This is a genomic window from Albidovulum litorale (assembly GCF_025751495.1).
In the GTDB taxonomy this organism is placed as follows: Bacteria; Pseudomonadota; Alphaproteobacteria; order Rhodobacterales; family Rhodobacteraceae; genus Albidovulum; species Albidovulum litorale.
This window is the reverse complement of the sequence record NZ_JAOWKZ010000001.1, coordinates 170061-255819: the sequence shown is the minus strand read 5'-3', so window position 1 is coordinate 255819 and position 85759 is coordinate 170061. Positions and strand designations below refer to the sequence as shown.

85 protein-coding genes and 2 tRNA genes are annotated in these 85759 nt (G+C 61.9%); 45 read left to right on the top strand and 42 right to left on the bottom strand.

Translation table 11 applies throughout. The features are described 5' to 3' along the window. Positions 1-64: 64 nt before the first annotated feature. A complete protein-coding gene (locus OEZ71_RS01235) occupies positions 65-283 on the top strand; it encodes an RND transporter (RefSeq protein WP_263738108.1) in 219 nt (72 codons plus the stop codon). Positions 284-682: 399 nt separating this feature from the next. Here OEZ71_RS01235 and OEZ71_RS01230 read toward each other — a convergent pair whose 3' ends face one another. The 3 genes from OEZ71_RS01230 to OEZ71_RS01220 are packed head-to-tail and all read right to left on the bottom strand — an operon-like array spanning position 683 to position 3359. Beyond that, complete coding sequence (locus tag OEZ71_RS01230) at positions 683-1126, bottom strand: GNAT family N-acetyltransferase (RefSeq protein WP_263738107.1); 444 nt, start codon at positions 1124-1126, stop codon at positions 683-685. Then, positions 1117-1983 carry an alpha/beta fold hydrolase gene (locus OEZ71_RS01225; RefSeq protein WP_412175593.1) on the bottom strand — a complete coding sequence of 289 codons (867 nt, stop codon included), beginning with the start codon at positions 1981-1983 and terminating at the stop codon, positions 1117-1119. The genes OEZ71_RS01230 and OEZ71_RS01225 overlap by 10 nt, the downstream gene beginning before the upstream one ends. Then, entirely contained in the window at positions 1980-3359 is a 1380-nt protein-coding gene (locus OEZ71_RS01220) for a M20/M25/M40 family metallo-hydrolase (RefSeq protein WP_263738106.1), read from the bottom strand. The genes OEZ71_RS01225 and OEZ71_RS01220 overlap by 4 nt, the downstream gene beginning before the upstream one ends. 218 nt (positions 3360-3577) lie before the next feature. On the opposite strand from OEZ71_RS01220, the gene OEZ71_RS01215 reads away from it, so the two are divergent. Continuing rightward, positions 3578-5281, top strand: a complete 1704-nt coding sequence (locus OEZ71_RS01215; protein WP_263738105.1) for an EF-hand domain-containing protein — start codon at positions 3578-3580, stop codon at positions 5279-5281. A 36-nt stretch (positions 5282-5317) separates the two neighbouring features. Here OEZ71_RS01215 and OEZ71_RS01210 read toward each other — a convergent pair whose 3' ends face one another. Then, positions 5318-6871 carry a phytoene desaturase family protein gene (locus OEZ71_RS01210; protein ID WP_263738104.1) on the bottom strand — a complete coding sequence of 518 codons (1554 nt, stop codon included), beginning with the start codon at positions 6869-6871 and terminating at the stop codon, positions 5318-5320. A gap of 322 nt (positions 6872-7193) precedes the next feature. Between OEZ71_RS01210 and hemA the strand changes: the two genes are divergently transcribed. From hemA to ispG, 3 genes are all read left to right on the top strand, one after another. Further along, complete coding sequence (gene hemA / locus OEZ71_RS01205) at positions 7194-8417, top strand: 5-aminolevulinate synthase (RefSeq protein WP_263738103.1); 1224 nt, start codon at positions 7194-7196, stop codon at positions 8415-8417. Positions 8418-8529: 112 nt separating this feature from the next. Next, positions 8530-9762 carry a helix-turn-helix domain-containing protein gene (locus OEZ71_RS01200; RefSeq protein WP_263738102.1) on the top strand — a complete coding sequence of 411 codons (1233 nt, stop codon included), beginning with the start codon at positions 8530-8532 and terminating at the stop codon, positions 9760-9762. Positions 9763-9831: 69 nt separating this feature from the next. Continuing rightward, positions 9832-10953 carry a flavodoxin-dependent (E)-4-hydroxy-3-methylbut-2-enyl-diphosphate synthase gene (gene ispG, locus OEZ71_RS01195; RefSeq protein WP_263738101.1) on the top strand — a complete coding sequence of 374 codons (1122 nt, stop codon included), beginning with the start codon at positions 9832-9834 and terminating at the stop codon, positions 10951-10953. Positions 10954-10999: 46 nt separating this feature from the next. On the opposite strand, the gene OEZ71_RS01190 is transcribed toward ispG, so the two are convergent. Then, positions 11000-11497, bottom strand: coding sequence for a Hint domain-containing protein (locus OEZ71_RS01190; RefSeq protein WP_263738100.1), 498 nt, complete (start codon positions 11495-11497; stop codon positions 11000-11002). Positions 11498-11667: 170 nt separating this feature from the next. Here OEZ71_RS01190 and OEZ71_RS01185 point away from each other — a divergent pair. Beyond that, positions 11668-11752, top strand: a tRNA-Leu gene (locus tag OEZ71_RS01185). Between the two features lie 19 nt (positions 11753-11771). Further along, positions 11772-13106 carry a trigger factor gene (gene tig / locus OEZ71_RS01180; protein ID WP_263738099.1) on the top strand — a complete coding sequence of 445 codons (1335 nt, stop codon included), beginning with the start codon at positions 11772-11774 and terminating at the stop codon, positions 13104-13106. 99 nt (positions 13107-13205) lie between these two features. On the opposite strand, the gene OEZ71_RS01175 is transcribed toward tig, so the two are convergent. From OEZ71_RS01175 to OEZ71_RS01165, 3 genes are read right to left on the bottom strand one after another with little or no spacing between them, the layout of a single operon-like run. Next, on the bottom strand, positions 13206-13841 hold the full coding sequence (locus OEZ71_RS01175) for a class I SAM-dependent methyltransferase (protein ID WP_263738098.1): 636 nt from the start codon (positions 13839-13841) through the stop codon (positions 13206-13208). An 11-nt stretch (positions 13842-13852) separates the two neighbouring features. After that, positions 13853-14626: a CDP-diacylglycerol--serine O-phosphatidyltransferase gene (gene pssA, locus OEZ71_RS01170; protein ID WP_263738097.1), complete on the bottom strand. Its 774-nt coding sequence runs from the start codon at positions 14624-14626 to the stop codon at positions 13853-13855. Between the two features lie 2 nt (positions 14627-14628). Further along, positions 14629-15321 carry a phosphatidylserine decarboxylase gene (locus tag OEZ71_RS01165; protein WP_263738096.1) on the bottom strand — a complete coding sequence of 231 codons (693 nt, stop codon included), beginning with the start codon at positions 15319-15321 and terminating at the stop codon, positions 14629-14631. A 192-nt stretch (positions 15322-15513) separates the two neighbouring features. On the opposite strand from OEZ71_RS01165, the gene OEZ71_RS01160 reads away from it, so the two are divergent. Together OEZ71_RS01160 and soxR are read left to right on the top strand one after the other, a co-directional pair. Continuing rightward, positions 15514-17325 (top strand): ABC-F family ATP-binding cassette domain-containing protein, encoded by a 1812-nt coding sequence (locus OEZ71_RS01160; protein WP_263738973.1) that lies wholly within the window; start codon positions 15514-15516, stop codon positions 17323-17325. Between the two features lie 77 nt (positions 17326-17402). After that, the gene (gene soxR, locus OEZ71_RS01155; protein ID WP_263738095.1) at positions 17403-17852 is read left to right on the top strand and encodes a redox-sensitive transcriptional activator SoxR; all 450 of its coding nucleotides are present in this window, start codon (positions 17403-17405) and stop codon (positions 17850-17852) included. A 29-nt stretch (positions 17853-17881) separates the two neighbouring features. Here the strand turns inward: soxR and OEZ71_RS01150 are convergent, their stop codons facing one another. From OEZ71_RS01150 to OEZ71_RS01140, 3 genes are all read right to left on the bottom strand, one after another. Further along, positions 17882-18928: a YeeE/YedE family protein gene (locus OEZ71_RS01150; RefSeq protein WP_263738094.1), complete on the bottom strand. Its 1047-nt coding sequence runs from the start codon at positions 18926-18928 to the stop codon at positions 17882-17884. Positions 18929-18949: 21 nt separating this feature from the next. Then, positions 18950-19270, bottom strand: coding sequence for an ArsR/SmtB family transcription factor (locus OEZ71_RS01145; protein ID WP_263738972.1), 321 nt, complete (start codon positions 19268-19270; stop codon positions 18950-18952). 153 nt (positions 19271-19423) lie between these two features. Next, the gene (locus OEZ71_RS01140; RefSeq protein WP_263738093.1) at positions 19424-19795 is read right to left on the bottom strand and encodes a hypothetical protein; all 372 of its coding nucleotides are present in this window, start codon (positions 19793-19795) and stop codon (positions 19424-19426) included. Positions 19796-19869: 74 nt separating this feature from the next. Here OEZ71_RS01140 and OEZ71_RS01135 point away from each other — a divergent pair, with 74 nt between their 5' ends. The 13 genes from OEZ71_RS01135 to OEZ71_RS01075 all read left to right on the top strand — a co-directional run bounded on the left by OEZ71_RS01135 (position 19870) and on the right by OEZ71_RS01075 (position 31242). After that, complete coding sequence (locus OEZ71_RS01135) at positions 19870-20607, top strand: cytochrome c biogenesis CcdA family protein (protein ID WP_263738971.1); 738 nt, start codon at positions 19870-19872, stop codon at positions 20605-20607. An 18-nt stretch (positions 20608-20625) separates the two neighbouring features. Then, a complete protein-coding gene (locus OEZ71_RS01130; RefSeq protein ID WP_263738092.1) occupies positions 20626-21192 on the top strand; it encodes a thioredoxin family protein in 567 nt (188 codons plus the stop codon). A gap of 129 nt (positions 21193-21321) precedes the next feature. After that, complete coding sequence (gene soxX / locus OEZ71_RS01125; RefSeq protein ID WP_263738091.1) at positions 21322-21795, top strand: sulfur oxidation c-type cytochrome SoxX; 474 nt, start codon at positions 21322-21324, stop codon at positions 21793-21795. A 36-nt stretch (positions 21796-21831) separates the two neighbouring features. After that, positions 21832-22251, top strand: a complete 420-nt coding sequence (gene soxY, locus OEZ71_RS01120) for a thiosulfate oxidation carrier protein SoxY (protein WP_263738090.1) — start codon at positions 21832-21834, stop codon at positions 22249-22251. A gap of 18 nt (positions 22252-22269) precedes the next feature. Beyond that, positions 22270-22599 (top strand): thiosulfate oxidation carrier complex protein SoxZ, encoded by a 330-nt coding sequence (gene soxZ / locus OEZ71_RS01115; protein WP_263738089.1) that lies wholly within the window; start codon positions 22270-22272, stop codon positions 22597-22599. A 67-nt stretch (positions 22600-22666) separates the two neighbouring features. Next, positions 22667-23524 carry a sulfur oxidation c-type cytochrome SoxA gene (gene soxA / locus OEZ71_RS01110; RefSeq protein WP_263738088.1) on the top strand — a complete coding sequence of 286 codons (858 nt, stop codon included), beginning with the start codon at positions 22667-22669 and terminating at the stop codon, positions 23522-23524. 121 nt (positions 23525-23645) lie between these two features. Beyond that, entirely contained in the window at positions 23646-25337 is a 1692-nt protein-coding gene (soxB, locus tag OEZ71_RS01105) for a thiosulfohydrolase SoxB (protein ID WP_263738087.1), read from the top strand. Between the two features lie 108 nt (positions 25338-25445). Further along, complete coding sequence (gene soxC / locus OEZ71_RS01100; protein ID WP_263738086.1) at positions 25446-26708, top strand: sulfite dehydrogenase; 1263 nt, start codon at positions 25446-25448, stop codon at positions 26706-26708. Then, entirely contained in the window at positions 26692-27777 is a 1086-nt protein-coding gene (locus tag OEZ71_RS01095; RefSeq protein ID WP_263738085.1) for a c-type cytochrome, read from the top strand. The genes soxC and OEZ71_RS01095 overlap by 17 nt, the downstream gene beginning before the upstream one ends. A 2-nt stretch (positions 27778-27779) precedes the next feature. Further along, positions 27780-28499 (top strand): c-type cytochrome, encoded by a 720-nt coding sequence (locus OEZ71_RS01090; protein WP_263738084.1) that lies wholly within the window; start codon positions 27780-27782, stop codon positions 28497-28499. Positions 28500-28511: 12 nt separating this feature from the next. After that, positions 28512-29777: an NAD(P)/FAD-dependent oxidoreductase gene (locus tag OEZ71_RS01085; protein WP_263738083.1), complete on the top strand. Its 1266-nt coding sequence runs from the start codon at positions 28512-28514 to the stop codon at positions 29775-29777. A gap of 60 nt (positions 29778-29837) precedes the next feature. Then, entirely contained in the window at positions 29838-30743 is a 906-nt protein-coding gene (locus OEZ71_RS01080; RefSeq protein ID WP_263738970.1) for an MBL fold metallo-hydrolase, read from the top strand. Between the two features lie 61 nt (positions 30744-30804). Beyond that, the gene (locus OEZ71_RS01075; protein WP_263738082.1) at positions 30805-31242 is read left to right on the top strand and encodes a DUF302 domain-containing protein; all 438 of its coding nucleotides are present in this window, start codon (positions 30805-30807) and stop codon (positions 31240-31242) included. Positions 31243-31245: 3 nt separating this feature from the next. Here the strand turns inward: OEZ71_RS01075 and OEZ71_RS01070 are convergent, their stop codons facing one another. The 15 genes from OEZ71_RS01070 to OEZ71_RS01000 all read right to left on the bottom strand — a co-directional run bounded on the left by OEZ71_RS01070 (position 31246) and on the right by OEZ71_RS01000 (position 44147). Next, entirely contained in the window at positions 31246-31728 is a 483-nt protein-coding gene (locus tag OEZ71_RS01070) for an A24 family peptidase (RefSeq protein ID WP_263738081.1), read from the bottom strand. A 12-nt stretch (positions 31729-31740) separates the two neighbouring features. After that, positions 31741-32607, bottom strand: a complete 867-nt coding sequence (locus OEZ71_RS01065; RefSeq protein ID WP_263738080.1) for a helix-turn-helix domain-containing protein — start codon at positions 32605-32607, stop codon at positions 31741-31743. A 330-nt stretch (positions 32608-32937) separates the two neighbouring features. Next, positions 32938-33939, bottom strand: a complete 1002-nt coding sequence (locus OEZ71_RS01060) for a type II secretion system F family protein (RefSeq protein ID WP_263738079.1) — start codon at positions 33937-33939, stop codon at positions 32938-32940. 13 nt (positions 33940-33952) lie between these two features. Then, positions 33953-34921 carry a type II secretion system F family protein gene (locus tag OEZ71_RS01055; RefSeq protein ID WP_263738078.1) on the bottom strand — a complete coding sequence of 323 codons (969 nt, stop codon included), beginning with the start codon at positions 34919-34921 and terminating at the stop codon, positions 33953-33955. Continuing rightward, positions 34918-36309 (bottom strand): CpaF family protein, encoded by a 1392-nt coding sequence (locus tag OEZ71_RS01050; RefSeq protein WP_263738077.1) that lies wholly within the window; start codon positions 36307-36309, stop codon positions 34918-34920. Before OEZ71_RS01050 ends, OEZ71_RS01055 begins: the two co-directional genes overlap by 4 nt. Before the next feature lie 11 nt (positions 36310-36320). Further along, positions 36321-37526 (bottom strand): AAA family ATPase, encoded by a 1206-nt coding sequence (locus OEZ71_RS01045; protein WP_263738076.1) that lies wholly within the window; start codon positions 37524-37526, stop codon positions 36321-36323. Positions 37527-37564: 38 nt separating this feature from the next. After that, a complete protein-coding gene (locus OEZ71_RS01040) occupies positions 37565-38239 on the bottom strand; it encodes a TadE/TadG family type IV pilus assembly protein (protein ID WP_263738075.1) in 675 nt (224 codons plus the stop codon). Beyond that, entirely contained in the window at positions 38236-38751 is a 516-nt protein-coding gene (locus OEZ71_RS01035) for a TadE/TadG family type IV pilus assembly protein (RefSeq protein WP_263738074.1), read from the bottom strand. Before OEZ71_RS01035 ends, OEZ71_RS01040 begins: the two co-directional genes overlap by 4 nt. 4 nt (positions 38752-38755) lie before the next feature. Next, positions 38756-40264 carry a Tad domain-containing protein gene (locus tag OEZ71_RS01030; protein WP_263738073.1) on the bottom strand — a complete coding sequence of 503 codons (1509 nt, stop codon included), beginning with the start codon at positions 40262-40264 and terminating at the stop codon, positions 38756-38758. Positions 40265-40282: 18 nt separating this feature from the next. Further along, complete coding sequence (gene cpaB, locus OEZ71_RS01025; protein WP_263738072.1) at positions 40283-41089, bottom strand: Flp pilus assembly protein CpaB; 807 nt, start codon at positions 41087-41089, stop codon at positions 40283-40285. A gap of 106 nt (positions 41090-41195) precedes the next feature. Then, entirely contained in the window at positions 41196-41405 is a 210-nt protein-coding gene (locus OEZ71_RS01020) for a Flp family type IVb pilin (RefSeq protein ID WP_263738071.1), read from the bottom strand. 282 nt (positions 41406-41687) lie between these two features. Then, on the bottom strand, positions 41688-42167 hold the full coding sequence (locus OEZ71_RS01015; RefSeq protein ID WP_263738070.1) for a DUF6505 family protein: 480 nt from the start codon (positions 42165-42167) through the stop codon (positions 41688-41690). Further along, positions 42167-42889, bottom strand: coding sequence for a biotin/lipoate--protein ligase family protein (locus tag OEZ71_RS01010; RefSeq protein ID WP_263738069.1), 723 nt, complete (start codon positions 42887-42889; stop codon positions 42167-42169). Before OEZ71_RS01010 ends, OEZ71_RS01015 begins: the two co-directional genes overlap by 1 nt. Then, positions 42886-43950 carry an Mrp/NBP35 family ATP-binding protein gene (locus OEZ71_RS01005; RefSeq protein ID WP_263738068.1) on the bottom strand — a complete coding sequence of 355 codons (1065 nt, stop codon included), beginning with the start codon at positions 43948-43950 and terminating at the stop codon, positions 42886-42888. Before OEZ71_RS01005 ends, OEZ71_RS01010 begins: the two co-directional genes overlap by 4 nt. Next, entirely contained in the window at positions 43947-44147 is a 201-nt protein-coding gene (locus OEZ71_RS01000; protein WP_263738067.1) for a DUF6494 family protein, read from the bottom strand. Before OEZ71_RS01000 ends, OEZ71_RS01005 begins: the two co-directional genes overlap by 4 nt. A gap of 73 nt (positions 44148-44220) precedes the next feature. Here OEZ71_RS01000 and OEZ71_RS00995 point away from each other — a divergent pair, with 73 nt between their 5' ends. Then, positions 44221-44958 carry a c-type cytochrome gene (locus OEZ71_RS00995; RefSeq protein ID WP_263738066.1) on the top strand — a complete coding sequence of 246 codons (738 nt, stop codon included), beginning with the start codon at positions 44221-44223 and terminating at the stop codon, positions 44956-44958. Positions 44959-45081: 123 nt separating this feature from the next. On the opposite strand, the gene OEZ71_RS00990 is transcribed toward OEZ71_RS00995, so the two are convergent. Beyond that, the gene (locus OEZ71_RS00990) at positions 45082-47037 is read right to left on the bottom strand and encodes a 4Fe-4S binding protein (RefSeq protein WP_263738065.1); all 1956 of its coding nucleotides are present in this window, start codon (positions 47035-47037) and stop codon (positions 45082-45084) included. Positions 47038-47396: 359 nt separating this feature from the next. Here OEZ71_RS00990 and OEZ71_RS00985 point away from each other — a divergent pair, with 359 nt between their 5' ends. From OEZ71_RS00985 to OEZ71_RS00935, 11 genes are all read left to right on the top strand, one after another. Continuing rightward, positions 47397-47960 carry a DUF3305 domain-containing protein gene (locus OEZ71_RS00985; protein WP_263738064.1) on the top strand — a complete coding sequence of 188 codons (564 nt, stop codon included), beginning with the start codon at positions 47397-47399 and terminating at the stop codon, positions 47958-47960. After that, positions 47957-48568: a DUF3306 domain-containing protein gene (locus OEZ71_RS00980; RefSeq protein WP_263738063.1), complete on the top strand. Its 612-nt coding sequence runs from the start codon at positions 47957-47959 to the stop codon at positions 48566-48568. The genes OEZ71_RS00985 and OEZ71_RS00980 overlap by 4 nt, the downstream gene beginning before the upstream one ends. Continuing rightward, complete coding sequence (locus OEZ71_RS00975) at positions 48565-49176, top strand: TorD/DmsD family molecular chaperone (protein WP_263738062.1); 612 nt, start codon at positions 48565-48567, stop codon at positions 49174-49176. Before OEZ71_RS00980 ends, OEZ71_RS00975 begins: the two co-directional genes overlap by 4 nt. Positions 49177-49195: 19 nt before the next feature. Further along, positions 49196-49384, top strand: a complete 189-nt coding sequence (locus OEZ71_RS00970) for a twin-arginine translocation signal domain-containing protein (RefSeq protein ID WP_263738969.1) — start codon at positions 49196-49198, stop codon at positions 49382-49384. 60 nt (positions 49385-49444) lie between these two features. After that, positions 49445-52360, top strand: a complete 2916-nt coding sequence (locus OEZ71_RS00965; protein ID WP_263738061.1) for a formate dehydrogenase subunit alpha — start codon at positions 49445-49447, stop codon at positions 52358-52360. A 12-nt stretch (positions 52361-52372) separates the two neighbouring features. Further along, complete coding sequence (gene fdh3B, locus OEZ71_RS00960) at positions 52373-52969, top strand: formate dehydrogenase FDH3 subunit beta (RefSeq protein WP_263738060.1); 597 nt, start codon at positions 52373-52375, stop codon at positions 52967-52969. Between the two features lie 88 nt (positions 52970-53057). Then, entirely contained in the window at positions 53058-54254 is a 1197-nt protein-coding gene (locus tag OEZ71_RS00955) for a formate dehydrogenase subunit gamma (RefSeq protein ID WP_412175592.1), read from the top strand. Between the two features lie 9 nt (positions 54255-54263). Then, on the top strand, positions 54264-54389 hold the full coding sequence (locus OEZ71_RS00950; protein ID WP_263738059.1) for a hypothetical protein: 126 nt from the start codon (positions 54264-54266) through the stop codon (positions 54387-54389). A gap of 79 nt (positions 54390-54468) precedes the next feature. Further along, the gene (locus tag OEZ71_RS00945) at positions 54469-55785 is read left to right on the top strand and encodes a sigma-54-dependent transcriptional regulator (protein ID WP_263738967.1); all 1317 of its coding nucleotides are present in this window, start codon (positions 54469-54471) and stop codon (positions 55783-55785) included. 43 nt (positions 55786-55828) lie between these two features. Beyond that, positions 55829-57733, top strand: a complete 1905-nt coding sequence (locus OEZ71_RS00940; protein WP_263738058.1) for a sensor histidine kinase — start codon at positions 55829-55831, stop codon at positions 57731-57733. A 141-nt stretch (positions 57734-57874) separates the two neighbouring features. After that, on the top strand, positions 57875-58831 hold the full coding sequence (locus OEZ71_RS00935; RefSeq protein ID WP_263738057.1) for an agmatinase: 957 nt from the start codon (positions 57875-57877) through the stop codon (positions 58829-58831). 104 nt (positions 58832-58935) lie between these two features. Here the strand turns inward: OEZ71_RS00935 and OEZ71_RS00930 are convergent, their stop codons facing one another. From OEZ71_RS00930 to OEZ71_RS00915, 4 genes are all read right to left on the bottom strand, one after another. Next, entirely contained in the window at positions 58936-59292 is a 357-nt protein-coding gene (locus OEZ71_RS00930; RefSeq protein ID WP_263738056.1) for a RidA family protein, read from the bottom strand. An 83-nt stretch (positions 59293-59375) separates the two neighbouring features. After that, the gene (locus tag OEZ71_RS00925; RefSeq protein WP_263738055.1) at positions 59376-59615 is read right to left on the bottom strand and encodes a hypothetical protein; all 240 of its coding nucleotides are present in this window, start codon (positions 59613-59615) and stop codon (positions 59376-59378) included. A gap of 50 nt (positions 59616-59665) precedes the next feature. Next, positions 59666-59739, bottom strand: a tRNA-Gly gene (locus tag OEZ71_RS00920). A gap of 54 nt (positions 59740-59793) precedes the next feature. Then, positions 59794-60771: a zinc transporter ZntB gene (locus tag OEZ71_RS00915; RefSeq protein ID WP_263738054.1), complete on the bottom strand. Its 978-nt coding sequence runs from the start codon at positions 60769-60771 to the stop codon at positions 59794-59796. Positions 60772-60892: 121 nt separating this feature from the next. Here OEZ71_RS00915 and OEZ71_RS00910 point away from each other — a divergent pair, with 121 nt between their 5' ends. Continuing rightward, on the top strand, positions 60893-61795 hold the full coding sequence (locus tag OEZ71_RS00910) for a DMT family transporter (protein WP_263738053.1): 903 nt from the start codon (positions 60893-60895) through the stop codon (positions 61793-61795). Here OEZ71_RS00910 and OEZ71_RS00905 read toward each other — a convergent pair. Then, complete coding sequence (locus OEZ71_RS00905; protein WP_263738052.1) at positions 61761-62474, bottom strand: endonuclease/exonuclease/phosphatase family protein; 714 nt, start codon at positions 62472-62474, stop codon at positions 61761-61763. The genes OEZ71_RS00910 and OEZ71_RS00905 overlap by 35 nt on opposite strands. Positions 62475-62539: 65 nt before the next feature. Here OEZ71_RS00905 and OEZ71_RS00900 point away from each other — a divergent pair, with 65 nt between their 5' ends. Beyond that, positions 62540-63187: a hypothetical protein gene (locus OEZ71_RS00900; RefSeq protein ID WP_263738051.1), complete on the top strand. Its 648-nt coding sequence runs from the start codon at positions 62540-62542 to the stop codon at positions 63185-63187. A 13-nt stretch (positions 63188-63200) separates the two neighbouring features. Here the strand turns inward: OEZ71_RS00900 and OEZ71_RS00895 are convergent, their stop codons facing one another. Both OEZ71_RS00895 and OEZ71_RS00890 read right to left on the bottom strand, forming a co-directional pair. Further along, on the bottom strand, positions 63201-64625 hold the full coding sequence (locus OEZ71_RS00895; RefSeq protein WP_263738050.1) for a protein adenylyltransferase SelO: 1425 nt from the start codon (positions 64623-64625) through the stop codon (positions 63201-63203). 58 nt (positions 64626-64683) lie between these two features. Further along, entirely contained in the window at positions 64684-65625 is a 942-nt protein-coding gene (locus tag OEZ71_RS00890) for a nucleoside hydrolase (protein ID WP_263738049.1), read from the bottom strand. 264 nt (positions 65626-65889) lie between these two features. Between OEZ71_RS00890 and OEZ71_RS00885 the strand changes: the two genes are divergently transcribed. Both OEZ71_RS00885 and OEZ71_RS00880 read left to right on the top strand, forming a co-directional pair. Continuing rightward, on the top strand, positions 65890-66987 hold the full coding sequence (locus OEZ71_RS00885; protein ID WP_263738048.1) for a LysM peptidoglycan-binding domain-containing protein: 1098 nt from the start codon (positions 65890-65892) through the stop codon (positions 66985-66987). Positions 66988-67277: 290 nt separating this feature from the next. Next, a complete protein-coding gene (locus OEZ71_RS00880; protein ID WP_263738047.1) occupies positions 67278-68180 on the top strand; it encodes a hypothetical protein in 903 nt (300 codons plus the stop codon). A gap of 85 nt (positions 68181-68265) precedes the next feature. Here the strand turns inward: OEZ71_RS00880 and OEZ71_RS00875 are convergent, their stop codons facing one another. Both OEZ71_RS00875 and mazG read right to left on the bottom strand, forming a co-directional pair. Beyond that, positions 68266-69273, bottom strand: a complete 1008-nt coding sequence (locus OEZ71_RS00875) for a Fe(3+) ABC transporter substrate-binding protein (RefSeq protein ID WP_263738046.1) — start codon at positions 69271-69273, stop codon at positions 68266-68268. A gap of 81 nt (positions 69274-69354) precedes the next feature. Continuing rightward, positions 69355-70299: a nucleoside triphosphate pyrophosphohydrolase gene (gene mazG / locus OEZ71_RS00870; RefSeq protein ID WP_263738045.1), complete on the bottom strand. Its 945-nt coding sequence runs from the start codon at positions 70297-70299 to the stop codon at positions 69355-69357. A gap of 63 nt (positions 70300-70362) precedes the next feature. Between mazG and OEZ71_RS00865 the strand changes: the two genes are divergently transcribed. From OEZ71_RS00865 to arsB, 7 genes are all read left to right on the top strand, one after another. After that, on the top strand, positions 70363-71523 hold the full coding sequence (locus OEZ71_RS00865) for a M20 aminoacylase family protein (RefSeq protein ID WP_263738044.1): 1161 nt from the start codon (positions 70363-70365) through the stop codon (positions 71521-71523). Between the two features lie 226 nt (positions 71524-71749). After that, a complete protein-coding gene (speB, locus tag OEZ71_RS00860) occupies positions 71750-72715 on the top strand; it encodes an agmatinase (protein ID WP_263738043.1) in 966 nt (321 codons plus the stop codon). 2 nt (positions 72716-72717) lie between these two features. Continuing rightward, the gene (locus tag OEZ71_RS00855) at positions 72718-73182 is read left to right on the top strand and encodes a DUF1499 domain-containing protein (protein ID WP_263738042.1); all 465 of its coding nucleotides are present in this window, start codon (positions 72718-72720) and stop codon (positions 73180-73182) included. Positions 73183-73389: 207 nt separating this feature from the next. Beyond that, on the top strand, positions 73390-74445 hold the full coding sequence (prfA, locus tag OEZ71_RS00850) for a peptide chain release factor 1 (RefSeq protein ID WP_263738041.1): 1056 nt from the start codon (positions 73390-73392) through the stop codon (positions 74443-74445). A gap of 52 nt (positions 74446-74497) precedes the next feature. Next, positions 74498-75355 carry a peptide chain release factor N(5)-glutamine methyltransferase gene (gene prmC / locus OEZ71_RS00845; RefSeq protein ID WP_263738040.1) on the top strand — a complete coding sequence of 286 codons (858 nt, stop codon included), beginning with the start codon at positions 74498-74500 and terminating at the stop codon, positions 75353-75355. 268 nt (positions 75356-75623) lie between these two features. Then, on the top strand, positions 75624-76265 hold the full coding sequence (locus OEZ71_RS00840; RefSeq protein ID WP_263738039.1) for a DUF4167 domain-containing protein: 642 nt from the start codon (positions 75624-75626) through the stop codon (positions 76263-76265). Positions 76266-76637: 372 nt separating this feature from the next. After that, on the top strand, positions 76638-77675 hold the full coding sequence (gene arsB / locus OEZ71_RS00835; protein ID WP_263738038.1) for an ACR3 family arsenite efflux transporter: 1038 nt from the start codon (positions 76638-76640) through the stop codon (positions 77673-77675). Between the two features lie 481 nt (positions 77676-78156). On the opposite strand, the gene rsmA is transcribed toward arsB, so the two are convergent. The 6 genes from rsmA to lptF are packed head-to-tail and all read right to left on the bottom strand — an operon-like array spanning position 78157 to position 85704. Beyond that, on the bottom strand, positions 78157-79011 hold the full coding sequence (rsmA, locus tag OEZ71_RS00830) for a 16S rRNA (adenine(1518)-N(6)/adenine(1519)-N(6))-dimethyltransferase RsmA (RefSeq protein ID WP_263738037.1): 855 nt from the start codon (positions 79009-79011) through the stop codon (positions 78157-78159). Continuing rightward, positions 79011-79985 (bottom strand): 4-hydroxythreonine-4-phosphate dehydrogenase PdxA, encoded by a 975-nt coding sequence (gene pdxA, locus OEZ71_RS00825; protein WP_263738036.1) that lies wholly within the window; start codon positions 79983-79985, stop codon positions 79011-79013. Before pdxA ends, rsmA begins: the two co-directional genes overlap by 1 nt. Before the next feature lie 10 nt (positions 79986-79995). Continuing rightward, positions 79996-81306, bottom strand: a complete 1311-nt coding sequence (locus OEZ71_RS00820) for a peptidylprolyl isomerase (RefSeq protein WP_263738035.1) — start codon at positions 81304-81306, stop codon at positions 79996-79998. Between the two features lie 56 nt (positions 81307-81362). After that, positions 81363-83501 (bottom strand): LPS-assembly protein LptD, encoded by a 2139-nt coding sequence (locus OEZ71_RS00815; RefSeq protein ID WP_263738034.1) that lies wholly within the window; start codon positions 83499-83501, stop codon positions 81363-81365. Next, the gene (gene lptG / locus OEZ71_RS00810) at positions 83501-84598 is read right to left on the bottom strand and encodes an LPS export ABC transporter permease LptG (RefSeq protein ID WP_263738033.1); all 1098 of its coding nucleotides are present in this window, start codon (positions 84596-84598) and stop codon (positions 83501-83503) included. Before lptG ends, OEZ71_RS00815 begins: the two co-directional genes overlap by 1 nt. Next, on the bottom strand, positions 84595-85704 hold the full coding sequence (gene lptF, locus OEZ71_RS00805) for an LPS export ABC transporter permease LptF (RefSeq protein ID WP_263738032.1): 1110 nt from the start codon (positions 85702-85704) through the stop codon (positions 84595-84597). The genes lptG and lptF overlap by 4 nt, the downstream gene beginning before the upstream one ends. Positions 85705-85759 lie beyond the last annotated feature (55 nt).

Below are 85759 nucleotides of genomic sequence, written 5' to 3'. Positions count from 1 at the left end.
ATTTCGCCTCAGTGATCAGGGTGCCTCGCCGGTCTAAGCCGAAGTCGTGCGATCGGAGGCATCGATGGAACTTCTCGACAGAATCCCCATAACCATCGCAGTGCTCGCGGCACTGACCCTGGGGCTCGCACCGTTTTTCCCGGAGCCGCATATCTGGGAAAAGCTGAAGATGCTGGCTGCGGGCACGCTGACCCGGCCCATCGACATCTTTGATCTACTGCTGCATGCCGCGCCTTGGGTGGTTCTGATCGCCAAGATCATTCGGATGGCGCTGACGCGCTAAACGAAACGAATAGGCCATATTGCGGAACCAGTTGGTCCGCTTTCGGGACATTGACGGTTGCTCCCTTTCGCCCGGAATCAAGCCGACGGCGCCGGGCGAGCGCCTGCCCGTCCCGGCGGGCTGGCGCTTTGGAGGTCGTGTGCCTCGCATGAGGTCAGAGGAGCTTTGCTGGCATAAAGCGCCCTGCATACCGGTCGCCGCGCCACCCCATGGGCAGGCGCACGCCCGGCTGGCATTGCGAACAAAAGTCGACAACGAGGCTCACTCCGACCCATGCGGTTTTTCTGTCTGGCCAATGGAACGGAGCGCCTGCGGCGCGCGCTTTCATCTCGTCGGCGGCCTTGCGGCCTTCTCCTCGGATTGGCCTTCAGCGGGGTACTTGGACAATGAAGACGCGGGTCAGAGCGTCAGGCGGTAGCGGATATGGCCGTCGCTCAAGGCATAACTGTCATAAAGCGCGCGGGCGCGGACATTGCCTTCATCGGTATGCCAGTAAAGCCGGTGCCAGCCCTTCGCGCGGGCCAGGGCGATCAGGTCGTCGATGAGCGCCCGTCCGGTGCCCTTTCCGCGTTCGGTGTCGGCGACGAAGAGGTCCTCAAGATAACAATCGTCGCCCGGCACCCAGCTTGACGGGTGATGTTGGTGGATGGCGAAGCCTGTGATCCGGTCCCCGCGCAGGGCAAGGCGGGCCTTGAGGGGCGAGGCCGGGTCCATCAGCCGCGCCCAGGTCGCGTCGGTTACGGCCGGGGCGAGGTCGACCGCATAAAAGGCAAGGTATGCCTCCCAGAGGCTGCGCCAGCCGGTTTCGTCTTCTTGGGTTGCGTCGCGGAGTGTCAAGGGCATGTGAGGAAGTCCAGCAGGGCCGAGGCTGTCGCCTCGGGCGTGGTGTCGATGAAGAAATGGCCGCCCGGCACAGCGGCGTGGCGCATATTCGCGAGCCGCCCGGCCCAGCTCTGCGGGACGTCATAGGCCTTCGCCATCGCGCCATCGCGACCGTAGAGGACAAGGCTGGGCACCGCTAACTGCCGATCAAGATCGGCGGCATCCATATCGAAATCGAGCCGCAAAGTGGCGCGGTAGTCGTCGCACATCGCACCTATCGTTGCCGGGTCACGCCATGCCGCGCGGTAGGCGGAAAGCTGGCCGGGGTCGAAGTCGGAAAGCTGTGCCCCGCCCCAGCCAAGCAGGCAACTTTCGAAGAAATAATCCGGATCGGACAGGATCAGCCGTTCCGGAAAGGGGGCCGGCTGTGCGAGGAAGAACCAGTGATAGTAGCTCGCCGCGACCCTGCGGTTCAGATCGGAGAGCAGATGGTGGGTCGGGACGATATCCATGAGCGTAAGGCTGAGAAGTCTGGCCTCATCATCAAGCGCCATGCGATACGCGGTTCGCGCGCCGCGATCATGACCGACGAGGTGGAACCGCTTATACCCGAGATGGGACATGAGCGCGAACATATCGCCGCCCATGGCGCGGAACGTGTAGTGCTCTGCCCCTCGGGGTTTCGAAGACGCGCCGTAGCCGCGCAGGTCGGCAGTCACGACCGTGTGGTGCTTTGCGAGCTCTTGGGTGATCCGGGTCCACAGCGCCCGGGTTTGGGGAAACCCGTGCAACAACAGGACCGGCGGGCCGGAACCGCCGGTCGTATAGGCGATGGTCTGGCCTTCGAGTTCGGTTGTGCCGTCCCGAAACCCCGTCACCAGTTCAGCGCGTCGAGGATGCGCGCCCAGCTGCGGATGCCCTTGTGGAAGCTTTTAACGTCGTATTTCTCGTTCGGCGAGTGGATCGCATCGTCCTCATTGGCAAAGCCGACCAGCATCGCATCCATGCCGAGGATATCCTTGAAGAACCCGGCGATGGGGATCGAGCCGCCCATGCCGACAAAGACCGCCTCGCGGTTCCATTCGTCCGACAGCGCCTTGCGCGCCGCTTCGAATTCCGGGCGGTTCGTGTTCATCACGGCGGCGGGTGAACCCTCAAGGTCATTGTCCCATGTCACCTTTGCATCTGGCGACAGCCGGGCTGCGACATGGGCGCGGATTTTCTCGCGGAGGTCGTCGGGGTCCATGTCGCCCACGAGACGGCAGGTGATCTTGCAATGCGCTTCGGACGGGATGACTGTCTTCGACCCGGCCCCCTGATAACCGCCCCACATGCCATTCACTTCGAGCGTTGGGCGCGCCCATTGCTGGACGAGGGTCGAATAGCCCTTTTCGCCATGGGCCTGAGAATAGCCGACGGAATTCAGGTATTCCTTTTCATCAAAGCCGCAGCTTTCCCACTGTTTCAACAGCGCCCCGGGCACCTCGTGGACGCCGTCATAGAAGCCCTCGACCGCGACGCGGCCCGTTTCAGCATCGTGGAACGAGGCGACGATGCGGGCGATTTCGCGCAGGGGGTTCAGCCCCGGCCCGCCGTAATGGCCCGAATGCAGGTCGATGCGCGGCCCGGTGATGGTGAATTCGTCCTTCAGCATGCCCCGAAGCTGCGAGGCGATCGACGGCACGCCGGGCGAGACCATCGAGGTGTCGCAGATCAGCGCGAGGTCGGAGGTCAGTTCGGCAGCGTGTTCCTTCATGAAGGGGATGAGCGATGGCGAGCCGGATTCCTCCTCGCCCTCAAGGAAGATCGTCAGGTTTCCGGGCAATTTACCATGGATCGCCTTCCAGGCCCGACAGGCCTCGATAAAGGTCATGAGCTGGCCCTTGTCGTCCGATGATCCGCGACCCCGGATCACCTTGCCGTTCGGCGTGTCCTCGATCGCCGGATCGAACGGGTCGCGGTGCCAGAGGTTCAGGGGATCGACGGGCTGGACGTCGTAATGGCCGTAAAACAGCAGGTGCGGGCCATCGCCTTTCGAATGGCCGACGACCATCGGATGACCGGGGGTCGGGCGGGCTGCGGCGTCGAAGCCAAGCCATTTGAGATCGTTCGCCAGCCAGTCCGCCGCCTTGGCGCATTCCGCCTTGAAAGCGGGGTCGGTGGAGATCGACCGAATGCGCAGAAGGCCAAAGAGCCGCTCCATCGCTTCGGGCAGGGTTTCGTCGATCTTGGCGAGGACGGCGTCAAGGCTCATCGGGGGGCTCCTTCATGGTCAGGCGCGACCGTAGCAGGCGTATTGGCGGTGTCCAGTTGTTGCCGTCGGGCCGGCGTAGCGCCCGGTTGGTGCGCCATGCGCCTCTTTCGGTCCTTCTTGTCGCGAAACGAATGCGCATCTTCGAGTGATGAAGCTCCCTTTTGTTTTCAACTGCCGGGTGTCACATTCCCGCCCAATTGCTCCGAAAGGATCGGGACATGATTTCAAGACTTCTATTGCCCACTGTGATTGCGATCTTGTCCGCCGCGGCTCCGGCTGCTGCCGAGATCAAATTCATCCGTCCGGGCGAATCGCCTGCCGAGCAGGTCGCAGAGCCGGAATTGGGGTCGCTTGATCTCGACGCCGTTTACCGGGGCCTCGACCTACTGGACCATATCCGCGCGCGCATGTCGCGCGGTGCGATTGTTGCCGGGCTCGTCAGGAATTTCGCCAAGGAAGATGTCGATGGGAGTCCCGGCATCACCGATGCTGACCGGGAACTGGCCGCACGCGTGGAGATCGCGCAGGCACGCGCCCGTGCGGCCCAACCTTGGGCTGAGAACGACCTTGACAGCGACGGTATCGTTACGCGGGCGGAACTGATGGCCGTCGGCCGGACAAGATATGACGACAAGGCCCGCCGTCAGGGTCTGGGCAACTCGATTGAACTGACCGATGAGCAGCGCGAGGCGCTCGTCCTGGATTATGTCAGCGCCTTCCTCGCGCGGGATTTCGATGGTGACGATGCCGTCACATATGACGAGGCGGTCGCATCGGTAGACGCGGATCGTATCCTGACGCGCCTCAGGACCGAGGGCGGCGCGCTGGATCCGGTCTGGGACGCCGACGGGAACGGAATGATCACCGAGGCGGAGGTCCGGCTGTCTGCGGGCGGGTTGCTCGAACTTATCGACGTCAATGACGACAATGTGGTTGATACCGAAGAGGCGCGGGTCGCCCGTCAGGCGTTTTTCAAGGCCCGTGCGCGGGCGGGCGATCCGTCGCGTGGGGGACGGATCAGGTGCACTTTGCCCGAGGTGCCCCGGTCGGCCGAGGTCGTGATTATTCAGGGCGATTCCGGCGCTGCGGTCACGAACCTGGCTTTTGCGGAACCAAACGACGAGGTGGTCCGCATGGCGGAGGTCATGGTTCCGGACGGTGCGACGGACATGTACCTTATCGCGTCCATGCGGTCACCGACGGTGCTGCGGCTGACAGGGCCGGGCGTCGGACGCGTGAAGGCGGTCATCGGCGTCGCGGCCACCGTCGCGCTGGATGGGGGCGCGGCGGATCTTGCCAATACGCCATGCCACAGGGGATTTCTCGGGATACGGATCGTGGAACCCGGTGGTGTCGCGACGGAATTCGGCCGGGCATTGGGCCGCGACGATCTTCGCGCCGTTGTTGCCAAGCGGTTGGGACGGGTCGATCTCGGTACGTTGACAAACGGGTCGGATGGCCTGCTGGAAAATGACGCCCTGCCGGTCATGATGGGCGACGGGCAGTTCATCGTCGATCGCTTCTTGTCCTTTGATCCCGGCGGATATCAGATGCTTGACCCGGACGACATCCAGTCGACGGTGCCGGTTCGTGCGCGTGATATGCCACCCCTGGAGATCGGACTGATCGTGCTTGCCTCGGAAGGCAAGATCGACTTCGTCGCGCCGCCTCCGGGCTTTCTGTCGCGTAACGTGCCGGAAGGGATCAAACGCATCGTGCCCGAGAATGAGAGTACGGATGGCGTGGTCTGGCAGGATACGCCCGGCGGCGGCAGCCATGCGCGGTTTCCGCTGACGGTGGTGGTGCGGCGTGCCATCGAGCTGCCTGCGGGACTCACGACCGAGCGTGGTGTCCGGCTGATCGTTCCCGATGGTGTACCGAAGCCACGCGGGGCAAAGAACTGGTCGATCCAGAAGAACTAGCGCGGCTGTTCCCCGTGACCGTTTCCCGATCGACGCCTAACCGGGGAGCTGGCGCCACACCTTCGGGTCGATGCTTGCCGCAGCGAATATCCCGCCCCAGAGGGCGCCGGGAATACCGGGGCTCAAGACGTCCTGGCCTGCGAGGATGAGGCCGGGGATAGGTGTCTTTGCCTGAAGTGCGCCGCTCAGGACGCGTTCGGGCGTGACGTCGATCCCGTAGAACCCGCCATGGTGATGTCCGGTGATCGCCGCGGTGGAAAGCGGCGTCGAGAGATTGCGGAAGACCACGAGCTTGGCCAGATCAGGGAAATATCTTTCAAATTGCGCGAAGAGCATCTCCTCGACCTTGTCCTTGAATGCCTTGTAGTCCTCGCCGCGCGCACCCGGCGCCAGATCGGCCCATTCCTTGACCACCGCCCAGTCGGTCCACGCAACGATTTCCCCGGCATATTTTTGGGACGGGCCGGGGTCGTGCTTGGAATCTTTCAACGAGGCGAAAGAGACGAACATGCCCGGAGGCGGCGCGTTGGGTGCGTCAGTCCAGAGGACGTCGACCTTTCCTGTCGGGTACATCCAGTGGTTAGACCGCGTCGCCCCGGCCTCTTCGATATCGCCCTCGAAACCCAGGAACAGGCTGAAATGGGCGACCGAGTGCGGCAGGGCGTTGATCTCGGCGATCCAGTCCCGGTGCCCGCAATCGCGGGGCAATAGCTTGTTCACCGTCTCACGCGCACCGATCGCCGAGATCACCGCGTCGGCGCGGATCTCTGCACCATCGGCCGTCCGTATGCCAATGACCCGCTCGTTCTCGATCAGAAGCGTCTCGACCTTGGTGTCCGCCCGCGCCGCACCCCCGGCCTTGGTGATTGTCGGCAGGATGTGGTCTGCAAAGGCCGCGCCGCCGCCCGCAGGATACCAGGCGCCGCTTTCCAGGTAAGAACCGGTGATCAGGGCATGCATCGCGAAGCTCGCCTTGCTCGGTCTGCCGCCGTGGTCGAACCACTGCGCTGCAAAGGCCGCGGCAAGGTCGGGGTTGTCGGTGATCTCGTCGATCACCTCCTGCGTGGTCCGCGCGCACCAGCGTTTGATGGCGTGGCTGTGCCACCACTTCATTGCCGAGCTTACGATATCCGGCATCGCACGGGTCGAGGTGGCCGTGAAGGCCGCCTGCCGCCCCTCCCTGAGCGCCGCAATCCATGCCTCGATGGCCTCCGCTTCATCCGGGAAGCGGTCCTTGAAATCGCGCTCCTGCGCCGCGTAGGGACGGGACAGGGCGAGGGGCGCGGCGTCGCCAATATGCAGGTTGTCATAGACCGCACCCATCGAAGTGAACTCAATCGGCCTGTCCGACAGCCAGTCCAGAATGTCACGTTCGCGATCGCCCGGCGCGACGCAGTTCAGGTAATGGATGCCTGCATCCCAAGTGAAGCCCTCGATGGAGAAACTGTGGGTCAGGCCGCCAAGAGTCTGGTACTGCTCCAGCAACAGCACCTTGTGCCCGGTCTTTGACAAAGCTGCAGCAGCAGCCATGCCGCCGATGCCGGAGCCAATGACGATCGCATCCCACTTCGTCCCGTTTGGATCAGCCATGTCGGACCTCCCTCGCATCGCGTGGCGTCAGCGAAATGCTGTAAAGATATGGATTAATGACATGGGGTCGGGAACGGCGCCTTGATCGCTATCAAAAGGATAAGGTCACAACCGATGGTGTCGACCTAGTGTGCCGGATCGGAGCGGTCTTGACGTCGCGCCGGGTAATCTGACGCTAGGTTGAGTGGCCGAGGCCCCATGCCGGATCACCCATGCGCGGCAAATTGTACTCTCGCCTTCATCGTTATTGACCTTTATCAAGGAAAAACACGAAGAGGGGCCCTAGGTCTCGTGTGACAGACGAAGAGCCGGGGAGACGGACATGGACTATAACGCTCAGCTCGACGCAGCCCTGAAGCGGTTGCATGACGAAGGCCGCTACCGGACCTTCATCGATATTGAGCGGCAGAAGGGCCAGTTCCCGAAGGCTCTCTGGAACAAGCCGGACGGGTCGCAGAAGGACATCACCGTCTGGTGCGGCAACGATTACCTTGGCATGGGTCAGCACCCGGTGGTGCTGAAGGCGATGCACGAGGCGCTGGATGCAACCGGCGCCGGGTCGGGCGGCACGCGCAATATCTCGGGCACCACGGTTTATCACAAGCGGCTGGAGGCCGAGGTTGCGGACCTGCACCGCAAGGAAGCGGCGCTTCTCTTCACATCGGCCTATATCGCCAACGACGCGACGCTTTCGACGCTGCCGAAGCTCTTCCCGGGTCTCATCATCTATTCCGATGAGTTGAACCATGCCTCGATGATCGAGGGCATCCGCCGCAATGGCGGCCTGAAGCGCATCTTCAAGCACAACGATCTGGCCGACCTGCGCGCGAAACTGGAGGCCGACGATCCGGCAGCGCCCAAGCTGATCGCCTTCGAATCGGTCTATTCGATGGACGGCGACATCTGCCCGATGGAGGCGATCTGCGATCTGGCGCAGGAATTCAACGCGCTGACCTACCTTGATGAGGTTCATGCCGTGGGCATGTACGGGCCGCGCGGGGCAGGGGTGGCCGAGAAGCTGGGCCTCATGGGCCGCATCGACATCATCAACGCAACTTTGGCCAAGGCCTATGGCGTGATGGGTGGTTACATCGCTTCGACCGCGCAGATGTGCGACGCGATCCGCTCCTATGCGCCGGGCTTCATCTTCACCACCTCGCTGCCGCCTGCGGTGGCCGCCGGGGCGGCTGCGTCGGTCAAGCATCTGAAGACTTCCCAGCATCTGCGCGACAAGCAGCAGGAACATGCGAAGATTCTCAAGACGCGGCTTCGTGCGCTCGGCCTGCCGATCATCGACCACGGCACTCATATCGTGCCGGTCCATGTCGGCGATCCGGTCCACTGCAAGAAGATCTCGGACATGCTTCTGGAGCATTACGGGATCTACGTTCAGCCGATCAATTTCCCGACCGTTCCGCGCGGAACAGAACGGCTGCGGTTCACGCCATCGCCGGTCCATTCATTGCAGGACATCGACCATCTGGTGCGGGCTATGGACAAGCTGTGGGCGCATTGTGCGCTGAATCGCGCTGACCTCACGGCGTGAGGTTATCCACAGTCGTATTCCGGGTTGTCCTATGGTATTAATTAAACAATAGGACAGTGATGGTACGACGAATCGTCGGCCTTCGGGGATACCAGGTTACGGGGCAGCAGGCATGATCGGGCGGAGGACTCCTCCTTCGACGCAGGACACGGACAAACCCAAGGGGTTTGACGATTATGAACTGCGGCTCGGCGATGTCATGCGTGGCGAGCGTGCGACGCTTGCGAAATCCCTTCTCGACGTTCAGCGCGAACTGAAGATCAAGGCGAGCTATATCGCGGCGATCGAAAATGCCGATGTCTCGGCCTTTGAAACGCCCGGCTTTGTCGCGGGTTATGTCCGGTCCTATGCGCGCTATCTCGGCATGGATGGCGACTGGGCCTTCCAGCGGTTCTGCGAAGAAGCGAATTTCACGGTTGCGCATGGGATGTCCTCGGCGGCCTCGGGTCCGCGCAAGACGCCGGTGCGTCAGGTTCACTACAGCGACCCGCTTGCCAATCCGAATGCCAGCTTCGTACCGCGCGGTCAGGCATTCATGTCGGGTGTCGAGCCTGGTGCGATCGGCTCGATTCTTGTCCTTGTGGCGCTGATCTGTGGCATCGGGTATGGCGGCTGGACGGTGCTGCAGGAGGTTCAGAAGGTCAATCTTGCCCCGGTTGACGAAGCTCCGGGCGTGATTGCCGAACTCGATCCGCTTGACGCGGCGGGCATTGGTGCGCCGGATCCGCAGGGTGCGGAAACCGATATAGCGCTGATGGATCTTCCGGGGGCGGGCGCTTTGCCCCCTGCACCCGATGCGCTTGACCGGCTCTACCGTCCAGAAACGCTGGATGTGCCTGTACTCGTCGCCCGGGACGGTCCGATTGCCGCGATCGACCCGCAGACGGTCGGTATGCTCGTGGCCGAAATCACGCCGGAAGCTGATGCGGTCCCGGTTGTTGATGTTCCGGCACTCGGGGAAACACCGGTTCAGGTTGTCGCGGCCGATGTCCCGGCGATTGAGTTGCTGGCTGTCCGGCCCGCCTGGGTCCGTGTTCAGGCGAGCGACGGTACGATTATTCTTGAGAAAATCCTTGATGCGGGCGAGCGCTTTACGGTGCCGAAGACGGAAGAGGCGCCAAACCTGCGGGTTGGCGAATCCGGTGCGCTCTATTTCGCTGTCAATGGTGAAACCTATGGCCCGGCCGGTGATCGTGGTGTTGTGACCAAGAATGTGAAACTGTCGGTCGAGGCGTTGAAGGCGAGCTACGTGGTCGCCGATGTCAGCCAGGATGCCGATCTTGCGCAGTTCACGACCGTGGCAGATGCGACAGCGGTTGTGGCACCGGCTGCTACGACGGAGTAATCCGGCAATTGCCCATTCTGGTGCGGCGCTCTATCTAAAGCCCGAGCGTAGCGAGACCCGAGGCCCCCGATGACCCATAATCCGATCCGTCCCTGGCGGAACATCGACCGCCGCAAATCGCGCCGGATTATGGTCGGCAATGTGCCTGTGGGTGGTGACGCGCCGATCACGGTCCAGACCATGACCAATACGATCACCTCGGATGTGAAGGCGACCGTTGATCAGGTGCAGAAGGCCGCCAGCGCCGGGGCAGATATCGTGCGGGTTTCGACGCCGGACGAGGCCTCGACCAAAGCGCTGCGCGAGATCGTTCGGGAAAGCCCCGTGCCGATCGTTGCCGATATCCATTTCCACTACAAACGTGCCATTGAAGCGGCCGAAGCGGGTGCGGCCTGTCTGCGTATCAACCCAGGCAATATCGGTTCCGCAGAACGCGTGCGCGAGGTGGTGAAGGCCGCGAAGGACCACGGCTGTTCGATTCGCATCGGCGTCAATGCCGGGTCGCTGGAAAAGCACCTTCTGGACAAATATGGCGAGCCTTGCCCCGACGCGATGGTCGAAAGCGGGCTCGACCATATCAAGCTCTTGCAGGATAACGACTTTCACGAATTCAAGATCTCCTGCAAGGCCTCCGACGTCTTCCTCGCCGCCGCCGCGTATCAGCAGCTGGCCGAGGCGACCGACGCGCCCATTCACCTTGGCATCACCGAAGCGGGCGGGCTCATGTCCGGCACGGTCAAGTCGGCGGTGGGGCTCGGCAATCTGCTCTGGGCTGGAATCGGCGATACGATCCGAGTCAGCCTTTCAGCCGATCCGGTCGAAGAGGTGAAGGTCGGCTATGAGATCCTTAAATCGCTCGGGCTCAGGACGCGCGGCGTTCAGATCATCTCTTGCCCCTCCTGCGCGCGGCAGGGTTTTGATGTCATCAAGACCGTCGAGGCGCTGGAAAAGCGGCTGGAGCATATCAAGACGCCGATGTCACTCTCGATCATCGGCTGCGTGGTGAACGGCCCGGGCGAGGCCCTGATGACCGATATCGGTTTTACCGGCGGCGGGGCTGGGTCCGGCATGGTCTATGTCGCGGGCAGGCAGGACCACAAACTGTCGAATGAGAAGATGATCGACCATATCGTCGAACTTGTCGAAGCCCGCGCAGCCAAGATTGAGGCTGCGAAAGAAGCCGCCGAATAGGCTTCGAAAGCCGGGGTGGGTGGAAACCCACCTTACACCCTTGAGGTTATTCCGCGGCGATCCGCGCCTCGGTCTCGACGGCCGGGCAGGCCAGTTCCAGACCTTCCGCGTAGACCACCTGTTCGCTGTCGAAGCGCAGTTCATATAGCCGCATCGAGAGCGTCGTGGTGGGGGCGATAAATTCACCATCGGCGAGCCGGGCAATCGGGACCAGCGCCTGATCCTGACCGAAGAGCGCCTCGGCCCGCCAGTCGCGGACCAAAACCTCGGTTGTTTCGGGCAAGACCAGATCTTGCTCGGGCCGGTCGTGACCAAGGGCGCCTGCCTTCACGCAGATCGCGGGACCGGAAAAACGGTGAACATGGACCTCGCGCAGCACGCGCATCCCCTCGCGCGTCACGATCCGGTCGCCCGGTGTCAGGAAATCGACCGGCATAGCCCCGTCGAGCGTCAGCACGACCGTCCCGGCGGCGATACCGCGGCTCGGCGCTTGTACAGCCTCGGCCCGTCCCGCTGCGACATGTTCCCTTGCCATATGTGTCATGGTCATCCCCGTCCTATCCCAAAACCGATGATCGGATCGGAATATGTCAAGATTGCGCAAGCCTGACGCCATTTCCGGGGCGCTTTTTCCGCTCGCATCGCCCAAAGAGTCTTGCTAGAAGGGCGCGGATTTCGGAGGCGGATCTGCTCAGACCCGCCTCTTCGGGCATCGCGGGTGTGGCGAAATTGGCAGACGCACCAGATTTAGGTTCTGGCGCCGCAAGGCGTGGGGGTTCAAGTCCCTCCACCCGCACCATGGATAAAAGGACGAAGGAATGCAGGTCACCGAGACCCTGAACGAAGGTCTGAAGCGCAGCTACACCATCACGGTTCCGGCCGCCGATCTGGACGCGAAAGTCAATGAAAAGCTTCTAGAGGCGCAGCCGGAAGTCGAAATGAAGGGCTTCCGTAAGGGCAAGGTGCCGATGGCGCTGCTGAAAAAGCAGTTCGGCCAGCGCATCCTCGGCGACGCGATGCAGGACGCGATCGACGGCGCGATGAAATCGCATTTCGACAAGACCGGCGACCGGCCGGCGCTGCAGCCGAAGGTGGAAATGCAGGGTGGCGAAAACTGGAAAGAGGGCGACGATGTTGTCGTCGAGATGTCCTATGAGGCGCTGCCCGAGATCCCGGAAGTAGACGTATCCAAGGTCAAGCTGGAAAAGCTCGTGGTGAAGGCCGACGACAAGGCCGTGACCGAGGCGCTGGAGAACCTTGCCAAATCCGCGAAGAATTTCGAGGACAAGAAGAAAGGCACCAAGGCCAAGGACGGCGATCAGGTCGTGATCGATTTCGTCGGCAAGATCGACGGCGAGGCCTTTGAAGGCGGCGCGGGCGAGGATTACCCGCTGGAACTCGGTTCGGGCTCGTTCATCCCCGGCTTCGAAGAGCAGCTTGTCGGCGCCAAGGCCGGTGACGAGGTTGCCGTCAAGGTTTCCTTCCCGGCCGAATATGGCGCGAAGCACCTCGCCGGCAAGGAAGCCGTCTTTGACTGCACGGTGAAAGCCGTGAAGGGTGCCAAGCCCGCCGAGATCGACGACGAGCTTGCCAAGCAGTTCGGGGCCGAAAGCCTTGAAGCGCTGAAGGGCCAGATCACCGAGCGGCTGGAGGCCGAATATGTCGGCGCCTCGCGTCAGGTGATGAAGCGTGCGCTGCTCGACCAGCTCGACAAGCTGGTGAAGTTCGACTTGCCGCCGAGCCTTGTCGAGGCCGAGGCCGGCCAGATCGCGCACCAGCTCTGGCATGACGAGAACCCCGACGTGCATGACCACAATCACGACCACATCGAACCGACGGACGAGCACAAGTCTCTGGCCGAACGCCGGGTGCGCCTTGGCCTCCTGCTGGCCGAGATCGGCCGCAAGGAAAAGGTCGAGGTATCCGATGCCGAGATGACGCAGGCGGTGATGATGCAGGCCCGTCAGTATCCTGGGCAGGAACGCGCCTTCTTCGAATTCGTTCAGAAAAACCCGCAGATGCAGCAGCAGCTTCGCGCGCCGATCTTCGAGGACAAGGTCGTCGATCTGGTCGTCGCGGGCGCCAAGGTGACCGAGAAAGAGGTCACGAAGGACAAGCTCCAGAAGGCCGTCGAAGCGCTCGACGAGATCTGATACGGCACGAGAACTCAACAACCGAAAGGCCGCGCCCGAAGCGCGGCCTTTTCGTTTCTGTGTTCCATCGATCAGCCGGGGGACTTGAACGCCCCGGCTTCAGGCCATCGCTGCGTCTGTTATGCGTTTGCGCTGGCGCAGGAAGGTAAACATGCCGAAGGGTGCGACATTCTGGATCCCGACTGTTTCCAGCGCCCGCTCGCCTAAAACCCGCTCCATGGCGAAATCGGAATGCCAGCCGATGATATTGGCCAACGGCGCAAAAAGCCGTTCCAGCGCGGCCAGCAACCCCTTTTCGCGGGCGAAATGATTGACGATCAGCACCTCGCCGCCGGGCTTGCAGACCCGCGCCATTTCGGAAAGCACGCGTTCCGGTTCCGGCACCACTGACACCAGATACATGGCCACCACGGTGTCGAAATGACCGTCCGGAAAAGCCAGCGTGCGCGCGTCCATCTCGGAAATGCGGGTGACATGGGTCAGACCCTTCTCGGCAACCTTTTCGCGCGCCTTGTCGAGCATATCGGGCGACACGTCGATGCCGGTGATATCCAAATGCGAGTGATAGCGGTGAAGCGACAGGCCCGTGCCAACGCCAATCTCCAGCACCCGGCCCGAACGGCTGTTGATGTAATCGACCATCCGCCGCCGGCCGGGCCGCGTGATCAGACCGAATGTGTAATCGTAGATCGGGGCCCAGTACTTGTAACTGGTCTTGACTGCGGCGAGTTCCAATTCTGTTCCTTTCAGTCGGCCGGGCCGCGGCGGCGGGCCGCGAGAACCTTGTAAAATGAAAAGATAAGGGAAAGAATGTAGATCAGTCCGAGCAGGATCAGTGACAGCCAGAACCGGGTTAGCAGTACACCGATAATCAGTGCCAGAGCGATCAGGATCAGGCTCGTCCGCTCTTTTGGAACGCGCAGTGACTTCGGTGAAAAGGTGGGCAGGCGGCTGACCATCAGAAGGCCGACCACACCCAGGTAGAACCCCGTCAGGAACGGGTACTTCGCCGGGTCAAGCTCGGTCTCGAAAGCGAGAAAGACCGGCATCAGCGCCATCATCGCGCCCGCAGGCGCTGGAACGCCCACGAAATGCGCGGGCGGTTTGATCCCGGTCGTGACCGCCTGATTTTGGGCGACGTTAAAGCGGGCCAGCCGCAGGCAGGTGCAGCTTGCGTAAAGCAGAACGACAACCCAGCTTCCCATTCGTTCGCTGTTGGCCAGCGCAAATTGGTAGACCAGCAGCCCTGGCGCCACGCCGAAGTTCAGGAAATCGGACAGGGAATCGAGCTGCGCGCCGATATCGCTTGTCGCCTTCAGGCGCCGTGCCAGAAGCCCGTCGAGCCCGTCGATGACGGCCGAGAAGATGATAAGCCCGACGGCCATCTCGAAATTGCCCGCCAGCACGAAACGGATTGCGGTCAGCCCCGCGCAGAGCCCGATCATCGTCACCATGTTGGGCACCAGCGCCAGGAAGGGCTGGGTGTCAGAGTCGCGGTCGTGGCGCGGCTGATCGTTCATGCCTACCGCACCGCCCCGGCCCGGGCCGGTTCATCGCTGACCAGATCGGCCAGAACTGTTTCACCCGCAATGGTGGATTGGCCCACCGCGACAAGTGGAGAGACACCTTCCGGCAGGTAGATGTCGAGGCGCGAGCCGAAGCGGATCATGCCAAAGCGTTCGCCGGTTCCGATAGCCTGGCCTTCCTTTACTTCACAGACGATGCGCCGGGCGACGAGGCCCGCGATCTGCACCACGCCGATGGCGCGGCCATCCTCCATGCGGATCGTGAGGCCGTTTCTTTCGTTGTCCACGCTTGCCTTGTCGAGCGAGGCATTGAGGAACTTCCCCGGCCGATAGGCGATTTTTTCGATGCGGCCTGCGATGGGGGCGCGGTTCACATGGCAGTTGAAAACATTCATGAACACCGCGACGCGTGTCATCGGGTCTGTCCCGAGGCCGAGTTCTTCGGGCGGGGGAAACGCGCCGATCATCTGCACGACGCCATCTGCGGGCGAGATGATCAGCCCTTCGCGCACTGGTGTCACGCGGTTAGGGTCGCGGAAGAAGTAATAACACCAGACCGTAAGGCCCACGCCGATCCAGCCAAGCGGCTGCCAGATCAGGAACAGAACCAGCGTAACCGCCGCGAAGATACCGACGAAGCGGTATCCTTCCCGATGCATCGGCTTGATGAAGGTCGAAAGCATGGTCATGGGCGGGATCGATTCCTTTCCGGATCTGCGCGCCCCTTTTGCAAGGATTGGCACGGTTTCGCAACTGTGGACATCCCCGGAGGCAAGGATCTGCGCAGCGGAAATGGCATACATTACGGATGGGCCGGAGAGACCACGATGCGTCGCCGGGAGCCGTTGACGCCGCGCATCGGGCCGGGTAGCTGGGCGGCCATGGCACGCGCTCCGCTTCTTCAGCTTTCCGGCATCTCGCTGACTTTCGGCGGGAACCCGGTTTTCGACGGGCTCGACCTGACCGTTCAGCTGGGCGACCGGGTCGCTTTGGTCGGCCGCAACGGATCGGGGAAATCGACCCTCATGAAGGTGATGGCGGGGCTGATGGAGGCCGATGCCGGGTCCCGTGTCGTGCCGCCGGGCGTGACCGTTGGGTATATGGAGCAGGAACCGGACCTTTCGGCCTTTGAGACTTTGGGCGACTTTGCCGCGTCGGGCCTGCCGGAGACCGAGGCCTACAAGGTCGCGGTCGTCGCCGAGGGTCTGAAATTCGATCCTGCCACCAAGGTCTCGGCCGCGTCGGGCGGTGAACGCCGCCGCGCCGCGCTCGCCAAGCTGCTGGCCGAGGCGCCGGAGCTGATGCTGCTGGATGAACCCACGAACCATCTCGACATTCAGGCCATCGGCTGGCTGGAAGCCGAACTTAAGGAAACCCGCGCCGCCTATGTCATCATCAGCCACGACCGCGCCTTCCTGCGGGCGTTGACGAAGGCAACGCTCTGGATCGACCGGGGCGAGGTGCGGCGCAACGAAAAGGGCTTTGAGGCGTTCGAGGACTGGCGCGAGACAGTCTGGGCCGAGGAGGACCTTGCCCGCCACAAGCTGGAACGCCGGATCAAGTCCGAAGGCCGTTGGGCGGTGGAGGGCATCTCGGCCCGGCGCAAGCGCAATCAGGGGCGGCTGAGGGCGCTTCAGGCGATGCGGGCCGAACGCGCGGCGATGATCCGGCGTCAGGGCACGGCCGATCTGGCGCTGGAGAGCGGCCAGACTTCAGGCAAGCTGGTGATCGAAGCGAAAGGGATTTTAAAGGCTTTCGGGGAAAAGGTGATCCTGAAGCCGTTCGATCTGAAAGTTTTGCGCGGCGACCGGGTGGCCTTTGTCGGCCCGAACGGCGTAGGCAAGACGACGCTTCTGAAGATGCTGACCGGCGAGGTGGCGCCGGACAGTGGCAGCGTCCGCCATGGCACGAAACTCGAAATGGCGGTTTTCGACCAGGCGCGGGCCACGCTCGATCTGAACATGACACTTTGGGACGGGCTGGTAAACGATCCCGATATGGCGGTCTCGGGCCGGTCCGATCAGGTCATGGTGCGTGGCACGCCCAAACATGTCGTCGCCTATCTGAAAGACTTCCTCTTCGACGAGGCGCAGGCGCGGGCACCTATCGGGTCGCTTTCGGGTGGCGAGCGCGCGCGGCTTCTTCTGGCGCGGATCATGGCTAAGCCGTCGAACCTGCTGGTTCTGGACGAACCGACCAACGATCTGGATGTCGAGACGCTGGACCTTTTGCAGGATATTCTTGGCGACTATGACGGAACGGTGCTGCTGGTCAGCCACGACCGCGATTTCATCGACAGGGTGGCGACGACCACCATCGCGATGGAAGGCGAGGGGCGCGCCATCGCTTATGCGGGCGGCTGGGCCGATTATCAGGCGCAGCGCGGCGAGGTTGCGACGGCTCCGAAGCTGGCCAAGGTTGCGAAACCCGTCACGCCAGTAGCGCCAAAACCGGTGAAGACATCGCAGGGTCTGACATTCACCGAACGGCACCGGCTGGACGCTTTGCCCGGGATCATGGAGCGGCTGGAGGCGGAGATTGGCAAACTGTCGGATTTCCTGTCGGACCCCGACCTTTTCCACAAGTCGCCAGACAAGTTCCGCCGTGCTTCGGAAGGGCTTTCCGAACGTCAGGCGGCCCTTGCCGCCGCCGAGGAGGAATGGCTGATGCTTGAGGAAAAAGCCGGATCGTAAGCCGCTCTGGCCCTTCGCGTGTTGCTTCCGACCATTCCTCAACTAAACTTGAGGTCTGGCGGAGAACCGGAGGCGAAGTGGAGAGGGAACTGACGATTGGCGCATTGGCGCAAAGAACCGGTCTTTCGGTGACGGCGATCCGGTTTTACGAGGAACGCGGGCTTGTTCGACCCGGTCGCAATGCCGGGGGGCAGAGACGCTTTGCCCGGTCGGATATCAGGCGGCTTTCCTTTGTGATGATCGCCCAGCAGCTTGGCTATACGATCGCCGAAATCGGCGCGCGACTGGCGGAACTGCCCGAGGGCCGCGCACCGAATCTGCGCGACTGGGAGAAGATGGCGCGAGGGTTTCGGGCGGAACTCGATGCGCGGATCGCCCTCATGCAGGATTTCCGCGACCGGCTGGACGGATGCATCGGCTGCGGGTGCCTCTCGCTTGAACGCTGCGCTCTCTATAATCCCGACGACGAGGCCGGGCTTAAAGGCGCCGGTCCCCGTTATCTGATGGGTGAACGGCCAAGCGGTTGATTGCCTGTGTTCGGCGCTCGCCTGACCGGTTAGTCGGGTTGGAAGCCCCCGATGAGTTGCCTTAGTCCGAACAGCCCTCCGGCCGCGATTGCGGCCAACGTGACCGGGGCGGAGACGGCAAGTGTTGCCATGGCAGTCACGCCTTGACCGACAGAACAGCCGAGCGCCAGGGTGCCGCCGATCCCCATCAGCGCCGCGCCCGAGACCTGACGGCCAAGTTCGCGCGGGTCCTCACAAGCCTCCCACCGGAAAAGCCCCCGGATCGTGGACCCGGCAAAAGCGCCGCCGAGGACGCCCGCGACCATGCCGACCGAAAAGCTGATGCCGCCCGCGGTCGAGGTCATGAAGAATATGATGGTTCGGCCGAGGGGCGCGGTGAAAGACGGGCCTTCGACCCCGATCTCGCCAAAGCTCTCGTGCCATAGCCAGGTCGTGCCGACAAAACACCAGACGACCGCCAGTCCCGCAGCTACGCCCCAAACAATCATCGCCGGTTTTTGACGAAGTGGCGCATGGACGAGGGCCCAAGACAACGCGGCCAGACCGACGATAAATGCAAAGATCAAAGGCGGCAGGCCGGTCCGGGCCGCCAGCCAATGCGCGATGCCTTGCGTCGCCGTGGCATCGTTTTGCGGAAAGATCGCGGCCCGCAACGGGGCAAGGGGGCCGGAAAGGGTGACGAAGGCGAATATCCCGATCACGACGACAACGACGAGCGACCGCAGATCGCCGCCGCCAAACCGCACGAGCGCGCCAAAGCCGCAATTCCCGGCCATCGCCATGCCGTATCCGAAAACCAGCCCGCCAAGGATCGACGCAAAGGGGTTCCAGCCGATCGTGTGATAGAACGTCTCGGTCGGTGCGGCGAGACCCGCCGCCTCGGCAAGGAAGGTGCCGATGATCGCCACGCCAAGGACGATTCCCCAAAGCCGTAGCCGCCGCTGGTCGGCGCCGTAAGCCGCGCTTTCCAGCGCGCCAAGCGTGCAGAAATCGCCAAGCCGTGCCGCGAGGCCGAGAATTGCACCTGCGCTGAGGCCGACAAGGGCCGCCAGAACGCCCGGTGGTAACGTCTCCATTCCTGTCTCCTCCCCGAGACTTTATTTTAAAGGGTCATTACAGAACAGGTCGTTCAGAAGCCCCAGCACCCGTTCCGTCCGCTGATCATTCAGTGAGTAGTATATCACCTTTCCATCGCGCCGGGGACGGACAAGTCCTTCAAGCCTCAACCGTGCCAGTTGCTGGCTGACCGCAGCCTGACGCGAGGCAAGGAGGGTTTCAAGCTCTGTCACCGACTTCTCGCCGTCGATCAGATGGCAGAGTATGGTCAGCCGCCCCTCATGTGCGAGCGCCTTGAGGAAATTGGCGGCCTCGTCGGCGCGCGGACCTAGATCGTCCGCGAGCGTCGGCCCGCAGCGCATGTCACCGGCTGTCGGGCCGGTGAGCGGTTCCCGGTCAGAAGGCAAGGCCACCTGCTAAACCCGAACGCGGGGGACCCGAAGTCACGTCGTCGGTCAACCAGCCGGCATCACCGACAGGCGCGGGCAATCGCGTCAGAAAAACCAAAGGCTTACTCATTCTGTGTCCTTCCGTTCGAACTGGCCGGTGTTCTCCATCATCTGCCCGAGAAGCCCCCAGAAGAAATCCTCGCCCGGATAGCCGTCGATACGGCCAACCTCACGGCCGTCTGCAATCAGAATAAAGGTCGGGGTGAAGACAGGTCGGGGACCGATCTCAACATCTGAAGGGTAGGGGCCGCGTAAATGCACGCGCTCCAACGGAGCTGTCTGCCCCTCTGGGGTTTTCGGATAGATCGGCGCGATGACCCGGTCCCATTCGGCACAATAGGCGCATCCGTCCTGCTCGACCATGAGCAGGCGCAGGTCCGCCATGGCCGGAGATGCGACCAGCAGAGCGGCCAGAAACGGTATGAGGGCGATACGCATGGTTGACGCCTTCGGCTTTACATATAAAAATCGTAATATGTTTTTCTGTTACCGGCAAGGCGAGGGTTCCCGTGCTGATCGATCCGACATTCGGCGGTGCCCTGCTGGCTGGTATCCTCTCGTTCCTGTCGCCCTGTATCCTTCCGATGGTGCCATTCTACCTGTGCTACATGGCAGGCATTTCCATGGCCGAGCTGCGGTCGGATGCGACGATCGCGCCCGGCGCGCAACGGCGACTGATTCTGTCGGCCATCGCCTTCGCCCTTGGGGTGACGACGATCTTTGTCCTTCTGGGTATGGGCGCAACCGCGCTCGGGCAGGTGTTTCGGGAATGGCTGAGGCCGCTGTCTTATGTTGCGGCCGGCATCCTGTTTCTGTTCGGTCTGCATTTCCTTGGCATTCTGCGCATTCCCTTTCTGTACCGGGAAGCCCGCATTGAGGCGAAGGTTGAACCATCGACCATGCTGGGCGCCTATGTCATGGGGCTTGCCTTCGGCTTTGGCTGGACGCCCTGTGTCGGACCCGCGCTGGCTGCGATTCTCATGGTGGCCTCGGGCCTCGATACGATCTGGCGCGGCGCGGTGCTTCTGTTCGTCTATGGCATGGGTATGACCGCGCCCTTCGTTCTGGCGGCGGTCTTTGCCAAGCCGTTCCTCGGCTGGATGAACCGTAACCGCCGCTATCTTGGCCATGTCGAGAAGATCATGGGCGTCATGCTGATCGCCTTCGCCATCCTGATCGCCACCGGATCGGTCAACGCAATCGCGCAATTCATGATCGAGCACATGCCCTGGACGACGAAATTCATATGATCCCAACTGGAGGATAGAATGAAACGCCTCTTCGCATCTCTTGCCCTGTCGCTGGCCGTGGGCATGCCCGCTGTGGCCGTGGAACTTGGCGATGACGGGCTGCATAAGCCCGACTGGCTGCGCAATACGTTCAAGGATCTGAGCGAGGACCTTGCCGAAGCCAATGCCGAAGGCAAGCGGCTGATGATCATCGTAGAGCAACGCGGTTGCCTCTATTGCACGCGGATGCATGAAGAGATCTTTCCGGCTCCCGAGATCGACGCCCTTATTCGCGAGAACTATTTCGTCGTGCAGATGAACCTGTTCGGTGATGTCGAGGTCACCGATTTCGACGGTGAATCCCTGCCGGAAAAGGACATGGCGGTAAAATGGGGTGTCGTGTTCACGCCGACGATGATCTTCCTGCCCGAAGATGTCCCCGAGGGGAAGACTGCGGCCGAAGCCGCCGTCGTGATGATGCCCGGGGCGTTCGAAAAGGGTACGACAGCGGCGCTCTTCACCTGGGTCAAGGATCACGGTTATGAATCCGGTGAGCATTTCCAGAAATACGTCGCCGACCGCGTGAATCAGAAATCGTCGAACTAAGCGCAATCGTACCGAACCGGCCGGACCAACATTTTTTACATGCACATATTCATTCAAATGAATTTTATGTTGCGTGCGACAGCATGCCTCAGGTAGTGTCCGAGTCGGGAGAGAACAGGGAGGACTTTGATGAAGCGCCAGATACTCATGGGCCTGCTCCTGCCGGCACTCGTCGGAACGGCCGCAATGGCCGAAACCGCGCCGGCCGAGGTGGCCTACGAAGAAGGGGCGGTGGCCCAATCGCTGACGGGAACGCCGGGTAACCCGGACGAAGGCGCAAACGTCATGTCAAACCGCGGGTTGGGCAACTGCGTTGCCTGTCACGCCGTTTCGGCGATGCCGGATGTCGCGTTCCAGGGCAATGTTGGTCCGTCGCTGGACGGTGCCGGGGATCGCTGGGAAGAAGCCCAGCTTCGCGGCATCGTGTCGGACGCGAAGATGACCTTTGATGGCACGATCATGCCGTCGTTCTACAAGGTCGGCCCCTATATCCGGCAGGGCGATGCCTTTACCGGAAAGGCCTTTGAAGGCGAATTGCCGCCGCTTCTGACGGCCCAGCAGATCGAAGATGTGGTGGCCTACCTGATGACGCTCAAGGAATGAGCGGGCAGGTCGGACACAGAGGATAAGGAGCAACCAATGACGATAACAAGACGAGACGCGCTCGCGATCGGCTTCGGCGGCCTGGCTGCCGCAGCGCTGCCGATGCCTGCGTTCGCCGCGACGGTCGAGGAGCTGATTGCAGGGTTCTCGGGCGGTGCAGAGATCGGTTCGGGCGGCCTGACGCTGACCGCGCCGGAAATTGCCGAGAACGGCAACACGGTGCCCATCGGTGTCGATGCGCCCGGGGCAGTGTCGATCATGATCCTTGCCACCGGCAACCCGACGCCGCCGGTCGCGACGTTCAACTTCGGCCCTGCTGCCGGATCGCAGGCCGCCTCGACCCGCATCCGTCTGGCCAAGACGCAGGATGTGGTCGCACTTGCCAAGATGGCGGATGGTTCGGTCGTGCAGGCAACGTCTACGGTCAAGGTCACCATCGGCGGCTGCGGCGGCTGAGGTCAGGGAGAGAACAAGATGGCAAAAGACGTAAAACCCCGCGTGAAGGTTCCGAGCTCTGCCGCTGCCGGTGAGGTGGTGACGATCAAGACCCTGATCAGCCACCCGATGGAAAGCGGCCAGCGCAAGGACAGCGACGGCAATCTGATACCGCGCTCGATCATCAATCGGTTCACCTGCGACTTCAACGGCCAGAACGTCGTTGACGTGACGCTGGAACCGGCGATTTCGACGAACCCCTATATCGAGTTTTCGGCCAAGGTTGATGCCACGGGCGAGTTCAAGTTCACCTGGTACGACGACGACGGCTCGGTCTACGAGGATACGAAGCCGATCGAAGTTGCCTGACGCGAACGGGATGAGGACAGGGCCGCTGCCGGCGTGATCGGCGGCGGATACTCAGGGAGGATAACGCATGAACATGAGACTACTCGCCGGCGGCTGCGCCCTTGCGGCTCTGACGCTTACGGGGCTCTCCGCCACCGCCGATCCCGCAGATGACACGCTTGTCGTCAATGGCGAGATCAACATGATTACCCGTACCGACAAAGCGCCTGACTACATCGAGGGCCTTTCGGAGCAGTATTCGGGCTGGCATTTCCGCGAGGATGATACGCGCGTGATGCAGGCCGACGACTTCGACAACCCCGGCATGCTCGGCGTCGAGGCGGCGCAGGGTGTCTGGGATACTGCAGACGGGACTGAGGGCAAGGCTTGCGCCACCTGCCACGAAGGTGCGGAAAGCATGGCCGGCGTCCGCGCCGTGATGCCGAAGTTCAACGAGGAAAAGGGTGAGATGTACACGATGGAGATGTACATCAACCAGTGCCGGACAGAGCGCATGGGCGCGGAAGCCTGGGACTGGGACAGCGCCGACATGGTCAATATGACAGCGCTCATCTCTTCCGTTTCGCGCGGTATGCCGATGAATGTCGCCATCGACGGACCTGCCGCCCCGTACTGGGAGCAGGGTAAGGAGATGTACTACACGCGCTATGGCCAGCTTGAGCTTTCCTGCTCGAACTGCCACGAGGACAACTACGGCAACTACATTCGCGCCGACCACCTGAGCCAGGGCCAGATCAACGGCTTCCCGGTCTACCGGCTGAAGGACGCTAAGCTTTCGTCGATCCACAACCGCTTCAAGGGCTGCATCCGTGACACGCGCGCGGAGACGTTCAAGCCGGGTTCGCCCGAATTCATCGCGCTGGAGCTGTACGTCGCTTCACGCGGCAACGGACTGTCGGTCGAAGGACCGTCGGTACGTAACTAGTGGCAGGGCCGGGCGGTTCGCCGCCCGGTCTATTCGTTAGTCCATTTTCACTACGGCAAAGGCCGGACGCGCGTCTTGCGCGACCGGTGGAGTATTGCCGAACGACAAGGAAAGACAGGCGATGATTTCCCGGCGGGATTTTTTGCAGGCAACAGTCGCGGCCTCGGCGCTCTGGGGCGCGTCGGGCGTGGGCAACTGGGGGCGGCTGGCCGCGCAGCAGGCGCTGACGCAGGACAAGCTTCTGGAGTTTGAGGATTACGGCAACGTGACCCTCATCCACATCACCGACATTCACGCCCAGATGAAGCCGATCTGGTTCCGCGAGCCGGAGATCAACCTTGGCGTGGGGGAAGTGAACGGCCTGCCGCCGCACGTCACCGGCGCCGATTTTCTGAAGCTTTTCAACATCGAAACCGGCTCTCCTCACGCCTACGCGCTGACCTATCCGGATTTCGAGGCGCTGGCCAAGGGCTATGGAAGGATGGGCGGGCTCGACCGCTGCAAGACCGTGATCAAGGCAATCCGCGCGGCGCGGCCCGATGCGCTGCTCCTCGATGGCGGCGACACTTGGCAGGGGTCGCTGACGGCGGAACGCACCAAGGGCCAGGACATGGTCAACGTGATGAACGCGCTGAAGCCCGACGCGATGACCTCGCATTGGGAATTCACTTTGGGCATCGACCGGGTGACCGAGATCGTCGAGGGGCTCGATTTCCCCTTCCTTGGCGCGAATATCTTCGACGCCGAATGGGACGAACCGGCCTATGAGCCTTACAAGATGTTCGAGGTCGGCGGCGCGCAGGTCGCCGTCATCGGACAGGCCTTCCCCTATCTGCCCATTGCCAACCCGAAATGGATGTTCCCGAACCTCTCTTTCGGCGTGCGCGAGGAGCGCATGGCCGAGGTCGTGCAGGAGGTCCGCGACGCCGGTGCCGATCTGGTTGTGGTCCTGTCCCACAACGGTTTCGATGTTGACCGCAAGATGGCGGGCAAGGTGGAGGGGATCGACGTCATCCTGACCGGCCACACCCATGACGCGCTGCCAGAACCGGTCATGGTCGGCCAGACATTGCTGATCGCTTCGGGGTCCAACGGCAAGTTCATCAGCCGCGTCGATCTCGACGTTCAGAACGGCCAGATGATGGGCTTCCGCCACAAGCTGATCCCGATCTTCTCGGATGTGATTGAACCCGATGCCGAGGTGGCCGCCCTGATCGATGCGGAACGCGAACCGTTCAAGGCCGATCTGGAAGAAGTGCTCGGCACCACCGACAGCCTTCTGTACCGCCGCGGCAACTTCAACGGCACCTGGGATGATCTGATCTGCAACGCGTTGATTGACGAACACCAGGCCGATATCGCTCTCAGCCCAGGCTTTCGCTGGGGGCCGAGCCTTCTGCCCGGCGACAGCATCACCCGCGAGGATCTGCACAACGCGACCGCCATGTCCTACCCGGCGGCGTACCGCAGCGAGATGACGGGTGAGACCCTGCACACGATCCTTGAGGACGTCGCCGACAACCTCTTCAACCCCGATCCCTATTACCAACAGGGCGGCGACATGGTTCGCGTGGGGGGCATGGGCTACCACATTGATGTGTCCAAGCCGCAAGGTTCGCGCATCACCAACATGACCATGCTGAAAACCGGCGAGGCGGTCGACCCGGCCAAGACCTATGTCGTCGCGGGCTGGGCCAGCGTCAACGAAGGCACCGAGGGTCCGGCGATCTGGGACCTTGTCGAGGGCTGGATCAAAAAACAGGGGACCGTGACGGTCGATCCCAACACTTCCGTTCAGGTCACGGGGGCATGAGATACGTGGCCACCACCACGGGTTTGGGCCGCGCCTGCCGGACGGGGACCGGCAGGCGCGGCCGCGGACAGGAAATGAACATGCAGTATGAGACGACAGGAGGTTTCAATGGCTGAGACCGAAAAGAAAGGCCCGAACCGCCGGGCTGTACTGGGCGCAGGTCTTGCGACCGGTGCACTGGCAGCGGGAATGGGGCGGGCGCAGGAAGCCGATCCGCTGATCACAGAGGTGCAGGACTGGGCGTCCTCCTTCGGGGACCCGGTGGATGCGGCGCCTTACGGTACGCCGATCCGGTTCGAGAGCCATGTTGTGCGGCGCAATGTCGAATGGTTGACCGAAAGCCCGGTTTCCTCGATCAACTTCACGCCGATCCACGCGCTGGAAGGCACGATCACCCCGCAGGGCTGCGCCTTTGAGCGGCACCATTCGGGCGCGATCGAGCTTTCCAAAGCCGACTACCGGCTGATGATCTCGGGCCTTGTCGAGACGCCGATGGTCTTCACCTACGAAGACCTGATGCGTTTCCCCCGCACTGTCACCACGGCATTCTGCGAATGCGCGGCCAATGGCGGCATGGAATGGGGCGGGGCGCAGCTTGAGGGCTGCCAGTTCACCCAAGGCATGATCCACAACATGGAATATACCGGCGTGCCTTTGCGCCTGTTGCTGGAAGAAGCCGGGGTCAAGCCCGAAGGCAAGTGGGTCTATGTCGAAGGCGCAGACGCCTCGTCGAATGGCCGCTCAATGCCCTTGGAAAAGGCGCTTGATGACGTTCTGGTGGCCTTCTTTGCCAATGGCGAGGCCTTGCGCAAGGAACACGGCTATCCGGTCCGCCTCGTCGTGCCGGGTTTTGAAGGCAATATGTGGGTCAAATGGCTGCGCCGCATCGGGGTTTACGATCAGGCCGTCGAAAGCCGCGAGGAGACGTCGAAATATACCGACCTGATGGCCGATGGTTCAGCGCGGAAGTGGACCTGGGTGATGGATGCGAAATCCGTCATCACCTCGCCTTCGCCACAAGCGCCCATCCGCCACGGCAAGGGGCCGCTGGTCATCACCGGCCTTGCATGGTCGGGGCACGGCAAGATCGACCGCGTGGATGTGTCGCTGGATGGCGGCAAGAATTGGCAGACTGCGCGCCTGTCAGGCGACGTGAAGCCGAAAGCTCTGACGCGTTTCCATCTGGATATCGACTGGGACGGGTCGGAACTGCTGCTGCAATCCCGCGCCATGGATGAGACGGGATATGTCCAGCCGACAAAGGATCAGCTTCGCGAAATCCGGGGCCTGAACAACGTCTATCACAACAATTCCATCCAGACATGGTGGGTCCGCGCCGACGGGGAGGTCGAGAATGTCGAAATCGCTTAAACTCCTCGCCTGCACCGTCGCGCTCACGGCCGCGACCCCGCTTATGGCCGAAAAGACCGGCCTTGGCCGCCCGGCGCTGCCGGAGGAAGTGGCGGCATGGGACGTCGCGGTCCTACCGGACGGTACCGGCCTGCCGGAAGGCTCGGGCGATGTCTTCACCGGCGATGAGGTCTTTGCCGAGAAATGCGCCTCCTGCCACGGCGACTTTGCCGAGGGGATCGACAACTGGCCGGTTCTCGCGGGCGGGCAGAACAGCCTGACCAACCGCCGCCCGGTCAAGACGGTCGGATCGTACTGGCCCTATCTCTCGACCGTGTGGGATTATATCCACCGCTCGATGCCTTTCGGCGCGGCCCAGACCGTCACGGCGGACGAGGCCTATGCAATCACCGCCTTCATTCTCTATTCCAACGGGCTGGTCGAGGACGACTTTGTCCTGTCGAAAGAGAATTTCACCGAGGTCAGGCTGCCGAATGAGGGCGGTTTCCGGCCCGACGACCGGGCAGAGGCGGAATACCCGCTCTTCACGGGCGAACCCTGCATGGCGGATTGCGCGGGTGACTTGAAGATCACCAAACGCGCCGTCGATCTGAACGTCACGCCCGAGGACCCCGACGGCAAGCCCGCCGGAACCCTGCCGCCCCTGACACTCGCGGCAGCGGGTGACGTTGCGGCCCCGGCAGAGGAAGCGGCGGCTGAAGTCGCACCTGCCGAGGAAGCGGTTGCCACGGAAACCGCCGCCGCCGATCCGGCGCTGGTCGAGGCGGGCGAGAAGGTCTTCAAGAAGTGCAAGGCGTGCCACAAGGTCGGTGACGGGGCCAAGAATGCTACCGGCCCCATGCTGAACGGGATTGTCGGCAAAGCTGCCGGTGCCGTGGACGGGTTCAAATACTCCAAACCGATGCAGGCAGCGGCCGAGGGCGGGCTGGTCTGGAGCCATGAGGCTCTGGCGGAATTCCTCGCGAACCCGAAGGGCTACATGAAGGGCACCAAGATGTCGTTCGCGGGCCTGAAGAAGGCCGAGGAGATCGACGCCGTGATCGCTTACCTCGGCACGTTCGGCGGATAGGGATGGCGGGGCGGGGGGACATTCACCTCGCCCTCGGCCTCGCGCTTCTGGTGGCGTGGGGCGGTTCCCAGGTGTCTGCGTCCGAGATCGGCGATGCCGGGAAGGGTGCAGAGATTTGGGGCGAGTGTTCCGGTTGCCACCAGATCGGACCCGAAGCGAGGGATGCGATCGGGCCGAAACTGAACGGCATTTTCGGGCGAAAGGCTGCGAGTATCGAGGCGTTCCCCTATTCCCGCAGCCTGGAGCGTGCCAGGCGCGACGGGCTGTACTGGACGCTGGAGACGCTGGATGTCTATATCGAAAACCCGCGCACCTTCGCCTCCGGCACACGTATGTCCTACCGTGGGCTGAAAGACGCAGGCCAGCGCGCCGACCTTCTGGCCTTCCTGCGCGACTTCTCCGACAAGCCGCGTGACATCCCCGAGGCCGAACCGACCGCGCGCCGCACCCTGCCGGAACTGCCGCCGGAAGTGCTGGCGCTGAAGGGCGATCCCGAATTCGGGGAATATCTCGCCAGCGAATGCCAGACCTGCCATCAGGCAAGCGGTGCGGATGAGGGCATCCCCTCCATCACGCTATGGCCTCAGGAAGATTTCGTATTGGCGATGCACGCTTACAAGCAAAAGTTAAGACCGCACCCGGTCATGCAGATGATGGCCGGACGCTTGACGGAGGAGGAGATCGCGGCGCTTGCCGCCTATTTCGGAACGCTGGAGGAATAAAGGGAGGGAGACATGAAGCTGAACAGACGTGGGTTCATCGGTACGCTCGCGGCCTCAGGCGCGGTGCTTTCAGCCCCGGCGGTGCTTGGCCAGGCCAAGCCGCGCGTCGTGGTCATCGGCGGTGGGGCGGGCGGGGCCACCTGCGCGCGCTACATCGCCAAGGACAGTGACGGCGCCATTGACGTGACGCTCGTCGAACCGGCCGATATCTATTACACCTGCTTCTTCTCCAACCTCTATATCGGCGGCTTCCGCGATTTCGATAGCCTCGCGCACCGCTATGACAAGCTGACCGGCGAGTATGGCATCACCCATGCCCGCGCGATGGCCTCGGGCGTTGACCGCGACGCCATGAAGGTAACGCTGGAGGGGGGCGAGACACTGGCCTATGACCGGCTCGTTATCGCGCCCGGCATCGACTTTGTAGACGGGTCGGTCCCCGGCTGGGACCTGTCGAAGGCCGAGATCATGCCCCATGCCTACAAAGCCGGGCCGCAGACCCAGCTTCTGAAAGCGCAGGTGGAGGCGATGCCGGAAGGCGGTACCTTCTGCATGGTGGCCCCGCCCAACCCCTATCGCTGCCCGCCCGGTCCCTATGAGCGGATCAGCATGGTCGCCCATGTTCTGAAAGAACGTAACCCGACGGCAAAAATCCTGCTTGTCGACCCGAAGGACAAGTACTCCAAGCAGGGCCTGTTCGAAGAAGGCTGGCAGAAGCATTACTCCGGCATGATCGACCGGATCGGCCCGGATTTCGGTGCGGCGAATGTCGAGGTGCGGCCAAATGCGATGGAGGTCGTGATCGACGGAGAGGTCGAGAAGGTCGATGTCTGCAACGTCATTCCGGCGCAGAAGGCTGGTTTGATCGCGGCGGCGGCGGGTGTGACCGACGACACCGGCTGGGCCCCGGTGAACCCGCATTCCATGGCCACCCGCGCCGATCCGAATGTCTATGTGATGGGCGATGCCTCAGCCCAGGGTGACATGCCCAAGTCCGGCTTCTCGGCCAATTCTCAGGCCAAGGTCGCGGCGATGAATATCCGATCGGAACTGACGGGGTCGAAGGCCTTCCCGGCCAAGTATTCCAACACCTGCTGGTCGCTGATTGACACCGATGACGGCGTCAAGGTCGGCGCCTCCTACGAGGCGACGGATGAAAAGATCGCCAGCGTCGACAGCTTCGTCAGCCAGACAGGTGAGGATGCCGACCTGCGCAAGGCGACATATGAGGAAAGCCTTGGTTGGTATGCCGGGATTACCGCTGATATCTTCGGCTGAGGCCAGCAATATGGATGGACGCCCCGGTTCGGGGCGTCTGCGCAATCAATCAACAGGATCATCATGCTGACGCGCAGAACTTTCCTAGGCTCCGCCGCCGCCCTGCCATTCGTCCCACGTCGGGTCTGGGCCGCGAGTACACTGACATTGGGTGACGTCCGCATCGATACTCTGTCGGACGGAAATCTTACATTGCCCGGCAGTTTCCTGTTTTCCGGAATGCCCGAGAGTGAGTTGACGGAAATCCTCGGCCGTTACGGGCTGTCGTCCGATCAGGCGACGCCGCCCTGCAACGTCACGCTTTTACGCGACGGCACGAATACTGTGCTCTTCGATGTAGGGTCCGGGCCGGATTTCCAGGCCTCAGCCGGCAAGCTTTCAGAGGCGATGGACGCCATCGGTGTTGCGCCTGATGATGTGACGCATGTGCTGTTTACCCATGCCCATCCCGATCATCTTTGGGGTGTACTCGACGAATTCGACGAACCGGTCTTCGCAAATGCGGAATACATGATCGGGCAGGCCGAGTTCGACTACTGGACAGATCCGGGTACCGTCTCAACCATCGGCGAGGAGCGTGCTGCCTTCGCTGTTGGCGCAGCGCGGCGGCTTGAAGCGATTGCCGATCGGGTACGGCTATTGGCCGACGGAGAGGATGCGTTGAACGGCGTCGTCGCCCGGCTCACGCCGGGGCATACACCCGGCCACCTCGCATTCGAGATTGCGGCACCGACACCCGTGATGGTGCTCGGCGATTGCATCGCCAATCACCACGTCGCCTTTGAACGCCCAGACTGGCTTTCCGGATCGGATCAGGACCGTGAACTGGCGGCCGAGACCCGGGTGGCATTGCTCGGCCGGCTTGCGGATGAAGCCATTGTTGTCACCGGCTTTCATCTGCCGGGTGGAGGCGTCGGTCGTGTCGAAAGGGCCGGGGCAGGGTATAGTTTCACGGAAGAGATCTAAAACGCGCGACCACTTAATTGCATTGGCCCAAAAGGCCATGCGTAACCATGGAGGGTCTGACATGCTTAAACTCGGTAAAGCTTCATTGATCGCGATAGCGCTCAGCTGCGGAACTGCCGTCGCGCAGGAGGCGACCACCTATCCGTTCGAAGGCAGCTTCGAAGACGCGACTTTCGCTGTCGAAAACGCGATCATCGGTCAGGGGCTGGTGATCGACTATACGAGTCATGTGGGCGAGATGTTGGCCCGCACCGGCGCCGATGTCGGCAGCGACGTCAAGATATTCGACGCGGCGGATGTGTTCCTGTTCTGCTCCGCAGTGCTGTCACGCAAGGTGATGGAAGCCGATCCGATGAACATCGCCCATTGTCCCTATGGCATCTTCGTCACGGATAGCGATGGTGCGGTTCAGATTGGTTACCGTCACTTCCCTGATGGGCCGATGGATGAAGTCGAGGCTCTTCTCGATACAATCGCGCGGGATGCCGCCGGGTTGTGATCCTCAGCCCGGCAGCGGTACGCCAAGCAGCATGACCACCAGCGGGTGAGCGAGTCCCGCCATGCCGATGGACAGGCCCATCGGAAACTTCGTGCTGCCCGAGATTGCTTTCCAGTGCTGTCCCGCAAGGGCCGGGACCCGCCGCAATCCCAAAATGAGGACGATGCCCAAGAGAAGTGCGGCGGAAAAGACGTAGCCGAAGACTGACAGGGTCGTGACCGGGATGAACAACATCAGAGCGGACAAGAACTTTACGTCACCACCTCCCCAAAGGTTGAAGCAGAATCCCGCAAACCCGATCCCAAAGACCGATCCAGCGACCAGAATGCGCAGCCAGAGATCTGACGGCTGAAAGACTATCGCAATAATCAAAAAGAACCCGACGGTGGAAAGGCTGAACCAGTTCGGAATGCGCATATAGCGCATGTCGGACCAGACAACAGCCATGAGAAGCGGCGAAAGAATGAAAAGCGGCAACAGGCTCATCCCCGACATCCCTCACGCGCAGTTTCTGTCGGACAGGTCATCATCCTGCGTGGTGGCAAGTAGTCGGAAAACCAGTTCCGCGAGGTTGGAGGTGTTGGTTTTTGCGTAGATGCTGCGCAGATGAGACCTGATCGTGGATTCAGAGACTGCAAGCTCCTCGGCAACACCGAGCACCGACCTGCCACGGCTGAGCAGAAGGCAGACGCGAAACTCGGCCCGGCTGAGCCGTGCCGGATTGGTAATGCCAAGGACCGAGCCGCCAACGGGTCCCTTGCCCTGCCCGGTGTCGCGCGGTGCGCGGTTGCTGAGCGCCGTACGGGCGACCAAACCAACCTGGCGGCTGGCCCATGTGCGGGCCATGGTCGGCATCACTGCTGCAAACGCCGCCTGAACCGGACCCGGTACCGGGTTTGTAAAGTGCAGTTCAATATGGTCGCGAACCGGCGGACCACCGGTCAGGACCAGTGCCGCAAACTCGGTCAGTCCACGGCGGTCCTGCCAGTTGGCAAGTGCCGGATCGGGCGTCTCGCCGGCATCGTCCTCATGAGTCGACGCGAGCCAGATCGAGCCGGGACGCGGTCGGGCAAGTGGACGCCCGAAGCACCCGTCCGCAAAGGAAGACGTCAAAGGTGAACTTGTGCTCGCACTCCGCCTGTCCCAAACAGCGATGCGCGTGGGACGGAAGTCCGTCATATTCGTTCTGACCAGCAGCGCCGCTTCGGCGCCAAACCCGATGGCAAGATGTGCAAATGCATCTTCCAGGCTGGTGCCGCCGTGGAGGGCATCGCACCATTCGGCCATTGCTTCAATAATGCCGGTTTCAAACGATCCGGCCGCAATCGCCCTGAACTCACCGTTTTGTACAAAATTACTCGTCATGTCGCCTCCAGAAGACATCACCAATTCCTCGTCGGCAGAACCAAATCCGCGACGCTGGAAAGAGCCGTTAAAAAAAATCGATGCCGGGAAATCTGCCCCGTACCCTTACTCCACGATTGATTTTTCATGGCTATCGAAAGGGAGTCAACTTTTTGACGGAGTCCCTAGCTATAGGGCTGAAAAATACAACCCAAGAGTGAAATCAGGGGTGTTTCTGGAGGAAAGTGATTAAATTAGTTCCGCTATTGTTGCGCTTAACAAAATTGATGAGTCGTTCTATTAAAAGTTATATTAACTGAAAATGAACGGTATATTAACATACCGTTCATTTTACTTATTGGCGAAATACTCGACGTAGCGGATCACAACCGGTCCGAGCGTCAGCATCAGCAATGCGGGCAACATGAGCGATGCCATTGCTGCGGACATCTTGACTGGCAGTTTGTTCGCCTGTTCCTGCGCTTTGAGCTCGCGGTCACGTCGCATCTCGGTTGCATACGTGATCAAGGTTTCGGAAATCGAACTGCCGAACTGCATGGATTGCAGGACCACACTGGCGAATGCGTGAACTTCTTCGACCCCGGTCCGGGCAGCCATGTCGAACATTGCATCGCCTCGGTTCCTCCCCGCCTGGATCTCCCGTTGCGCGGTTAGGAACTCACCCGAGATGGCCGGGGCGGCAACCTCCAACTCGTTTGCAACGCGAACCATCGCCGCATCGAAACCCAACCCAGCCTCAACGGAAATTTGGATCAGATCAAGTGCATTTGGAAAGCTATCGCTTATAGCGCGTCGACGCTCCTCAGCGCGGGACTTCATCCAGTAAAAGGGACCGAAGAATCCAGCGCCCACGAGTATTACTAGCAACTGGAAGATTTGAAGCTGATTGAAGCCGACGAGCGTTTCGTCAATGCCTGCTGGCAAGACGGCAAACCCGCTTCGTGCCGACCAGAGCATGACCAAAAAAACCGTCGGCAGGATCAGGGCCAGAGTCAGACGTAGCAGGTAGAAATTGCGTAATGATTGTGGACCATTGAATCCGGCGAGAGCGAGTTGCCGTTGGATATCACTGCGTTCCTGACGATCAACCGGGATAAGTGACTTCATCAAGCCCTTCGGGTCGGCGTTGGCGTGGCGCAGAATGCCCATGTCGGCGGACGACCCGCGCTTCCGGCGTTGTTCCTCCATCCGCCGCAGAACAGGGTCCTTGCTAGCGAACGTACCTGTCAGTCCAAATACGATCAGCATCGTGCCGAAGCCGACACCGAGCACAACGAGTGTTTGCGGTGTGACGCCGGTACCGGAAAGAAGCCCCTGAATGGAGTCCAGCATTTGCTTAGTTCCCCTAGATTCTGAAATTAACAAGGCGCCGCATGACGAAGAAATTCGCGACAATGAGCACGACGACAAGGATGGCAATCGTGCGGAACATCGGATGTTCGCTGACACCCAGATAGTAATCGGGTGACGAGGCGGTCATTGCGCCGAAGATGACAAACGGAAGGGAATTCAAGAAATATGAGGTAAGTCGTCCTTCTGCAGATATCGCTTGTATCCGCTTGCGCATAGACATCCGGTCGCGGATGACCTTCGACAGAGTTGCCAATACATCAGCGAGATTACCACCGGTGCCGTGCTGAATCGCAACGCTAACGGCGAGGTAACGCGTGTCTTCCAGCTCCGTACGTTCTGCGAATTCCAGCATAGCATCGACGAGATCATCGCCGAAGCTGATCTGATCCACCATGATTCCGAATTCGGTTGCTATCGGATCTCTCATGTCGCTCGCGACCGATGCAATCGTAGTGTTGAGAGGATGGCCAACCCGAAGTCCGCGTGACATGAGATCAAGTGCTTCCGGCAGTTGTCGTACCAACTGATCCATTCGTTTTTTCCGCTTGATGCGGAGCCACATGACCGGAACCACGACGCTTGTAAATAAACCGAATGCAGCGGCGACCGGGGCAGCAACCATGGTCGATGCAGCAAGCGTGATAACAGCGAAAGACCCGATCATAACCGTGAGGAACAGAGACGGTGTTGTGGTCAAACCGGCACGGCGGATATCCGACGGTAGTGTCCCGATCAAGGGGACGTGTTTGAGGCTCCAATCATCGGTGTTGGGTTTCAGAAGCCGCAGCATCTCTTCAGTCGTCGCACCGGCTGCAATCATTTTCATGCGGCGGTTGCGGGTTTCAGACAATGTCTCCTTGCGTGTCAGGATCTGGTAAATCCCCGAGAAGGCGAGCAGTACCCCGACGAAAACCCCGACATAGGCGAGGGACGTAAGTTCGAAGTTTGCAGTCTGGATCATGCCCTTGCTCCGTCACTGAGGAACAGATCGCCACGCAAATCGACGCCCGCCTGACGCAGTTGCTCGTAGCATTTCGGCCGAATACCAGTGGTAATGAAATCTCCCAGAACCCGGCCATTCTCATCCAGACCGCGGCGACGGAACATGAAGATGTCCTGCATCATGATCTTGTCGCCCTCCATCCCGGTGATTTCCGAGACACTGATCACGCGACGGCTGCCATCGCTGAGGCGGTTGAGCTGGACGACGACATGAAGGCCGGAAGCAATCTGACTGCGGATCGCCGAGACAGGGAAATCGAGGCCGATCATCGTCACCATTTGTTCGATCCGGCCCAGCGCATCGCGTGCCGTGTTTGCGTGGACCGTCGTCATGGAACCTTCGTGGCCGGTATTCATGGCCTGAAGCATGTCGAAGGTTTCGGCGCCACGTACCTCACCGACGATGATGCGGTCGGGCCGCATCCGCAGAGCGTTTCGGACGAGGTCGCGCTGCGCGACCATACCGGTGCCTTGAGGGTTGGCCGGGCGCGTTTCCAGCCGCACCACGTGTTCTTGCTGAAGTTGCAGTTCGGCGGCGTCTTCGATCGTGACGACCCGTTCACTGCCGCTGATGAAGGAGGACAATGCATTGAGCATTGTTGTCTTGCCCGAGCCGGTGCCACCGGAAATCAAGACGTTCAGGCGCGCCTGGACGAGGCCTTTGAGAAGCTCTGCTGCGGCGGCGTTTAGCGTGCCGATTTCGATCATCCGGTCGAGGTTCAGACGATCCTGGGCAAATTTTCGGATCGACAGCGATGGGCCGTCGATGGCGCAGGGACGGATAATGGCGTTCACGCGACTGCCATCAGGAAGTCTTGCATCGACCCAGGGGTTGGACTCATCCACCCGGCGGCCAACGCGGCTGACGATCTTGTCAATGATCCTGAGAAGATGGCGTTCGTCACGAAACCGGACCTTGGTCTTTTCAAGAACACCCGCGCGTTCGACAAACACGCTGCGGTGGCTGTTGACGAGAATGTCGTTGACGGTCGGGTCCGCCAGCAGTGGTTCAAGCGGTCCAAACCCGAGCACTTCGTCCAAAAGCTCGTCGACGAGCAGTTTGAAATCTTCCGACCGCATCGGGCGGCCTTCCTCGCTCAGCACCTGTGAAACAAGAGTGGCCACTTCGCGGCGCAGTTCCTCAGGCTGAACCCGGTCAATGACCGACAGGTTGAGCCGGTCGAGCAGGATGTCGTGAAGATGGCTTTTCAGCTCTAAACGGGCGGTAAGCTCCAAATCCTGCTCGGTCGGCTCGGGCAGGACCGACACGGGCGCTGTGGGCTGGCGCGCCAGTTCGACGACGTTGGAGGGCTTGTCGCGATTGGTACGCGTGAACTGTTTGAACATGACTTAGTCTCCTATTTCGCCGGGCGCTGCATTGCGACCTGACGGACGGAAAGTGTGGCTCGGGCAAGGCGGGCGATTGCTTTGCCGAGCGGTGAACGGGGCGCTGCCACCGAAAGTGGTTTTCCGCGGTCTGCCGCGCCACTGGCCGCACGCGGATCATGCGGAAGCCAGTGTTCCAGTTTGCGGTCGAGCACCTTGGCAGCTTCGCGGTGCAGGCGGGATTGCATAAGCGGCTTGTGTTGATGGTTGATCACGACCTCTACCGGCAAGGCGTGATTGTCTTGCGTGAAAAAGTCGATCAGTCGACGGCAATGACGCACCGAGGAAACCGACATGTCCGTAACAACCATCATCTCGTCAGCGCGTTGTACGATGGGCTCTACCCAGCCGACGAGCGCCCGAGGCATATCGACGACCACGAATTCATATTTTTCGCGGAGTGTATCGAGGATCGCCGCAACCTGATCGGAGCGCAGCGAGTCGAGCGGCGCGAATGACGATGGTGCAGCGAGAACCGAAAGACCGCTCGGCAGGTCCACCATGGACTGCTCCAGGAAGTTGGCATCGGGCACGGTTCCGTCCAAGGCGAGCTGCAGCAATGTGTCCTGTTCGCCGAGGTCGAGAAACGACCCGACCGTGCCAAACTGCAGATCGAAGTCCACCAACGCTACCTTATGTCCAGCGCTGCGCGAAAACAGACCTTTGCTGCGGCAGAGCTGGTCGGCGAGGTTCACCGCGACCGTCGTTGAACCGACACCGCCGCGTGCCTGCGCAACCGCTATGATGCGGCCCTGTGCCTGGGCACCGCCACCATGCTGCGGCGTCTTTTTTCTGCTGAGGCGGATCATCTGGGCGTCGATTTTGCCATCGCCGGTCGGCAACGGCAGAACCTCGTCGACGCCGGCATTGCTGAGTGCGCGCGCCTTCGACAACGAAATGTCGCCATCAGCCAGCGCAACAAGCGTTGTTTCGTTTCGACGGTTCGATACCAGACTCTGTATGGCTTCGATTTCCGCACTGTCATCCGGGCTCGCCTGGAACATGATGACGTCGTAATTTGCCAATGCGCTTATCGCCTTGCCATTCATCTGGGCAAGGGTCGCGTCTTTTGTCTCGATGCGAAGGTCAGTCTCACCGGAAAACGCGCTGATGATGGCGTCGGCAACACCGCTGCCTTTCGCAATTACCAACATTGATCTTTTCGGTTCAGTTGCCATTCGTCTGTCCTTTTCGGCGCGTCAGCGCCGGGTTTGGTTTATCCATTTTCCCCAAGATTGAGGTCTTCGGCGGGAAGTGAGGTGCTCATCGCCGGGAATGGGACGGAGTTGCTTAGCGGTGTGCCAGTCGCCCCGGCGAGAGTGGCGAGCGCTCCGAGGGGCGTCACGAACTGGAACGCAAGTCCACCCGCAGGGTCCTGTATGGTATTCACAATCTCAACCGTCACGACGGGGGTGTAGGGACCGCCGAGGAAGCCGAGGTTGGGATCGGATTCGTAGCGAAAGAGCAACTGGTTCGGGGAGGAATTGCTTGGCATCAACACGCCAAGCGAGTTCCAGATTTCATTGACCGTCGGATTCGTGATGTCGCCTCTGCATGTAACGGTCGAGCTCGCGCAAACAGTCGCTCCTGCAGAGCAGAGCGTACCGAACCGCGGCGGTGTCGTGCCCGTAGGAACCGTGCCGCGCTGATGGGTGGCCGGCACACCTGCGCATGCGGGCGGTCTCACAGCGGCGATCCGCGCTGCGCGCTGCATCGCCTTGTCGGCCATCACGAAATCAGCGCTCATCCGGCCGAAATCGATCAGCCCGAACAGAAGCAATAGGAACAGAGGAAGGACGATCGCAAGTTCGACCAGCGTCGTGCCGCTGTCATCTGCGAGGAAGCGGCGACTGCAGTTCTTCATGCGGTTATGAAAGTCGATACCGGTCATGTGCCGTAGGCCCTTGCCGAATCCGTCACACTGGTCGTGACAGAGGTCATCGACGAGCCGACAAATGAAAAGATGTTGCCAAAGGGAAACGTAATAGTGAGGTTTGCGGTCACGCTCGTCACACCAACCGGGCTGATGCGGTAGGTACCAGTAGAACATGCGAGCGATGGCGTGACCGAGTTCACGGTAATATGGCCACCAAACGCAGAGGTGTTCGTTATGGTCTGGGTGACGATGGTCGTTACCTTGCCAGTATGGCTGGCGACGGATCCGGATCCTGCCGGGGGGCAGATGTTCGAAGGGACGACGCGTGACAGGTATCGGGTTGCATCGCGCACGCCGGTAATGGCGTTTTGATAGTTGATGAGCATCTGGCCCCCTTCAACTATCACCGCGAAGACGACCAGCATCATCGGCAGCGCTATTGCAAACTCAACCAGCGCAGCACCGTCATCCGAGCGGGCGAAACAAGCCCAGAACCGGCGTACTCTATGGTTCATACGCGTCGCCATACGGTCACCTGAAAAGCTGCACGACATCGTGGATGACGCCCGCCGTCCCATTGGAGCCGGGAACCTCGGCAGATCCGATGATCTCTGCATAGATATCCAGCGAAGTCGTTCCACCACTGCCGTTCTGGACGATCGGCTCGGTGATGAACATTTTGACAAACTGGTGAACCGGCACATTCGTTGCAGAACCACTGATCGACACGCCGCCCTGTGTTGGGTCACAGTTGACTCCGGCGATGATGATGACGCGCCGATCCGGGTCAGACTGCCAGGGTGAGCATTGCGCGCGCCCGGTTTCAACGGTCTTCGACGGAAGGATCGGATTGGATACCGGTGAATTTGGTGGAATGGCAAAGCCGCCGGCGTTCGTAAGCTCCCACAGGTAGGTCTGATACCGGGTCATTCCTGTGAGCGTGCCGGAAGCTACGCTTGGATGGTTCGTCGTCTCATAGGTCGCCGAATCCCAAGAACCATTCCCATAGGGCGCACAGCCTGGGAAACAGGTGTCCCTTGGAAGGGCCATGGCGTCGGTAGGATCCAACTGCCCCTGCCATCCGCACCCTCCGCCGTTTGGCTGAATTCCCTTGACGACATTTGGCGCCGGTGCAAAGCGCGGGTCGTTCATTTCCTTGCCGGGGCCATGCGTGCTGTTCGGAAACATATCAAAACGATAATTCATCGCGCTGGTGATCCCGACCTTCTGGCCCGGTTCCGTATTCACACCTTTTTGCGGGAAGCATTGGGTGATGGAGCCAGCAGCGCCGAGGATGCAGCTCAGTTGAGGTCCGGTGCCGCTGATGCCAGCGCAAGCCCCCGTTGAATCTAGTGCCAGGGTAGACGGTTGCAGGAAGCCGAAGTTCCCCGGTCCCCAAGCAGCGCCCTGTCCACCCGAGCGTAGCCGGATCATGTCACCAACTCTTGCGGGGTCTGATGCGTCAAAGCTCGGATCCGGGATGCAGAACATCATCGGCGCCACATCGCAGGCATATTGGGTGAAGCCTGCAACAGCGACCGCGTTGGTTGAGGGTGACAGGTTACCGCCGCCAAGAAATGTTGAAATCACAGACCCAAAGGCAAAACCCACGGATTTCGGATTAACAATGACCTGAGCATAGACCGCGTTTTCGGGTGACGGCGGCGACGGGTTCGGTGACGGCAGGACGAGCGGCGAAGCGTCGGAGGCGGGCAATGTGGCATAGAAGTCGAGCGTGTAGTCTGCGCTGCCGGCCAGTGCGCGGCTGCCGCTGCCAAATGTCTGGGTGTCGGCAATAAGGTTTGCCGCGGCAGCGGTCGCACGCGTGATTGAGTCAGACTTGCCATCAAGCTCGCCCGCTGCGGTGAGCGCGACATGGTCCGCAAAGGATTGAAGTTCAGACTGCGTGGCCGCCAGACGTCCAATGTCGAAGGACAGCGCGACCAGTCCCAGGACCATAGCCAGCGCCATCGCCCAGAAGACCAGTATCGTCCCGTCCTCGCGGCGTGTGAAACTGCGCAGTTGTGTACGGATCTTCATGTCCTGAGCGTCCCTTGATCAATCGACTTCCACATCTTCGACTTCGTTGGCGCGGCGCACGCGGATCGTGGCCTTAGCCTCGGCCGGATCGTCCACGGGCGACTTATCGCGCAGGATGTCTGACAGACGGATGGAGTCGAGCGGCTCATCGATTGCACTGTCGAGCGTACGCAGAGACAGGCTGAGCGTTCCGGCTTTCTGTGCTAGTGCAAGGGTCTGGCTCTGTTCCGGTGTCACTTCGACGGTAACGGTGCGCGCGACCGAGGGCTGGTCGGATTGTTCGTCGGCCTGCTGGTCGACGCCAATAATGCGGATGTTCTGTAGAATGGTAATGGCGCGCAGCCCGTCACCGCCGCCTTGAGTCAGCACGATGTCAACGGAGTCGCCTGGAGTAACGAAGCCGCCGACGGCGGTCTGAGCATCAACGCTGATTGCCATCGCGCGGGTGTTCGCACCGAGAGTCTGAACGATCGTTACCTTTTCGCCGAATTCCGAGATCTTCGATGCAAGAATGAGTTCGCCCTGTGACATCGCGCGCGTTGCGCGGCGGGGCGGCATACCGGGCTGGGCGACGAGTACGTCGAGGTCGGTTATTGCGCCGGGCGGCAAGGCCGCGCGCGGCCAGGACATGACCTGCAGCATATTCGCCTGAATTGGCTGGCCGAATGGAATGTCGTGGCCGGCGACGATCACCGAGACGAGGGCCGCTTCCGGGTCGGTAGAGGCAACAGCACTGCTGCGGTCGAGATATTCGCGTGCAGCGAAAGCCGATCCCCCGGCAACGGCGATTCCGAGCAGTGCGACGAGGATGGAACGGGCGCCCACGGCAGTTCTCCTTAATTCATTGAGGATTTGATTCGGCTGACGCTCGAACCTTGTTTCCTTCCGCCCCTTGAAAAGAGGGGCGGAAGGAAAATGCGTGAATACTGAATCAGCAAGTGCCGGTGTAGGTGTTTGCCGTAGCGCCAGTAAGTACATTGCAAGCGGCAGACATTTCGCCCTGCACTGCGCCGCCGAGGTTGGTCAGCAGGAAGGTGCCCACGACAACCGCGAGAGTAAGGCCAATACCGTATTCAACGAGCGTGACGCCTTCGTCGTTGGAGCGGAAGCCACGAAGTTTTTGCATAAGAGTCGAACGCATGAAGTATCTCCTTTGATGCGTTGCAAGAAATCCAGAGCCACGCTCCGGGAACTAGAAACGAGAACCGCAAGGCAGATATGCGGCTCATGTCCATAATTGCGGCGGAATTGTGGCGCTGCATCGTTCCAGGCGATGAAGCTTTCGCGCATAGGTTGAATTTTTTCCGGATTGCCGTGATTTCGCGTGTCGGACACGGACCATGACACTGGAATCGCGAATCAAATACGGCTTCGCCTGTCGTCATGTGGCGGCGGACGATCCTGAGCGGACGGGTCTCTGGCGCTATTCGTCCAGTGTCCCGTGGATCGCGAACTGGTCGAGCCCGGCCTCGCTTGCCTCGATGAAACGGTACTGTTCGCGCACGCCCGCTTCGGTCAATTCGCGCATCACCGTCAGCACCGTGTTCGGAGCGTGGTCGGCGCAAAGATCGGCCATCTGGGCCAGTTCCTCGGTCGCTATCGGCAAGGCGGCCTCGACCGAAGGGGCGCTGTAGACCGCGACGAAATGTTCGGCGAGCCGGGTCGCCAGCGTCTCGTATTCCGCCGCTTCGATCCGGGTCACGGCGACGAAGGTCACGCGGCCAAAGGTTTCTACCCCCAGCCAGCCGTTTGCAAAGGCCTGGCGCGCCTTGCCGACAAGGTCCGCCGTGGACCAGTTGGAAAACTCGAACCCTCCCGAGATCGCCCACTCGCCGGTCCTCGCCGGATTTGCAAAGACGTTCATGTCGCTTTCGTCGAAATGGATCGCGCGGGCCAGCAGCATCAGACATCCTCCAGAAGTGACGAAAGGGGCAAGAGCCGCGTCGTGCCGCCCGTCTTCAGAAGCATGCCGAAGTTTTCATCGACGCCAAGGAACGTCCCTTCGATCCGTGTGCCGTCAGAGGCGACGGACACCGTGTCATGCAGTTTCCAGGCCAGACCCTCCCATTCCCGGTGAAGGTCCGCGCGGCCCTCGGCATCCTCGATCGTATTGAGCCAGAGCAGCGTATGGCGCGACCAGGCCTCCAGGATGTGCACAGGGTCAAGCCCGCCGCAGCCTTCCTGATCGAGCGCGGTACGGTCCGGGAAGGCGCCCGGTTCGCAATCGGGTGGTAGGCTCAGTGTCAGTTCCATCCCGACGACCAGCCAGTCGGGTTCCTCGCTGGGATCGTCGGTGGCTGCGGCAACCCGCAGCGCTCCGGCATGGGCGCCGTTCAGCCGAATACCCCCCGACCAGTCGAGATGGACCGCGGTTTCGGGCGGCACGAGCGCACCAAGGGCGTTCTGCATTCCGACCCCGCAGGCGATGAACCCGGCCATGGCCGATGCAAGGGGCGTTTCAGGCGCGAGAACGATGGCTGCACGCAGCCGTTCGGGCGAAACCGACCATGCGATCAGCCCGGCATCGGTGCCGCGTTCGGCCTGATCACAGGCAATTGTGAACGGGTTGGCGGGCCCCGCGGCCAGTCCGGTCATCAAGGGCGGGAAGACCGGGACCTGGCTCATGCTATCCCATCCGCGATCAGCCGCTTCGCAAGGTCGCGGAAGGCGCGGGCCTGCGGTGTGTTTGGCTTCGACACCACGACCGGTGCGCCGCCATCGGCGGCCACCCGGATATCGAGATGCAGCGGAATTTCAGCCAGAAGCGGCGCGCCTAGTTTTTCCGCCTCGGCCCTCACGCCACCATGGCCGAAGATATGTTCCTCATGCCCGCACTGCGAACAGACATGGACGGCCATGTTTTCAATGAGGCCAAGGATCGGCGTCCCCATCTTTCGGAACATGTCGATGCCTTTACGGGCATCGAGAAGGGCGACGTCCTGCGGGGTGGAAACGATGATCGCTCCCGCGACCTCGGCCTTCTGGGTCAGCGTCATCTGCACGTCGCCGGTGCCCGGCGGCAGGTCGACCAGAAGAACATCGAGCGCTCCCCACTGAACCTGAAACAGCATCTGCTGTAACGCGCCCATCAACATCGGCCCGCGCCAAACCACCGCCTCATCCTCGCGCGTCATCAGGCCCAGTGACATCAGCGTGACGCCGTGGTTCCTGAGTGGCAGGATCGTCTTGCCATCGGGCGAGGCAGGGCGGCCGGAAACGCCCAGCATTCTGGGTTGCGACGGGCCATAGACATCGGCGTCCAAAAGGCCCACGCGTTTGCCCTCGGCAGCGAGTGCGGCGGCGAGATTGGCCGCGACGGTGGATTTGCCCACGCCACCCTTGCCACTGGCAATAGCGATGATCCGGTTCACGCCCGGCACTTTCTCCGGCCCCTGCGGCTTGGGTTTGGCACCGAGCTTCAGATCGGGCGGGGCAGGGGCGCTGTGCGCGGTCATCACGACCGACACGGCATCGACCCCCGGCATCGCCCGCAGGCGCGCCTCGGCCTCGGCCCGCGCCGTTTCCATACGTGTCGCGCGGGCGGGGTCGATCTCCAGCACGAAGCGGACGGACGCGCCGTCGACCGTCAGCGCCCGCACCAGACCCGCGCTGACGATATCGCTGCCGCCCACAGGATCGGTGACACCTTTCAATACGTCCAGAACCGCCTCACGCGTCAGGCTCATGCGTCGGGGCCCGTGATCTTGCCTGTGACGACATGCTCCATGTCGAGCCCATCGATTGTCAGGACAACCTTTGCCGAAAGCGTCTTTCCCGCTGCCTTGCCGCCCGCCTCGCGCACCGCCTTTTCGATGGCCTGTTGGGAGGTCACGCCGACCTGTTTCAGGAACTTGCGCATCGACATGTTGAAATCGTCATCCATTGGTTCTGCCTTTCCCTGACGCTTGACCCGCCCGCCGTCCGGCCCCTAGCTTTGATCGCGAAAGGCTTACAGGATGCGGATACGGATCGCCTTCTTTGTCTTCCTTATCTCGACCCTTCCCCTGAAGGGGGAGGAGCCGCGCGAGTTTACCCTGTCGCTTGCCGACGAGATCGCCGAGAGCGGTCTTGCCGACTATATCCTGCCGCGCTTCGCGCTCAAGACCGGACGGCGCGCCACCATCGTCATCGACGGTGCCGATGCGCGTTTGGAGGCCGCAGAGGGTGAACCGCCGATCATGGCGCGGGGGGATGATGTCTACGCACTCGTCCTTGAGGGCGAGAACGAGGCCGCAAGGCGCTTCGCCGACTGGCTGGGCTCGGAGATTGGGCAAAATACGCTTGCTGCCTTTCAACCGGCGGACGGCGTGGCATTCGGCCCGCCACCGGAGGTGTCGGTCAGGACAGCCGTGAAGATCGAAGGCGACGCCGATCTTGGCCGCGAGGTGGCCGAGGCACATTGCGCCCGCTGTCACCGCATCGCGCCCGAGATGCGGGGCATGACGCTCGGCTCCACTCCGTCCTTCGCAGCGCTCAAGACGCTTCCTGACTGGTCGGAGCGCTTTAGTGCCTTTTATGCGCTGAACCCGCATCCGTCGTTCCTGTTGGTCGAAGGGATCAGCCCGCCCTTCGATCCCTCGCGCCCGCCGCCCATCGTGCCGGTCGAGGTGACGCCGGAAGAGGTCGAGGCGCTGCTGGCTTATGTGGCCGGGGTGGCCGCCGCCGATCTGGGGGCAGCTATAGAGAGCAGGTAGCCGGCTTGGTATCGAACACATGACCCGCCCGGCGGCAACGCCGGGCTGCGCCGGCCCGCCCCCCCGCGGGTACGGCGCAGCCCTCATCGCGAACAGGTAAGCGCTGTTATCGGCTCTCACCATTCAGTGATCCCGCCGCTTCGAAAGGTAGTCATCCGTCGTGCGCGGGCGGGGCCGATCGCCGCCGGTCAGGGGATTGGCCTCTGAATGATACTGCGCCCGGATGCGGCAGTCGTCGCACATCTGGATAAGCCTCCCGGCACCGCCCTCGGCGAACATCGCGTGCTTGCCGGCAAGTTTCTCCATGATCTTTTCGACCGTAGACTTTACGCCAAATGGTTTGCCGCATTCGATGCATTCAAAGGGCTCTTCCTCGTGCAGAACGACCTGCGCGAGCGCCGTATCGGCGGGATTGAAACGCGGCTCCAGCGTGATCGCCCTTTCCGGGCAGATCGTGGCGCAGATCCCGCATTGCAGGCAAGCGTCTTCCTGAAACCTCAGTTGCGGCTTGTCCGGGTTGTCGCCGAGCGCGCCTGAGGGGCAGAGCGAGGCGCAGGAGAGGCAGAGCGTGCAGGCATCGGTATCAACCAGCACCGCGCCATAGGGCGCGCCGACGGGCAGGGGGACCGGATGCATAACGTCCGGCATTAGCGCCTTCGCCGCGAGCCGCGCGACCTGTCGGCGGCTGCCAAGCGGCAGGACGTGGTCGGTTCCCGTCGTCTTAGCTTCGGTACTATATAGCTTGCCCGACAAAGCCTCGGGATCGCCGACATCCAGCAGCCGAATGCGGCCCTTTCCGCCCATTGCCGACGCCAGCTCAAATTCCCGGGAAATCGTATCGAGATCGGATTTCGGCGAGGTCAAAACGTCAACCGATGCGAAGCCAAGCGCCAGAGCAGCCAGCATTTCGGCATGACCGAAGCCCGCCAACGCCCCGACGGACAGCGGCAGCATATCACCGGGCAGGCCGCGCCCGAAGCGCGCGGCAAGCGCGATCATCTCGACGCCATGACCGTCATCGTGAACAAGAAGGCGGGGCGCCGAACCACTCGCCGAAATGTAGGTTTCCGCCATGACCTGCATTCGCCGGAGATCAAATGCAACTTGCGGGGCGTCATAGGTAATGGCGCCTGAGGGGCAGAGCGACGAACAGGCACCGCAACCCGCGCAGATCAGCGGATCCACGGCGACATGATCACCGTCGGGCTGGATCGCGCCGGTGGGGCAGGCGTCCAGACAGCGGGTGCAGCCGGTCTGCCCCGCACGGGAATGGGCGCAAAGTTGCGCCTCCACTGCGACATGAAGCGGCTTTTCAAAGGTGCCGATATGCTGCGCGGCCTCAAAGACCACCGCTGCGACCGCGTTCGGATCGCCGGGATCGGCGCGTAGATAGCCGTCGCGCTTTTCATGCGCGGGAAAGAGCGGCGGATTGCCGGACAGATCGAGGATGATCGCGCAGGATGTTTCCGCCTTGTCACGCGGCGTGCCAAAGCCATAACCACCGCGACCCCCGGGCTCCATCTGGCTGAGCGCGTCGAGTTGCAGAGCAAAACTGCCGAGCGTTCCCGTCGCCGACTTGAGTGTGCCACGTACGATTTCAAAATCACGGGACGTCGGCAGTTCCTCGTCTTCTGTCAAAAGCACCGTGACAGCCAGCGTATTGGCCAGACGCTCTGCAGCCGGAAATGCCACCGATCCGCGCCCGATGATCAGGCAGGTACCATCTGAAATCACATCAACGCTCTTGGCCTGTGGCGCGGGAACCAGCGCCTCGGCCACAAGTGCCGCCATTTTCGGTGCCGCCGGGGTATCGTCGCTCCATCCCGCGCGGTCGCGGATATCGACACAGAGCGGTTCAGGCTGACCCAGATCGACGGCGAGTTCGGCAAACCGCGCTGCCTCCTGCCCGCAGGCGATCACGACGTCGCCTGTCTCGATTGCTTTCGCCGCAGCGGCGATTTCGCGCGTGCAAAGTGCAGTGTGGACGCGCGAACAGGTCAGTCCGGTCGCACGGCCAAGTGCCTCGGCGTCGATTGTCTGCGATCCGAGACAGTCGCACAGGATCAGGTGTTTCGGCATTCTTCTCCCCATGCGCGGGTTCGGGCTCTTTTCCAGCGGCCCTGCCCACGAGGTGATGCTAGGCACGAACACTTAGCCGGCGCAAAGCGAAATTCGATCAGATCAGGGCGATTCGCCGGTCAAATCACGCGATTTTTCCCGACAAAAAAACATGGGAATCAGGTTCCGGACAATTCGTCCAGCTTGGTTTGGGTTGCGCTTGGGCTGCACGGACAAAATGTCCCACGCTGGTATGCGACCGCACACTTTGATGCGATTCATGCTGATTCTTCTTTGTGAAATAGCGATACCGGCGCAGGCTTGCTCCAAGGTCGGACGGACAACCGAAACCGGCCACAAGGGGAGGCTTGATCGCATCAATGGCGCTCGCACGCGCATCCATACCCGTCGGGATCGTCGTCCGGAGGTCACCCGGAGTGACGAAATGGGCGAAGTGGGCGTGGAAGGTTGTTGCCGTGGTGCCCGGTGCAGGACCGGCCAATTGGCGTGAACTGCGCCGCGAGGGCGATGTGGTCGACTACCACGCAGCCACACTCACGTTGGACCTCTGGTCGTCGGACACAGAGGCCTACCACGTCGCCCTCGCTTCCGACCCTCCCGGTGTGTGTGTCGTTCTGAGGGAGGATGACGCGCCAGATGCCCGCATGCCCTGGAAACCTGTGATCGTCACGGCCTCACCCTATGAGGGGCAGGATTATCTCGACAGTGGCGACGGGCTGGTGGAGCGGGTGACGATGCCAGATGGAATGGTCGCATGGATCGCCGATTTCGTGCGCCGCCACCATGTCGAGGAGCCTTTCGTGAAGCGAAAGCGCGACACGAAGCGCGTCGATCTGGTCGAGGACGGCAAGGGCGATGCCCGTGTCCGGCAGCTTTCCGATGTCTTCCGCGCACCCCATGGTTACCGGGGGGGCACCGCATGACCGGCCCCGCCCGCCAAAGCGATTTCTGGTCCCGCCGCCGCGCTGCTGTGCGGGCCGAAGCGGAGGCGGAAGAGGCTGTCCTCAGGGCTGAAGAGGCCGAGGTGCGCGAGGCAGAGGCGGCAGAGAGGACCGACGAGGAGATCCTCGCCGAGCTTGGTCTGCCCGATCCTGATACGATGGTGCAGGGTGATGATTTCTCGGCTTTTCTGAAATCTGCCGTTCCCGAACGCCTGCGTCGCCGCGCCTTGCGGCGTCTCTGGCGATCGAACCCGGTGCTCGCCAATCTCGACGGGCTCATCGATCACGGTGAGGATTTCACCGACAAGGCGGTGGTCGTGCCGGGGATGATGACCACCTATCAGGTGGGCAAAGGCATGCTGCGCCATGTCATGGCGCTGGCGGAAGCTAATGCTCATGAGGACAAGGACAAGGACAAGGACGATGACGTGCCTGCCTCCGAGGAGTTCGACGCGCCAGTGTCGATCGACGAGGAGCTGGCGGACGAGCCGGAAGAACTGGTTGCTGCCGAACCGGAGCCGGTCCCGCAACCCCGCCGACACATGCGCTTTTCCTTCGCCGACACTGAAACACCGGAGATCCGTTCATGAATGCAGCCGCTGTCCAGAGGGTCGAGATCGCCGAGGAAGACCGGCTCAGGGCTGATCTTTACGGCTTCCTGTCCGCCCTTCTCGCTGCGCCGCCCGACCGGGCGCTTCTGGACAAGACCGCGGCCCTGCATGGTGACGACACCGAGCTTGGCCGCGCCATCGGGACGTTGGCAAAACTGGCGAAGGCCACGACACCTTCCTCGACGGAGCGGGAGTTCACCAAGCTATTCATCGGCCTCGGCCGGGGGGAGCTCTTGCCCTATGCCAGCTACTATCTGACCGGGTTCCTGAACGAAAAGCCGCTGGCCTCGCTCCGCAAGGACATGTCCGCGCTCCGCATCAGTCGCGCGCCCAATGTCTATGAGCCAGAGGACAATATTGCGAGCCTGATGGAGATGATGGCGGGGCTGATCACCGGCCGGTTCGGCGCGCCGGCGGCGCTCGCCCGGCAGAAGGAATTCTTCAACCGCCATATCGCGCCTTGGGCGGGGCATTTCTTTGCCGATCTCGAAGGCGCGAAAGGATCGGTTTTCTACACGCCCGTCGGCACCGTCGGGCGGCTTTTCGTCGATATCGAACGTGAAGCGTTCCGCATGAGCGGGGCGTGAGGACATGAAGGGAGGACCCATGATGGCCAAGACCAAGGACGGCACCAATCGCCGCGATTTCCTGAAGCTTGCGGCAACGACGGCCCCTGCGGCAGCGGTCGCGACGGTCGCGGGAACCGAGGCAGCCGAGGCGGCGGAACCCACCGGCGAGACCCGGCTGCAGGACACCGCCCATACAAGGGCCTATTACGACAGCGCCCGCTTCTGACGGGCCAAGGATAACCACCCAGCCTCCGGCCAAGGCGCCGGGCAAGCAAGGGAGACGGGAATGCTCAAGAGAAAGACGAGCGGAATTCAGAGAAGCGGCCAGCGCGGGACGCTGGCGACGGCGGTTGCCGAGACCACGGTTGACCGGCGGTCGTTCCTGAGGGGATCGGGCCTTGCCATCGGCGGCCTCGCAGCGATTGGCGCCACGGGCGGCACGGTGCGGCAGGCCAGCGCTCAGGAAGCGGCGAATGGCGCGATCCAGACCATCAAGTCGGTCTGCACCCATTGTTCAGTCGGTTGCACGGTTGTCGCCGAAGTCGACAACGGCGTCTGGGTCGGGCAGGAGCCCGGCTGGGACAGCCCCTTCAACCTCGGCGCCCATTGCGCCAAGGGCGCATCGGTGCGCGAACATGCGCATGGCGAACGCCGCCTGAAATATCCGATGAAGAAGGAAGGCGGCGAGTGGAAGAGGATCAGCTGGGAAGACGCGATCAACGAGATCGGCGACGGCATGATGAAAATCCGCGAGGAAAGCGGGCCTGACAGCGTCTACTGGCTGGGCAGCGCCAAGCATTCGAACGAACAGGCCTATCTCTTCCGCAAGTTCGCGGCCTATTGGGGCACGAACAACGTGGACCATCAGGCCCGTATCTGCCATTCGACGACGGTTGCCGGGGTTGCGAATACATGGGGCTACGGCGCCATGACCAACTCCTACAACGACATCCATAACTCCAAGGCGATCTTCCTGATCGGCGGCAACCCGGCAGAGGCGCATCCCGTTTCGCTGATGCATATCCTGAAGGCGAAAGAGGAAAATAACGCTCCGCTGATCGTCTGTGACCCGCGCTTCACCCGCACCGCGGCGCATTCGGACGAATATGTCCGCTTCCGTCCCGGCACCGATGTGGGCCTGATCTGGGGCATCCTCTGGCACATCTTCGAAAACGGCTGGGAGGACAAGGAGTTCATCCGCACCCGCGTATGGGGCATGGACCAGATCCGGGACGAGGTGAAGAAGTGGACGCCCGAAGAGACTGAGCGTGTCACCGGAGTGCCTGGTTCGCAGTTGCGCCGCGTGGCCTTTACGCTGGCCAACAATCGCCCCGGCACCGTGATCTGGTGCATGGGCGGCACCCAGCACACGAACGGCAACAACAACACGCGTGCTTATTGCGTGCTGCAACTCGCGCTCGGCAACATGGGCGTGTCGGGCGGCGGGACCAATATCTTCCGCGGCCATGACAACGTGCAGGGTGCGACGGACCTTGGCGTTCTGTCCCACGACCTGCCCGGCTATTACGGTCTGGCACCGGGATCATGGGCGCATTGGAGCCGGGTCTGGGGCGAAGACCTCGACTGGCTCAAGGGCCGGTTCGTCAACCTTCTCGATGCCGATGGCAATCCCGCCAAGGATGCCGATGGCAACGATATCAGCCTGATGAACCAGAACGGCATCCCGGTCTCGCGCTGGATCGACGGCGTTCTGGAAGACAAGGCCAATATGGACCAGAACGACAACGTCCGGGCCATGGTGCTTTGGGGCCACGCGCCGAACTCCCAGACCCGCGGGTCGGAGATGAAGACGGCGATGGAAAAGCTCGACATGCTTGTCGTGGTCGATCCCTATCCGACCGTCTCGGCCGTGCTGCATGACCGGACTGACGGTGTGTACTTGCTGCCCGCCTCGACCCAGTTCGAGACGAGCGGGTCGGTGACAGCGTCGAACCGCTCGTTCCAGTGGCGCGAACGGGTTGTCGCCCCGGTCTTCGAGTCGCTGCCAGACCACACGATCATCCGCATGTTCGCCGACAAGTTCGGCTTCTCCGACCGCCTCTTCCGCAATATCGAAGTGAAGGACGGCGAACCGGTGGTCGAGGACATCACGCGCGAGTTCAATCGCGGCATGTGGACCATTGGCTATACCGGCCAGAGCCCTGAGCGGTTGAAGCTGCACATGGCCAACCAGCACACGTTCGACAAGACGACGCTTCGTGCGGTGGGTGGCCCGGCGGATGGCGACTATTACGGTCTGCCCTGGCCTTGCTGGGGCACGCCAGAGATGAACCATCCCGGCACGCCGAACCTTTACGACATGTCAAAGCCGGTCTCGCAGGGCGGCCTCACCTTCCGCGCCCGCTTTGGGGTGGAGCGGGACGGTCAGAACCTGCTGGCCGAGGGTGTCTATTCGGCGGGGTCTGAAATTCAGGACGGCTATCCTGAATTCACGATGCAGATGCTGATGGATCTCGGCTGGGACGGCGATCTTACCGACGACGAACGCGCAGCGATCGAAGCGGTGGGTGGTCCCAAGGCCAACTGGAAGACCGATTTGTCTGGTGGTATCCAGCGGGTGGCGATCAAGCACGAATGCGCGCCCTTCGGCAATGCCAAGGCCCGTGCGGTCGTGTGGACCTTCCCCGACCCGGTGCCCCTGCACCGCGAGCCCTTGTACACCAACCGGCGGGACCTGGTGGCCGACTATCCGACCTATTCGGACCGGAAGCTCTACCGTCTGCCGACCATGTATGCCTCGATCCAGGAAAAGGATTTCTCGGGCGACTATCCGATGATCCTGACCTCCGGGCGTCTTGTGGAATATGAGGGCGGCGGCGACGAAAGCCGGTCGAACCCGTGGCTTGCGGAATTGCAGCAGGACATGTTCGTCGAGATCAATCCCCGCGACGCCAACAATCTGGGCATCCGCGACCGGGCACAGGTCTGGGTCGAGGGGGCCGAGGGCGCCAAGGTCAAAGTGATGGCGATGGTCACCGAACGGGTGGGCGAGGGCGTGGCCTTCATGCCCTTCCACTTCGGCGGCCATTATCAGGGACAGGATCTGAGGGACAAATATCCCGAAGGGGCCGACCCCTACGTCCTGGGCGAAAGCTCCAACACCGCGCAGACCTATGGCTACGACTCGGTCACCCTGATGCAGGAGACCAAGTGTACCCTCTGCAAAATCAGCGCAGCTTAAGGAGAAACAGTCATGGCAAGAGTCAAATTCCTCTGTGACGCCGAACGCTGCATCGAGTGCAATGCCTGCGTGACGGCCTGCAAGAACGAACATGAAGTGCCTTGGGGTATCAACCGCCGAAGGGTCGTCACGATCAATGACGGCACGCCGGGCGAACGGTCGATCTCGGTCGCCTGCATGCATTGCTCGGACGCGCCCTGCATGGCGGTCTGTCCGGTGGACTGCTTCTATCAGTCCGAGGACGGCATCGTCCTGCATTCGAAAGACCTCTGCATCGGCTGCGGCTATTGCTTCTACGCCTGCCCCTTCGGCGCGCCGCAGTATCCGCAGGCGGGCAACTTCGGATCGCGCGGCAAGATGGACAAATGCACCTTCTGCGCCGGTGGCCCGGAAGAAACCCACTCGACGGCCGAGTTCGCCAAATACGGGCGGAATCGGATCGCCGAGGGCAAGCTGCCTATCTGCGCCGAGATGTGTTCCACCAAGGCGCTACTGGCGGGCGACGGTGATGTGGTCTCCGCCATCTACCGCGAACGGGTCGTGGCACGCGGCTTCGGTTCGGGCGCTTGGGGCTGGGGCACGGCCTATGACCAGAAGGCCGCCAACTGACACGTCCGATTGGAGGTGGCAATACGTGGTCCCGTGGCGCGGTAGCGCCACGGGTGCCGCCACCTGATGTCGCTATCGGGAGACGATCATGATCCTTCGCAGCTTTCTTGCCGTTCTGGCCGCTTGTCTGTCTCTCTCCATGCCGGGTTTCGCGCAGACCGACGATACCCGCGCTGCGACCGGAGGCGCGCAGACGCTTGAGGATATCCTCGCGCGTCAGCGCGGCGAAGTCGTGGATGACAGCGCGATGCGCGCGGCGACGGGGGATCCGGACTCGGCCGCCGGAATTGCCGAACAACTCGGCACACTTGGCGGGGCCTCGGACCCCGATCTGTGGCGCGCCCTGCGCTACGGTTCGGCCGATATCACCGTGTCGTCCCGCTCGCCGGCGGCAGGTGTCATCATTCAGGACGGTGGAATGGAATGGCTGCAGTTCCGCGAAGGGCCGCTGGCGCATTACGGTGGCTATCTGCTTTTGGGCATGATCGCGGTGCTGGTGCTGTTCTACCTGACCCGCGGCAAGATCCGTATCGATGGCGGGGCGAGCGGACAGACCATCCTGCGGTTCAACGCGGTCGAACGCTTTGGTCACTGGCTGATGGCGGGGTCATTCATTGTCCTTGCTGTGACCGGGCTGGTCATGATCTTTGGCCGTCTCGCGCTGATCCCGCTGCTGGGCAAAGATGTCTATGCGCCGATCGCGAATGTGGGAAAATGGGCGCATAACAACCTTGCATGGGCCTTCATGGCGGGGCTCGCCATCGTCATAGTGGTCTGGATCGCCGACAATTTCCCGAACAAACATGACCTGAAATGGCTGGCCAAGGGCGGCGGGCTGTTTTCCACGGGCGTGCATCCGCCCGCGAAAAAGTTCAATGCCGGGCAGAAGATCATCTTCTGGTCGGTCGTGGTGCTGGGCGTCTCGATCTCGCTCTCCGGCCTTTCGCTTCTTTTCCCATTCGAGCTGCCGATGTTCGCCAAGACTTTCGTCGTCCTGAACGCCACCGGCCTGCCGCAACTTTTCGGCTTTGGTGAGTTGCCGACAGTCCTTGGCCCGCATCAGGAAATGCAGTTGGCCCAGGCCTGGCACGGAATCGTCGCCTTCGTCTTCATGGCGATTATCATCGCCCACATCTACCTCGGCTCGGTCGGGATGGAGGGTGCATTTGACGCCGTCGGCACGGGTGAGGTTGACGTGCAATGGGCAAAGGAACACCATGCGCTCTGGTACGAGGAGACGCGTGGGGCGGCTTCGCGGGACGCACCGGCGGAACCGGCGGAATAGGGGGGCGCGATGAAAGTCATGTTTGCCGCATTCCTTGCCGCCATCGTCATCGCGGTGGCAGCCGATCTTGCGCTTCACCGCGCGGGTTTCTCGTCCGAGGAGGTGACAGCGGGGCCTTCGGTCCGGCTCGACTGAAACGGGGAATGATTTGACGGAACTGCGCCCCGGCGGAACACCGCCGCAGACGGAGGCCGAAGAGGTCGGGCCGAGCGCCATCGACCGGGTGCTTCGCCATGTCTCGATACTGGTGATCGACGACGAACCGGGAATGCGCAACTTCCTGATCCGCACGTTTGAGCCGCGCTGCAAGCGGATCGTGGCGGCGGCAAGTGCCGAGGAAGCATCGCAGCTTCTTGACACCCAGCATTTCGATCTGGTGTTGCTGGACAATGTCATGCCCGGCCAGTCGGGCCTCGACTGGCTGACCGAACAGCGGCGCGTGGGGCTTTTCGCCGAGGCGATCCTGATGACGGCTTATGCTGATCTTGACACAGCCATTCATGCCCTGCGGGTGGGGGCGGCGGATTTCGTGCTGAAACCCTTCCGTTCGAACCAGATCATCAATGCGGTTAACCGTTGCATGGATCAGCGCTATCTGAGGCGCGAGAACTTCCTGCTGAAATACGAGTTGCGCGCCGATACGCTCGCCGCGCGCGGGCGGTTGATCGGCAATTCGCCGCGGATTGAGACAGTGCGCCGGACGCTAGAACGGGCCGCACCCTTGCCAACGCCGGTTCTCTTCACGGGGGAAAGCGGCACGGGCAAGGAAATTGCCGCGCGTACGCTGCACGCAATGTCAGACCGTGCCGATAAACCTTTTGTGCCCATCAACTGCGCCACGACGACGCCTGAGCGGCTGGCCGAGGAGTTGTTCGGCAAGGTCGGCGAGGAGGAGCGGGACGGGCTGCTTATTCAGGCAAGTGGCGGAACCTTCTTCCTCGACGAGATCGCAGACATGCCGCTGGCCATGCAGGGCACTCTCTTGAGAGTGATCGAGGATAACCGGCTGCGCCCTCACGGGTCTGAAAGAGAAATTCCACTAAACCTGCGCTTCCTCTTCGCGTCCAATACCGACCTGAGTCGAGCCGTAAACGAGGGACGGTTCCGCAAAGACCTGTATAACCGGATTAATGTTTTGACCGTAGAAATGCCGCCGCTCCGCGATCGGGTTGGCGATATCGGCGAACTTGCGGAACTGTTCATCGGCAATATCGCCCGGCAGCTAGGGGTGGCATCGCTGAATGTGAGCGAGGACGTCCTACGAAACCTCGCCCGCTACGAATGGCCGGGCAATGTGCGGGAGCTGCGGAACCTTATCGAACGCTCGCTGATCCTGGGGGAATTCCCGCCAGAATTTGCGGGCGGTCCGGATGTGGCCGGGATGGAACCGGCAGAGTCGCTGCAAGCCGTTGAGCGGCGCCATATCCTCGCGATACTGGAGGCCTGCGGCGGCAATCGGGCCGAGGCTGCGCGGCGATTGGGCGTGTCACGCAAAACCATCGACCGCAAATGCGCACAGTGGAATGTATGAGGCGCCGCATCGGGTAAGATTGCTGAAAAGCGTGCGCGCGCGCATGTTGGTCATTGCGCTGCTGCCCGCGCTGATCCTGTTGCCGTTGGTTCTGGCCTACACGGTCAAAAGCCTGATCGACCGGCTGGACGAGGTGCTGATCGACAAGGTGGCGGGTGAACTGACCATCGCACACCAGCACCTTGCGGGTCTTCTCAATGGTCGCCGGGCGGGGATCGAGGCGCTGGGTCAATCCGCCGTTTTTGTCGCTGTGCGCAACGACCCCACTGCCATGGCGGCGCTGCTGGAAACGCGGCGCGCGGCACTTGGGCTCGACTTCCTCTATTTTGTGGCAGCGGGCGAACCTGCAGAAGCGTCACGCTGGCCTGTCGTCGCGTCTGCCCTAAAAGGGCAGGCCGGCGCCGAGATCGACATCTTTCACGGCGACGACCTTGCCGGGATTTCTCCTGCCTTGGCGGAAAGGGCACTTTTGCCCCTTGTGCCGACTGTGGCTGCCGTGCCGACCGATCGAACAGAGGAAACGCGCGGTATGGTCGTACATGCGGCCGCCCCCGCATTGGGCGGTGCCCTGGTCGGTGGCACGCTTCTGAACCGCAACCTCGCCTTCATCGACGAGATCAATAACCTTGTCTATCCCTCTGGAAGAATTACACAAAGCGGGCAGGGAACTGCGACGATTTTTCTTGAAGACGTTCGCATCTCGACCAATGTGCGGCTCTTCGAGGATGTCCGCGCACTCGGCACCCGCGTTTCTGCCGCGGTGCGGGCGAGGGTTCTGGATGAAGGCCAGGTCTGGCTAGACCGGGCGTTTGTGGTGAATGACTGGTATGTCTCGGCTTATGAACCCATAGTGGACAGCTTCGGCAGCCGCGTGGGTATGCTCTATGTCGGTTTCCTCGAGGCGCCCTTCGTGGCGGCCGAGCGGCGCACCCTGATCGAGATTGGCGTCGCGTTCGTCCTTGTCCTTGCCGTGTCGGTTCCAATTCTCTTGCGGTGGGCGCGCGGGATCTTCGCCCCACTCGAAAAGATGAACGCCGTAATCGGCGCGGTCGAGGCAGGCGACCTTTCTGCCCGGTCTGGCCGACCGGTGCCCGATGACGAAATCGGCCGGGTGGCGGGACATCTTGACCATCTTCTCGACCAGATCGAGGAGAGTGACAGGAAGTTGAGGGACTGGGCGGAAGAATTGGAAGAACGCGTCGCCGACCGCACCCGGGATCTGGAAGCGGCGAACCGGCAGATCGAGGCGACGACGAAGCAGTTGATCGTTTCTGAAAAACTAGCCGCCATCGGCGAGATCACTGCAGGCGTTGCCCATGAAATCAATAATCCTTTGGCTGTGATACAGGGCAATCTTGATGTGGTTCGCGATGATCTGGGCGCGCGGGCCCAGCCGCTGAAAACCGAGTTCACGCTCATTCAGGAGCAGATCCAGGCGATCCATATCCTCGTCTCGAAACTCCTGCGGTTTGCCCGGCCCGAGGAATATGCCGATGGCGGAACCGGTAACGATCCAGATGACGTAATCCGCGATACGATGCCGCTTGTTCAGCACTTACTGGCCAAGGCAAAGGTGGAGGTGGGACTCGACTTGAAGGCAGGCGCCGTGGTGGCGATGAACCAGACCGAACTGCAGCAGGTGCTGATCAACCTCATGGTCAACGCGATACAGGCGATGCCGGATGGCGGACGGCTGGACCTGAAAACGAGGGCGGAAGACACCAAAATACGGATCACGGTCACAGATACCGGAATTGGTATGTCGGAAGAGGTGCTCGCCCGGGTCTTCGACCCATTCTACACGACGAAACGCAGTGAGGGCACGGGGCTTGGTCTTTCCATCAGCCGTAATCTTGTGGCGCGGGGCGGGGGAACGATCAGCGTCGACAGCCGCCCGGGTGAGGGGACACGGTTTGATATCCTGCTGCCAGTTGCGGTCTCGGCCTGATGTCGAACCAGCGGGCAGCAAGCCGACGACGTGTTTGAATGGATGCTGAATTCCGGATTTCGGGATTCCTATTTGGTTTCTTGCCTATTTATCCGCGCGCTGAACTGAACTAGCGTCGCGCGGACGACCTAAGGAGGAACCATGGCCGACCCGTTTTTCAAACCCGTTTCGGGGATGGAGATGCCGCGTTTCGCGGGAATACCGACCTTCATGCGACTGCCATCCGTGCCGCTCGACCATCCGCGCATCGGCGATGTCCAGATCGGTCTTGTGGGTCTGCCCTGGGACGGGTCGGTGACGAACCGGCCGGGGCCACGCCACGGTCCGCGCCAGTTGCGCGACTATTCGACGATGATCCGGGCACAGCATCCGGTCTCGGGCCTCAGGCCGTTCGAGGCGGCGAACTGCGCCGATCTCGGTGATGTCGGGCCGAACCCGGTCGATCAGGACGATACGATGGCGCGGTTCGCGACCTTCTATGCTGAACTCAAATCCCGCAATATCCGGCCCCTGACCGGTGGGGGGGACCATCTCTGCACCCTGCCGGTTCTGCGCGGGCTGGCCAAGGATGCGCCCCTGGGCCTCGTGCATTTCGACAGCCATACAGATCTCTTCGCGGCCTATTTCGGATCGAAGACGCTGACACATGGCAACCCGTTCCGCTCGGCGGTGGAGGAGGGGCTTCTGGACCCCAAGCGGATGATCCAGATCGGCATCCGCGGCACCCAATACGATCGCAGCGATTTCGATTTCGCGAAGGCCAACGGCATCCGCATTGTGACGATCGAGGAGTTCTTTGCCCGCGGCATTCCCGATGTGATGGCCGAGGCGCGCGAGATCGTGGACGACAAACCCACTTACATGTCCTACGACATCGACTTCATCGACCCATCGGTGGCACCCGGCACCGGGACGCCGGAATGGGGCGGGCCGAACGCGTTCCAGGCGATGCAGGTCGTGCGGGAATGTGACGGGCTGAACATCGTCGCGGGCGATCTTGTCGAGGTCTCGCCGCCCTTCGATCCCTCCGGCAACACCGCCTGGCTTGGCGTATCGCTGATGTTCGAGATGCTCTGCGTCATGGTCGCCGCCCTCTGAGCGACCGGTCCTTTAGGGCGGGTCAGGAAGGATTTTGGATCAAAATCCTTCCCCGCCGGAGCGACGGAAAAGTCTTGTTCCAAGACTTTTCCGGTATCGTTGCATCAGGCCTGTGCGGCCGTGATGATGATTTCGACCAGATAGTCGGGCGTCGCCAGTTTGGCTTCGCCGGTTGCGCGCGCAGGTGCGTGACCCGCAGGCACCCAGGCGTCCCAGACCGCGTTCATCGCCTTGAAGTCGGCGTTGATATCGGCCAGCCAGATCTGGGCGCGCAGGATGCGTGTCTTATCCGATCCCGCCACTGCCAGAAGCCGTTCGATTTCGGCAAGGCATTCGCGGGTCTGGCTGGTGACGTCACCGCCCGGCTCGCCGACCACACCGGCAAGGTGCACAACGCCGTTGTGGATGACGATATTCGACATCCGGGTTTCGGTTTCAATACGGGTGATGGGGGTGCTCATATCCGTGTCCTCGCTGGAAAAACGCACCCCCTCCTATCCGCCTTGGCGGCGGAATGGAACCGGGTTAACGGCCGGGAATTGGATCAGATACCGAGAAGTTCCTTCGCGGCGTTCAGATCGGCGACCGATCCCGCGTGATCGCCGGAATCGTGTTTGGCCTTGCCGGAATTGTAGAGTTCCGTGATCTGCGCCTTGGTCGCCTCATCAGCGGTGCTGGCGGCCATCGCAGTGTCGATTTCGGCCATCAACGCAGGGCACTGTCCTGCGAATGCAGGACCGGCGAGGGCGGCCGCAATCACGGATGCAAGTATCGTCTTTTTCATCTGAATGTCTCCCTAGTCGAGTTAATGTTGAAACAGGTCGTCACAGGGATTGGAGCGGGTGAAGGGAATCGAACCCTCGTCGTAAGCTTGGGAAGCTTCTGCTCTGCCATTGAGCTACACCCGCGTGGCGATCTGATTACCGCGCGGCCCGGCATGAGGCAAGAGGTTAGCACAGGGCTCAGAACCATTTCATCCAGCGGAAGACGAGCCAGAGGCCAAGCCCCATCACCGCCGTGGCGCCCGACAATGCGGCAAAGGCCCAGGGCCAGTCGGTGCCGGGCATGCCCGCGACATTCACCCCGAAAAGACCGGTGAGAAAACCCAGCGGCAGAAAGACCGCGGCCACGACCGAGAGGATGAAGCTGTTGCGCCCGAGCCGCGCGGCCTGAAGGCTGTCGGTATGGGCCCTCAGCGATGCAAGGCGGTCGCGCACGGTGTCGAGTTCCTCGACCGCCCTTACCGTCCGGTTGGCGGCATTCCGGATATCATAGCCCTCGACGCTGCCGAACAGTTCCCCTTCGGCAGCTGCCAGCCGGGACAATGCTTCGCGTTGCGGCGCGATATGGCGGCGCAGCTTAATGACCGAACGGGCGAGGCGGGCGATCTCCATCTCACCCTTGCCGACCGTGTCTGGTTGGTCATCGAGCAGAATCTCTTCGATCTCGTCGGTGCGGTCCTCGCGTTCGGCCGTTGTCGCCTCGATCCGCAGGGTCAGCGCGTCGATCAGGCGGGCGACGAAGGAAGCAGGGGTGGCGGGGGCCTGTCCCTCGGCCATCGCGCGCACAAGGTCATCGAAGGCGAAGATGCGCCGCATCCGGGTCGAGACAACCAGTCCCGGCCCGATCCAGAGACGCAGCGCGACCATGTCTTCGCTTTCTTCGCCCGGATTGAGGTTGATGCCGCGCAGCGTCACCAGAAAGCCATCGCCGATGCTTTCAAAATGCGGCCGGGTCTCGGCCTGCATCAGACCGGCGCGGACCGGGTGCGGCAGGTGTGCAGCGCTCCACGCGATGAAGCCCGGAGCGGTGCGGTCACAATGGATCCAGCGCCAGGCGGCATCCGATCCCGGCCCGGGGGTGGGCCAGTCCTGATCCAGCGCCCGCGCCTTGCCATCGGGCAGGATGTCATAGGCGGCAATGGGGGCGAGGGTCGGCATGGCGGGCTCCTGACTTAAACTGGCGTGATGCTGGCGGGGAATAGAGCCGCGCGCAACGGCAAAGGGATGCTTGACAGTGGCGGCGTGCCGGTATCGGGTCTGCGTGGGAAAAGGGGAGCGGATGGAGCGCAAGGACAGGATCGACGCCTTCGGGGCGATCTCGCTGACCGGGTTTTCGGCGTTCCTCGCCTTCAATCAGGTCATCATCAAATTCGTCAATGGCGGCTTGCAGCCCGTCTTCTTCGCCGGACTGCGTTCGGCCATCGCGGTACTTTGCCTCTGGCTCTGGATGACGTGGCGTGGCCGTCCGCCGCGGCTGCGGCGCGATATGGCGGGTCCGGGCATCGCCATCGGACTTGTCTTTTCGGCCGAATTCCTCGGCCTCTTCATCGCGCTGGACCTGACTTCCGTTACACGGACCTCTATCATTCTCTATTCTATGCCGGTCTGGCTGACGCTGGCCGCGCATTTCGTGCTGCCCGGCGAGCGGATTACGCCGCGAAAGGCTGTCGGCCTGATCCTTGCCTTCACGGGCGTCGCCTGGGCGATCCTCGACCGCGATACCGGCGCAGGCCAGGCCAGTCTGACGGGCGATCTCTGCGCGCTTGGTGCGGCGATATGCTGGGCGACGCTGGCACTCATCGCCCGGGGGACACGGCTGAAAGAGGTGCGGCCCGAAATGCAGCTTTTCTGGCAGGTGCTGGTTTCGGCCCCGGTCCTGATCTTCGCGGCATTGTTCTTCGGTCCGCTTCTGCGCGATCTGGTGCCGCTGCATATCGCGGGGCTGGTCTTTCAGGGGGGTGTCGTGGTCGCTGCGGGATTCGTGTTCTGGCTCTGGTTATTGTCGATCTATCCCGCCGCCGGTGTGGCGAGCTTTTCCTTCCTCACGCCGATTTTCGGTGTTGCCTTCGGCTGGGCGCTTCTGGGGGAGGAGATCGGTTTGTCGCTTGTTGTAGCGGCGCTGCTCGTCGGGGTCGGGATCATCCTGATCAATCGCCCGGCCCGGCGGCGTCATCCATCCTGATATCGGCCCAGACCGGCAGGTGGTCTGAGGCGATGCGGGCAGGGGCGGCGCTGTGCACGCCTGCGTCCCGCAAGTGCAGGCCGTGCCCAAGTGCGACACGGTCAAGCGCCCCGATCGGCCCGGCGGCGGGGAAGCTGCGCCCGGGCGAGTGCAGCCGGAAATCGGACCCGAGCGCCTCGGCCCCACCGCGCGCGGACCAGTCGTTGAAATCGCCGAGGATCGCGGTCGGCATTTCGCGGCGCCGACTGATGGCTGCCCGGATGGCGGCAAGCTGCATCGACCGGTAGCGTTTAATCAACCCCAAATGCACGCCTATAACCCGCAGGGGCCCCGCATGGGTGTCAATCTCGGCCAATACAGCGCCTCGCGGCTCTAAACCCGGCAGTATAATGCGCCGGATTGCAGTGACGCTCAGATCGGCGCGCACAAGCAGCGTCTGGCCGTGCCAGCCAAGGCTTGGCCCCTCGGGTGCGAAAGGCAGGGTGCGCAGGCCTGTCACCCCTTCAATGAGATTTCTGGGCAGGGCGGCGCGGCGGGGTGCAAGACGGTGATCGACTTCCTGCAAGGCGACAATATCCGCATCGAGCGCTGCCACGACCTCGGCAATGCGCATCGGGATGCGGCGGCGGTCGAGACCAACGCATTTGTGTGCATTGTATGACGCGAGGCGCAGATACATGTTTCTGATCTAAGCGTTCCTGTGCCGCTCTTGAAGCAGCGGGATGCCGGGGTTAGCTAAGTCTCATGTGGTATCGCCGCGTTCGCAGCCAGCCGATTGTCGTGCAGATCATCTGGACGGTGCTTTGTCTTGCCTTTGTTGTCGCTCTTGCCACCGCACGCTGGTCACTTGCCTTCGTATCGCTTTCGACCTTCGGCCTGTCACTGTTGCCGGTTCTCTTTCAAAGCCGGTTCGGCATTCAGCTACCGGTCCGGTTCTTTGCCGGGATCGTGATCTTCGTCTTCGCGACGATTTTTTTGGGTGAGGCCTTTGATTTCTACAACCGGTTCTGGTGGTGGGATGTCGCCCTGCATGGCGGCTCCGCGCTTGGCTTCGGTCTGATCGGGTTCCTCTTTGTCTTCATGCTCTTTGAAGGCGACCGCTATGCCGCGCCTGCCTGGGCCGTGGCCTTTGTCAGTTTCTGCTTTGCACTTTCGATCGGCGCAATGTGGGAGATTTTTGAATTCGCCATGGATCAGGCCTTTGGCCTGAACATGCAGAAGACCGGCCTTGTCGACACGATGTGGGACCTGATCGTCGACACTGTCGGGGCCGGTTTTGGCGCTTTCGTTGGTTTTCTGTACCTCAAGGGGCAGGAGGTTGGCGGGTTGACGAGTGTATTGCAGGAATTCGTGCAGAAGAACCGTCAGTTCTTCCGCAAGTTCCGCCGATGATCGCTCGGTTGGGTCAGGTGCCGCAGAACGTGCGGGTGACCGTTTCCTCTTCCGTCGGTGCCGCCCGGTATTCAGCCGCGTCAGGCTGATCGTCGAAGGGATGCGCAAGAATCTCGTTCAGCCGGTGAAAGTGACTATAGTCGCCTTTCACCGCCGATTGGATTGCCTCTTCGACGCGGTGATTGCGCGGGATAAAGGCGGGGTTGGCCGCGCGCATCAGCGCCACCGGATCAGCCTCGCGTGCGGTCCGATCCCGCCAGTCGCGGGCCCAAGCCCCGCACGCCTTGGGATCGGCGAACTCTGACGCGGCCGTATCGTCCGATAGCCCCCGGAAAGTACGGGTAAAGTCCGCGCCGCCCTCGGCCATTCGCGTGAGCAGTGCCTCGATCAGCGCTGCGTCTCCGTCTTCTGCGGTCGCCAACCCTATCTTGGCGCGGAACCGCTTCAGCCATTCCGCCTCATAGAGCTCGGGAAAGCGGTTGATCGCGGCGGTCGCGGCCTCGATGGCGGGCTCCTCTTCACCCATCAGTGGCAACAGGCACGAAGCGAACTGCGCGAGGTTCCAGACCGCGATGCGCGGCTGGTTGCCGTAGGCATAGCGGCCGTACTGGTCAATGGAGGAAAAGACCTTCTGCGGGTGATACGCATCCATGAAGGCGCAGGGCCCGTAATCAATGGTCTCGCCCGAGATAGCCATGTTGTCTGTGTTCATCACGCCGTGGATGAATCCGAAACTCATCCACCCAGCGATCAGCCTTGCCTGTGCGGCGGTGACGGCATCGAGAAGGTCGAGCGGGGTTTTGGCATCAGGATAGTGCCGCTCGATGACATGGTCGGTCAGCAGACGCAACGCCTCCGTGTCCTGCCGCGCTGCGAAATACTGGAACGTGCCGACACGGATATGGCTTGCTGCAACGCGGACCAGAACCGCGCCGGGCAGGGCGGTTTCACGCCAGACCGGTTCGCCTGTCGTCACCGCGGCAAGCGCGCGGGTCGTCGGCAGGCCAAGCGCAGCCATCGCTTCCGACACGATGTATTCGCGGATCACCGGCCCGATCCAGGCCCGCCCGTCGCCACGGCGAGAAAAGGGCGTGGGGCCGGAGCCTTTGAGCTGAATGTCGAAGCGCTGCCCTTCGGGGGAGACGATTTCACCCAACAAAAGCGCGCGGCCATCGCCAAGCTGCGGCGACCAGCCGCCGAACTGATGGCCGGCATAGGCCTGCGCCAGCGGCTCTGCTCCGCCGGGCGTTGCGTTTCCGGCAAACGACGTGACCGCCTCTGCGGAGGACAGTATTTCGGGGTCAAGCCCAAGGGATCGCGCCAACCCCGCATTGACCGTGATAAGACCTGGGTCCCGGACAGGGACAGCTGTCTGACGGGCATAGAACCGGTCCGGCAGACGGGCATAGGAATTGTCAAAAGGCAGGGTCAGGGTCATCGGCGCTCCTTTACCCATAGATAGGCCGATGCGGTCGAAAGAAAAGCCGTTCCTTGTCTCACAGATGGGCGAGGCGTTCGGTCAGGAGCGCATAAAAGCCCTCGGCATCGACATCGCCGATGAACATCGCATTGGCTTCCCGATTCGACACCCGCCACCAGTCGGCAACCGTCATGCCGGTTGTGAAGCGACCCTCGGTCTCGATCTCCACATTGATGTGTCGACCGGTGAACAGATTCGGTTTGAGCAGATAGGCGATGGTACAGGGGTCGTGCAGTGGTGCGCCTTCGGACCCGTATTTCGCCATATCATAGCGCTCGAAAAAATCGGTCCAGCTTGCCACGGCGTGGCCAACCTGCGTCCCGAGGCCCCGGAACGCCTCGACACGTGCCCGTGTCGTCAGCACCTTGTGGGTGACGTCAAGCGGCATGACGACGAGCGGCACGCCGGATTTGAAGACAATACCGGCGGCCTCCGGGTCGACATAGATGTTGAACTCGGCCGCAGGTGTCACATTGCCGACCTCGAAATAGGCCCCGCCCATCAGCACGATCTCGGCGATGCGGGGGGCGATGTCGGGCGCTTGCCGCAGGGCTGTGGCAATGTTTGTCAGCGGGCCGATCGGACAAAGCGTCACGCTGCCGGGCGCCTCCTTGCGGAGCGTTTCGATAAGGAAGTCGACCGCATGGCCGTCAGTCAGCGCCATTTTCGGATCGGGCAGGACGATACCATCGAGGCCGCTTTTGCCGTGTACATATTCCGCCGTAACGAGCGGGCGGACGAGCGGCGCCTCGCAGCCAGCATAGACCGGTATGTCAGGTCGCCCGGCCAGTTCACAGACAATGCGCGCGTTTCTTGAAGTCAGTGAAAGCGGCACGTTGCCCGCCACCGTTGTGATGCCTAGAACGTCAAGTTCGGGTGAGGCCAACGCCAGCAGGATCGCGACCGCGTCGTCCTGCCCGGGATCGGTGTCGATGATGATCTTTCTGCTCTTCGTCATCCGGGGCGCTCCTTTGGTCGCAGGTTGAACCTTGTATCAGTCATTGTCCATCTGCAGAAAAAAAATGATCAAATTAACTGTCGAGTGCAAAATGCCGCCCTAAAATGGACACTATTTCAGTAAAAAACGACATCGTTATTGGTGCGACTACCTCCTTCAAGTGGCGGTGTCATCGTAATTGTTACGAATAAACATACACATCCGCGAATCTACCTTGAAAGGTGCCAGAGCACACGCATGACGCAAGCGTGAAGGAGAAATATGATGAAATTTTACTCTGCTATCTGCCGGACCGGGGCTGTCAGCCTGCTGGCGACTCTCGCGGCCGGATCGGTTGCCGCGCAGGAAGAATGTTCGACTTACACAGTCAAGGATGGCGATACGCTCGGATCGATCTCGGTCGCGGCATATGGTGTTCTAGACTACCAGACGCTTTTTAACGTGAATTCCGGTGCGATCGGCAACCCGAACAAACTGGTTGCGGGCACCAAACTCGTGATCCCCTGCAAGGATGGCCGCAAGACCGTCGAAGAGAGCTTGGCCGAGCTCACGGAGGATGAAAGCCTGACCGGCAATGAACAGATCGTCGCGGCCGGGGAATACAAGCCCACGATCAAGTTCCTGACTGGCGGCGACTGGTATCCCTTCGCCGACGAAGGACTGACCGGCGGCGGCTTCCTGATCCGTCTGACCTCAACCGCGATGCGCCGTGCCGCACCCGACCGCAAGTTCCGTATCGACTGGATCGACGACTGGGATTCGCATCTGACAACGCTGATCCCGACGAACGCCTTCGATATTTCAGTCGCCTGGTATGCGCCCGATTGCGCCGATCTCAGCAACGTTTCTGATCTGACCCGGGAATTCTGTGAGGAATTCGACTTTTCCGAGCCTCTTTACACCGCGGTCTTCGGCTTCTTCGCGGCCAAGGACAATCCTTATGCCGACGCCAAGAGCTTCCAGGATCTCGTCGGTGCGCGAATCTGCCGGCCCGAGGGTTACTCGCTGCATGACCTCGATGCCGAAGGGCTGGTCGAACCCGTCATTACCGTGTCGATCCCGGCGATGATCCCCGACTGTTTCAAGGGACTGATCGACGGCACCTATGACATCGCGACCGTGGAATCTCAGGCAACCGTTTCGGTGATCAAGGACCTAGGAATCGCCGATCAGGTCGTGGAAAACACCTATGTCACGTCGATTCAGGAAATCTCGGCGATGTCCCACAAGTCCAACCCGCGCGGAAAGGAATATCTGGCCATGCTGAACGCGGGTCTGCTGCAGATGCGTGAATCGGGCGAGTGGTATGATGTCATCTCATCATCGCTGAAAGAGGCGAATGACAAGCTGAACGAAGGGTAATCCGGCCCGTTCCCGAATAAAAGCCCCGGCCATCGGTCGGGGTTTTGTTGTCTGGAGGGCTTCCGTCGATCCGTTCAGTATACCGGCTGTCTCCATTGCCGGCGCAGGTGTTCCGGGCCGTAGCACTCCAAGGCAAGGAAATGGGTCCCGTCCGAACCCCAAAGTGAGCATCCCGTCCGAACCCCTTGAAACGATTCGAAAGTCGCACCGCCAAGGCAGCAACCCAAAGTTGCCAAACATAAACCACATTTGGTTGCGAGCGTGGAAACGATCTGGGGAAGGCAACATCAATGACCACAGAGTCCTACGAGATTCTCGTCCATGCGGGTGCGCATTGCTGTGAAGCCGAAGACTTTCAGCGTTTCATTGGCGTCAATCGTGATGCGATCATCGCAGCTGGGTACGATTTGGCCTATCCCGGCCGCGGTGGTGCGCCGGGCGGGACGTTCGATTGCGCTTTCCCCGAGCCGCGCCATGTAGGCCTCGCGGCCGAGGCGTTTTCCAGCCAGATGACCGACGCGATCCCTGCACCGGATGAGGGACGCCGTGGCCTGATCCTGTCAGAACACGATCTAGCCGGCCGCATGGCCAGCCTTCTCAATGGCCGGTTCTACCCTGCTGCGCGGAGCCGGGCAGAGGTGCTGCGGTCGGCTCTGGGTCAGCCTGTTGACCACCTCGTCATTGCCGTCGTTCCGTATGACGCTCTGTACGTCGGCGCGTGGCGGCGTTTCGCGCTCGACCGGTTGGTGGAGCCATTCGCAGAATATGCCACAGCGATGGCAAACTTCTCCGGCGGCTGGGTTGAAGTTGTAGAAGCTCTGCGCGACGGGCTTGAGGCAAGCAGGGTTACAGTCTTGGCGACGCGGCCGCATCCGTTAGAGATCATGGCCCATCTCGTTCCCGGCCTGAGGCTCAATGATCCGCTGATGTCTGCGTCGGCACCGCCCGTGACCGACAGCGCTGTCGCGATGATCCAGCGCCATTACCGGCAGGGTGCCCGGTTCGCCCCCGGTCAGCGCGACCGAATTCTCGCTTTCCATTCCCGCCAGCCCCAGACCGGAATCGAACAGGGGTTCGCGGGTCTGCAACTGGCCGATCTGCGTGGCCGCTATGTCGCCGATCTCGACACGCTGGCGCGCATTCCGGGGGTCGATCTTATTGGTGGTGCGATGCCCGCCGTTGCCGCCGAGTAGGTTTCCGAGTCTGGCAGAACCGAACGAGCAAAACAAAGGCCCCGGCACGTGGATGCCGGGGCCGTTATCTTTTTAGTTCAATTCATTATCCGTCGAAGTTTACTTCTTCCATCAACTTCAGCGCTTCGGGCCGCGATTTCGCGACATCCATCAGGTTCAGGCTGTCGGGTGTGAATTCGCCCCAGCTTGCGACCAGGTCAGACTTCGCGACGCCGGGCTTGACCGGGAATTCGTAATTGGTCTCGGCATAGATCGCCTGCGCCTCGTCCGACGACAGGAATTCCATCAGCTTCAGGGCGGCGTCCTTGTTCGGGGCGGCCTTGGTCATCGCCACGCCCGAAACGTTCATATGGGTGCCGTTGTCCTCGAAGGTCGGGAAGACGATCCGCACCGAATTGGCCCAGTCCACCTGTTCGGGGTCGTTCAGCATCGCACCCATGTAATAGGTGTTGCCAAGCGAGATATCGCATTCGCCCGCCCAGATCGACTTGACCTGCGCCCGGTCGTTGCCCTCGGGTTTCTTGGCGAGGTTGGCGCGCAGGCCGGTGGCCCATTCCTTGGCATAACCGGCGTCGTGATGTTCGATCATCGCCGCCATCAGGCCGAGGTTGTAGTCATGCGTGCCGGGACGGGTGCAGATGCGACCCTGCCATTTTGGATCGGCGAGGTCCTCATAAGTCGTCACCTCGCCATCGGCGACGCGGTCCTTGGAGGCATAGACGACGCGGGCACGGGTGGTGAGGCCGAACCACTGGTTGCCCGGGTCGCGGAACTCGGCGGGAATATTCGCCGCAAGAACCTCTGACATGACTGGTTGGGTTACGCCTGCTTCAACAACTTGAGACAGCTTGGCGATATCGACGGTCATAACGAGGTCAGCGGGGCTGCGGTCGCCTTCGCTGACCAACCGCTCGACCATGCCTTTTTCAACAAAGGCGACATTGACGGCGATCCCTGTTTCTTCAGTGAATTTGTCAAAGAGGGGCTGCACAAGCTCCGGTTGGCGCAGCGAATAGACATTAACTTCTTCCGCGAGGGCGGGGCCAGCGAGCGCGATCATCGACAGCGCGAAGAGTGGGGTGCGGGTGAGCATAGTCGACTCCTTTAGTCAGATATTTGTGCCCTTATCGCCGAGCGAAGGGCGGGCGTCAATACCTGATTAAAGAAGTCAGAATTATTGCCGCTGCTGAGCCTGCTGTTGATGACTGTGCTCCTCAGCCAGCTTTTGCCGTTCTTCGGCCATGCGCCCTTGCGGGTCATCGGCCCGCTGTTGACAAAGCCGAGCCGCCTCTGCCTTTTCGCGCGATTTTGCCAAGTCCCAAAGCGCATCCATCTCGGCCAGATCGCTGTCCTCGGGCCTTTTGCCCCGCTCGGCAAGGGCCGCTTCGATGGCGCGGAAGCGGCGGGTGAATTTTGTGTTGGCGGCGCGCAGGGCGGCTTCCGGGTCGATCTTCAGATGACGGGCAAGGTTGGCGATGACGAATAGAAGATCGCCGAATTCCTCGAAAACCTCAGCCGCGCTCATCCCGCCCCGTGCTTCGTTCAATTCACGCGCCTCTTCCGTGATCTTGTCGATCACCTCGTCGGTGGAAGGCCAGTCAAAACCGACGCGCGCGGCGCGGTTCTGCAGTTTGACCGCCCGGGTCAACGCGGGCAGTCCGACTGCGACACCGTCGAGTGTTCCCCGCTCGGCTTTGCCCGCGCGTTCGGCGGCTTTCAGCTTCTCCCAGTCGCGGGTCTGCTGTTCGGCCGTTTTCTCTCGGCTTTCATCGCCGAAGACATGCGGGTGGCGGGCGACCATCTTGTCTGAGATGGCCTTCGTAACGCTTTCAAAGCTGAAGTGTCCGGCCTCTTTGCCCATCTGCGCGTGATAGACCGTCTGGAAAAGAAGGTCGCCAAGTTCGCCTTCAAGTTCGCACCATGCTCCCCGTTCGATTGCATCGGCGACCTCATAGGCCTCTTCGATCGTATAGGGTGCTATAGTCGCGAAATCCTGTTCGATATCCCAGGGGCAACCGTTTGCCGGGTCCCGGAGCCGGGCCATGATTTCCAGAAGTCGCGGCACCCCGCCCTCGGGATCGTGAACGAGTCGGTCCGAAGCGGCACGGTTGAGGGTCATTGCGATTATCCCGGAATTGCGGTCATGTGGCCAGTATTCGCAACTCGCGCCCTGAGAGTCCACATGCCCGTCCTTAACCGCATCGCCGATTTCGCGCCTGAGATGGCCGAATGGCGCCGCCATCTGCATGCCCATCCCGAACTTCGCTTTGACTGTCACAAGACTGCGGCTTTCGTCGCCGACCGCCTGCGGGACTTCGGGGTTGACGAAGTCCATGAAGGTATCGCAACGAGCGGCATCGTTGCGATCATTGAGGGGCAGGGCGAGGGGCCGACGATTGGGTTGCGTGCCGATATGGACGCTTTGCCGATCACTGAGGAAACCGGGGTTCCCCATGCTTCGACCGTGCCGGGCGTCATGCATGCCTGCGGCCATGACGGCCATACCGCGATGCTGCTCGGGGCCGCGAAATACCTGACCGAGACGCGTCGCTTCCGCGGCCGTGTGGCGCTGATCTTCCAGCCTGCGGAAGAGGACGGCGGCGGTGGCGAGGTGATGGTGCGCGAGGGCATGCTCGATCGATTCGGGATCGGTGAAGTCTATGCTCTCCATAACACGCCCTCCGTTCCCCTCGGCCGCTTTGTCACAACGCCTGGTCCGATCATGGCTGCCGTCGATACCGCGAAGGTAAAGATCACCGGAAGAGGTGGGCATGGCGCCTATCCCCATGAATGCATCGACCCAATCCCGGCCATGGTCGGCATGGTCGGCGCACTTCAGACCATTGCCAGCAGGAATGTCGATCCGCTGGATGAAGTCGTAGTTTCGGTGACGGAGATCCATGCCGGTACGGCGAATAACATCATCCCCGAAACCGGCTGGTTCGGCGCGACGATTCGGACCTTCAGCGAAAAGGTGCGGATGCAGGTTAAACAACGGTTCGAGGAAATCGTGGCAGGACAGGCGGCGTCTTTCGGCGTCTCTGCCGATATAGACTATGAACTGGGTTATCCGGCGACCGTGAACGACCCCGACCGTACCGTCTTCGCTGCAGACGTTGCGCGCGACGTTGCCGGGGCTGCCGGTGTCGCCGACGATGCCGGGCGCGAGATGGGGGCGGAGGATTTCTCCTACCTCCTGGAACAGAGACCCGGGTGCTATCTCTTCCTGGGTCAGGGCGAGGGGCCGGGTCTGCACCATCCTGCCTATGAGTTCAACGACGAGGCCGCCCCCTTCGGGGCGAGTTTCTTCGCGCGGTTGGTGGAGCGGGCGCAGCCGGTGTGACCGTTTGCGCCGATAGCGGCTGGATGTCTGGTTGACTCGATAAGTCTGATTATTTCTAATAAAATCAACATATTATGATCTAGATATCGGTTGGAAGGAGCCGATTCATCTCAGAATTTGATCAAAACTCTTGACGAATCCGCGGAAATCGCATGGTTTGGATCCATCCGGATCGGCGGCGTCTCCGGCTTGAATGACGCCAGACCCCAATCACGGAGCCCATCCCATGGCTTTGGAAGACGCGAAACGCGAGGTTGACCTCGCCTTTACCCGTGCCGAAAGACGCGGCCTTGCCTATGAAAACGTCTTTGGTGGCGCCACGAGTTTCCTGCGCCGGCGCTATTCGAAGGACCTGACCGGTGTCGATCTGGCGATTACAGGCGTGCCCTTCGATCAGGCGGTGACGAACCGCACCGGCACCCGCTTCGGCCCGCGTGCTGTGCGCGAGGCCTCCGCCCTTCAGCCCTGCGATCCGCCCTATGGATGGGGCTATTCGCCTCTGGAAGAGATGGAGATCGTCGACTACGGCGATCTGGCCTTCGACTATGCCAAGGTCTCGGATTTCCCCGATACGCTGACCGCCCATATCCGCGGCATCCTTGCTGCCGGGCCGGGGACGGTGACGCTGGGCGGCGATCACTACATCACCTTCCCGATCCTGAAGGCCTATGCCGAGAAATTCGGGCCGATCTCGCTCCTGCATTTCGATGCCCATTGCGACACCTGGGTCGATGACGATTTCACCCGGATTGATCATGGAACGATGTTCTACAAGGCGATCAAGTCCGGCATCGTCGATCCGAAGACCTCCGTTCACGTTGGCATCCGGACCCATAATGACGACTTCATGGGTGTCACCGTGATTGACGCGCGCGAGGTGCACGAGACCGGTTCAGCCGCCGTTGTGAAGATAATCAAGGGGATAATCGGAGATCGCCCGACTTACCTTACCTTCGATATCGACTGCCTCGACCCTGCCTTTGCGCCCGGAACCGGCACGCCGGTCTGGGGCGGGCTCGCCTCTTGGCAGGTCGCGGCGATCCTGCGCGATCTGGCGGGGATCAACATGGTCGGCGGCGATGTGGTGGAGGTCTCGCCCGCCTATGACACGACCGGGGCGACGGCGATTGCCGGTGCCCATGTCGCGCATGAGCTGATCTGTCTTTACGGCTGGACGCGGCGGAAGGGATGAGGATGGCGCTTGCCCTTCTTCTTATGATCGTCGTCGGGGGCATGGTCTATATTCGCCTTGCCCCCTCCAACCCGGCGCGGTGGCATGTGGCCCCGGAACTCTCCGGTGGCAGCGCATGGGCATTCTTTCCCCCCGGTGCCGACGCGGTGATCGCGGGAAAGGGGCGCGCGACGGCCGCCGTAACGGTGCCTAGCAAGAGCCCGGTGGACGTGCTTTCCGACCTCGACGAGATTGCCCTGAACACAGCGCGCACCGTGCAGCTGGCGGGCAGCCCCGAAGAGGGCATGATCACATGGATCACGCGGTCGAGGATATTCGGCTTTCCCGACTACACGACCGCCACCGCGCGTGACGACGGCTCGGCAACGGCTCTGATCCTCCATGCCCGCCTACGCTTCGGTCGCGGCGACCATGGCGTCAACGCGGCCCGACTCCGCGACTGGCTCGGGCAGTTAACGGCCCGTTAGGGCTGTGATCAAAACCGAGGTTTCGGCCAAAAAGCACCGTCTGGCCTCCGTCTGGCGCGCGTATGGCATCTGTACCGACACCGTCCCGACAGATATCCGCCACCAATTGCGCACTTTCTGTCTGAAAATACTCCCGGGGGTCCGGGGGCAGGCAGCTCCCGGCCTCTCCCCCTTGACCGCCGCCCGGCGAAAGGTCAAACCGCCGCTATGGTACCTTTGGACAAGCTCGACCAGATCACACGGCGTTTCGAGTTCCTCGAAGCGAAGTTGTCTTCTGGTGCCGACCCGTCCGAAATCGCCTCGCTTTCTCGCGAATATTCCGAACTGAAACCGGTGACGGCCGAGATTGCGGCTTACCGGCAGGCTTTGGCCGATCTGGAGGAGGCCGAAGCGATGCTGTCCGACCCGGAGATGCGGGCCCTGGCCGAGGACGAGTTGCCGCGCCTGAAGGAACGCATCCCCGAGATGGAGGCGCGGCTCAGGATCGCGCTTCTGCCGAAGGATGCCGCCGATGCGCGGCCCGCGATCCTCGAAATCCGGCCCGGAACGGGGGGGGAGGAGGCGGCGCTTTTCGCGGGCGATCTGCTGCGCATGTACCAGAAATATGCCGAGAGCATGGGCTGGCGGTTTGAGTTGCTGGAACTCAGCGAGACCGAACTTGGCGGGGTCAAGGAAGCCATGGCGCGGATCGAGGGCGAAGGCGTCTTTGCCCGCCTGAAGTTCGAGTCCGGCGTCCACCGTGTCCAGCGCGTACCCGAGACGGAGGCGGGGGGCCGTATCCATACCTCTGCCGCGACTGTCGCAGTATTGCCCGAGGCCGAGGATGTGGAGATCGACATACCCGCCTCAGACATCCGCATCGACACGATGCGATCCTCCGGCGCGGGTGGGCAGCATGTGAACACGACCGACTCGGCCGTGCGCATCACCCATATTCCGACCGGAATCGTCGTGACCTCATCGGAGAAGTCCCAGCACCAGAACCGCGCCAATGCGATGGCGGTGCTCAGGGCCCGGCTTTACGATATGGAACGCATGAAGGCGGACGATGCCCGCGCCGCCGACCGCAAGGCACAGGTGGGTTCGGGAGACCGCTCTGAGCGCATCCGCACCTACAATTTTCCTCAAGGGCGGATGACGGACCACCGCATCGGCCTGACGCTTTACCGGCTTTCGGAGATCATGGCGGGCGACCTGACCGAGGTGACCGACGCGCTGATCGCCGAGGATCAGGCCGCGAAACTCGCGGAGATGGAGGCGTGAGACGCCTCGTTCGCGGGCCTCTGGCCTTGAACATCGGCGACGGGTCCGCGCGATGACGGGGGCAGAGGTGCTGAGCGCCGCAATCAGGCGGCTCGGTGAAGCCGGAATCGAGGGCGCGGCGCGGGATGCTCGGCGGTTATTGGCCCATGCTCTCGGGATCGCGCCCGACCGTGTGACGCTCATTCTGCCGGACGCGATGGAGTCTGCCGCGCTGGCAGCGTTCGAGGCGTTGGTGACGCGCCGGGTGGCGCGGGAACCGGTCAGCCAGATCACCGGGCGGCGGTTATTTTATGGCCACGAGTTCCGGGTGACACGCGATACGCTCGACCCGCGCCCCGAGACAGAGTTGCTGGTGGCCGCAGCGCTGGAACGCCCCTTCGTCAAGATGCTGGACCTTGGTACCGGGACGGGCTGCATCCTGCTTTCTTGTCTTGCCGGTATGCCCTTCGCGACCGGCACGGGGACGGATGTTTCCGAAGGTGCTCTGGCCGTCGCGGCGGAGAATGCCGAAAGGCTCAGCCTGTCGCGGCGCGCGCGGTTTCAGCACTCGGACTGGTTTGCCGGGGTCACGGGGCGGTTCGACCTCATCACCTCCAACCCGCCCTATATCGCGGAAGACGAGATGGCGGGCCTGACCCCCGAGGTGCGTGACTGGGAGCCGAGGGGCGCGCTGACGCCCGGGGGGGATGGGCTCGACGCCTATCGCGCCATTGCCGCCGGGGCGGGCGCGCGGCTGATGGCGGGCGGGCGGCTGGTGCTGGAGATCGGGCCGACACAGGGCGCAGCGGTCGCTGCTTTGCTGCGGGCGCAGGGCTTTGAGGAACCGGACATCCGCCGCGACCTCGATGGGCGAGACCGGGTGGTTATCGCGATCCGGCAGGGCACGCCCGGAGAGTGCGGCGCAATGTGAGCCGGGTCCCGGAGAATCGCTGCCTATCTGCCGCAGGTGCCGATATTGTCGCGAAAAAACGGGATTTTTCGCCACAGGAAGCAATTTTCCCTTGCCCGTCCTGCCACATCATGCATTAAGGGGGGCGTGACGGGCGGACCTTTCGCGTCAGCCCGGACCACTTTGCCCAGCAGAACAAACCGCCGCCTCAAGCCGTTGATATTCGGCGCAGGATGCGGAGCCGGGCAGGACAGCGCATAGCCCCATTGGCCTGGACAGACGAAAGCACATGAGATCATCCAAGAACCGTTCGCGTTCGAAGTCGAACCGCCAGCGTTCGCTCGGCAATGTTGTCAACCGGGTGTTCGACTCCTCCGGTCCCGAGGGCAAGGTCCGCGGTACGCCGCAGCAGATCATCGACAAGTATCTGACGCTGGCGCGCGATGCCCAGCTGTCGAATGACCGGGTGGCGGAACAGAACTTCCTGCAGCATGCCGAGCATTACACCCGTATGCTGGGCGAGGCGCAGAAGGAAATGCAGCGCGAACAGGAAGCGCGACAGGCGCAGGGCGGCCAGAATCAGGGCGATGGCAATAATCATGGCGGTCAGAACAACGACCGCCAGAACCAGCGTCACCGTCATGACGACCGGAGCGATCGGGACGGCAACGAACAGCCGCGCGCCGACATGTCGGCGGGTCGTGACGAGGATGGCGATGAGGGGCCGGGTCTGGTTGAGACCCCCGAGGCGCGTCAGACAGCCCGCTCGGCTCCGATGATGCCGGAACTGCCGGCTGCACCGGAAGAAGGGTCTGCGCCGACCGAGAAAAAGCGCGCGCAGCGTGCGCCGCGCAAGCCGCGCGAGAAGCGGGACGTGGCGAAGGCGCCCTCGGATGGCGGCAGCGAGCCGCCTGCGGATGCGGCCGAGTAAAGGATTTAATGTTTGCGACATTATAGACCGTAGCCCCGGGCTGCGGTCTTTCATTGTTGAAGCAGTTCACCTCTTAGTCCCTTCAGCGGACAAAGCAGCGGTACATCTCCAAAACATTAAGGTCGGCTTTGCGAATAACAACCGCTCGGCATAGTCCTAATGTCCGACTACAAAGCCCTAAATTCTTAGTACTTTTCCAGTATACACATAGTCTTTGCTGTGGCAGGACTGGATCGCTGGCGTGGCATCTACCACGGTTTGCGAAATTTTTGACATTAGGCCCAAGTTGGTCATTAAAAAATATCCGTCAGTTGCCGCGGCTGCCATCGACTCCAGTCGACTTCCGAACGAATACAAGGAACCCGGAACAAGATGAGCATCTTTGAACGATACCTGACGGTCTGGATCGCGTTGGCTATGGTGGCCGGCATTGTTATCGGCAGTATCGCACCTTCCCTAGTCTCTGCGATCGCAGCAGCTGAAATGGCCAGTGTGAATCTGGTGGTCGCAGTGTTGATCTGGGCAATGGTCTATCCGATGATGGTCGGAGTGGATCCATCCAGTCTCCGCGATGTGGTCAAACAGCCCAAGGGCCTTGCCATCACGCTCATCGTCAACTGGCTCATCAAGCCATTTACTATGGCAGCGCTTGGTGTGTTGTTCTTTGAGGTCGTCTTCGCGGACCTGATCGCCCCTGAGGATGCACAGCAATATATTGCTGGTCTGATCCTTTTAGGGGCCGCGCCGTGCACTGCGATGGTGTTTGTCTGGTCTCAACTGAGCCGTGGCGACGAGAGCTACACCCTTTTGCAGGTTTCGGTGAACGATGTTGTTATGGTCTTCGCCTTCGCGCCGATTGTTGCCTTCCTTTTGGGCGTAACAGACATTGCTGTGCCTTGGGAAACACTGGTGCTCTCCGTCATCCTGTTTGTAGCACTGCCGTTAGGGGCAGGCCTTTGGACACGGACACGATTGGGCGAAGCAGATCGAATTGAGGCGTTCCAGACGCGCGTCAAACCTTGGTCGATTGTCGGTCTCATTACGACGGTCGTGATCCTATTTGGCCTGCAAGGTCAGGTCATTCTAGAGGATCCTCAGGTCATCGCATTGATTGCAGTGCCGATTCTTTTGCAATCGTATGGTATCTTTGCCCTCGCCTATGCGGCGGCCTATGCCCTTAAAGTCCCACATCGAATTGCGGCCCCGTGCGCTTTGATCGGGACGTCAAACTTCTTCGAGCTGGCCGTTGCCGTGGCAATTAGCCTATTTGGTCTAAAGTCCGGCGCAGCTCTGGCAACAGTAGTTGGCGTTCTTGTCGAAGTGCCCGTGATGCTCTCACTGGTTGCTTTTGCAAACCGCACGCGTTCGAACTTCGCGTCAAAACAGGGCATTGAACCTGAAACTTCATAGGCGAAAAGGCATAAGCTCTTTAACGATGCTGCAATGCTGAGCATTAAAGGGTTAGAATGGTCCGAACTAAGAAAACTGTGAGCTCTCATGACGACACATAAAACCTGCCATGGGACGATGTTTCCAGATGTGTTGTCTAGCGACTTAACTGGCCGGCACGTTGGAAAAGCCTTATCCTTCAGCATTCAAAATATTGGTCTCTCACGTGGCCAACGAAGTGTTGACGTAGATATCGCAGCATGGGACGAATGCGTCAGCTGCTCTGAGTTCGAAGACTGCTACAAGGTCTCTATGGCCAAGCTTGCGCTACAGAGCGCGATCCGCGATGCATAAGATCCCTCCTTTGCAGGAATGCAATTCATCCGGCGACTAGCGGTCAATTTGCATAAGCATTCAACGAAAGCTGGCATTCGTACTGATCGCAGAAACCTACAAATTGGGCTCAAAGCGGACCAACACGGCCCGCCAAGGTTACTTTTGGCTAAGCGCCGCTGCCAGAAGCGGCGACGATCCGCGCCAGCCGGCACCAGCTTTCAAGACCGATCTCTTCCGCCCGCGCGGTCGGCTTGATCCCGGCGGCCTCCAGCTTTGCCTCGATATCAGGCGCCGAACCTTTGAGGCTGGCCCTGAGCATCTTGCGGCGCTGGTTGAACCCCGCCGCGACGAGGCGGTTCAGGACCTTGCCATCGGCCGGGTAACGCGGTTCGGGCAGGGCGGTCATATGCACCACCGCCGAATGGATCTTTGGCGGAGGTGTGAAGGCTTCGGGCGGCAGCGTCAGGACGATTCGCGGGTCCGTCAGCCAGCGGGCGAGGATGGCAAGGCGACCGTAAGCCTTGTCGCCGGGCTGGGCGGTGATACGCTCCGCCACCTCTTTCTGAAACATCAGCGTCAGGCTCTGCCAGACCGGCGGCCATGCGGGGGGCGTGAGCCAGCGCACCAGAAGTTCGGTCCCGACATTGTAGGGCAGGTTGGCCACGATGCGGATCGGCGGGGTCAGATGCGCAAGGGGATCGACGGCGAGCGCATCGGCGTTCAGTACCTCCAGCCGTCCGGGATAGGCGTCCGCGATCTCAGCCAGAGCGGGCAGGCAGCGGGCATCCTTTTCGATGGCCAGCACCTTGCGCGCCCCTTCGGCCAAAAGGCCGCGCGTCAGCCCGCCGGGGCCGGGGCCAACCTCCAGCACATCGCATTTCGAAAGATCGCCCGCCGCCCGCGCGATCCTGGCCGTCAGGTTCAGGTCCAGAAGGAAGTTCTGGCCCAGCGCCTTTTTCGCGGCGATCCCGTGGGTCGCGATCACCTCGCGCAGCGGGGGAAGCCCGTCCAGTGCCGCCATCACCCGGCCCTCTTTTCCGCCATGTCCCGCGCCATTTTCAGGGCGGCGATCAGGCTCGCCGGGTCGGCGATGCCGCGCCCGGCGATGTCGAAGGCGGTGCCGTGATCGGGCGAGGTACGGATGAAAGGCAGGCCGAGCGTCAGGTTGACGCCGCCCGCGAAATCCAGCGTCTTGATCGGGATGAGCGCCTGATCGTGATACATGCAGATCGCGGCGTCATAGCGCGCCCGGGCGCCGGCGTGGAACATCGTATCGGCGGGCAGGGGGCCGGTGATCGCCATGCCTTCGGCCCTGAGCCGATCGAGGACGGGGGCAATGACCGTCAGATCCTCATGCCCCATAGCCCCGCCTTCGCCCGCATGCGGGTTCAGCCCGGCCACGGCAAGCCGGGGTTTGGCAAGGCCGAAATCCCGGATAAGCCCGTCGCACGTGATGCGGATCGTCTCTTCCAGAAGGTCGGCGGTCAGCGCACCGGGCACCTCGGAAAGCGGGATATGGATCGTGACCGGCACCACCCGAAGCGCGTCGCAGGCGAGCATCATGACAACGCGGTCAACACCCGCCAGATGAGCGAGGTATTCGGTATGGCCGGGAAAGGCGAACCCGGCGCCATCCTTCAGCGCCTTCTTGTTGATGGGCGCGGTACAGACAGCCGAGGCCGCGCCGCTGGCCACCAGATCGACCGCCCGGGCGATGACCGCGATCACCCCGACGGCGTTTTCAGGAGCGGGATCGCCGGGCCGGGCCGGGGAGTGGAAGTCGTGGCGCAGCACGGGCAGGGTGCCCGCAGGCAGGTCATGCGCTTCGGCGGGGGTTCTGATTTCCTGCCATGTGCTGCCGTCGGGCAGGTGGCGGGGGTCGCCGATCCAGAAAAACGGCAGGGCCGCCCCAAGCGCGGCCCGCGCCTTCATGGCAATCTCGGGGCCGATGCCCGAAGGTTCGCCGCAGGTCAGGGCGATGGGCGCGGTGGTCACGGCCGCTGCCTCACGGCGTGATGATGATCGCGTTCGCACGCAGCTCGGCGAGATAGCCCTCGGCAAGTCCCGCAAGGCGCTGGTTGGTCAGTTCCTCGCGGATCTGCGCACGGCTCGGGCCACGGCCGAAGCCAAGTTCGGGGTTGATCGCAGGTGTGCCTTCGGGAAGATCCTCGGCCGCGACCGTCACCGGAACCGTCGGATCGGTGCCTTCGGCGATGGTGGCGGAGCGGTTGCAGAGCATGAGGAAAACGAGTGCATTTCCGCGCGTCAGAGCGACGGATGTGTCATTGCGGTCCATCCGCGCAAGTTCGGCGGCAATGTCGGCAGGCACCCGGCTTGCGGGCATTGTGTCGCGCAGAAGTTGTTCTGCGGGTTTGCCGCGCGCGACCTTGTAAAGGTCGTCGCAGGTATCGACCTTGCCCCGGACCCGCTCGGCCTCAGCCAGCGCCTCGGCGCTGCGGCCGCCGGGGATCAGGTATTGCGCGTAGTCGAGCGTGATATTCGATGCGGCGATCTCTCCGCCCTGCTGGATGCCGCGCAGGCGGAAGAGAGCGATCGCATTGCCAAGGGGGATCGGCGGGCTGACCTGGCCATTGCCCATCTGGGCGACGACCTGGCGCGCCTGCGGCGGCAGGTTGGTCAGCGGCATCCAGCCAAGCTGGCCGCCCTGATCACGCGACGGCGCGGCGGAATAGGTCCGGGCGGCATTGGCAAAGGCGGTTTCGGAGCGGACAGTTTCGGCCAGTTCAAGGGCGAGATCGCGGGTATCGGCGGCCGTTGTCGGTTCCAGCGGCAGGATGATTTCCGACAGGAGCACGCGCGGACCCGATCCGCGCTGCGCGACGACGGACATCGCCCGGTCGATCTCGGCGTCGGTGATGGTGATGCGGGGGCCGCCGAAACGGGTGCGCACGACCTCGCGCCAGGCAAGGCCGGAACTGACGAAATCACGGAAGCTTTCGGGCGACACGCCGCCCTGGCCAATGGCTTCCAGGAACTGTTCGGTTTCCAGGTTGGCGCGGCTGGCGAACTCGGCCATGCCGGTCTGAATCTGCTCGGCGGTGAGGGAGATGTCCATCTGCTCTGCGGCCTGACTGCGCAGACGATCGTCGATCAGGCCCTTGCGGGCTTCCTCAGCCGGGTCACCGGGGGCGCGCAGAAGCTGCAGAAAAAGGATGCGCTGATCCAGCTCGTATTGAGTGATGACGGAGTCGTTCACGATGACGGCGGGTGAGAATTGCCCCGACTGGGCGGCAACCGGTCCGCCAAGGGCCGTGACCGCCGCGAGGGCGAGGGAAAGAAGAGTGATCTTGCGCATCATGTGCCGTCCGTCTGCTCTGTCGTCGTCTTCGGTTTTCGCCCGGCCGCTTGTCGTCAGCGCAGGCATGTGCGCCGGTAGCGCCGTCCGTCGGTTCCCGCGCCGAAGCCGTTCAGCGCGACCCCGAGATTGAAGCTCGTATCGGCTGATACACTAGTCGAGGACGTGAAGCGGCGCGAGAGGGAAAGATCAATTGTTGCGCATTCGTTGCGGTACTGAAGCCCGATCGCGGCGCGCGCGGCGCGTGCCGCCTGAAAATCATAGCGTCCGGCCAGCGTGCCGCGCCAGTTGTCGGTAAAATTCCAGCCGGCATCGAAGACGAATTCCGAGCTTTCGCGCAGACGTCCTTCGGCGGGGTCCGCGACCAGCCAGAGATAGCCTGCCGTCACATCGTATTTCCCGTCATCGTAACCGATGCGCAGCTCGTCCCGGCTGAAGTTCATGTTGTCGTCGAAGAGTGCCCGGTTCATCAGGGTCAGCCCAAAGGTGTTCTCGGCCTGAACTGCGAGAAGCCAGTCCGACGAGGTCCCGTCGAGGCCCGAAGCGGCGCTGAACTGGCCAAGATCACGCGCACGGAAGACCCGCCCGGCTGTGACGCCAAGTGACCATCCGGCGGGATCATACCGCGTCCAGCCGACACCGATGTTGAACCTTGTTCCCAGTTCATGCGCATCGGCGCCGGGGAAACGGCTGAAATCAAACAGGTTGCCTTCGTCGAAGGTAACGATCTGGCTGTCTTCGTTGGGGACATTATCGGTGCTGTCCGGGCTCCAGACCACCTGCACCACCGGTTCAATGACCTGTGTGGCGCCTGTCCGTTCGGTCTTCACCCACGGCCAGCGCAGTTCGACCATCGCAGCGGGGGTGAACCGGGTCACGGTGCCCGGATAGTCTGCATCCTGGCCAATGGAGTAGAAGTCCGCCGTTGCCTGGAACCCGCCTGACACGACCATGCCGTTCAGCAAGGTCCAGTTCCGCCGCCAATCCGCCATCAGCGTTGCCCGCGCCATATCGCGGCCGTCGGTAACACCATCAGCATTCGCGTCGGTATCGACGTCGGAACTGCGCCGGTGGCCATGGGTCTGAAAGCGGAACTGCCCCTCGCCGCCGAGATAGGCGGGACTGAAGCGGCGCGTCAAGGTCAGATCGCCGACATAGGTGGGCAGAACCGAGTTGTCGTCGCCCGGCCGGATCGACCAGTAGCGGAAGATACGCGCCTCGATATATTCGTTGCGCCGGGTCCGGGTGATCGCGACCCCGCTTGCGAGCCTGTCGACATCGCTGACGCCGTAATCGAGCAGGTAGGCATCATCGCTGACCGTCTGGACTGCGAAAGCCAAGCCGAAATCGCGCGGAAGGTCGAACTGTCCCTCTCCAAAGAGGTAGCCGCGTGTATCGCCGGGGAGCAGATCGTCGCGGGTCAGCGCGCCGGTGAACTCCATCTTTCCACTTGCAAAAGCTTGGCGATAGCGGAATTCCAGCGTGCGCGTGTGGTTGGTCGAGACATAGGGCGTCAGCGTCAGGTCGCGGCTGTCGCCGATCGCGAAGAAATAGGGCAGCTTGATGCCTGCGCCGAGGGCGGAGGTGGTGCGCACCGATGGCATGAGAAAACCCGACGACCGTTTAAGGGTCGGGTCGGGCATCCTGAGCCGCGGGGCGTAGAATATCGGCAATCCCGCAACGCGGAACTGGGCATGGTCGAAATAGAGCTGCCGTTCCTTCTGGTCGTGGACGACACGCCGGGCGCGGATTTCCCACAGCGGTCTGGGGTTCGACGGGCAGACCTGACAGGACGATGCGACGACCTTGTTAAGCGTCGTGTACCGTCCCTCCGTTCTTGTCATAGAGGTCGAGGCAAGCTGTAGCTGCTGGTCGAGCACCATGCGCGCACTGGTCAGGACGCCTTCGGTCATGTCGCGCGACAATTCGGCCGCGTCGGCCAGAACCACGGTTCCGTTCACATCGGTCAGCCGGATCGGTCCGACAATCGTCAACTGGTCGGTGCGGCTGTCAAAGGTTATCCGCTCAGCTGTCAGGCGCGCGCCGCGATAGAGCACCTCGACGGCGCCTTCGGCGGTCAGCGTTTCATCCCCGGCAAGAAAGACCCGGTCGGCGATCAGGGTCGCCTGATCCTGCGCCCGGAGCGGGAGCGCAAAGAGCAGGGTGAAGAGCAGCGCGGATATCAGGTGCCGCATCAGCCATCCTCCAGATGCAGCACGAGGCTGAGCGACAGAAGTGCAGCGGCGACGGGCGGGCTCCACGCCGCGATCAGGACCGGGATCTGTCCGTTTTCGCCCAGAACCTGCGCGAAGTTACGCAAGAGGAAGATGGCGAAGCCCGATATGACCGCAAGCAGCACCATGGTTCCGGAGCGTCCTGACCTTGCGTGGCGCATGGTGAACCCGGCGCCGACGAGAACCATCGTTGCCAGTAGAAGCGGTAGGGCGAGTTCCATCTGCAGCCAGACATTATGCTTCTGCGCTGAAAACCCCGCCCGTTCCAGAGCGGTGATGAACGCCGGCAGGTCCCAGATCGCGATGGAGGAGGGAGTGCCGAAGCTGTCGCGGATCTGATCGGCGGTCAGGTCCGAGGGCAGCCGGTATTGCGGGTGCTGCACCGCCTCACGCTCGGGATTGCCACCCAGCGCGAATTGCCACTCCTTCGCGCCACGCAGGAGCCATGCGCCCTGAGTAAGCTCCGCCATTTCGGCGTCGATGCGCGCCACGGGCCCGCTTTCGGGCGCGAAGGCGATGAAGGAGACGCCAAAGAGCGTCGTCCCGTCCAGATTGGCGCGGTCGGCATGGATCACGATCTGGCCATCCTCGCCACCCTGCCGCAGCCAGAGGCCCTCACGCGTGACCGACAGGACATTGCCGTCACCCAGACGGTGGCGATCCGATAGGACCTCGTACCGTTTTGATGTGCCTGCTACGATCGGATTCAGCACTGCAACGGCAAGTGCTCCGATGGCGAGCGCGGTCAGGAGCGGGGCGGCGAGCATCCGCAGGGCCGACCGGCCAGCAGCACGAATCACCACCAGTTCAGACGACCGGGCCAGCGCGAGGAAGAGCGCGATGGAGGCAAGAATCATGATCATTGGAAGGATGCGGTAAGCCGATTCCGGTACTTTGAGAAGCGCAAGTTCGGCGGTTTCGGCCAGCGTCAGATTCGCGCCCGAAAAACGCCGGACCTGTTCAACGATCTCGATCAGGAAGAGGACAGCGAAGAAACCCGAGAACATCATCAGAAACGAGGAGGCGAAGCGTCGTGCGATATAAAGTGAGAGCGTCATGATGCCACCGCCGCGACCAGGCTGTGCCGTACCTTCCGCGTCCTTCCGGCAAGGGCCAGCAAGACGCCGGCAAGGGCAAAGCCGACCAGAACCGGCAGATAGACAATGGGCCAGAGATCGGGCGTGCGCGTGGCAAGGTTGGTCGCGCCGTTCACGAGAAACTGAACGAAGATCAGTGCGCCCACGGCAATCGCGATCTGGCGCCAGAGACCGAAGCGGCTGAATCCCCCGGTCAGCAGCGCGGCAAATCCAATCAGTGCGGCGACAACCGCGACAAGCGGCTGGGTCAGGCGCTCATGTCCGGCGTAGAGCAGGCGGTTGCGTGGGATGCCCATGGTTTGCGCCAATTCCGGGTCACCGCGCAGCAAGGCGCCGGTCGAGACCTCTTCCAGCTCAGGCGGACGCGGTGCAGCAGAGGCCATCAGCGCGCCAACATCGAAAGAAAAATCGTCAAACCGTGTCACCGACAGCCGCTGATCAGCGAGCGTCAGGGTCTGCGCCATACCTTCGAACATCAGAAGCTTCGGTCCGGCCTCGGTCCGCACGAGAAGCGCACGTTCGGCGGAATAGGTAGTGCGCTCGCCCGGGGCGCGGCTGTCCGACAGGAAGATGTCGTTCAGTTCGCCGGTTTCGGTGATCTGACGGATATAGAATGTGATCCCGGATGCCGGGTGCAGGAAGGCGCCTTCGGTCAGGAAACGCGCCGCGACATTCTCGGCGATCTCGCCGCGTCTCTCGGTCAGTTTGGTCCGGCTTGCGGGAACCAGAACGTGAACGAGAATCGCGATCATCAGGCCGACGATCAGCCCGAAATACAGAACCGGCCGGGCCAGCCGCAACGGTGAGAACCCGGTTGCCTGCATTACCACAAGCTCGCTTTCCGAGGACAGGCGATTGGTGACATAAACGGCCGCGACAAAGGCCGATATCGGCAGGACCAGGCGGATGACATTCGGCAGTGTCAGTGCGGTGAATTCCAGAAAGACCCAGGCCGACTGGCCATCCGATATCAGCTGATCGAACAGGCTGACCGCGCGGTTCACCCAATAGACCGATACCAGGATCAGCGAGAAGAAGCCGAACAGCATCATCAGCTGCGACAGCATGTATCTGTCGAATCTGGACACGGTCCCTGACACTCCCTCACCTCTATTGCCCCAT

Coding starts and splice junctions, on each gene's coding strand:
- OEZ71_RS00975 (WP_263738062.1), top strand. CDS start 48,565: ATGAATGCAGCCGCTGTCCAGAGGGTCGAGATCGCCGAGGAAGACCGG.
- soxA (WP_263738088.1), top strand. CDS start 22,667: ATGAACATGAGACTACTCGCCGGCGGCTGCGCCCTTGCGGCTCTGACG.
- OEZ71_RS01200 (WP_263738102.1), top strand. CDS start 8,530: ATGATCGGGCGGAGGACTCCTCCTTCGACGCAGGACACGGACAAACCC.
- OEZ71_RS01030 (WP_263738073.1), bottom strand. CDS start 40,264: ATGAAGATCCGTACACAACTGCGCAGTTTCACACGCCGCGAGGACGGG.
- OEZ71_RS00865 (WP_263738044.1), top strand. CDS start 70,363: ATGCCCGTCCTTAACCGCATCGCCGATTTCGCGCCTGAGATGGCCGAA.
- OEZ71_RS01015 (WP_263738070.1), bottom strand. CDS start 42,167: ATGCTGCTGGCCCGCGCGATCCATTTCGACGAAAGCGACATGAACGTC.
- OEZ71_RS00940 (WP_263738058.1), top strand. CDS start 55,829: ATGTTGGTCATTGCGCTGCTGCCCGCGCTGATCCTGTTGCCGTTGGTT.
- lptF (WP_263738032.1), bottom strand. CDS start 85,704: ATGCTGTCGCAGCTGATGATGCTGTTCGGCTTCTTCTCGCTGATCCTG.
- OEZ71_RS01040 (WP_263738075.1), bottom strand. CDS start 38,239: ATGACCGGTATCGACTTTCATAACCGCATGAAGAACTGCAGTCGCCGC.
- OEZ71_RS00840 (WP_263738039.1), top strand. CDS start 75,624: ATGAGATCATCCAAGAACCGTTCGCGTTCGAAGTCGAACCGCCAGCGT.
- OEZ71_RS01075 (WP_263738082.1), top strand. CDS start 30,805: ATGCTTAAACTCGGTAAAGCTTCATTGATCGCGATAGCGCTCAGCTGC.
- OEZ71_RS00855 (WP_263738042.1), top strand. CDS start 72,718: ATGGCGCTTGCCCTTCTTCTTATGATCGTCGTCGGGGGCATGGTCTAT.
- OEZ71_RS00900 (WP_263738051.1), top strand. CDS start 62,540: ATGTGGTATCGCCGCGTTCGCAGCCAGCCGATTGTCGTGCAGATCATC.
- OEZ71_RS00950 (WP_263738059.1), top strand. CDS start 54,264: ATGAAAGTCATGTTTGCCGCATTCCTTGCCGCCATCGTCATCGCGGTG.
- OEZ71_RS00875 (WP_263738046.1), bottom strand. CDS start 69,273: ATGCTCACCCGCACCCCACTCTTCGCGCTGTCGATGATCGCGCTCGCT.
- ispG (WP_263738101.1), top strand. CDS start 9,832: ATGACCCATAATCCGATCCGTCCCTGGCGGAACATCGACCGCCGCAAA.
- OEZ71_RS01010 (WP_263738069.1), bottom strand. CDS start 42,889: ATGAGCCAGGTCCCGGTCTTCCCGCCCTTGATGACCGGACTGGCCGCG.
- OEZ71_RS01095 (WP_263738085.1), top strand. CDS start 26,692: ATGTCGAAATCGCTTAAACTCCTCGCCTGCACCGTCGCGCTCACGGCC.
- OEZ71_RS01090 (WP_263738084.1), top strand. CDS start 27,780: ATGGCGGGGCGGGGGGACATTCACCTCGCCCTCGGCCTCGCGCTTCTG.
- soxB (WP_263738087.1), top strand. CDS start 23,646: ATGATTTCCCGGCGGGATTTTTTGCAGGCAACAGTCGCGGCCTCGGCG.
- OEZ71_RS01165 (WP_263738096.1), bottom strand. CDS start 15,321: ATGACCATGCTTTCGACCTTCATCAAGCCGATGCATCGGGAAGGATAC.
- OEZ71_RS01140 (WP_263738093.1), bottom strand. CDS start 19,795: ATGCGTATCGCCCTCATACCGTTTCTGGCCGCTCTGCTGGTCGCATCT.
- hemA (WP_263738103.1), top strand. CDS start 7,194: ATGGACTATAACGCTCAGCTCGACGCAGCCCTGAAGCGGTTGCATGAC.
- OEZ71_RS00895 (WP_263738050.1), bottom strand. CDS start 64,625: ATGACCCTGACCCTGCCTTTTGACAATTCCTATGCCCGTCTGCCGGAC.
- OEZ71_RS01060 (WP_263738079.1), bottom strand. CDS start 33,939: ATGCTGGACTCCATTCAGGGGCTTCTTTCCGGTACCGGCGTCACACCG.
- OEZ71_RS00820 (WP_263738035.1), bottom strand. CDS start 81,306: ATGCGCAAGATCACTCTTCTTTCCCTCGCCCTCGCGGCGGTCACGGCC.
- OEZ71_RS01235 (WP_263738108.1), top strand. CDS start 65: ATGGAACTTCTCGACAGAATCCCCATAACCATCGCAGTGCTCGCGGCA.
- OEZ71_RS01130 (WP_263738092.1), top strand. CDS start 20,626: ATGAAACGCCTCTTCGCATCTCTTGCCCTGTCGCTGGCCGTGGGCATG.
- OEZ71_RS01055 (WP_263738078.1), bottom strand. CDS start 34,921: ATGATCCAGACTGCAAACTTCGAACTTACGTCCCTCGCCTATGTCGGG.
- OEZ71_RS00890 (WP_263738049.1), bottom strand. CDS start 65,625: ATGACGAAGAGCAGAAAGATCATCATCGACACCGATCCCGGGCAGGAC.
- mazG (WP_263738045.1), bottom strand. CDS start 70,299: ATGACCCTCAACCGTGCCGCTTCGGACCGACTCGTTCACGATCCCGAG.
- OEZ71_RS00880 (WP_263738047.1), top strand. CDS start 67,278: ATGACCACAGAGTCCTACGAGATTCTCGTCCATGCGGGTGCGCATTGC.
- OEZ71_RS01000 (WP_263738067.1), bottom strand. CDS start 44,147: ATGGATGACGATTTCAACATGTCGATGCGCAAGTTCCTGAAACAGGTC.
- OEZ71_RS01190 (WP_263738100.1), bottom strand. CDS start 11,497: ATGACACATATGGCAAGGGAACATGTCGCAGCGGGACGGGCCGAGGCT.
- pssA (WP_263738097.1), bottom strand. CDS start 14,626: ATGAACGATCAGCCGCGCCACGACCGCGACTCTGACACCCAGCCCTTC.
- soxX (WP_263738091.1), top strand. CDS start 21,322: ATGAAGCGCCAGATACTCATGGGCCTGCTCCTGCCGGCACTCGTCGGA.
- rsmA (WP_263738037.1), bottom strand. CDS start 79,011: ATGGCGGCACTGGACGGGCTTCCCCCGCTGCGCGAGGTGATCGCGACC.
- OEZ71_RS00925 (WP_263738055.1), bottom strand. CDS start 59,615: ATGAAAAAGACGATACTTGCATCCGTGATTGCGGCCGCCCTCGCCGGT.
- OEZ71_RS01050 (WP_263738077.1), bottom strand. CDS start 36,309: ATGTTCAAACAGTTCACGCGTACCAATCGCGACAAGCCCTCCAACGTC.
- speB (WP_263738043.1), top strand. CDS start 71,750: ATGGCTTTGGAAGACGCGAAACGCGAGGTTGACCTCGCCTTTACCCGT.
- OEZ71_RS00995 (WP_263738066.1), top strand. CDS start 44,221: ATGCGGATACGGATCGCCTTCTTTGTCTTCCTTATCTCGACCCTTCCC.
- OEZ71_RS01150 (WP_263738094.1), bottom strand. CDS start 18,928: ATGGAGACGTTACCACCGGGCGTTCTGGCGGCCCTTGTCGGCCTCAGC.
- OEZ71_RS00965 (WP_263738061.1), top strand. CDS start 49,445: ATGCTCAAGAGAAAGACGAGCGGAATTCAGAGAAGCGGCCAGCGCGGG.
- OEZ71_RS00990 (WP_263738065.1), bottom strand. CDS start 47,037: ATGCCGAAACACCTGATCCTGTGCGACTGTCTCGGATCGCAGACAATC.
- soxZ (WP_263738089.1), top strand. CDS start 22,270: ATGGCAAAAGACGTAAAACCCCGCGTGAAGGTTCCGAGCTCTGCCGCT.
- OEZ71_RS01005 (WP_263738068.1), bottom strand. CDS start 43,950: ATGAGCCTGACGCGTGAGGCGGTTCTGGACGTATTGAAAGGTGTCACC.
- OEZ71_RS01210 (WP_263738104.1), bottom strand. CDS start 6,871: ATGGCTGATCCAAACGGGACGAAGTGGGATGCGATCGTCATTGGCTCC.
- OEZ71_RS00980 (WP_263738063.1), top strand. CDS start 47,957: ATGACCGGCCCCGCCCGCCAAAGCGATTTCTGGTCCCGCCGCCGCGCT.
- OEZ71_RS00985 (WP_263738064.1), top strand. CDS start 47,397: ATGGCGCTCGCACGCGCATCCATACCCGTCGGGATCGTCGTCCGGAGG.
- OEZ71_RS01085 (WP_263738083.1), top strand. CDS start 28,512: ATGAAGCTGAACAGACGTGGGTTCATCGGTACGCTCGCGGCCTCAGGC.
- OEZ71_RS01215 (WP_263738105.1), top strand. CDS start 3,578: ATGATTTCAAGACTTCTATTGCCCACTGTGATTGCGATCTTGTCCGCC.
- prmC (WP_263738040.1), top strand. CDS start 74,498: ATGACGGGGGCAGAGGTGCTGAGCGCCGCAATCAGGCGGCTCGGTGAA.
- OEZ71_RS00955 (WP_412175592.1), top strand. CDS start 53,058: ATGATCCTTCGCAGCTTTCTTGCCGTTCTGGCCGCTTGTCTGTCTCTC.
- OEZ71_RS01020 (WP_263738071.1), bottom strand. CDS start 41,405: ATGCGTTCGACTCTTATGCAAAAACTTCGTGGCTTCCGCTCCAACGAC.
- OEZ71_RS01070 (WP_263738081.1), bottom strand. CDS start 31,728: ATGAGCCTGTTGCCGCTTTTCATTCTTTCGCCGCTTCTCATGGCTGTT.
- soxY (WP_263738090.1), top strand. CDS start 21,832: ATGACGATAACAAGACGAGACGCGCTCGCGATCGGCTTCGGCGGCCTG.
- OEZ71_RS01035 (WP_263738074.1), bottom strand. CDS start 38,751: ATGGCGACGCGTATGAACCATAGAGTACGCCGGTTCTGGGCTTGTTTC.
- prfA (WP_263738041.1), top strand. CDS start 73,390: ATGGTACCTTTGGACAAGCTCGACCAGATCACACGGCGTTTCGAGTTC.
- OEZ71_RS01230 (WP_263738107.1), bottom strand. CDS start 1,126: ATGCCCTTGACACTCCGCGACGCAACCCAAGAAGACGAAACCGGCTGG.
- OEZ71_RS01145 (WP_263738972.1), bottom strand. CDS start 19,270: ATGCGCTGCGGGCCGACGCTCGCGGACGATCTAGGTCCGCGCGCCGAC.
- OEZ71_RS01065 (WP_263738080.1), bottom strand. CDS start 32,607: ATGACGAGTAATTTTGTACAAAACGGTGAGTTCAGGGCGATTGCGGCC.
- soxC (WP_263738086.1), top strand. CDS start 25,446: ATGGCTGAGACCGAAAAGAAAGGCCCGAACCGCCGGGCTGTACTGGGC.
- OEZ71_RS00935 (WP_263738057.1), top strand. CDS start 57,875: ATGGCCGACCCGTTTTTCAAACCCGTTTCGGGGATGGAGATGCCGCGT.
- tig (WP_263738099.1), top strand. CDS start 11,772: ATGCAGGTCACCGAGACCCTGAACGAAGGTCTGAAGCGCAGCTACACC.
- OEZ71_RS00930 (WP_263738056.1), bottom strand. CDS start 59,292: ATGAGCACCCCCATCACCCGTATTGAAACCGAAACCCGGATGTCGAAT.
- OEZ71_RS00905 (WP_263738052.1), bottom strand. CDS start 62,474: ATGTATCTGCGCCTCGCGTCATACAATGCACACAAATGCGTTGGTCTC.
- fdh3B (WP_263738060.1), top strand. CDS start 52,373: ATGGCAAGAGTCAAATTCCTCTGTGACGCCGAACGCTGCATCGAGTGC.
- OEZ71_RS00915 (WP_263738054.1), bottom strand. CDS start 60,771: ATGCCGACCCTCGCCCCCATTGCCGCCTATGACATCCTGCCCGATGGC.
- OEZ71_RS01220 (WP_263738106.1), bottom strand. CDS start 3,359: ATGAGCCTTGACGCCGTCCTCGCCAAGATCGACGAAACCCTGCCCGAA.
- OEZ71_RS00910 (WP_263738053.1), top strand. CDS start 60,893: ATGGAGCGCAAGGACAGGATCGACGCCTTCGGGGCGATCTCGCTGACC.
- OEZ71_RS01160 (WP_263738973.1), top strand. CDS start 15,514: ATGGCACGCGCTCCGCTTCTTCAGCTTTCCGGCATCTCGCTGACTTTC.
- OEZ71_RS00885 (WP_263738048.1), top strand. CDS start 65,890: ATGAAATTTTACTCTGCTATCTGCCGGACCGGGGCTGTCAGCCTGCTG.
- OEZ71_RS00970 (WP_263738969.1), top strand. CDS start 49,196: ATGATGGCCAAGACCAAGGACGGCACCAATCGCCGCGATTTCCTGAAG.
- OEZ71_RS00815 (WP_263738034.1), bottom strand. CDS start 83,501: ATGCGGCACCTGATATCCGCGCTGCTCTTCACCCTGCTCTTTGCGCTC.
- OEZ71_RS01045 (WP_263738076.1), bottom strand. CDS start 37,526: ATGGCAACTGAACCGAAAAGATCAATGTTGGTAATTGCGAAAGGCAGC.
- arsB (WP_263738038.1), top strand. CDS start 76,638: ATGAGCATCTTTGAACGATACCTGACGGTCTGGATCGCGTTGGCTATG.
- lptG (WP_263738033.1), bottom strand. CDS start 84,598: ATGACGCTCTCACTTTATATCGCACGACGCTTCGCCTCCTCGTTTCTG.